This is a genomic window from Cupriavidus numazuensis (genome assembly GCF_905397435.1).
In the GTDB taxonomy this organism is placed as follows: Bacteria; Pseudomonadota; Gammaproteobacteria; order Burkholderiales; family Burkholderiaceae; genus Cupriavidus; species Cupriavidus numazuensis.
This window is the reverse complement of sequence record NZ_CAJPVI010000019.1, coordinates 1-112901: the sequence shown is the minus strand read 5'-3', so window position 1 is coordinate 112901 and position 112901 is coordinate 1. Positions and strand designations below refer to the sequence as shown.

Genomic DNA, 112901 nt, shown 5'->3' with positions numbered 1-112901 from the left:
GGCTCGGAAGCGGAGTTGTGGGACGAAATCCCGGCCACGACCGCGCCGCCGCCTCCGCCTGCGCCTGCGCCTGAGCCGGTGGTCCAGCCGCGGCCCGCGCCGCCGGCGCCCGAGGTGAAGAGCAAGGTCGAGGAAGACGCCGATATCGCGCTCGAACGCCAGAAACGCCGCGCCGCCGAGCAGGCCGCCAAGGAAGAGGCTGCGCGCAAGGAAACCGCACGCAAAGAGGCCGAACGCAAAGAGGCCGAACGCAAAGAGGCCGAACGCAAAGAGGCCGAACGCAAGGAAGCCCAGCGTAAGGAAGCCCAGCGCGAGGAAGCGGAACGCAAGGACGCAGAGCGCAAGGACGCAGAGCGCAAGGAAGCGCAGCGCAAGGAAGACGCGAAGAAGAAGGCCGCGCAACAGGATCAGCAGCGCCGCGAGCAGGCCGAGCGCGAGCGCAAGGAAGCGGATGCCAAGGCCAGAGCCAAGGCAGAGGCCGACGCGAAGGCCAAGGCCGAAGCGCAGGCTCAGGCCAAGGCAAAGGCTGACGCCGAAGCCAAGGCCAAGTCCGAAGCCCAGGCGAAGGCCAAGGCGGATGCCGAAGCCAAGGCCAAGCGCGAGGCTGCGGCCAATGCGCAGCGCAAGGGTGAGCTGGCACGCCTGCAGGCGCTGGCCGGTGGTGCGGGTGCGGGCGGGCAGGGCGGCGGCGGTGTGGGCAGTACCGCGGGCGCCGGTGCCGGCGGCGGTGGCAAGGCCTCGCCGGGTTACCCGGACCGCGTGCGCCGCCGCGTGAAGCCGAACATCGTGTTCACGGAAGACGTGGCGGGTAATCCGAGCGCTGTGGTCTCGGTGCAACTGGCGCCGGACGGCTCGCTGATGTCGGCGCGTCTGTCCAAGTCCAGCGGCAATTCAGCCTGGGATAACGCTGTGCTGCGCGCCGTCGAGCGTTCGGATCCGCTGCCGCGCGACGAGAACGGCAAGGCGCCTGCGAGCTTCACCATCACTTTCCGACCCAAGGATTAAGTGACCCGGGCGCCATGAATTGCAACATAATGCAACCTTCATTAACCGGTTCCAGTCCCACCGCTACCATGACAGGTTGCCTGACGCGGCCGGCAGCGTGCGATCTGCACGCGGAACGGGCATGCGCCGAGCGCATCCCGCCTGTTCCGCTGTCTGCCTGCCGTGCCCGATGAATCTTGAAATCGACTGAGGAGCAGCATGCGAAAGCTTTGGGCCCCCAACTGGCTGTCCGCAAAGCGGCACCACGCAAACCAGGCCGCGACCCGATTGATTGGCCGCCATGCACTGATGGCCTGGCTGGCCGCCGCGCTGGCCTTGTCGGCCAGCGCCGCACAGGCGCAACTGAACGTGGAGATCTCCGGTGTTGGCGCCAGCCAGATCCCGGTCGCCACGGCAAACTTCCAGGGCGAGGCCCAGGCCCCGCAGAACCTGACCGCAATCATCCGCAGCGACCTCGCGCGCAGCGGCCGTCTCCGCAACGTCGATCCGGGCGGTGCCACGGTGGCCGAGTCGGCCAATGTTGATCTCGGAAGCTGGAAAAGCCGCGGTGCCGATGCCTTCGTCGCCGGCAGCGTGACGCCTTCGGGCAACGGCCAGTACGAGGTGCGCTTCCGCCTTTACGACACCGTCAAGGGTCAGAGCCTGGGCGGGCTGGCGTTCAACGTCAACCAGGGCCAGCTTCGCGTTACGGCCCACAAGATCGCGGATTACATCTACGAGAAGCTGCTCGGCGAGCGCGGGGTGTTTGCCACGCGCCTGTCCTATGTGTCGCGCGTCGGTGGCCGCTACCAGCTGCTGATCTCCGATTCGGATGGCCAGAATTCGCAGGTCGCGCTGACCAGCAACGAGCCGATTATCTCGCCGTCGTGGTCGCCGGACGGCCGCCGCGTGGCCTATGTCTCGTTCGAAGCCAAGAAGCCGGTGGTGTACGTGCACGACCTGGCCACCGGCAAGCGTACGCTGGTGTCGAACCAGAAGGGCAACAACAGCGCGCCGTCGTGGTCGCCCGATGGCCAGCACCTGGCCGTGGCGCTCTCGCGCGATGGCAATACCCAGGTGTACCAGGTCAATGCAGACGGTTCGGGCGTGCGCCGCCTGACCCGCAGCAGCGCGATCGACACCGAGCCGCAGTATTCGCCTGACGGCAAGAGCATCTATTTCACCAGCGACCGTGGCGGTGCGCCGCAGGTCTATCGCATGCCGGCAGGCGGCGAGGAAGCGGGCAGCGCGCAGCGCGTGACCTTCAAGGGCAACTACAACGTGAGCCCGCGGATTTCGCCGGACGGCAAGTACCTGGCGTACATCACGCGCTCGGGCGGCTTCAAGCTGCAGCTGCAGGACCTGACCAACGGCGACGTCACCTCGCTGACCGATACGTCCAATGACGAAGCGCCGAGCTTTGCCGCGAACGGCAAGTACATCCTCTACGCCACCCGCGTGGGCGGCCGCGCAGTGCTGGCGGCGGTGTCCACCGACGGGCGTACCCGGCAGGTTCTGTCTCTCCAGTCCGGCGATGTCCGCGAGCCGTCCTGGGGTCCTTTCATGCAATAACGCAATAACAGGAGTCTCTCGCCATGCCCCAACTGATGACCAAAACCCTTGCCGTCGCCGCCCTGCTGGCCCTGGGTGCCTGCAGCTCCGGCGTGAAGCTGGACGACACCGCCAATGCCGGCGCGAACAAGGGTACGGGTGCGGATGCCCGCACCGTCCAGCCCGTTGACGTTTCGCGCGATCCGCTGAACGACCCGAACAGCCCGCTGGCCAAGCGCAGCGTGTACTTCGACTTTGACAGCTACAGCGTCAAGCAGGACTACCAGGGCATGCTGGGCGATCACGCCAAGTACCTGGGTGCCAACAAGGGCCGCAAGATCCTGATCCAGGGCAACACCGACGAACGCGGCACCAGCGAATACAACCTGGCACTCGGCCAGAAGCGTGCCGAGGCTGTGCGCCGTTCGCTGGCGACCATGGGCGTGCCCGACAGCCAGATGGAAGCCGTGAGCCTCGGCAAGGAAAAGCCGAAGGCAACTGGCCACGACGAAGCCGCCTGGGCCGAGAACCGCCGCGCCGACATCAACTACTGATCTGATCCGCGTACAGGCCATCCATGAAAGCACGCGTTTCCACCCTGTTGTGGCTAGCCGCCGTTTCCGGCGCGGCCATGCTGCCCGTTGCCACGGCACACGCCGGCGTCTTCGACGATGACGAGGCGCGCAAAGCGGTCATCACCCTGCGGGACCAGTTCAACGGTTTCCAGGCGACCGCCACGCAGCGCATCGAGCAGAACAGCCGCACCACGATCGACATCCAGAACCAGCTGGAAGGCCTTCGCCAGGAGGTCGCCAGGCTGCGTGGCCAGAACGAGGTGCTGCAGAACACGGTGGAAACGCTGCAAAAGCAGCAGAAGGACTACTACGCCGACCTCGATGCGCGCCTGAAGAAATTCGAGCCGCAGCAGGTCACCGTGGACGGCCGCGAGGGCACGGTCCAGCCCAATGAAAAGCCTGAGTACGACGCCGCGCTCAAGCAGTTCCAGGCCGGCGACTTCAAGAGTTCGGGCAATTCGTTTGCCGCGTTCGTCAAAAAGTATCCGCAGAGCCCGTACCTGCCTCTCGCGCAGTATTGGCTGGGCAACGCGCTCTACGCGCAGCGCGACTACAAGGGCTCGACCACGGTGCTGCAGAACATGCTGCAGGCGAACCCGACGCACCCGAAGGCGCCCGATGCCATGATCGCCATCGCCAACAACCAGCTCGAGTCCGGCCAGAAGGCTGCGGCGCGCAAGACGCTGGAGCAGGTGGTGGCCAAGTATCCGGGTACCGAAGGTGCGCAGGCCGCAAGCAACCGGCTCAAGACGCTGAAGTAAGTAAGCCGGAACGGCACCAGATTGACTGCAAAGCCCGCGTTCAGCGGGCTTTTTTCCGTCTCGCGCTAAAATACGCGATTCGCCTGCAATTTCCGTGTGCCGCCTGCGCGGCACGACTGCCATCATGACCAAACGCGCCATTGTCCTGCTTTCGGGCGGGCTTGATTCCGCCACCGTTCTCGCCATGGCCAAGGCCCAGGGGTTCGAGACCTATGCACTGTCGATGCGCTATGGCCAGCGCCATTCTTCCGAGCTGGAGGCGGCCAAACAAGTGGCCAGCGCGCTCGGCGCCGTCCGCCATGAAATCATCGACCTCGACCTGCGCCGCTTCGGTGGCTCCGCGCTGACCGACGACAAGCTCGACGTGCCGACCGACGGCGCATCGTCGGGTATTCCGATCACCTACGTGCCGGCGCGCAACACCATCATGCTGTCGCTGGCGCTTGGCTGGGCCGAAGCCGTGGGCGGACGCGACCTGTTCTTCGGCGCCAACGCCGTGGATTACTCGGGCTACCCCGATTGCCGGCCTGAATACGTCGCGGCCTACGAGGCGCTGGCCAACCTCGCCACCAAGGCGGGCGTGGAGGGCGACCGCTTCCACGTGCATGCGCCGATCATCGACATGACGAAGGCCGAGATCATCCGCGCGGGCGTACGACTCGGCGTGGACTACGGCATGACCGTGTCGTGCTACAAGGCCGACGACGATGGCCGCGCATGCGGTGTCTGCGATTCCTGCCGCATCCGCCGCGCCGGCTTCGAAGCGGCCGGCGTTGCCGACCCGACCCGTTACCAGAACGCCTGAGCCAGTCGCCAGCTTTTCCTTCATCGCCCCTGACATGCCCGAGATCGATATCGCCGCGCTTTCGCGCACCGTGCTGCTGAGCACCTTCGCCCTGACCTTCCTGTTCGGCGCCATCCTGCAGCGCACGCACTTCTGCACCATGGGCGCCGTTTCGGACATCGTCAACATGGGCGACTGGAGCCGCATGCGCATGTGGGGCCTGGCCATCGGCGTGGCGATGATCGGCACTGGCGTGCTGGCGTGGGCGGGGCTCATCGATCCGACCAAGACCATTTACGCGGCGAGCAAGCTCAGCTGGTTGTCTGCGCTCGCGGGCGGGCTGATGTTCGGCTTCGGCATGGTGCTGGCGTCGGGCTGCGGCAGCAAGACGCTGGTGCGGATCGGCGCGGGCAACCTCAAGTCCCTCGTGGTGTTCGTATTCCTCGGGCTGTCGGCCTATATGACGCTGCGCGGGTTGTTCGGCGTGGTGCGCGTCAATACCGTTGACGCGGTGTCGGTCACGTTGCCGGTCACGCAGGATCTGCCGTCGCTGCTGTCGCAAGGCACCGGTGTCGCGCGCGGCGCGCTGCAGCTCGGGCTGGGCCTGGTTCTTGGTGGGGCGCTGGTGGTCTGGGCGCTCGTGGCACGCGGTTTCCGCACGTTCGACAACGTGCTCGGTGGCGTCGGCGTCGGCCTGATCATCGTTGCGATGTGGTACGTGTCGGGGCATATCGGCTACGTGGCCGAAGATCCGAACACGCTGGAAGAGCTGTTCGTCGCTACCAACAGCGGCCGCATGGAAAGCCTGAGCTTCGTGGCGCCGTACGCCTATACGCTCGACTGGCTGATGATGTTCAGCGACAAGAGCAAGGTGCTGACCATCGGCATCGTCAGCGTCTTCGGCGTGATTGCCGGTGCGGCGGTGTATGCGCTGGCTACTCGCACATTCCGCTGGGAAGGATTCGGCAATGCGGAGGACGTCGCCAACCACATGATCGGCGGCATCCTGATGGGCGCAGGTGGTGTGACGGCGCTCGGCTGCACGGTGGGGCAGGGGCTGTCTGGCGTGTCGACGCTGGCCATCGGCTCGTTCATTGCTTTCGGCGGCATTCTCGCGGGCGCCGTGCTGGCATTCCGCTACCAGATATGGCGCCTTGAGCGCATGGCGTTCGCCTGAGTCAGCGTCAATGCTTGACACATCGGGAAGTGTGTCACTATAATCGCGGTTCTGTTTTTTCGGGTCGTTAGCTCAGTCGGTAGAGCAGCGGACTTTTAATCCGTTGGTCGCGTGTTCGAGTCACGCACGACCCACCAGCATTTCGAAGGGCCTGTGGCGCAAGTCACAGGCCCTTTTGCATTGTTGCGCGCCGATCCCTCCCTCCCGTTGGCCCCGTATTGGCTGCAAACACGAGGCCACTCCCCACCAGAGTGTGGGCAAGTCCGTATTAACCTCTTCGAGTTAGAGACATCCCCCATCCCGCCACGGACAATGAACCGCAATCCTGGCAGCACGGGTTGTGTCCCGCTACGCTGCCGGTGCCCCAACCGTCGGAAGTCCTATGCGGCAAGCAGGCAAGTCTTTGCCGGGCGATGTGCATGCACTGCGCGTTATCTGGCCGTTCGTTCCCGTGGTTATCGCGTTGGCGCTGTTTACCATCGCCAGTGTCGACGTACTGTCTGCCGCGCGCGCCCTCGTTGCGGGTGAGAGCCAGTGGTCCAGGGGCCAGAAGAACGCGGTCATGCATCTGCTGCGTTATGGCGAGGACCGTGACGAAGCCGATTTCCAGGCTTACCTGTCGGATATTGCCGCGCCGATGGGCGACCACCGCGCGCGCATCGAGCTGGATCGCGACAAGCCCGACTATGAACGCGCGCGTGCCGGATTTCTCGCGGGCGCCATCCATGCTGACGATATCGCGGGCATCTTCCGTCTCTACCGCAACTTTCGCCATGTCGAGGAAGTGGATGCGGCGATCCGCATCTGGGCCGAGGGCGACCGCGAGATCGCGGCCCTGCATGAGCAGGCGCTGGTGCTGCGTCAACTGGTTGCCGAGCCCGGCTGTGGCGTAGCTTGTGTCGAGCCGGTGTTGCAGGGCATTGTCGCCATCGATGCACGGGTGACGCCGCTGGAAGCAGCGTTTTCGCAGCAGTTGGGCAAGGCGTCGCGGCGCGTGACGCGATGGCTTACCGTTGGTGCAGTCGTGGTCGCGTTGGCGCTGCTGCTGTCCGCCATCCTGCTCTGCCAGGGACGGCTGCGGCGCGAGCGCCGGCTGCGTGAAGCGCTGGCCGCAAGCGAGGAGCGCCTGCAACTGGCCGTGGGCGGCAGCAACGACGGGCTGTGGGACTGGGACGTGCGCAGCGGCAGGCTGTATTTTTCGCCGCGCTGCGCGCAGATGCTCGGGTTCGAGCCGGACGCCTTGCCGCACGCGCGCGAAACGTTGCTTGGCCTGCTCCATCCCGCTGACCTGAATGGCTTCGACGACAAGCTCGGGCGCCATCTGCGGCGTGGCGAGCCGTACGATGCCAACTTCCGGCTGCGTACGAGTGGCGATGGCTATCTGTGGGTCCGCGCACGCGGCCAGCTCGTGCGCGGCGAGGATGGACGGGTGATGCGCATGGCCGGTTCGCTCACGGATATCTCCGAGCACAAGCGCTACGAGTCCCAGCTGTTCGCCGAGAAGGAGCGGGCCCAGGTCACGCTGCAGGCAATCGGCGATGCCGTGGTCACCACCGACGTCTGGGGCCGCATCGAATCGCTTAACCCGGCCGCCGAGGCCTTGACCGGCTGGCGCGAGGACGAGGCGCGCGGACGCCTGCTCCAGCAGGTTTGCGCGCTTTGCGACGAGGGCAGCGAGGCGCCGCTGCGCAACCTGGTCGCGCTGGCGCTGCAGCAGCGCTGGCCCGGCATGACGGCATTGCTGACCGGCCGCGGCGGGCGCACGGTGGCCGTGAAGCCATCGGTCGCGCTGATCCGTGACCGCTCGGCGCAGGCGATCGGCGTCGTCGTCGTGCTGCACGACATCAGCCACGAGCGCGAACACGCGGCCCGACTGGCGCACGAGGCCAGCCACGACGCGCTGACTGGCCTGGTCAACCGGACCGAGTTCGAGCGCCGCCTGGCGGCAGCGATCGCGCGGGTCCGGGTGACCAGCGGCACGCACGCGCTGATGTACCTGGACCTCGACCAGTTCAAGGTCGTGAACGATACCTGCGGCCACGCCGCCGGCGACGAACTGATTCGCCAGATGGCGGCGGTCATGCGCGCCCGGTTGCGCAAGGGCGATACGCTCGCGCGGCTCGGTGGCGACGAATTCGGCATTCTGCTCGAACATTGTCCGGCACCGGACGCCGAGCGGCTGGCCGAGTCGCTGCGGCGAGCGGTGGCCGGATTCCGCTTCACGCACCGACAGCGCACATTTGCGGTCGGGGTCAGCATCGGCCTGGTTTCGCTGGACGGCGACACCGGCGGCGTGGCCGAAGCAATGAGCGCGGCCGATGCCGCCTGCTATGTGGCCAAGGAAAATGGCCGTAACCGGGTGCAGGTCTACCATCCGCAGGACAGCGTGGTACAGGCGCGCCATGGCGAGATGGAGTGGGTCAGCCGCGTGCATGCAGCGCTCGCGGCCGGACGGTTCTGCCTTTACGAGCAGGAAATCGTTCCGCTGCACGGTCAGCGGCAAGGCGGAAAGCACGTCGAACTGCTCCTGCGCATGGTCGACGAGCGCAACCAGCTGGTGCCGCCGATGGCGTTCGTGCCCGCTTGCGAACGCTATAACCTGATGCCGATGATCGACCGCTGGGTCGTCGAAACGGCGTTCGCCGCGCTGGCGCAGCGGCGCGCGGAGTCGGCGGAAGACATAGCGCTGTGCGCCATCAACCTGTCAGCGTCTTCGCTGGCCGATGTCCGCTTCCCGGCGTTTGTCCGTGAGCAGGCGCAGCGAACTGGCATCGCGTTGAGCGGCATCTGCTTCGAGATCACAGAAACGGCGGCGATCTCCAACCTGGCGCAGGCCGCAGCATTCATCGAGCAGATGCAGGCACTGGGGTGTGTGTTCGCGCTGGACGATTTCGGCGCCGGCATGGCGTCGTTCATCTATCTCAAGCACCTGCCGGCGGCCTACCTGAAGATCGACGGCAGCTTCGTGCGCGAGATGCTCGACGATCCGGTCAACCAGGTGATGGTGGAAGTCATCCAGCGCATCGGCCATGCGATGGGCAAGAAGACGATCGCCGAGTATGTGGAGAACGAGGCCGAACTCGCGCGGCTGCGCGAACTCGGCGTGGATCTGGTGCAGGGCCACCACATTGCGCCGCCCGTGCCATTCGTGCCGACGCCCAGACAGCCAATGGCAACGGCAACGGCAACGCTCAGCGACGGGCGCGGGCTCGAGGTCCTGATGACGGACTAACGGACGAGCGGATCGCGGAAACCCGTGTCGAGCGGCGGCTTGGCGTCGCCATCGACGGCGGGCGGCACAGCCTGGCTGTTGGCCTGGCGCCAGGCGTTGTAGGCCCAGTAGGCGGCGCCGGCGGCGGCCCCGATCTTGGATGCCTTCCACGTCCAGCGCAGCACCGGCGTGCGCCGCAGCAGCGGCAGGGCGAGCGTGACAGCCGTGCTGAGCAGCGGATAGTCCTGCGCCAGGCCGAGCACCTTCATCAACGAAGCCGGCCGCACGGCGCGCGGCAGCAGGTTGGCGAAGCTGCCCAGGCGCCGGGCGCCGCCTTTGACATCATGCAGCGCTTTCAGCAGATCGTGGCGCTCCAGTTCCGCACGCGTCAGCAGCAGTTCCTTGCGGACGTCGAGCGGCAATCGCACTTCGCGCGCGTACCGCACGGGGCGGGGATGCTCGCGACGGGGCGGTGTGCCGGCGCCCGGTCCGGATTCCGGAGTGTTCATCGGCGCAGGGTCTCCCGGTCTTTGTCGATTTCCGCCAGTGTTGCCTCGAACATGGGCGGCGCGTTGCGTACCAGGTGTCGGGCAAATGCCAGGCAGCCGGCGGACAGCACGAGGTAGGCAATCACGAGTCCGACCAGGGCTTGCCAGCGGTAGGTGTCCCAGAACAGGATCGCGATCAGCGCGGTGAACGTCACCAGCGCAATGCCGAAGAAGACCAGCCCGAAGCAGGCCAGCAGGCCCACTTTCATGAGCCGTGTGCGCTCCTCGGCGAATTCGACGCTGGCGAGTTCCAGGCGCGTCTGCGCCATCGCAACCAGCGAACCGGCCAGGTTGCGCACGGATTCCATTAACTTGGGTGAGGAAGAGGATTCGCTCATGCGGCTCCGGCGAGGAAGCGGCGCGCCGGCATTTGCCGGCCACGCCTTTCAGCGGGCGAAGCCCGGGGGCACACGCATCGTGTCCGGGCCCGGGCCAATGGCCGGCCCGTACACGATGACGGACCATGCCTGTGTTGCCGCGGCGCCAGGGCGCCGCGCGCAGGCCAGCCTTACTTGCGGTTCAGCAGCAGACCGACCAGCAGACCCACACCGGCAGCCACGCCGACGGCGCGCCACGGATGGTCGTGCACATAGTCATCGGTTGCGCGCGCGGCGGCCTTGCTCTTGGTGACCACGGCGTCTTGCAGGTCCTGGGCCTTTTCCTTGGCCTGCTTCAACAGGCCCATGCCACGCTCGCGCAGTTCGGCAGCCTTTTCGCCGGTGGTCGACGCTGCTTGTTTCAGCAGTTCTTCAGCGTCGGACAGAACGGTCTTGACATCGCTCATCAGTTTCTCCTGTTTGCGGGCGGTTGGTTCGGTTTGTGTGGTTTCTGACATTTTGCCTTGCCCCGGTGAGTAACGGCACGTCTTGTCTGTTACTTAGCATATGTGGCGAGTACCCGTGGTTTCAAGACCACGAAACCAACAGGGGCAAAGTCGTCCCATCGGCGGCGCACGCCCGGGGCGCCGCTCTATATGACTGGGAGTGATTTTGTAGTGACTTTATATTCGTTTGGGTTCGATCGCAATCCGGATACTCTGGTTCCACGCATTTTTCAGGAGACCGAGCATGGCATTGCGACTGGGCGACCTCGCCCCCGACTTCGAACAGGATTCCAGCGAGGGCCGCATCCGCTTCCACGACTGGCTGGGTGACAGTTGGGGCGTGCTGTTTTCGCATCCGGCGGACTACACGCCAGTGTGCACCACGGAACTGGGCCTGACTGCCAGGCTCAGGGATGAGTTCGTGCGCCGTGGCGTGAAGGCGATAGCGCTGTCGGTGGACGGTGTCGAGTCCCATAAAGGGTGGATTCAGGACATCAACGAGACGCAATCGACCACGGTCAATTTCCCGATCCTGGCCGATGGCGACCGCAAGGTCTCCCGGTTGTACGACATGATTCACCCGAACGCGAACGAGACCCTGACGGTGCGCTCGCTGTTCATCATCGACCCGAAGAAGAAAGTGCGCCTGATCATCACGTATCCGGCCAGTACCGGGCGCAATTTCAACGAGATCCTGCGCGTGATCGATTCGCTGCAGCTGACTGACAACCACAGCGTGGCCACGCCGGGCAACTGGCAGGACGGCGACGACGTGGTGATCGTCCCTTCGCTGAAGGACGAGGCAGTGATCCGCGAGAAATTCCCGAAGGGCTACAAGGCCGTGCGGCCTTACCTGCGGCTCACGCCGCAACCGAACAAGTAGGCACCGGGCCTTCAGGCCCTGTGCCATTTGCCGATGTTGTCTACGGCGGGGCAGCCCGTCGTCTCCTTGGTAGTGTGCTTCGCCCGGCTTTCCAGCCGGGCTTTTTTATTTCTGTGCGGAGACGGGACGGGTGCGAGGTATCCGTTCCCGGATCAGAAGAAGGCCTGCAGGCCGGTCTGGGCGCGGCCCAGGATCAGCGCGTGGATGTCGTGCGTGCCTTCGTAGGTGTTGACCACTTCCAGGTTCACCACATGGCGGATCACGCCGAATTCATCCGAGATGCCGTTGCCGCCGAGCATGTCACGCGCCACGCGGGCGATGTCAAGCGACTTGCCGCACGAATTGCGCTTCATGATCGAGGTGATTTCCACCGCGGCCGTGCCTTCGTCCTTCATGCGGCCCAGGCGCAGGCAGCCTTGCAGGCCCAGCGTGATCTCGGTCTGCATGTCGGCCAGCTTCTTCTGTACCAGCTGGGTTTGCGCCAGCGGGCGGCCGAACTGCTTGCGGTCCAGCGTGTACTGGCGGGCGGTGTGCCAGCAGAACTCGGCGGCACCGAGCGCGCCCCAGGCGATGCCGTAGCGGGCCGAGTTCAGGCAGGTGAACGGACCCTTCAGGCCCTTCACGCCCGGCATGATGTTCTCTTCCGGCACGAAGACTTGATCCAGCACGATTTCGCCGGTGATCGACGTGCGCAGGCCGACCTTGCCGTGGATGGCCGGGGCGCTCAGACCCTTCCAGCCCTTTTCCAGGATGAAGCCGCGGATATCTTCCTTGCCGTCTTCGCCCACCAGCTTGGCCCACACCACGAACACGTCGGCGATCGGCGAGTTGGTGATCCACATCTTGGCGCCGGTCAGCTCAAAGCCGCCATCGACCTTCTTGGCGCGGGTGACCATCGAGCCCGGGTCGGAGCCGTGGTTCGGCTCGGTCAGGCCGAAGCAGCCGATCCACTCGCCGGTGGCCAGCTTGGGCAGGTACTTCTGCTTTTGCGCTTCGCTGCCGAATTCATAGATCGGCACCATCACCAGCGACGACTGCACGCTCATCATCGAACGGTAGCCCGAATCCACGCGCTCGACTTCACGCGCGATCAGGCCGTAGCTCACGTAGTTCAGGCCCGGGCCGCCGTACTGCTCGGGGATGGTCGGGCCGAGCAGGCCCAGTTCGCCCATCTCGCGGAAGATTTCCACGTCGGTCTTTTCATTGCGGAACGACTGGAGCACGCGCGGCATCAACTTGTCCTGGCTGTACGCCGCGGCGGCGTCGCGCACCATGCGTTCTTCGGCGGTCAGTTGCTGGTCCAGCAGCAGGGGATCGGCCCAGTGGAATTCGGCGTTGGCAGCCATGCAGGTCTCCTTCGGTAGAGCGGGGGAACCGCTGCCAGGCGCATTGTGATGCACCCGCCTCAGCGGCAATCCAGGGAATCGGTGGAATTTTTAAGTTCCGCATTGCGGAACTGTGTTCCGTTGGATTAGTATATCGCAATGCGTTCGCCATGCAAGCGGGATGAACACCGGTGTGTTCGATTGTCGCGCGTGGCGCCCGACCTCCCAACCGGAGCCAGCCTTGAGCAGCCTTTCTCCAGACACCACTTCCGCTGCCTCAGTGCGCGAGAGCGATCCCAACTTCGTCACGGCACTGGCCCGCGGCCTGGAGTTGCTGCGCTGCTTCCGCACCGGCGAGGCCATGCTGGGCAACCAGGATTTCGTGCGCCGTACAGGCTTCCCCAAGGCCACCGTGAGCCGGCTGGCCGGCACGCTGGTGCAGCTCGGTTACCTGCGCTATGACGAGAGCCTGGGGAAATACGCCCTCGATGCGGGCGTGCTGGCGCTCGGCTACGCCTATCTGTCTGCTTCCGATGTGGTGGCGCTGGCGAGGCCGCATATGCTCGCGTTCGCGCAGTCCTACGGCGTGTCGGTGTCGCTCGGCAAGCGCGAGCGCATGGAAGTGACCTATCTGGAGTCGATCCGTAACGACGCCGGCGTGATGCTGGGGCTGGGCGTGGGATCGCGGCTGTCGCTGGTGTCGAGTTCGATGGGGCGCGCCTACCTGGCGGCGCTGCCGGCGGCGCGGCGGGAACGCGTGCTGGCCGAGTTCAGCCAGGCCTTTCCGGAGCAATGGAAGCAGCAGGAAGTGCCAACGCGCGCGGCGTTGGAAGAGGCCGAGCGGCGCGGCTACGCGTCGTCGTTCCGGGACTGGCATCCGGCCATCCATGCCTGCGCGGTGGCATTCCGGCCGGTGGGGGAGAAGGAGCCGCACATGCTCAGCTGCAGCGCCTCATATGGGACGGTCGAAGAGTCCGTGTTCCACGAGACCCTTGCGCCGGCCCTGAAGGCGCTGGCCGCACGCTTGTCGGACCCGGCCGGCTGAAGCCGGCCGTCGCACTGTTGGCTTAAAGGTCGGTACGCAGTTTCCACAGTTCCGGGAACAGCACCACGTCGAGCATCTTGCGCAGATAGCTGACGCCTTCGGTGCCGCCGGTACCGCGCTTGAAGCCGATCACGCGTTCGACCGTCGTCACATGGCGGAAGCGCCATTGGCGGAACGAGTCTTCCAGGTCGACAAACTTCTCGCCGAGTTCGTACAGTTCCCAATGCGCGTTGGGATTGCGGTAGACCTCGAGCCACGCCGCCTCGACCGAAGCGTTGTAGACGGTCGGCTGGCTCCAGTCGCGTTCCACACAGTCGGCGTCGATGGCAAAGCCGCGGCGCGCCATCAGGCGGATGGCCTCGTCGTAGAGCGACGGCGTCTTCAGCGCCGTTTCCACCAGTTCCAGGTGTTCCGGCCGGTGCGAATGCGGGCGCAGCATGGCCGCGTTCTTGTTGCCGAGGATGAACTCGATCTCGCGGTACTGGTACGACTGGAAGCCCGACGACATGCCGAGGTACGGCCGCATCGCCGAATACTCGGGCGGCGTCATCGTGGCCAGCACGTTCCACGCCTGCACAAGCTGGTCCATGATGCGCGACACGCGCGTCAGCATCTTGAAGGCGGGCGGCAGGACGTCTTCGCGCACCGATGCGCGCGCCGCGCGCAGCTCGTGCAGCATCAGCTTCATCCACAGCTCGGTGGTCTGGTGCTGCACGATGAAGAGCATCTCGTTGTGGTCGGGCGACAGCGGGTGCTGCGCGCTCAGGATCTGGTCGAGGCCCAGGTAGTCGCCGTAGCTCATGTCCCTGGCGAAGTCCATCTGCGCGCCATGCCAGTTGTCGCCCTGCTTGCCTTGCTCGCCTTGCCGTGCCGCGCCCGACATCGGGCATCCCTTGAATTCGCTCATGGTGGGGCTCCCGCTCAGGTCACGGCGCCGCGCGTATGGAAGCGCTCGGCCCGGTAGGTTTCGGTATCCAGCACGTCGCGCAGCGTTTCCACGGCGTCCCATACTTCGGTGAAGCTGGTGTACAGCGGCGTGAAGCCGAAGCGGATGATGCGCGGCTCGCGGTAATCGCCGATCACGCCGCGCTCGATCAGTGCCTGCATCACGGCATAGCCTTGCGGGTGTTCGAAGCTGACCTGGCTGCCGCGTCGTGCGTGCTCGCGCGGCGTGACCAGCGTGAGCGGGTGGTGGCCGCAACGCGATTCCACGAGCGCGATGAACAGGTCGGTGAGCTGCAGCGACTTGGCGCGCAGTGCCGTCATGTCGGTTTGCGCGTAGATGTCGAGCCCGCATTCGACCATTGCCATCGACGTGATCGGCTGCGTGCCGCACAGGAAACGGCGTACGCCTTCGACGGGGCGGTATTGCGGATCCATCGCGAACGGCGCGGCGTGGCCCCACCAGCCCGACAGCGGCTGCCAGAAGGCATCGCGCAGCGCCGGCGCGACCCAGACGAAGGCCGGCGAACCCGGGCCGCCGTTCAGGTACTTATAGGTGCAGCCGATCGCGTAGTCGGCCTTCGACGCGTTCAGCGCGACCGGCACGGCACCGGCCGAATGGCACAGGTCCCACACCGTCAGCGCGCCGCGCGCATGGGCGAGTTCGGTCAGCGCGGCCATGTCGAGCATCTCGCCGCTCTTGTAGTTCACGTGCGTGAGCATCAGCACGGCGGTGTCGGCGCCGACGGCGGCGTCGATCTCGGCGGGCGAGTTCACCAGGCGCAGCGAATAGCCTTGCTGCAGCAGATCCGCAAGGCCTTGGGCGATGTACAGGTCGGTCGGGAAATTGCTCGCTTCGGACACGATCACCTTGCGCGACGGATCGCGCGTGGCCTGCACGCGCAGCGCGGCGGCCAGCACCTTGAACAGGTTGATCGACGTGGTGTCGGTGACCACCACTTCGTTCTCGCCGGCGCCGACCAGCGGGGCCAGCATGTTGCCGAGGCGCTGGGGCAGCTCGAACCAGCCCGCGGTGTTCCAGCTGCGGATCAGGCCGGTGCCCCATTCCTCGCTGACGACTTCGGCGGCACGTGCCGCGGCAGCGCGCGGGCGGGCGCCGAGCGAATTGCCATCGAGATAGATCACGCCGTCAGGCAGCGCGAACTGGTCGCGCAACGCGCGCAGGGGGTCTTGCTGGTCGAGCAACAGGCATTGCTCGCGGGTCAGTGCGGTCATGTCGGAAAGAGGCAAAGGATTGCGGGGGTGTTCAGTCAAGGCTACGCAGCACGGCGCGTACCGGGCTGGCGTCGAGCCCGGCAAAGCGCAGCGGCAGCGCAATAAGTTCGTAGTCGCCTTCGGCGACGGCATCGAGCACCAGTCCTTCGAGGATGGCCAGCCCGTGGCGGCGCACGGCCTTGTGCGTGTCCATGGTCTTGGACTCCTGCGGGTCCAGCGACGGCGTGTCGATGCCGATCAGCTGCACGCCATGCGCGGCGAGCAGCGCAATGGTTTCGGGGGCGACGGCGCAGAAACCGGTGTCCCATTGATCGAGCGGCGCGCGTTCGTACGTGCGCAGCAGCACGCGCGTCGGCAGGTCGTTCAGCGCATGTTCCACATGATGTGGCGCGACGACCGGCGTGGCACCCACGCAATGGATCACGCGGCAACGGCCAAGGTAAGGTTCGAGGCCCACTTCGCCGATCGGCGCGCCGTCCGCGGCATAGTGCAGCGGCGCGTCGGCATGGGCGCCGGTATGCGGCGACAGCGTGATGCGGCCGACATTGACGGGACAATGCTCGTCCATCTGCCAGGCAGTTTCCTGCTGGAACGGCGTGTCGCCGGGCCACACGGGCGTGGCGGGGGAAAGCGGGGGGCTGATGTCCCACAGCTTGCGGCTGTCGGCGGGCGTGGCGGGGCGGTTTGTCATGTCTGCACGGCTGCCGCGGGGGCGGCGCCGATGTCGTCCTCGATGACGGCATGATAGTCAAAAAAACCGGCAAGAGGCTTGCGAAATCCACTGCTGAATGCTTTCGATTTCGCATAAAATTCGAATATCACTACGATATACGCGTAAATATTCGAATGACTCTTGATCCTATTGATTTGCGCATCCTTGAGTGCCTTCAGGAGCACGGCCGCATCAGCAATCAGGACCTGGCCGACCGCGTGGCACTGTCGCCGTCGGCGTGCTTGCGGCGAGTGCGGTTGCTGGAAGAATCAGGCGTAATCGGCGGCTACCGCGCGTGGTTCGACGCCGAGAAGCTGGGGCTGGAACTGGAGGCGATCGTGCAGGTGTCGATGCGGCACGACGTGGAGGGCTGGCACGACACCTTTATCGCGGCCGTGCAGGCGTGGCCGGAGGTGCTGTCGGCTTACATCATCACTGGCGACAGCAACTACATCCTGCGCGTGCAGGCGCGCAATCTGAAGCACTACTCGGATTTCATCGTGAACCGCCTGTACCGCACGCCGGGCGTGATGGATATCCGCTCCAACATCGTGCTGCAGCGGATCAAGACGGATAGCTCGCCGCTGGCCGTGCTGAAGGCGGCAGATCCGGCGGGAACCTGAAGAAGGGGCGGGGAGGCGGGCGGCGGTCAGCCTTCCAGCGGCGTCGTGGTCGAAAAGATGCCGTTCTGGAAAATCAGCGGCGGCTCGTGGTTTTCGAGCACGCCGCAGCGTTCGACTTCGCCGACAAAGATCACATGGTCGCCTTCGTCGTAGCGGCTGCGGTTGTGGCACTCGAACCAGGCCAGCGCATTGGCCAGGATCGGCAATCCGTTTTCCGACAGCCGGTAGTCCACGCCGGCGAAGCGGTCGCCCTTGAGCGTGGCGAAGCGCTTGCACAGGTCGAGCTGCGATGCCGACAGGACATTGACGATGTAGTGCGAGCCGTCGCGGAACATCGGCAGGCTGTTGGCGCGCGTTGCCATGCTCCACAGCACCAGCGGCGGATCGAGCGATACCGAATTGAACGAACTGGCCGTCATGCCGATGAACGGGGGCGCGCCGGCCGCCACGGATTCGTCACTCGCGCGCGTCGTAATGACGGTCACGCCGGTCGCGAACTGCGACAGCGTGCGGCGGAAATGCAATGCATCGAAATCCGGAGATGCGGCCTGGCCGGTCTCCCGCGGCAGGGCTTCAGGCATGCCCATCGCTGGGGCTCCACTGGCGGTCATGATGATTCATAGTTGGGGGTCGCGGCGACAGGGACAAGATCCGGATCAGGGCGGGGCGCGCCGGTATCGTGACGTGCAACGATGTGCCCTATCGGCGACGGATTCTTGAGAATTGTATCGGGTTTGGAAAGGCCCTGCGCCGGGGAGGCCGCAATCCTGCTCGCGCAATGGGGATAACCCGCCGGCAGAGTGCCTTATCTGCGCTTATGCTTAAGGCCAGTACATCGACACAACGCGTGAACCCCCGGGGAGCGGCGAACATGGAACATGGACTCGAGACGGCGACACTCGGCGGAGGATGCTTCTGGTGCCTGGAGGCGGTGTACCAGCAGGTCAATGGCGTGCGCGCCGTGGAATCGGGCTACACCGGCGGGCATGTGAGCCACCCAAGCTACCAGCAGGTTTCCGAAGGCGATACGGGCCATGCCGAAGTCGTCCGCGTGACGTTTGATCCGGCGGTCATCAACTATCGCGAGATCATCGAGATCTTCTTTGCGACCCATGACCCGACCACACTGAACCGGCAGGGCAACGACGTGGGCCCGCAATATCGGTCGATCATCTTCACGCACTCCGAAGCGCAGCGCGCCGTGGCCGAGTACGTCATGCGCGAACTGGTCGCCAACAAGGTCTTCGACGCACCCATCGTCACGCAGATCGAGCCGGAGCAGCCGTACTGGCGTGCCGAGGCGAGCCACCAGAACTATTTCCAGGAGCATCCGAGCCAGGGCTACTGCGCGTTCGTCATCTCGCCCAAGCTCGCCAAGTTCCGCGAGAGATTTGCCAGCAAGCTGCGCCGGTAGCGGCGCGGCAGCCTGCCTTTACAGGCGCGCGGCGATGGCCTCGGCCAGCCGTATGCACGTGAGCGGCGCGGAGCCTTCGGCCTTGTTGCTGATGATGACAGTCGCGCTCTGCCCGGCGCTCAGCGTGCGCACGACGAGATCGGCGATGGCATCACGGGTTTCGGGGTCTTCGTCGACGAGGCGGTTGAACGGCGCATAGATCGATTCGGCCACCTCGTAGGGCCGCCCGGCGTGCAGCATCCAGCGCAATACGAGCGGGCCTGGCGCTTCAGCGTCCATCAAGGCCTGGGCTGAAGCTTGCCGATGCACCGGCGGCAGCCGGTCGCGCGCCGACAGGCAGAAGCGCACGCCATAACGGCGCAGCAGCTTGATATAGCGCGGTGTCAGCAGGACCGGGTCGCGCATTTCCACGGCATAGCAGGCATGCGGCGTGATGGACGGATCGAGCGGCGGCAGCGCCGACAGGAAGCCGTCAAGCCGCTCGAGAAAAGCCGCGCCATCGTTCGCCAGGCTGCCCAACGGAGAAAGCTGGAACAGCAGCGGCCCGCACTTGGCACCGAGTCCGCTGGTGGCCGGCGTGATGAAATCGCGGATCGCGATCTCCGCATCGAGAAAGGCCGCATTGGCCAGCCGCCCGACGCCGTCCGAGCCGCGCAGCCACGCATCACAGACGCTGGCCGGCGCCTTCACCAGAAAGCGGAACTGTTCCGGTACCTGCGCCGCATAAGACAGGTAGTCCGCGAGCGGAATCGGGCCGTAGAAGCCGCGGTCAATGCCGGCTGCACGTAGTAGCGGATGTCGCGAATACGCAGCAAGGCCCTTGCGCGAAAGCAGGCTGTCGCTGTACTCGCCGTCATAGACCAAGCCATTCCAGCCGTTGTACGACCACGACGACGTGCCGAGATAGAGATTCGATGGCAGCCGCTTGGCCAGTTCATCAATGGCGGGATCCAGCCGGGCCGGCAGGACGGATTTGCCGCGGGGAGCTTGGTCTGGGCTCGATGCGCCGCCATCGGCGGCGCGCGCTGGTGGCGGCGAGGCTGGCGGAAGCAGCTCGCCGAACAGGTCTTCAGTCAATCCAGTCAATCGTTCTGGCCAATCGGGTGGTCGTAGATATAGCGGCGCGACCAGGGTATCGCGGACGATGACCTGCCCGCCTGGTGGCACACGACCTGGTAGATCGACATCTGGTCGGTGTCGAAGGCGTGTGCGCACCCGGCGAGATAGACGCGCCAGATGCGGTACTTCTTCTCGCCAACCATGTCTCGGATTGCGTCGGCGTGGGCCTCGAAGTTCTCCGCCCAGTGCCGCAGCGTCTGCGCATAATGGCGGCGCAACAGCTCCACGTCAAACGCTTCCAGTCCGCCTTCCTGCATGGTCTTCAGTACCAGGCCGATGTGCGGCAGCTCGCCCTGCGGAAAAACGTAGCGATCCATGAACTGGGAACCGTCCATCGGCGCATCGCTCGGGTCCGGCACCGTGATGCCATGGTTCATGGCGACGCCATGATCGGCCAGCAACTCGCGCATGCGGCCAAAATAGCCGGCCAGGTTCTTCTTGCCCACGTGCTCGAACATGCCGACGCTCGTGATGCGGTCGAAGGTGCCCGCGATGTCGCGGTAATCCTGCAGGCGGATTTCGATGCGGTCCGACAGGCCGGCGGCGCGGACGCGCTCGGTGGCGAGATCGAACTGGTTCTGCGACAGCGTGATGCCGACGCAGCGCGCACCGAACTTCTGCGCGGCGCGTATCACCAGCGCGCCCCAGCCGCAGCCGATGTCGAGCAGCGTCTGGTCCGGCAGCAGCCGGATCTTGGTCAGGATGTGGTCGATCTTCTTGCGCTGGGCGGTGGCCAGGTCTTCGTCGCCGTTCTCGAAGTACGCGCAGGAATAGACCATGTTCGGGTCCAGCCACTGGCTGTAGAACGCGTTGGACACATCATAGTGGTACTGGATCGCGTTCTTGTCTTCCTGCTTGGTGTGCGTGAAACGGTGGGCTACCTTGGCCAGCGCACCGCCCGCGCGCCGCTTGGCCGCCGCGGAGAAACGGTAACCCACGTCGATGATGTCCGTGAGCTTGCCGTCGAGGTCGATCTTTTCCTGGACATAGGCTTCGCCCAGATTGTCCAGACTTGGGGTAAGAAGCAGCGGCAGCGCGCCGGCTTCGCGCACCGTCAGGGTCACGTTCGGCTGGTCGAAACTGCCCAGCGGGTACTCGCTACCGTTCCACAGGCGTAGCTTGACGGGCAGGTTGGCATGCTCGCGCAGGTCGGCGATCCAGCTGTCCAGTTGCTTGTCGAGGGCTTGCTTGAAGAACATGCGCTTACCTCCTGTCGTTGCGGCACACGTGACGAACGAAGGCGCCAGGCGAAGACAGCAGAGCGGTAATTGCCCGGCGCAGCCCGGTCGCGATGGGACGCAATCAGCACACCGCGGGCATAGATTCCCGCAGTGTCTCGCTACGTCCTCAAAGCGACGCTTATCCCACTTTAGGACAATTCGCCGGCTTGTGCTGCGCACCGATCACGGCGACAGACGAACGATCTTCCAGCTACCGTCGGCTTCGACGCGGTACGCAATGCGGTCATGCAGTCGCGATGGCCGCCCTTGCCAGAATTCGAGCGCGGTCGGCACGACCCGGTAGCCGCCCCAGTGTGCAGGCCGCGGCGGGTTCTCGCCGAACTTCGCACGGTATTCGGATTCGCGCTGTTCGAGCACATCGCGGCCCGGCACTTCCCTGCTTTGTTCCGAAGCCCAGGCGCCGAGGCGCGAGCCAAGCGGGCGCGATGCGTAGTAAGCATCGCTCTCGTCGTCGGCAACTTTTTCAACGCGGCCTTCCACGCGCACCTGGCGCTCGAGCTGCACCCAGTGGAACAGCAGCGCGGCGCGCGGGTTGGCGGCCATGTCCAGTCCCTTGCGGCTTTCGTAGTTGGTAAAGAAGGTGAAGCCTTTCTCGTCCATGCCTTTAAGGAGCACGATGCGTGCCGACGGCTGGCCGTCGGCGCCGACGGTGGCCAGCGTCATCGCATTGGGCTCGGGCAGCTTGGCGGTCACGGCCTCGTCGAACCAGCGCTTGAACTGGGCGATGGGGTCGCCCGCCACGTCCGATTCGTTGAGGGAGCCCAGGACATAGGTACGGCGGAGGTCAGCGAGTTGGGTCATGTCGCAATCGATTGGAATCTGCCGGAAATCCGGCTGATTTGAGTATAGCGAATGCGTTGCAAGCCGCTTTTGTGTGCCGGCAAATCAATGCGTGGGCGGTGACAATTCCGCTGCGGCGACACGCGACTGCCGTCTGGAGTAGAGACCCGCCATACCCATGGCACCCGCCATCGACAGGAAGATAGGCAACATGCCCAACGCCGTACCGACGACGCCAAACGTGAGCGGCCACACAACCTGGCTGGTATTGAGCACCGCCGAACGCAGTCCCAGCGCCTCGCCCGCCCGGCCGCTTGGCGAGGCGGTGTGCAGGATGTTCATGACATTGGGCTGTGCGCTGCCGAGCGCGAGCCCCAGGACGAAGGCCAGGCCACACATCATCCAGAAATGCGTAACGAACGGGTAGATCAGGTAGGCCGATGCGCCCACCATCAGCGCGACACGGATGATCTTCCACTCTGACAGCCGCCGAGATACCAGCGGCATGGCTACGCGGATCGCGAACGTGGCGATCGCGAATGCGCCCAGTACCCAGCCAATTGACGATGGCGACAGGCCGATGCGCGAACCCTGGATCGGGATCAGGAACGCATGCAGGTCCCACGCGGCCGACAGCACCGCGCTTGCGACGAAGACCGCGCGCAGTTCCGGATACTGCAGCAGGTCCAGCGTGGAGCGCCGGCTGCCGTCTTCCATGGCGATGCGCCCTGCATTGCCGCCTTGTGCCGGCAGGCGTGGACGCACCCATTGCAGCCCGGCCTGGCCGACCAGGGCGACCGCTACCAGCACCAGGAAGGCTGGCCGGAAGCCCGCATGTTCGATCACATAGCCCATCACCACCGGGCCAAGCGTGCCGGATACCGACAGCCCGAGCGCGTGCAGCGTGTAGTTGCGCAGCCGGGTGTCATTGGTGGAGACCTGTCCGATCAGCAACTGCATGGCCACCTGGACCAGCATGAACCCGACGCCGATCAGCGCGCACGAAAAGTACAGTGCGGCAATCTCGTGCCACACCGCCGGCAGCAACGTGCCCCCCACGACCATCAGCGAGCCCGCCGTCATCGGCTTGCGCGGGCCGATCTCGTCAATGCGCTTGCCCGCGCGAATCGCGAGCAGCATCGGCAGCAGCGCGTACAGCGACATCAGCAGGCCGAGCGTGAGCGTCGAGGCCTTCAGGGAAATGGCAAACAGGGACACCACCACGCGGCTGGCATTGAACGCCACGTGATTGCACACCGTCAGCGCGATCAGCCAGCTGATCGGCGGGACGGCGGCATGGGGCAGCGTCATGGGGGCGGGCGGCGAATTCGGTTTTTGTTGCCGGAGTACGACGGACAACAAAAAAACAAGGGCGGCCAGAGGCCGCACCTTTGGAAGGGCGCCGTCGCCGGCACCCGGAGTGTGCCATTTGTTTGATACATCTTGTAAATGGCCATTTAATTATGCGCCGCGCGTGGGCACAGCACAACGGCCAAAGACGTTGACCGGTCAATTTATGCACAAGTGTTGTGAATTTGCAGCGCCGGTCCGGCGGCAAGATCAACCGCCCCGATAGAGCTCGGCATCCGTGGGTGGTCGGTTGGCGGGTGCGGCAGGCGGGCGTGCCGGGCGACCGCCCTGCGCCTGTCGAGACTGTGGCGACTGCGGGGATGGCTGCGCTTGCTGTGCCTGTTGCGCCTGCTTCGCCTGCTGGGCCGCACTCGGATGCTCCGGGTTGCGCAGTTCGGCGGCAACCGCGCTGGCCGCGCCGGGCGCCTTCGGGTCACGATAGGTCTTGCCTGGCGGCGGCGCGGTCGGCTGCTTGTGCAGTTCCGCCAGCAGGCGGCCGCAGTGGTTTTCCTTTGACGACGACAGGTCGACCAGTGGTACCACGGCCGTGGCCACGGGCGCGACCAGCGCGAGCGCGAGCGCGCCGCCGGCGCGCAGGGCCAGCACGCCGACATCGGGGCTCACGCGCGGCTTCTTCAGCGTGCCGCCGACATAGAGCGGCGAGCGCAGCGAAAAGATTCGCACGCCCTTCGAATCCGGGTGGATCGTCATGGCCAGCTTTTCGCTGTTGAGGTCGACCGCACCCTCGGCGGTGATCTCGGCGTCCTGCGTGTCGAGCACGAAGGTGCGCGCCCGCGCGATGCCGTTGGTGAACGCGAAGTCGCTGACACCGCAGTTGATTTGCACAGGCTTGTCGCCGAACAGCTTGGAGATGATCACGCTACCGACGTTGAGGCCCGCGGCCTCCAGCAGGAACTTGCTGACGGTGCCGTTTTCGACGAGCAGCTTGGCCTCGCCGTTGGACGATGCCAGCAACGCGCCCACCGAATTGCCGGCCGCCGACAGCTTGGCGCTGCCGTTGATCTCGCCGATGCTGGCCCGCATCGACTCCACCGTCGGGAACAGCTGCTTGAGCTTGAGGTGGTGCGCGTGCATGTCGATGATGGCGCCCATCGGCTCGCGCTTGCCGTCGAGCCGGATGGTGGAGACCAGGTCGCCGCCAGCGACGCCGAAATTGAGCGGATCCAGCAGCAGGACCGCATCCCGCAGTTTCAGATGTGTCACCAGGTCGGTGATCGGCAACCGTTCGTCGCGGATGATGCGCTTGCCGGTGAAGCGGACATCGGCGTCGATCCTGTCCCAGCGCTCGGTCCGGAACGGCGCCACCGGCAGCGCCTTGTCGGCGGGCTGGCGCACATTGCTATCCGGCGCAGCCTTGCCCGGCTTCGCGTCGGCGCCGATCAGCGGTGCCAGGTCCACGAAGCGCAGCTCCTTGGAAACGAGCTCACCGGCGAGAAGCGGCCGCGGTACGCGCTGCGTAAAGGTCAGTGTGCCGCTCAGGTCGCTGCCGCCGACCCTGCCCGTGAAACCGCGGTACGCATAGACCGATGCGCCCTTTTTAATCGTCGCCACCAGCCGGCCACGCGTTTCGTACGGCGGCGTGGAAGGCAGCACGATCCCCGTGAGCGCGTAGAGCTTGGCCATGCTGTCGCCCTGCAGGTGCAGGTGAACATCCAGGGCCGCGAGGTGTGCGGGGTCGGTCAGCGTGCCTTCGATGACCGCCCGGGTTGCGCCGACGCGTACGTCGGCCAGCAGCGGGAAGGGCACGTTCACATTGCGCAGGCTCAGTACATTGCCGGCCTTGCCGCTGGCGTTGATGCTCGCCTCGTTGTAGCGGCCATTGGCTTTCCAGCGCAGGCCATACCGCTGGTTGCCGGCTACGGCGTTGGCTGGCGGTCCCGACGCGGACGGCGCGCTGGCGGCAACCGGCGCCGACTCGCTGGCTGGCGCGGAGGCGTCTGGCGTGACCAGCGCGCCATCGCGTGCCTTCTCGTACAGCGCGCCGTCTCCGATCGTATCGACCGTCGCTTGCAGCTCGATCTTCTGCGCCTCGTCGGACAAGGCGAGATTGCCGCGCGCGAGCACGACTTCGCCGATGTCGAGATGCCAGTGCGACTTGCCCGTCTTCGGACCGGTGTCGAATGTCCAGTTGTTGCGATTGTCGGCCAGTCGTTCCAGCCATACGGCGGGACTGTCGATCACGATGGTTGGCACCGCGATCTCACGGGTCAGCAGCGGTATCGGGCGCAGCACGAAGATTAGTTCGCGCACGGTGGCGAGGTTCGGCGATTTGGTCCAGTCGGGATTGCCGATGGTGATGTCGCGCGCCGAAAGCCGGGGCCAGGGCACCAGCGTGTGCCAGCCGGTTTCCCCTTCGGCCGTGCGCCAGGTGACGGTGAGGTCACCATTGATCGCGAACGGCCGGCCAATGGCATCCGACACGCGCTCGTTGAGCCAGGGCTTCAGGCGGTTCCAGTCGAAGGTCAGGATCAGGATGACCAGCAGGGCAATCAACAGGATCGGCGTGAGCACTGTCCAGAGAATGACCTTGCGGCGCACCGGCATGGGTTGTCTCCTGTGGGGCTGCACACCGCTGCGGAGCATGCGGCGGACGGGGCACTAGGTCTATTGTATAGTTGCGCGCTTCGCTTACCTGTCGGGGAATGGCTGACAGAGCAGCGCGCGTGGTCCTATTCCGCATGCACGTGGCTGCACGTTTTTTCGCCCGATTTCCCAGTCTGACCGCCAGCATGAACGACGCTGCTTCCTCATTGCCCCCCCTGCCGGATCTGCCCGAACCGCTGACCCACGAAAGCCCGGCCGATGACGACTATCACCGCCGTTTCGGCGGTGTCGCCAGGCTCTACGGCAACGCCGGGCTCGCGCGGCTCGAGGCCGCCAGCATTTGTGTGGTGGGCATCGGCGGCGTCGGAAGCTGGGCGGCAGAGGCGCTGGCGCGCAATGCCGTCGGCCGCATCACGCTGATTGACCTCGATCATATCGCGCTGTCCAACACCAACCGGCAGATCCATGCACTTGGCGATGCCTACGGCCGCGCCAAGGTGGAGGCCATGGCAGATCGCATCATGGCGATCAACCCGCGCTGTCGCGTCACGCAGGTCGATGACTTCGTCACGACGGACAACGTGGCCGAACTGCTCGGCGTCGGCCACGACTACGTGATCGACGCCATTGACGCAGTGCGCGTCAAGACCGCCATGCTGGGCTGGGCGCGCGGCCACGGCATGCCGATCATCACCTGCGGCGGTGCCGGCGGGCAGTTTGACCCGACGCGCGTGCGCATCGATGATCTGGCCCGTACGATCCAGGACCCTCTGCTGTCCAAGGTCCGTGGGAACCTGCGCCGGGACTGGGGCTTCCCACGCGACCCGAAGAAGAAATTCGGCATCGCCGCGGTCTATTCGGACGAGCCGCTGCAATATCCCGAACCCGAACAGCAGGCCTGCGAGATCGACGAAGCGCCGCCGGCCGCGGCGGTGGCGCCTGCATCCGGGCCGCAAGGGCTGGCCTGCGCGGGCTTCGGATCCTCGGTGGCGGTGACAGCGGTGTTCGGGTTCGTCGCGGCTTCCGCCGTGATCGGCGCGATTGCCAGAGGAAAGCCCTAAGCGCTCAATGCGCGCAGCAGCGCGTCGGTCTCGGCCTGCTCGGGTGCAAGATTGTTGAAGTAGATGAGTTCTGGATACTCGGCCGGGTCTGGCATGAAGCGGCGCGTGCGGTAGGCGTCCCAGTGCGCGAGCTTGTAGGCGTCATTGGGGTTGCCGCGGCGGATGATGCGCGCGTGCGCTTCATCTTCAGGCAGGTGCACCCACACGATGCGGACCGTGGTTCCGGCGGGCATGTGGAGCCACGCGGGATCATGGAGTTGATGGGCCTTGATCTCGCGCGACAGCGGCCCGACGACCAGTACGCTGATGCCCAGCGCCAGATTCTCGCGCGCCGTGTCAAGCAGGCCCTGGTATTCGGGGTCACGCAGGTTGTCCAGGTAGGCAGGGCTGTCCCGGTCGTTCGGATCGCCGGTGATGGCAGCCATGGCGGCGGCGCTGTAGCGGCCATACAGCGTGTCCTTGTCGAGCAGGCAGAACGGCTCGCCGGTCGCCTGCATCAGCGGGCCGATCAGGCGATGCGCCAGGGTGGATTTGCCGGTACCGGCGTGGCCGCAGAAGAAGATCAGTCGTGGCATCGGGGAGGCCTTGGCTCAGGGGTGCCGCTGGTGGCGGCGCAGTATCAAGCATAACCGCTCGCGCGTCCCGGGCGGATTTGAGCGAAATCAGATGCCAGGCCATCGATTTCGGTATCCTTTCCGTTTCATTCCATGCCGCCCGCCGCGCCAGCCCCTTCCATGGATTCCCAAGACCAGCTTTCTTCCGACGGCCTGCCTTCCAACCTGCATCTGGGCGAACCGGTCACCGACGCCACGCATGCGGAATTCGTGCAGTTGCTCGCAGCCGTCGCAGGTGCCGATGACGCCGGTTTCCTCGCGGCCATGGACGAATGGATCGATCACACGCGCCATCACTTCGCCCAGGAAGAATCCTGGATGGAGGCGATGGGGTTTGGTCCGCGCCACTGCCATGCCGGCGAGCACCAGCAGGTATTGGCCGTGGCCAAGGCGGTGCGCGACAAGGTCGCCAGCGACGGGGAACTGGAACTGGGTCGCCGCCTGGCGGCCGAGCTGTCGGGCTGGTTCGACCACCACGTCAAGTCCATGGACGCGATGATGGTCGAGCACATGCAGAAGAACGGCTTCACGCTGGTCGAGGGTCCTGCCGACCAGCCGGCAGCCTGATTCAGGCTGGCTGCGCAGCCTCGCGGTCGATCACGACGAAGTACTTGCGCACAGGCTCCAGCACTTCAAACAGGCCGGTGAATCCTGCCGGAATCACGCAAGCATCGCCCGGCCCGAACTCGCTGGCCGCGCCGGCATCGTCGCTGATGCGGATGCGGCCGCTGATCACGTGGAAGAACTCCTCCTTGCCGGCCGGGAAGGCAATGCGCCAGGCGCCCGGCTCGCAGGCCCAGATGCCGCAATCGAAATCGCCGCGCTGGGCACTGTAGTGCGTCCAGGTGGTGCGGTCGGGGCTGCCCGCGACGAGCCGGTCCGGGCGCGGACGGTCGTGGGTGGGGGCAGGCGCGGCGGCTTGGAAATCGATCAGTCGCACGGAAGCGGTCATGGCGGGAATATCTGGCGGATGCTGGAAATCAGGCCGCCAGTTTACCGTGCCATTGCCGTGCCATGGTCCGCGTGCCTCAGCCGTGTGCTTCAGTTGAGCGAGGTGCTGAGCTGACGGCGCCAGCGCGACACCACGTCGGGGTGGTCGCCCAGCATGTCGAATACCGAGAGCATGGTCTTGCGGCCAACATCGTCCTCAAAGCCGCGGTCCGTGCGCACGATCGCCAGTAACTGATCGAGCGCAGGTTCGTACTGCTGGCGCGCGATCAGCAGGCGGGCAAGGTCAAGCCGGGCCGGCAGGTCGCGTGGGTCGGCCGCGATGCGGCTCGTCAGCGTTTGCTCGTCCGGCAGGTCGCTCACGCCCTTCATCGCTTCCACGCGCGTGCGCAGCGCGGCATAGGCGTCTTCCTGCGCGGCTTGCGGGGAGAGCTTGCCGAATTCCGCTTCGGCATCGGCCAGCGCATTGCCGTCGAGCAGGAAGCTGATGTAGGCGAAACGCGCGGCGTCGGAACCCGGATCCAGCGCCAGTGCTGACTGGAAGGCATCGCCGGCAGCCTGACGGTCGCCAGCGGCCGCCAGCGTCTGGGCCTCGTGCAGCGCCAGTTGCGCGGGGTCCGGCGTGAGCCGTGACAGGAATTCGCGCAGGCCCGATTCTGGCAGCACGCCGATGAACTGGTCCACTGCCTGACCGTCCGCGAACGCCACCACGTGGGGAATGCTGCGCACGCCGAAGTGGGCGGCCAGTTCCTGGTTCTCGTCCACGTTCACCTTGACCAGCTTCCACTGGCCGTCGGCCTCCGCCTCCAGTTTTTCCAGCATTGGCCCCAGTGTGCGGCAGGGGCCGCACCACGGCGCCCAGAAATCCACGAGCACCGGTGCCTGGCGCGAGGCCTCGATCACTTCCGGTTCGAAATTCTGCAGGGTGACATCGCTCATGGCGGCAAGCCTGTCTGGCAGGCATCGAGTTCTGGAATAGAACGATTGTGAGGGCAAGGGCGCCAATTGCAATCGCCGCACATATCAATCGCCGCATATATCCATTGCGGGATTCGGGAAAGCTACCGATTGAAAATAGAACGATCGTTCGGTTATAGTGATTGACACCCTTACACAGGTCGCCCAAAGACCGCACAGGAGACTCTTCGATGCAGAACCCCGCTCGCCCGCATTTCCAGTTCTGGCCAAAGCGCGTGCCGACTTCGATCGTGCTGCCCGAGACTTCGCTCTGGTACAACCTGGAAGTTTCCGCGCACCGCTATGCGGACAAGGCGGCCATTCGCTATTTCGGCAAGGCTGTCACGTTCCGCGAGCTGGAGGCGCAGGCGACCGCGCTGGCGGGTTGGCTGCAACAGAAGGCCGGCGTGAAGAAGGGCGATCGCGTGCTGCTGTACATGCAGAACTGCCCGCAGTTCATCATCAGCTACTACGCGATCCTGCGTGCGGACGCCGTGGTGGTGCCGGTTAATCCGATGAACCGCGTCGAAGAGTTCAAGCACTACGTCACCGACGCCGGCGCGCGCGTGGCCATCTGCACCGCGGACCTGGCGGTGGGCGTCGAGCAGGCGCAGTCCGAACTGGCGCCGGCCGATCGCCTGCAGCACCTGCTGGCAACCCAGTATTCGGATGCGTTGCCGGCCACCCACGAACACCCGGAAGATGCACCTGCTGCCTGGCTGACCACGCAGCATCCGCTGCCCGCCGGCGCCACGCCGTGGGCCGAGGCGCTTGGCGCTGGCCTGCAGCCGGGCCCGCACACGGCAGGTCCCGAGGACCTGGCGGTGATGCCTTACACGTCCGGCACCACCGGCTTCCCCAAAGGCTGCATCCATACGCACCGCTCGGTGATGCACAACATCGTGGGCGGCGCGACGTGGTCGGGCAGCGGCGCGGAATCGGTGATCCTGTCGGTGCTGCCGCTGTTCCATGTGACCGGCATGCAGTACGGCATGAACGGCCCGATCTACAGCGGCGCCACGGTCGTGATGCTGCCGCGCTGGGATCGCGAAGTGGCTGGCCGCCTGATCTCGCGCTACCAGGTCACGCACTGGACCAACATCCCGACGATGGTGATCGATTTCCTGGCGAGCCCGAACCTCGCGGAGTTCGACATGTCGAGCCTGCGCTATATCGGCGGTGGCGGCGCGGCCATGCCGCAGGCCATTGCCGAGCGGCTGCGCGACCAGTTCGGGCTGAACTACCTGGAAGGCTACGGGCTGTCCGAGACCATGGCGCCGACGCACAGCAACCCGGCCGACCGCCCGAAGCTGCAGTGCCTGGGCGTGCCGACCTTCAACACCGACGCACGCGTGGTCGACCCGGTCACGCTCAAGGAGCTGCCGCCCAACGAAGTCGGCGAAATCATCGTGTCCGGCCCGCAGGTGTTCAAGGGCTACTGGGGCAAGGAAGACGCGACGCGCGACGCCTTTATCGAGTTCGAGGGCAAGACTTTCTTCCGTACGGGTGACCTTGGGCGCATGGACGAAGAGGGCTACTACTTCATCACCGACCGCCTCAAGCGCATGATCAATGCGTCCGGCTTCAAGGTGTGGCCGGCCGAAGTCGAGAACCTGCTGTACAAGCATCCGGACGTGCAGGAAGCGTGCATCATCGGCACGCGCGACGCGTATCGCGGCGAGACCGTGAAGGCGGTCGTTGTGCTGCGCGCGCACGCCAAGGGCAAGACCACAGCCGAGGAGATTGTCGACTGGGCCAAGGAAAACATGGCCGCCTACAAGTACCCGCGTGTGGTGGAGTTCGTCGATGCGCTGCCCAAGTCCGGTACGGGCAAGGTCATGTGGCGTCAGCTGCAGGAGTCTGAAAACGCGCGCAGTGCGAGCGCACAGAAACCCGCGGCAGCCTGACGCAGTCGTCGGTCAGCGTGTCCGCGAATCAATGCCCGCGGGCACGCATCAGGATTTTCACCATCGACTTGTAGCCGCGCTCGCGCGCATGGCGCGTGGGCGTCACGCCTTCACGGTCGGCAAGGTTGGCGTCGGCGCCGGCGTCGATCAGCAGCTGCACGATCTCGTCATAGCGCGTACCGCCGTCGCCGAGGATCACGGCTTCCAGCAGCGCCGTCCAGCCAAGCTGGTTGACGTGGTCGACGGCAATGCCTTTCTGCAGCAGCAGCTTCACCACTTCCACATTGCCGTGCTGGCTGGCCGCGATCAGGGCCGTGCCGTCGTAGCGGTCGGTACTGGTCAGGTCCGCCCCATGCGACAGCGCCAGCCGCACCACATCGACCTGTCCCGTAGCCGCCGCGAGCAGGAATGGGCTGTTGGACTCGGTGTCCTTGCGGTTGACGTCGGCGCCGGCCATGATCAGCGTCCTCGAAACGTCGCCGCGACGGCTATAGACGGCTGCGAGCAGGGCGCTGCGGCCGCGCTCATCCACCGCCTGAGCCGAGGCGCCGGCCGCGAGCAGCCGGTTGACCAGTTCGAGGTCGCCAGCCGAGGCGGCGGTGAACAGGTTGCGGTCCAGTGCGCTGATGCCTTCCGAACGAGCCGGCACGTGCGCGCTGTCGCCACGCAGTCCCCGTGGCGATCCGGCCGGGTCCGATGTTCCCGCGGGACGTGCCGCCAGGGTCTGGTTGCCCTGGCCGGCCAGCAGCGCCCCGCAGGTCAGCAACCCCATCAATCCCAGCATCTCGGAGAGTGCCTGGCGGCGGGTGCGGAGAACGGGGCGCGTCATGGCGTTCGCTCCTGGTTCAGACGGTCTCGTGCGGGCTGGCCGGCTGGGACAGCGGTGCGTCGCTGGTATCGGTCCCGGCAGGATGCGCGAGCCCGCCATGGCTGCGGGCAGCGTCGGCGGCGTCATGGGCCTGGAGCTGGCGCCACAGGCGGCCGAGATAGGGATCATCAACGCCATTGGTGGCCAGGCCCAGCAGCGTCTGCTGCAGATATTCGCGCGCAGGACCGTAAAGGCCGACAGCATGGCGCAACCGTTCGACCACGCTGGCATCGGGCAGGCGCCCGGCATAGCCTTCGTGCTCGCGGTTCATGACGAAGGCGAGCGCACGTTGCTCCGGGCCGTCCGGCTCGGCAGTGGTGCGGACGCGCAGCCAGCGCGGATGATAGGCGCCGGTCAGCATCTCGCGGCGCCACAGCAGCCGGAATTCCTGTTCGACCATATGGCTCGGAATGCGGAACACCATGCCGTGGCAACAGCCGCCGCGATCCAGTCCCAGGACCAGACCGGGGTTGTCCAAGGTGCCGCGGTTGATGCGCGAGTACAGGTAGAAGCCGCGATGGTAGCCGTGCACAGTGGCACGCTGGCGCTCGGTGTGCACCACCATCGGGTTCCAGATCAGGGAACCGTAGCCGAATACCCAGACATCGCCGTTGAGCGCGCCATCGTCGGGCCGGCTCGCCAGCGCATCGCGAAGCGTTTGCTCGAACGCGTGCTCGGGCAACAGGGCGGACGCGATCGGCGTGCTGCACAGCGAGGTGCGCAGCCGGTCCGTTTCGAGATCCTGTCGGGTGATGGCCATGCTGCCAGCATAATGCAAAGCAGGGCAACGGGCAGGGGCCGCAAGCGGCACGACCGCCATATTTCGTCGCTGGCGGGCAACGGTGTGGGCGCCGGGCAACGGTCAGGCGGTCATTGGCGCTTTGTCCGCGATCAGGCCACCCTAGGTTCGCACTGGCTCTGGCTGCCACCTTGTCCTTACAATGGCAGCATTATCCCGACCTTGGAGAACCGGCAATGGCGCGTACGCTTACGGTGGTGTTCGGCGGTGGCAAGGAGTTCGAATTCACGATCAGTCAGGCCGAACTGGCATCGATCGCAGAGGACGCAGCGTGGCGCTGGTTCGACAAGGAATATACGGACCTCGACTGCCAGGCTTCGAGCCCTGTCGGCAAGGTGCTCGTGATCGACAAGATCCTGAACGTCGCGAAATTCTCGGGGGAGTCGCGCTTTACCGGCGATACCGCCTGGGCGCAGGACTACGCACGCCACGCGGCGCGCCTGCTGGACCGCGACAAGGTCCGCGTCGATGTCGGCAATGCCGCCATCGGCTTCTGAGCCGATTTCCGGGCCAGAGTAAAGCGAAGCGGGCAGTGCCCGCTTCGCCATGAGCGTCAGGTCAGACGCCCAGCAGTTCCACTTCGAACAGCAGCGTGGCGTTCGGCGGAATCACGCCGCCGGCGCCGCGCGCACCGTAGCCCAGGTCGGCCGGGATCACCAGGCGGCGCACGCCGCCAACCTTCATGCCCTGCACGCCTTCATCCCAGCCGCGGATGACATGGCCGGCGCCCAGCGGAAACACGAACGGATCGTTGCGATCCTTGCTCGAGTCGAACTTGCGGCCGGCCTGGCCGTTTTCGTACAGCCAGCCGGTGTAGTGCACGGTCACGTGCTTGCCGGCAACGGCTTCGGCGCCGGAGCCGACGGTGGTGTCTTCGTACTGCAGGCCAGATGGGGTCGTTTGCATGGTGTTATTCCTTCCGGTTGGTGCAAAAAAATGCAGTTGGATCGGGGCGGGGCAGGTCGATGCCGTCCTGCTCAGCCTGCGGCGCGCTGGAGTACGTCCAGCGTCAGTTGCACATTGCGGTCGTCGTCGCTGACCCAGATTTCGCCATCCTGGATCGTCACGGACAGGCGCATGGCGCGTTGCGCGAGCGCCGCCAACGCGTCGACGGCGTCAGTCGGCACATTGTAGACGGTCACGTTGCGCAGCTTGCCTGCCTTGCCAGCCATGCCCTTCCACCATTCGCGCGCGCTGGCGCCGTTGTAGGCATAGACCGTGACACGCTCGGCGCGCGCGGCCGCGCGCTTGAGCCGCGATTCGTCGGGCTGGCCGAGTTCCACCCAGTGGACGATGTCGCCGGTCAGGCTCTTCTCCCACAGGTCCGGTTCGTCCGGTTCATCCAGGCCACGGGTGAAGGCGAGGGTTTCGCTGGCCTCGCAGGCGAAGGCAAGCAGCCGCACCATCATGCGCGCATCGTTCTCGGACGGATGCTGGGCGATGGTCAGGGCATGGCTGCCATAGTAGGGCCGGTCCATGTCGGACACGGACAGTTCGGCTTTGAAGATCGTGGATTTGAGCGCCATGGGGGAAAGCGTGAGGCACGCGTCATGCGACGCGAAAGGCCGCATCATACGTGATTCGGGCCGCCGGACATATGGCCGGCGCCGGCCCAGGCGCGAGCAGGCTGGCGCGAGGCCAGCCACAGGACGTCAGCGTTTGCGGTATTCGCTGAGATAGAAGCGCAGCAGCGCCGACATCAGGACGGTGCTCAGGAAGGCAGCCGCCACGACCATGGCATTCCCGGCCGGGCTGTCGAGCTGGCCCGCCGTCGTCAGGCGGAACAGCCAGGTGCCGACCGTCATGGCCAGGAACGGCAGCAGCAGTGCGCCGCGGCCATAGGTTTGCACGGCCCAGAGCGGGAAGCGACGCAGGAAATCAGCGGGGATGGCGCACAGCAGGCACGCGCCGGACGCGGCCAGTGCGGCGGCCACGATGTCGCCGGAGTGGATATCGATCATTGTCTGTCTCGCATCGCCGGGCGCAGGATGGGGACGCGACGCGGCAGGCAATTGTGGGAAAGCAAACCACTAATTTTACAAAAGAATCGTGCGGCAAAGGTGATCAGATGCCGTCACGGAGCCACCGAATCCGACGGCATCGCCTCGACAGAGATCTGTAGCGTCACGTTGTCGCCGACTTCAGGCAGGAAGCGCGTCATGCCAAATGCACTGCGGGTCACGGTGGCGTGGAAGTCACCGCCACAGACCTTGCGGCGGATGCCGAACAGCGAGATCTCGCCGCAGCTGAAGCGGTCGGCTTCCAGCCTGAGCGGCCGCGTCGTGCCCAGCAGGGTCAGCTCGCCTTCGACCGCCACCAGCTTGCCGTTTTCCACAACGAACCGGTCGGCCCGCAATCTGGCGACCGGCGCATTGGCGGCATCGAAGAATTGTGGTGAACGCAGCACGCCGTCGAGGCTGCGATTGCCGGTGTCGACCGAAGCCGTGTCCACGGTGAAGTCAATGCCGCCCGCGCCGCTTGCGGGGTCGTAGACGATTCGCCCGTCGATCTTGCCGAACCTTCCGCGTACCGTGGTGCGGTCAAAGTGGCTCGCAGCGAAGTAGACGGTCGTGTGCGTCGGGTCGACGGTGTACGAAACGGGGGCGGCGCCTGCCGCGCCACCGAAGGCAGCCAGCAGCCACGCAAGGCATCGCAAACGCATGGCCGGTCGCTCCTAGTTATGCACGAAGACCGGCAGCAGGAAAATGCCGATCGCCGACAGGTAACCGATGGTCCAGCACAGCGAGCGCAGCGTCGCGCGGTCGGTCAGGTAGCACACCGTGTAGAGCACGCGCGCGATGACGAAAACGATTGCCAGCTCGTTGATGCGTGCCTGCGGAGCCTGCAGGAAGCTCGCGGTCAGCACTGCGGCGGCAAAGAACGGAAATGCCTCGAAATGGTTCCGGTGTGCCATGTCGGCACGGCGCGCGCGGCCGCTCTGGCGCTCCAGCCAGCCGCGCGGATCGTGGTTGTCGAAGGCCTTGCCGCCACCCTTGGCAATGGCCACGGTCAAGATCGGCAGGACGCCTGCCACCAGGACACACCAGAATGCGATCGGCATCGTTTCGTCCTTCCGTGAAGCAGTATTCTTCCCGGTGGCCGCGCCGCTGCCGCACATCGGCAATCAGGCGGCGACCACCCGGATGTCGATGCCGGCCAGGCTGACCACCTGGCCGACGCGGATTTTCGCAGTCTTGCGTGATTCGGGTGCGCCGTCCACCGAGACTTCGCCGGCGGCGACCAGCGCCTTGCCGGCGCCGCCGCTGTCGCACACGCCGGCGAGCTTGAGCAGGTCATTGAGCGCGATGAACTCGCCTTCGAGCTCGAACGTGATGACCTGCACGTTGGACTTGCCTGCCTTTGCCATCACTTGCCCCAGCTGTCCTTCAACCCGACGATGCGGTTGAAGACCGGCTTGCCCGGCTGCGAATCGTTGCGATCGGCGACGAAGTAGCCGTGGCGCTCGAACTGGAAGCGGTCTTCCGGCTTGGCGTCGCGCAGGCTCGGTTCCAGATAGGCGGTGATCACCTTCTTCGAATCCGGGTTCAGCGCTTCCAGGAAGTTCTTGCCGCCGGCATCCGGGTTCGGGTCGTTGAACAGGCGGTCGTACAGGCGCACTTCGCACTCGTAGGCCGCTGCCGCGCTGACCCAATGGATCACGCCCTTGACCTTGACGCTGTCCGCGCCCGGCGTACCGCTCTTGGTGTCGGGCAGGTAGTTGGCATGCACGGCGATGACGTTGCCGTCAGCGTCCTTGTCTACGCCGGTGCACTCGATCACGTAGCCGTACTTCAGGCGTACCTTGTTGCCCGGGAACAGGCGGAAATAGCCCTTCGGCGGGGTCTCGTTGAAGTCCTCGCGCTCGATCCACAGCTCGCGCGAGATCGGGAACACGCGCTTGCCCAGTTCCGGCTTCTTCGGGTGGACCGGCGCCGAGCATTCCTCGGTCTGGCCTTCGGGGTAGTTGTCGAGGATCAGCTTGAGCGGGTCGAGCACGGCCACGCCGCGCGCTGCGCGGGCGTCCAGGTCGTCGCGCACGGAGCCTTCGAGCGTGCTCATGTCGATCCAGCTGTCGGCCTTGGCCACGCCCACGCGGTCGCAGAACAGCTGGATCGATTCCGGCGTATAGCCGCGGCGGCGGATACCGACGATGGTCGGCATGCGCGGATCGTCCCAGCCGTCCACGCGTTGTTCGTCCACCAGTTGCTTGAGCTTGCGCTTGCTGGTGATTGCGTAGGTCAGGTTCAGGCGCGCGAATTCATACTGGTGCGGCAGCGGATCGCGGAACACGCCGCAGTCGCGCAGGTGTTCCAGTACCCAGTCGTACAGCGGGCGATTGTTCTCGAACTCGAGCGTGCACAGCGAATGCGAGATGTTTTCGATCGCATCCGAAATGCAGTGCGTGAAGTCGTACATCGGGTAGATGCACCACTTGTCGCCGGTACGGTGATGGTGCGCATGGCGGATGCGGTAGATCACCGGATCGCGCATGACGATGTTCGGCGCGGTCATGTCGATCTTCGCGCGCAGCACGTGCTCGCCGTCCTTGTACTTGCCGTCGCGCATGTCGCGGAACAGCTGCAGGTTTTCCTCGACGCTGCGGTCACGGAACGGCGACGGCTTGCCCGGCTCCGAGAAATTGCCGCGGTTGGCGGCGATCTGCTCGGCGCTCTGGCTGTCGACATAGGCGGCGCCGCGTTCGATCAGCTTCTCCGCAAATGCGTAGAGCTGGTCGAAGTAGTCGCTCGCATAGTGCAGGTGCGGCTGGCCGCCCGGGGTCTTGTTGTCCCAGGAAAAGCCGAGCCAGTGCACCGCGTCGATGATCGAATCGACGTATTCGGTATCTTCCTTGACCGGATTGGTATCGTCGAAGCGCAGGTGGCAGCGGCCGCCGTAGTCGCGCGCGAGGCCGAAGTTCAGGCAGATGCTCTTGGCATGGCCGATGTGCAGGTAGCCGTTGGGCTCCGGCGGAAAACGGGTAATGACGGTCGGCAGCGGCTCGCCCTGGCTGTCCTGGCGGCCGGCGTAGGTGCCGGCGGCGAGATCCTGGTCGATGATGCTCCGCAGGAAGTTGGAGACTGCGGGCGAGGCGGGTGTGCTGTCGGTGGGCTTGTTGTCGTGGCTCATGGTGGCGCCGGCTGGCGGCTGGATGGACCGCTTGGTCTTCAGTGTTGCGTGGCGGATTGCCAATTTCATGATTTTACCGTGCCAGCGGCGCCACTCGGCAGGAGCACGTTGGATTTGTGCCCGCTTTTGTCCATGGCGGCACCCGGCTGGCGTGGCGGGGTCACGGAAAGTGACGTCCGGGGGTAGCATGTAGGGCGAACGTTCACCGGCCGGCTGGCTTCGCGCCACCCGGCATCTTTTCGGGGTTTGCCGCCATGACTGCCAGTCTCGATACCGCTACGGTTCCCGCCGCGCCGGCCAGTGTTGTCTCTGCCTTGTGGCAGGGCGCCGGGTTGCCCGCCGAAGCGCTGGATCACCTTGTCCTCACGGGCGACGAGCCGGTGCTGCCGTCCAGCTTTGCCGTGGGTGCCGCGGCACAGGCGAGCCTGGCGGCCTCGGCCCTGGCCGCCGCCGCGCTTTGGCACCAGCGTACCGGCCGCTGGCAGCAGGTCGGCGTGGAGATGCGCCATGCCATCACCGAATTCCGCAGCGAGCGCTACCTGCGCGTGGACGGCGGCCCGGCGTCGGAACTGTGGGACAAGATCGCCGGCGTCTACCGCTGCGGCGATGGCCGCTGGGTTCGCCTGCATACCAATTTCCCGCATCACCGTGATGGCGTCCTGCGGCTGCTGGGCTGCGCTCACGACAAGGCTGCGGTCCAGGCGGCGCTTGGCAAGTGGGAAGCCGAAGCGTTCGAGGCCACGGCCTCCGACGCCGGCCTGGTCGTCGCCGCTATGCGCAGCTTCGACGAATGGGATCGGCACCCGCAGGCCGAAGCGCTGCGCGGGTTGCCGCCGGTGACGCTCGAGCGGATCGGCGAAGCGCCGCCGCAGCCGTTGCCCGTGCTGCCTTCGGCCGAAGGCCGGCCGCTTTCCGGCGTCCGCGTTCTCGATTTCACGCGAATCATCGCGGGGCCGGTGGCGGGGCGGACCCTGGCCGCGCATGGCGCCGACGTGCTGCTGGTCACGGCAGCGCACCTGCCTGCGATCGCCCCGCTGGTGATCGACACCGGCCGCGGCAAGCGCAACTGCGAACTCGACCTGCGCGACCCCGACGACAAGCGCACGCTGCACAAACTGCTGCACGGCGCCGATGTGATGGTGCAGGGCTATCGGCCCGGCGGGCTGGCTGAACTCGGAGTCGGCCCGGAAGCGGCCGCGCGTGCCCGGCCCGGAATCGTCTATGTGTCGCTAAGTGCCTATGGCCATGTCGGGCCGTGGTCAGGCAAGCGGGGGTTCGACTCGCTGGTGCAGACGGCCACAGGGTTCAACCATGCGGAAGCGCAGGCGGCCGGGGAGGATGTCCCGCATCCCTTGCCGGCGCAGGTACTCGACCATGCGGCCGGTTATCTGCTCGCGTTTGGCGCCATGGCGGCGCTGCATCGTCGCGCCACTGAGGGCGGTAGCTGGCACGTGCGCGTGTCGCTGGCGCAGGTCGGGCAGTGGCTGCGGAGTTTGGGCCGTGTGCCGGATGGACTGCAGGCACCGGAGCAGAAGATCGACGACGTCGCCGACCTGCTGGAGGTACTGCCGTCAGGCTTCGGCATGCTGACCGTGGTGCGCCACGCCGCGCAACTGTCGGAGACGCCGGCGCACTGGGCGCTGCCCTCCGAGCCGCTGGGCACACACGCGCCCGAGTGGCTGCCGCGCGGCTGAAACCGGATCAGGCGCCAGTCAGCCGGGCCATCCAGTCGGCCATGTCGCGCTCGGTCTCGTTGCCTGCGCGCTGCGCGGCAAGGATGCGAGCGCGGTCTGCGGCAGGCCGGTTCTGGCTCAGCTTGAACTTGGCCTCGACGCGCGTGGGCACCAGGCGCAGGCCGACGATCGCCGCCAGCATCTTCTGCTGGAAGTCCTCCGGCAAGCCGCGCCACTGTTCCGCATAGTCCGGCTCGTTGCGGCCGATCAGGCGCTTGAGCAGAGCGTCCTTCTCGCCGGCGTCATGCACCGTGGTGACATCGGCATACACATGCACCGCGACGTAGTTCCAGGTCGGCACGGACAGCTTCTGCTCGTACAGCGACGGCGATACATAGCCGTGCGGACCCTGGAACACCAGCAGCGCCTGCGGCGATTGTTCCAGCCAGCGCCAATGCGGATTTGCGCGCGCGACGTGTCCTTCGATGCGCCAGGTTTGCCCGTCGCGCTCCGCCACAACGGGAAGATGGGTCGCGAATGGCCGGTGGTCCGCATCGTTGCCTGTCAGCGTCGCGAACGCATAGCGGCGCATGACTTCATCGATCAGTGCAGGATCGTCGCTGGAAAAATGGGAAGGTGTGTACATGGAGTCGAATCCTAGTAGAGCGAAGTGCGCAGCCGCTCGGGAAGTTCGCGGTCGTAGGCCGCGCTGTCGATCGCATTGCGGCTCAACGCGGCCAGGATTTCACCATTGCTGGGCAGTTCGTTGCGCTGGCGCTGCGTATCCGCATCCCACAGGCGCGAGCGCAGCAACGCTCGGGCGCACTGGAAGAACACGGCCTCGACGTGGATGACCAGCACTGACACGGGCGCCTTGCTTTCGACGACGCACCTCGCAATGAGGGCGGGATCGACCGAAATCCGCGCGGTGCCGTTGATGCGCAGCGTCTCGTTGATGCCGGGGATCACGAACAGCAGCCCCACGCGCGGATCGGCGACGATATTGCGCAGGCTGTCGATGCGGTTGTTGCCGCGGCGGTCGGGCAACAGCAGCGTGCGTTCGTCCAGCACCTGCACGAACCCAGGTGCGTCGCCACGCGGCGAGCATTCCGCGGCATCCTTGCCGACTGTCGAAAGCAGGCACAGCGGCGCCGCTTCCACGAAGGCCCGGTAGTGCGGGTGCAGGTAGTCAACTTCCTTGGCGAGCGACGGAGCGGCCGGCGTGGCATACAGCGCTTCGAGTTCGGCAAGCGTGGTGATGGTATGCGGGTCCATGGGGGCGATCTTTGCAGGGTGGGGCCGGCGCTACAGCGTGACGGTGCCGCGGCCGATCTCGATCACGCGGCCGCCAACACGGATCGCGCCATTTGCCGTGACCGCAAGGCGCAGTGTACAGGGGCGGTCCACGGCGGCGCCCTGGTCGACCTCGTACTCGGCGGGCAACACGTGGGCGTTGGCCAGCAGCCAGCCGCCGAGATTGGCGCACGCGGAGCCCGTGCCCGGGTCTTCGGCAACGCCACCGCCTTGCTTGCTGAAGAAGTACCGCGCGAGCACGCGGCCCGGCTGAGTCGGGTCGAACGCGAACACGTAGGCGGTCTTGCGTCCCAGGCTGCTTTGCGGCCACTCTGCCAACCGCGCCGTATCCGGTTGCGCGCGTCGCACGGCATCCGTGGTGCGGACAGCCACCAGCAACTGGTCCGCGCCGGTATCGACCCACATCGGCGAGGTCAGCAGATCGCGCGCTTCCAGTCCCAGTAGCGCTGCCATTTCCGTATCGGGCAGATCGACCGCCGCGGTCTTGGGCGCGCCCGCGTGCGGAGCGGTGAAGGTCCATACATCGCCGCTGGCCTCGACAGGCACGACGCCGGCCTTGAATTCGAGCGTCAACCGGTCGCCGCTTGCGACCAGGTCGCGCACCACATGCGCGGTACCGAGCGTGGGATGTCCGGCGAAGCGCATTTCATAGCCGGGCGTGAAGATCCGCACCTGCGCATGCGCGCGGTCCGACGGCAGGATGAAGGTGGTTTCGGACAGGTTGAACTGCAGCGCCAGCGCCTGCATGGTGGCGTCGTCCATGCCGCGGGCGTCCTCGAAGACGCACAGCGGGTTGCCGCCGAACGTGGATTCGGCGAAGACGTTGAGCAGGCGAAACGCGTAGGTGGTCATGACGGCATCCGGAGGCAAGGTAGCTAAACAGTGTAGCCACCTGCCGCTGCGGTGCCATGGACAATTTCATGGCGAAACGGCGGGCCAGTTCAATGGCACTGCGCCTCGATGACGTCGATGCGCGTAGCGCGCTGCGCTGCGGCGGGCAGCGCATAGTCGAGCCGGCAGCTGTCTTGCGCCGCCTTGCCCCAGCGCACGGTCAACTGGCCGCGGTCGGCGCGCAGGCCGCGCGCAACGATGCGGCTGCCTTGCCCCACGGTGCCGATGTTGTTGCCGTGAGCATCCTGTACCTCGGCGCCGAATGGAATCGACTTGCCATCGGCCCTGCTGGTGCGGATGACTGCCGGTCGTCCGCGATCGGCGGTCGCGAACCGGACCGCCACTACGGCGCCGGCGGTCGGGGCAACCTGCTGGAGGGTGGAGTCCAGCTCCACGTTCACCGGCAGGCCCTTCGGATCGATCTCGATCTGGTTGCGCGAGAACGGCACCAGTCCGGGCACCACCGCGTGGCCCCAGCGATCGATACGCAGCCCGCTACCGTTGGCGAGCCGGGCTCCGCCAGCGTCGGCGGCTTCGACGATGGCAAGCGTCTCTCCCATCGTCGGCGTGAAGCTCACGCCGCCGGCATAGGCCACGACGCCGCCCGAGATGCCCGCGGACACTTGCGAATAGTTGCTGCCCTTGCCAGCAGTTGCCGTCAGCGTAGCGACGGGAGACAGATAAGACGCATTGCCCGCCAGGCTTGCAGCGTGGCGGCCGCTACCGCCGGCATAGCCGGCATTCACGCCGTAGCTGAAGGCGTTGTCGACGCCGAGCGAGCCAGTGACCGATTGCTGCAGGTTCACCGCTCCGGAAGAATCACGCTCGATGCCAGTCATGGCATACGGCGCATGCTGGCCCTTGCCCAGCGGTATGCCGATATTGAGCATGACGCGGCTTTCCCAGCGCCCGCTCGACACGCTGAACTGGCGCGACGCCGCAACGCCGTAGTTCAGCGACTTGTAGCTGTTGTTGTAGCCGAGCTGGAACTGCGTGTCGGTGCCTCTGCGGTTCCAGTAGCCGTGTACCGACCCGGACAGATACAGGGACCCGTAGCCGGGCGGCAGGCGTTGATTCAGGGTGAGCTGGAGCTGGCTGCGCGGGATGCCGCGCATCGCCGATTGCATGCCGCGCTGCTCGAGTTCACGCAGGGTCATGGCGTCGGCAAAGCTGAGGTAGCCGTTGCTCGAATAGCGATATGCCGCGACAGATACGTTGGTGCCGGTGGGTTCCACGAGCTTGCTGTAGCTGATCCGCGCGCTGAAGCCATGACGGTCCGGCTGCGTGGTCAGGCGCGTGCCCGCATGGGTCAGGTCGGCACCGAACGCGCCATAGGCCGTATTGAGCGCAGCGCCTGCCGCTGCAGCGAGGTAGCCTTCCGCCACCACGACACCACCGTAGCCGGTCACCATATTGGTGAAGCCGTGCTGTACGGTGGCCTGGAACATGGCAGGACGGCCATGCAGGCCGGCATTGCGGTATTGGCCTGCGGTGACGCCATAGCGTGTGACACCGGGCCGCAAGGCGTTGACGGCGGCAGCATAAGGGACCCGCGACACACGGACGCTGCCGTCGGCTTCCGTCACTACAACTTCCAGGTCGCCGCCATAGCCGGTGGGATAGAGGTCGTCGATCTCGAACGGGCCGGCCGCGACCGTGGTTTCGTAGATCAGGTTGCCGTTTTGCCGGACCTGTACGCGCGCGTTGCTGTTGGCGATGCCATGCACGCTCGGCGCATAGCCGCGCTGTGATTCCGGTTGCATGCGGTCGTCGCTTGCGAGCTGGACGCCACGGAAGCCGACGCTGTCGAAGACGGTGCCGTCGGTGAAGGCATCGCCGAGCACCAGTTGGCCGCGCAGCGCGACGACGGAGCGCTGCAAGCTGGTCTGGATGCTCTGGTACCGGGCGTTGCCCTGGTCGACGCCGAGGCTGCCCTTGTGTCGGAAGCGCCAGGGGCCGGCATTGAAGCCCGCATTGAGGCCCAGATAACCTTGCGTGGCCGTTCGGGCTTCCGCGCGCGACTGATAGGCGCTGCCGTTGTACTGGAGCGTCGCCGCAGTAACGCCGTCGCTCCAGTAGCGCGGATCCACATACCCTCGCGCCTGTCGCGTCAGCGCGGCCTGTGGCACGCTGACATCGAGCCGCTGTTCGCCGCCGTCGAAGCTCGCGGTAGCACCAGCGATGATGGCATGCAGCGGCACGCAGGCGTCGCGATCTTGCAGGGATGCCGTTGCCGCCGGCGTGAGCTTGTTGGAATCGGCGCCGATCCGAATGAGCAATGGCTCATCGAAGCAGGGCAGTACCGGACTATCCTTGCCAGCCGTCTCGCCCATACGGACTTCCATCCGGCCCAGCCATGCCTGGTTGACGTAGAGCTCCGCGCGGTAGTTGCCTGGCAGCACGATGTTGCCCTTGTTGAAGCGGCTGAAGTCGACCGCGCTTCCGCCTGGCTGGTGCAGGAACAGGTCATTGAATTCCACTTCGGCGGACGAAGGCGCTGGACTTGAGTCCGGGTTGGCGCCAAGCGCACCGGCACTGACGAGCATCATGACGACGGCGCTGAGCGGCCGCAGGCGGAGTGGAATAGCGTGCGCGGTTCTCTTTTGCATGGCATGTATTGCGCTGGAAATCGGGGTAACACGCGTCCCTGCCGTCCAGCGGCATGCGTCAGCGCGAATCAGGAGATTTCAGTGGGGCCGGCATGCGCCGGCGAATGGAGCGGGCGCTATCGGGCGGTGGCAGACCGGTTCAGGTGCGCTTCACCATCGATCGGGCCGCCATAGTCGTTGATGGCCTGGTAGCGGACGGTGGTGGCTTTGCCCGGATCGACATTGCCGGCAAGCGGGAATTTCATCGAGTTGCCGGGCGTCACCATGCCGCCGGCCTCGTTGCTGGCGCTGTGCGTGCCATCCAGCAATTCCACGCTGGAGAACGAGACGTGGTAGGCAGTCGGGTTGCTGGCCTCCAGCGCCAGCCCATGGTCTGCTCTTACGAGACGCCATGCAATGTGGGCGGGCGCTTCGGTGGCTTCGCCCTGCAGGCCGGCAGGACGGAAGAAGAGCTTGATGCGCGACCGAAATGCCAGCTGAAGCTTGTTCGCATCCATCTCGTCGGCACCCGGCTTTGGAGGAACTTCAAGCACACTGAGCCAGAAAACCGATTCCTTGTCCGCCGGCAACGGCTCGCCGGTGTAGTGGATGCGCAGCGTCTGCGCCTTGCCTGGGTCGATGCGCGCGATCGGTGGTGTGACGGTGAACGGCACATCGATGCCAGACGGCTGTGCGGAGGCATCGCCTGTGTCGAGCCATGCCTGAGTCAGGGCAGGGGACTTGCCTTCATTGCTGAGCTTGATGGTGGCCTCGCCATCGGCTGCATGGACGATGACACGTGTGCCGGCGATGACGACAGACGCGTGCGAATGGGGAAGCAGTACCAGCGTCATTGCGCACGCGCAAACGACGTTCCTGATCGATCGGTTCATGATTGGGGGCAACACGCGGAAGCAGGGGGCCGGGTGCGGCTGCCCGAAAGGCCGCGCACCCGGGGGCTGCATGCTTACTGATAGACGATGGTGTACATCACGCTGGAGTTCGCCGCGCCGGCAGTGGCAGTGCCGGTGGCGACATATTCGGCGTAGTACGGCAGCACGGCGGAGCCCGCGTTGATCGCGGCGGTCTTGGAGCCTTGCGAAGCTTCGTCAAAGCCGGCCTTGATCGACGTGAAGTCGGAGTTCAGCAGGCCGATCTGCACATTGCCGGCGCCGCCTGCATTCAGGTTAAGGCGGCCGGTGGCTGTGTCGGTGGTCGGGCCGGGCTCGAAGTACGTCTTGACGGCGCCAGCGTTGGGCGTGCAGTCGCTCAACGAGATGTTGAACGGCGTGCGGCCGGCGGTCTGGCCCGCGGTGGCCAGCGTCGATGCGGACACCTTGGGCAGCGTGACCGTGAAGTCCTTGGACCCGGTGCCGTTGCCGTTGATGGTGCAGGTCTGAGCAGTGATGGTGCCGTTGAAGGTGATGGTGCCGTCGGCGGCAAATGCGGATTGAGCGGAGAAAGCGGAAGCAGCAGCGATGGCCGCAATGGCCGCGCCAAGGAATTTCTGGTTCATTGTTGTTTGGAGGTCGATCAATATCTGTGGCGATGTCCGGAGCCTGCCGCGGAAGCTGGCTGACTCCTTTCGGTTGACTCTTGCCGTGTGCGCACCGTGCAGCGAGTGAGCGGAAATATATCGATCGGCCTGAACCGGAAAAATGGCCGTTTTCTTAATCTGAGCGATGGCGGTCAGGCTATGAGAATGCGCCGATGCGCCACAAACAAAAAGGGCGCTGCCCGTTCGGGAAGCGCCCTTTTTTTGTTGCCGGGATGGTGGTCAGAAGCCGACCGCCTGTCCGTCGCGCCGGCTGTCGCTCGCGGCAACATAGCCATGCTCCGGGTCGTCCGACAGACGCCAGATGAACTGGCCCGAGCCGAAGTCCATGTACGGATCGTCCACGGACTTGAGCTGGTGGCCGCGTGCCTTCAGGCCCTCGACCGTTGCCGGATCCATGGTGCCCTCCACGTCCAGCGTGAAGTCGCGGTTGACCTTCCAGCGCGGCGCGCAGCACGCCGCCTGCGGCTGCTGCTTGTAGTCGAGCATGCGCACCACGGTCTGCAGGTGGCCCTGAGGCTGCATGTCGCCGCCCATCACGCCGAAGCTCATGACCGGCTGGCCGTCCTTGGTCAGGAAGGCCGGGATGATGGTGTGGAACGGCCGCTTGCCGCCCGCCACCACGTTGGCCGACTTCGGATCCATCGAGAAGCCCACGCCGCGGTTCTGCAGGCTGATGCCGGTGCCCGGCACCACCACGCCCGAACCGAAGCCCATGTAGTTGGACTGGATGAACGAGATCATCATGCCGTTCTCGTCGGCCGCCGTCAGGTAGATGGTGCCGCCAACCTTCGGCATGCCGAAGTTGAAATGCGTGGCGCGCTGCATGTCGATGAGCTTCGCACGCGACTTCAGGTAGGCGTCGTCGAGCATCTGCTCGGGCGTGACTTCCATGCTGCGCGGGTCGGCCACATAGCGGTAGAGATCGGCAAAGGCCAGCTTCATGGCTTCGATCTGCAGGTGCTGCGAATCCACCGAATCCACCGGCAGCGCGCCAACGTCGAACTGGTTGAGGATGCCCAGCGCGATCAGCGCGGCGATGCCTTGCCCGTTCGGCGGAATTTCGTGCAGTTCGTAGCCACGGTAAGACTTGCTGATCGGCTTGACCCAGTCCGGCCGGTAGTTGCGCAGGTCGTCCAGCGTCATGGCGCCGCCGCTCTGCTTGCTGAAGGCGGCGATTTTCTCGGCGATCTCGCCTTCGTAGTAGGCACGGCCACGGGTTTCGCCGATCTTGCGCAATGTCTCGGCAGCGGCCTTCATGGTGAATTTCTCGCCCACCAGCGGCGCGCGTCCGTTGGGCATGAACGTATCGGCAAAGCCCGGCTGGTTCTTCAGTTCCGGCACGGCCGCGGCCCACTTGTGCGCAACCACGGGCGGCACGGCGTAGCCACGTTCCGCGATCTCGATCGCGGGTTCCATCAAGTCGGCAAACGGCAGCTTGCCGAAGCGCTCATGCAGCGCGGCCCAGCCCGCGACCACGCCGGGCACGGTGACCGAGTCCCACCCGCGGACCGGGCGGTTCGCCAGTCCGTTGGCATCGGTGCCGTACTTGTTCTTGAAGTACTCGGGATTCCACGCGGCCGGCGCCACGCCGGAGGAGTTCAGGCCGTGCAATTCCTTGCCATCCCACAGGATGGCGAAGGCGTCGCTGCCCAGGCCGCAGGACACGGGCTCGACGAGGGTGATCGTCGCCGCGGCCGCGATTGCCGCATCGACGGCATTGCCCCCCTTCAGCAGCATGCGCAGGCCGGCTTGGGCCGCGAGCGGATGCGATGTCGACACCACGTTGCGCGCAAACAGCGGGATGCGCACGGAGGGGTAGGGGTTGGTCCAGTTGAAATTCTGCATGGTCTTGTCCGTTGTCACCCGGCAGCCGGTCCCGATGCGGGCCGGCTGCGGCATCACGTTATTCTGCCGTGATCTTGCGATCCTTGATGAGCTTGCCCCAGCGGGCGCTGTCCTTCTTCACCATCGACGCGAACTGTGCCGGCGTGCCGCCGACCGGTTCCGCGCCCAGCTTGGCCAGCCGATCCTTCACGTCCTGCGACTGGATGGCCTTGTTGAATTCGGCGTTGAGCCGGTTGACGATGTCGGCCGGCATTCCTTTCGGGCCGTAGATACCGAACCACGTGTCGGACTCGAAGCCCGGCAGGCCCGATTCGCTGGCCGTCGGAATTTCCGGTGCGAGCGGCGAGCGCTTGAGGCTCGTCACGGCCAGCGCCTTGAGCTTGCCGTCCTTCACGTGCGGCAGGCCGGACACGATGCTGTCGAACAGCACCTGGACCTTGCCGGAGATCAGGTCAGGCACCGCGAGCGCCGTGCCGCGGTACGGGATGTGCGTGATGAACACGCCGGCCTGGGCCTTGAAGGCCTCGGCGGTCAGGTGCACGACGGTGCCGTTGCCGCTGGACGCGTAGTTCAGTTCGCCCGGGTGCTTCTTGGCATAGTCGATCAGCTCGCGCACGTTCTTGACGGGCAAGCTGTTGGGCACCACCAGCACGTTGGTGGCGATGGCGACCTGGCCAACCGGCGTGAAATCGGTCTCGGTGTTGTAGGGCAGGTGGGCGTTGATATGCGGCCCGATCGAATGCGTGCTGGTCGTGGCAATCAGCAGCGTGTAACCGTCCGGCGCGGCCTTGGCCGCCATGTCCGAGCCGATGGCACCGCCAGCGCCCGGCCGGTTGTCTACGACGATCTGCTGGCCAATGCTGGTGCCTACCTTCTGCGCAATGGCGCGGGCAAGCAGGTCTGTGGCGCCGCTGGCCGGGAACGGCACGATCAGGCGGATCGGCTTGCTGGGGTAGTTGTCGGCCAGGGCCGGCGTGGCGGCCAGGCAAAGGCCAGAGGCAAGGCCGAGGCCGAGCAGGCGCAGCCAGGGTTTCATTCGGATCTCCGGAATCGGGCGAAGCGGGTAAGCGGGATTGCGTCAGGGCCGGCATCCGGATGCGTGCGGCTTCACGGGTGCCTGCGCATTATTATTCCGCGCCGGTTATCACAAAGAAAGCTAATATTTCTTTTCCTTGACACAAGTTTTTCTTGTGGATCGCGCGGCGTTTCGTCAGCGCGTTGCAAGCCATTCACGCGTCGACCGGTGCCCCAATGAGCACAATCCGATTCTTACGAACCCTTGTTGCCGTGGCCGAGCACGGATCGTTTGCGGCGGCCGCCGGCCACGTGGCGCTGACGCAGGCAGCGGTGAGCCTGCAGATGCGCTCGCTCGAAACCGAACTGCGCCGCGAATTGTTCGATCGCAACGGCCGCGTCGCGGTGCTGAACGCCGATGGCCGGGCGTTGCTGCCGCAGGCGCGCCGTCTGCTGGCGTTGTATGACGAAATGCGCCTGCCGGCCGCGCAGCCCGAAGCGATGGCGGGCGCCGTCGCGGTGGGTGCGGTGGTGTCTGTCATGGGCGGCCTGTCGCACGTCGTGGCCCGCATGAAACGCGCGTATCCCGCATTGGAGGTGCGGCTGGTCGGCGCAAAGTCCATCGAACTCGCGGCGATGGTGGAGTCAGGCGAGCTGGATGCCGCCATCCTGGTCGAGGGCACCACGCGCCTGCCGGGCATGCTGCGCTGGACGACCCTCTACCAGGAACCCCTGGTAGCCATTGCGGCCCAGGGCAGCGCCGGGCAGGACGTACGAGAGGCGCTGGCGGCCAATCCGTACCTGCGCTTCGACCGCAGCCAGCGTACCGGCGTGCTGGTGGAGCGTGCGCTGCGGCGTGCGCATCTGCGTGTCAACGAGTTTCTGGAGTTGAATTCGATCGAGGCGCTCGTCGAACTCGTGCGGCAAGAGGTCGGCGTGACCGTGGTGCCATTGCTGCCACGCGCGCGCTGGCGCGATGATGCGGCGTTGCGCATCCTGCCGTTGCACGTCAACGGCGAGCCGGTGATGCGGACCATCGGCATGCTCGAGCGGCGCGATCACGGCAGGGGCCATGTGACCGGCGCCATCCGGACGGCCTGCGCGGAGTTGTTTGGCGGCTGAACGTCCATGCTCGGCAACGACGGGGCAAGAAAGAAAAAAGGGGCGTCTTGCGACGCCCCCAGTCTTGCTTTCGTTGCCGGCCAGCGGCCGGCGGTCTTGCCTTTTATTCTTCCTGGAACGCTTCCTCGCGCTTGGCCTTGATCGACGGCGAGGCCACGATCAGCACCAGCACCGCAGCGGCGATCAGCAGGCCCATCGACAGCGGACGGGTCACGAACACGCTGAAGTCACCACGCGACAGCAGCAGCGAGCGGCGGAAGTTTTCTTCCATCATCGGTCCCAGCACGAAGCCCAGCAGCAGCGGAGCCGGTTCGCACTTGAGCTTGATGAACAGGTAGCCGATCACGCCGAAGGCAGCGGTCTGGAACACGTCGAAGGTCGTGTTCTGGACCGAGTACACGCCGATGCAGCAGAACGTCAGGATGGCCGGGTACAGGTAGCGGTAAGGCACCTTCAGCAGCTTCACCCAGATGCCGATCAGCGGCAGGTTCAGCACGATCAGCATGAAGTTGCCGATCCACATCGAGGCGATCAGGCCCCAGAACAGCGCCGGGTTGCTCGACATCACCTGCGGACCAGGCTGGATGTTGTGGATGGTCATTGCACCGACCATCAGCGCCATCACAGCGTTGGGCGGAATGCCCAGCGTCAGCAGCGGGATGAACGAGGTCTGCGCCGCGGCGTTGTTGGCCGATTCCGGACCTGCCACACCTTCGATCGCACCCTTGCCGAATTCGCTGGAGTACTTCGAGGTCTTCTTTTCCAGCGAGTAGGCCGCGAACGAAGCCAGTGCAGCACCGCCGCCCGGCAGGATACCCAGCGCCGAACCGAGCACCGTGCCGCGCAGCACGGCCGGGATCATGCGCTTGAAGTCGGCCTTGGTCGGGAACAGATTCGTGATGTGGTCCGTAAAGGTTTCGCGGGCATCCTTCTGTTCGAGGTTCGCAATGATTTCAGCGAAGCCGAACACGCCCATGGCCACCGACACGAAGTTCAGGCCGTCGGTCAGCTCAGGCACGTCGAACGAGAAGCGCGCCGCGCCCGAGTTCACGTCGGTACCGACCAGGCCCAGCAGCAGGCCGAGCACGATCATCGAGATCGCCTTGACCAGCGAACCCGAAGCCAGCACCACGGCACCGATCAGGCCCAGCACCATCAGCGAGAAGTACTCGGCGGGGCCGAACTTGAACGCCAGTTCCGACAGCGGCGCGGCAAAGGCAGCCAGGATCAGCGTGGCCACGCAGCCGGCGAAGAACGAGCCCAGGCCAGCTGTGGCTAGTGCCACCCCCGCTCGTCCTCGTCGTGCCATCTGGTAGCCATCGATGGTGGTCACCACCGACGACGATTCACCAGGCAGGTTCACCAGAATTGCAGTGGTCGAACCACCGTACTGGGCGCCGTAGTAAATACCGGCCAGCATGATCAGCGCGGCCACCGGCGGCAGCGTGTAGGTCACCGGCAGCAGCATGGCGATGGTGGCCAGCGGCCCCAGGCCCGGCAGCACGCCGATCAGGGTACCCAGCACGCAGCCCAGGAAGGCGTAGGCCAGGTTCTGGAAGGAGAGGGCGGTCGCAAAGCCCAGTCCCAGGTTAGAGAGCAGTTCCATGTTGGCGGTCTCCTTAGCTTGCCAGGAAAGCCGGCCACACCGGCATCTGCAGGTTGATGCCGTACACGAACGCGCCAAGGCTGATCAGCACCAGGATGATCGCGTTCAGGATGGCACCCTTCCAGTTGAATTCATGGCTCGCCATCGACGACACCAGCACCAGCACCAGCACCGACAGCACCATGCCCAGCGGCTTGAGCATCAGGCCGAACAGCACGACGGCACCCAGGATCCACAACAGCGACTTGATATCCCAACGGGCCAGGTGGTCCTCTTCCGCCTTGGCAGACAGCGAGCCCCACAGCACCAGCACGCCCAGCAGGGCGAGCACGACGCCGAGCCAGAACGGGAAGTACCCCGGCCCCATCTTCGCGGCGGTTCCCATGGAATAGCCGCGTGCGACCCAGGAAAAGCCGAATCCGACCAGGATGAACATCAGGCCGGAGGCAAAGTCCTTTTGGCTACGTATGCGCAAAATGATTCTCCTCGATAAGACTGCTTGAAATCTGCCGGGCGCCGATGGTGCGGTGCGGTAACGCACTTGCACTGACGGGCCTCTTCGCGGGCAGGGTGCAAGGTAAGGGTGCGACCTTTCAGCTACCTTTCAGATGTCTGCAAACTTGGTCATGCTGAGGGTATCTCCTAATGAGGCGGCGCTTAAAAGCCTGCGAAGCAAGGCTGGAGGCGGGCTTGCGGTACATGGCGGGCGCTCCGGCAGGGCGGTTGCCGGGGTGCTGAGCTATCATCGGACAGGCCGGAACCGGCGTTGAAAGGTGGCGACCGCAGCACTGGCTGTAAGGTGCTGAAAGGTTGCGAAAGGTAGCGTTAGACAGAAAGGACTCCGTTTGGAGAGCGTCGACCACGTCATCCTGATCGGCGCCATCGTGATGTCCCTTGGCATCGTGGTGGGCGCCTTCTCTGCACGCGCGGGCGTGCCGTTCCTGCTTGTGTTCCTGGCGGTCGGCATGCTGGCCGGCGTGGACGGCCCGGGCGGCATCCGCTTCTCGAATACCTGGCTCAGTTTCCTTGTGGGCAACCTGGCGCTTGCCGTGATCCTGCTCGATGGCGGCCTTCGCACCAGTTATGCGACGTTCCGCGTGGCATTGCGGCCTTCGCTCGCACTGGCCACCGTGGGTGTGCTGGTGACGGCAGGACTGGTGGGCCTGTTCTCGGCCTGGGTACTCGACATCGACTGGAAGCTCGGCCTGCTACTGGGCGCTATCGTGGGCTCCACGGATGCGGCGGCCGTCTTTTCGCTGCTGCACAGCAGCGGCATCCGCCTGAAGGACCGCGTGGCGAGCGTGCTCGAAATCGAATCGGGCATCAACGACCCGATGGCCATCTTCCTGACGCTGACCCTGATGGAGTGGATTGCCGCGCCGGACGGCCTGACGCCGGTGGCGCTGGCCATGCGGCTGGGTGTTCAGTTCGGTGTGGGGGCGGTTCTGGGGCTCGGGCTCGGCTACTGCCTGGCCAATGTGCTCGAGCGCATCGAGGTCGCGGAAGGCCTGCATGCGATCCTGATCTGTTCGGGCGGCGCGCTGATCTTCGCCATCACGCAGAGCCTTGGTGGCAGCGGCTTCCTCGCGGTGTACCTCGCCGGCATGCTGGTGGGAAACCGGGACAGGGCCGTGACATCGGACACCATGCGCGCCATGGACGGCATGGCGTGGCTGGCCCAGTCGGCGATGTTCCTGCTGCTCGGCCTGCTGGTGGCACCGCACCGGATCTGGGAGGTGGCATTGCCCGCCATCGCGGTGGCGGCCTTCCTGATGTTTGTAGCCCGGCCGGCATCCGTATTTCTCGCGCTGCTGCCGTTCCGGCTGAGCGTCGGCGAAAAGGGGTTCATTGCGTGGATGGGGCTGCGCGGCGCGGTACCCATCGTGCTGTCGCTGTTCCCGCTGCTGCGCGGCTTGCCGGAGTCCGGCCTGATTTTCCGCATCGCGTTCGCCGTGGTGCTGGCCAGCCTGCTGCTGCAGGGAACGACTGTGGCGCCTGCCGCGCGCATAGCCCGCGTGCTGCGCCCCGGTTTTCCCGAACCGCTCGCGCGTTCGCGTTTGCGGGGCACGCACGGCCCGACGCTGGAGGTCATGCAGTTCCGGGTCGGCGCCAACGCGCCTGTGGAAAACGTTCGGGCCGATCAGCTGGAACTGCCGCCCAAGTGCCGGCTGCTGACCGTGGCGCGTGACGACGCGCTCGCGCCGCACGACCAGACCGTGCTGCGTGCCGGCGATACCGTGTCGGTCCTGGCGCCCGCCACGGTACTACCCAGACTGGCGGCGCTCTTCCAGGCTCCGGGCCTGGCCCCGGCCTGGGAGCAGGTGACGCACGATTTCCTGATTTCCGGCGATGCATTCCTGCGCGATCTGGCGGCGCTCTATGGCGAGCGCGCGCTGACGGCTGCCGAGTATCCGCTGACGCTGGCCGACGCCATGCAGGCCGCCTTCGTTTCGCCGCCGGTTGAAGGCGACAGCGTCGTGATCGCCGGCCTGCATCTGACTGCCGCGCGCATGGAAGGGCCGCGCATCGTGCAGGTCGGCCTGCTGCTGCCCCGCACCGAAAGCGCCACGGGTGTGCGGCGCTGGGGCATCTGGCGCAAGCGCCAGGCCTAGTCCGCGGACGTCAGTCGACCTTCGCGCCCGACACGCGCACGATCTGCGCGTATTTCTTCAGCTCGCGCTGTACCAGCGCGCCGAACTGCTCCGGCGTGGTCGGCGCGGGCTGCGCGCCGATGCGCGCCAGCCGTGCCTTCATGTCATCGGTCTTCAGGATGGCGACGATATCGTGATTGAGCCGGTCGACGATCTCGCGCGGCGTGTTGGCCGGTGCGAACACGCCGAACCACGTCGAGATGTCGAAGCCTTCCAGTCCGAGGCCCTTGCCGGCTTCGGCGATGGTCGGCAGTTCCGGGAAGGCCGTCGCGCGCGTGGCGGTGGTCACCGCGAACGCCTTCAGCTTGCCTGCCTTGATGTTGGCGGAGGCCGAGGCCAGGTTGTCGAAGATCAGGTCGGTCTGGCCAGACAGTACCGACAGCTGCGCGGGCGAGGCGCCGTTGTACGGGATATGGACCATGCTGATTTTCGCCATGCTCTTGAACAGCTCGCCCGACAGGTGGCCCGCGCTGCCGTTGCCGCCCGATGCATAGTCCAGCTTGCCCGGATGCTTGCGCGCGTACTCGACCAACTCGCGCACGTTGCTGATATGGAGTTCTGCGGCCTTGCCCGGATGCATGACGAGCACATTGGGCACGTCCGCCACCAGCGTGATTGGCGCGAAGTCCTTCACCGGGTCATACGGCATCTTGCTGAACAGCGTCGGGTTGATGGCATGCGTGGCCACCGCGCCCATGACGATGGTGTAGCCATCCGCCGGCTGCTTGGCGACGTAGTCCGCGCCAAGGTTGCCGCCGGCACCGGGCTTGTTCTCGACCACGACCGGCTGGCCAAGGCTGTCGCGCAGCTTTTCGCCGATGGCGCGCGCGACCGTATCGAGCGGGCCGCCGGCCGGGTAGGGCACCACGAACTTGATCGGCTTGGTCGGGTAGGCGGTGGCCGCCACGGCAGCCGTGGCCGGCAGCATGGCCGCCAGCACGGTGGCGGCGAGCAGTTTCTTCAGCATGAGGACTTCGGAGGATGGGAAACCAGGGAATGCGATGTTTTACCTCGCGCCGATGCCGCGCGCCATCATCACGGCGCACAGCGGCAGCAGGATCACGAGGTGGGCTTCGATCATGACCCAGCGGCGGGCCTTCTTGATTTCGGACGGCGGCGGCACGAAATCGGGCAGCTTGCGGCTCTGCTTGCGCCAGCGCGCAATCGCGAAGGTCGGCGGCAGCGAGCACAGTGCAATGACGACGAACACCGTGATCTTCGCGTGGAACCAGGGATTGTGCAGGTAGAAATCGACCCCCTTGGCGCCGTAGAACAGCCGCAGCAGGCCGGTGGCCAGCACCGCCATCGCGGACAGGAAGTAGACGCCGTCGTAGATCGACAGGCGGCGCACGGTGGCCGGGGTGAGATCGGGTCGCAGCACCACGGCTTCGGCTGCCATCAGCGTGATCAGGACAAAGATCGCCAGGAAGTGGAAGAACGCCAGCAAGGCATCGGTCAGCATGGAATCTCCTTGGGTCCGCCGACGCAAGATGGCGGCTGGCGCCCACTGGGGAGCCAGCGCAAGGCAATCCTCGTCGCGCGGAACAGCTTCGGGGGACGACTGATCAACAACTGCGCATTGCGCCGGATTCGGCGCAAGTGGCTCTTATACCACGCCCTTGGCGCGCAGGGCGGCGATCTTCTCGGGGCTGTAGCCGAGTGCCTCGGCGAGGATGGTGTCGGTGTGCTCGCCGAGCAGCGGCGGATGGCGCAGCGCCTCGGGTGGCGTGGCGCTCATCTTGATCGGGCTGCCCACCAGCTTGACCTCGCCGGCGCTCGGGTGCGGCAGGTCCACGCGCAGGCCGCGCGCCTTGACCTGCTCGTCCTCGAAGACTTCGTCGAGCGAGTTGATCGGGCCGCACGGCACCCCGGCGGCTTCCAGATCGCGGATCCACTGAGCGCGCGTGCGCGTACGCACCATGTCGGCCAGGATCGGCACCAGCACATCGCGGTTGGCCACGCGCTGCGGGTTGGTCGAGAAGCGCGGATCATCCGCCAGTTCCGGCTGGCCGCCGTCATTGACGAACTTGCGGAACTGCCCGTCGTTGCCGACCGCGACGATCAGCCAGCCGTCGGCTGCCTGGAAGGTCTGGTAGGGGACGATGTTCGGGTGCGCATTGCCCCAGCGGCGCGGCGCCTGGCCGCTCGCCAGGTAGTTGGTATTCATATTGGCCAGCATGGCGACCTGCACGTCCAGCAGCGCCATATCGATGTACTGGCCTTCGCCCGTGCGGTCGCGGTGCGCCAGCGCGGCCAGCACGGCGATCGTCGCGTATTGGCCGGTCATCAGGTCGGAAATCGCCACGCCGGCCTTCTGCGGGCCGCCGCCGGGCAGATCGTCGCGTTCGCCGGTCAGGCTCATGAAGCCGCCCATGCCCTGGATGATGAAGTCATAGCCGGGGCGCGCCGCATACGGGCCGCTCTGGCCGAAGCCGGTCACCGAGCAGTAAATGATGTCGGGCTTGACCGCCTTCAGCGATTCATAGTCGAGCCCGTACTTCTTCAACTGGCCGACCTTGTAGTTCTCCAGCACGACATCGCTCTGCGCGGCGAGTTCGCGCACGAGCTGCTGGCCTTCGGGCGAGGAAATATCGCAGGTCACCGAACGCTTGTTGCGGTTCGCGGCGAGGTAGTAGGCGGCTTCGGCGGTATCGCTGCCATCGGCGGCCTTGAGCCACGGCGGTCCCCAGGTGCGGGTGTCGTCCCCGGCGCCAGGGCGCTCGATCTTGATGACGTCGGCGCCGAAATCGGCAAGGTTCTGGGCGCACCATGGCCCGGCAAGGACGCGGGTCAGGTCGAGGACGCGGAGATGGCTTAAGGCTCCCATGGCAGCGAGGAGGTTCCGTATGCAGAGGGTGTAAAGGGGGATGCCGGAGGCCGGCTGATGGGCTGGCGCGGACACGCTGCACTGTACCACCGGGGCTGGTACATGGCGCCTTCTAGTGCCTTATACGCCGCTTCACAACATGGGATTTGGGCGATAACCGACCGCTCGCGCGGCGCCGTGGCCGGTCCGGCCGCCATGCGCTGTTGGGGCTGGCTTGCCCGTATAATCAACGGTTTGCAAATCCAACACTGATTCGTCGCGCCCTGCCTGCCGCGGGAAGCGTCCGCCATCCCATGAAAGTCTCCGACATCCGCAGCAAGTTCCTGCAGTTCTTCGAATCGAAGGGCCATACCGTGGTCCGCTCGTCCAGCCTGGTGCCGGCGAACGACCCGACGCTGCTGTTCACCAACTCCGGCATGGTGCAGTTCAAGGACGTGTTCCTGGGCACCGACAAGCGCCCGTACAGCCGCGCGACTTCGTCGCAGCGTTCGGTGCGTGCCGGCGGCAAGCACAATGACCTCGAGAACGTGGGCTACACCGCCCGCCACCATACGTTCTTCGAGATGCTGGGCAACTTCTCGTTCGGCGACTACTTCAAGCGCGAAGCCATCCAGTACGCGTGGGAACTGCTGACCAAGGTCTACCAGTTGCCGGCCGAGAAGCTGTGGGTGACGGTCTACGCGGAAGACGACGAAGCCTACGACATCTGGGCCAAGGAAGTCGGCGTGCCGACCGAGCGCATCGTGCGCATCGGCGACAACAAGGGCTCGCGCTACGCATCGGACAACTTCTGGCAGATGGCCGACACCGGCCCGTGCGGCCCGTGCTCGGAGATCTTCTTCGACCACGGCCCGGAAGTGTGGGGCGGCCCCCCGGGATCGCCCGAGGAAGACGGCGACCGCTACATCGAGGTGTGGAACCTCGTGTTCATGCAGTTCAACCGCGACGAGCAGGGCAACATGACGCCGCTGCCCAAGCCCTGCGTGGACACCGGCATGGGCCTGGAGCGCATTGCCGCGGTGCTGCAGCACGTGCACAGCAACTACGAGATCGACCTGTTCCAGGCGCTGATCAAGGCCGCCGCGCGTGAAACGCATATCGACAACCTGAACCAGAACTCGCTGAAGGTCATTGCCGACCATATCCGCGCTTGCTCGTTCCTGATCGTCGACGGCGTGATTCCCGGCAACGAAGGCCGCGGCTACGTGCTGCGCCGTATCGTGCGCCGCGCGATCCGCCACGGCTACAAGCTGGGCCAGAAGACCCCGTTTTTCCACAAGCTGGTCGCAGACCTCGTCGCGCAGATGGGCGAAGCCTATCCGGAACTGGCCGACGCCCAGGGCCGCGTGACCGAAGTGCTGAAGGCCGAGGAAGAGCGCTTCTTCGAGACCATCGAGAACGGCATGTCGATCCTCGACGCCGCGCTGGCCGACCTGAAGCTCAAGGGCGGCAAGACGCTCGACGGTGAACTGGCGTTCAAGCTGCACGACACCTTCGGCTTCCCGCTGGACCTGACGCAGGACGTCTGCCGCGAGCAGGAAATTGCCGTGGACGAGGCCGCGTTCGACGCCGCCATGAACCGCCAGCGCGAGCAGGCGCGCGCCGCCGGCAAGTTCAAGATGGCCGCGGGCCTGGAGTACTCGGGCGACAAGACCGTGTTCCACGGCTACGAAAAGCTGGAACTGCCGCAGGCCAAGGTCATCGCGCTGTACGTGGACGGTGCTGCCGTCGACGCCATGCAAGCGGGCCAGACCGGTGTGGTCGTGCTCGACAACACCCCGTTCTACGCGGAATCCGGTGGCCAGGCTGGCGACCAGGGCGTGCTGAAGGCCGGCAATGCCGTGTTTGCCGTGGCTGACACCACCAAGATCCAGGCCGATGTGTTCGGCCACCAGGGCACGCTGGAAGGCGGCGCGCTGAAGGTCGGCGATAGCGTGCAGCCGCAGGTCGATGCACTGCGCCGCGCGCGCACGGTGCGCAACCACTCGGCCACTCACCTGATGCACAAGGCGCTGCGCGAAGTGCTGGGCACCCACGTGCAGCAGAAGGGCTCGCTGGTCGATGCCGACAAGACGCGCTTCGACTTCTCGCACAACGCGCCGATGACCGACGAGCAGATCCGTCGCGTCGAAGAGATCGTCAACGCCGAGATCCTGCGCAACGAAGACACGCACGCCGAGGTCATGCCGTTCGACGACGCGGTCAAGAGTGGCGCGATGGCACTGTTCGGCGAGAAGTACGCCGACGACGTGCGCGTGCTGTCGATCGGCACCTCGAAGGAACTGTGCGGCGGCACCCACGTGCACCGCACCGGCGACATCGGCCTGTTCAAGATCGTGGTGGAAGGCGGCGTGGCCGCCGGCATCCGCCGCGTGGAAGCGATCACCGGCGACAACGCGCTGCACTACCTGCAGAAGCTCGACGCCAAGCTCAACGAAGCCGCTGCTGCGCTGAAGGCGCAGCCTTCCGAACTGGTGCCGCGCATCGGCCAGGTCCAGGAGCAGGTCCGCGCGCTGGAGAAGGAACTGGAGCGCCTGAAGAGCAAGCTGGCTTCGTCGCAGGGCGATGAACTCGCCGAGCAGGCAGTCGACGTGAAGGGCCTCAAGGTGCTGGCCGCCCAGCTCGAAGGCGCCGACGTGAAGACCCTGCGCGAAACCATGGACAAGCTCAAGGACAAGCTGCAGAGCGCGGCGATCGTTCTGGCTGCCGTGGCCGACGGCAAGGTCAGCCTGATCGCCGGCGTGACCGCCGATGCGACTGGCAAGGTCAAGGCTGGCGAGCTGGTCAACTTTGTTGCGCAGCAGGTTGGCGGCAAGGGTGGTGGCCGTCCGGATATGGCTCAGGCTGGTGGCACTGAGCCGGCCAAGCTGCCGCAGGCGCTGTCGGGTGTGGTGGAGTGGGTGTCGGCGAAGGTTTAAAGTTTTTCCGGCTAGGATGAAAGGGCGCCTCGGCGCCCTTTTTCTTTATCATCCAACGTCATGTATTGACCGTGTCCGGAGCCACCATGAGAGCCACAGTGACGATCGATGATGACCTGTACGAGCAGGCGCTTGCAATGGCAGACCCATTGATGGACAAGTCAGAACTCGTTCAGGAGGCGATCAGGACATTTATTCGCGTGCAAGCCGCAAAGCGCTTGGCTGCTGCGGGCGGCGCACTTCCCAATATGCCCGACGTGCCCCGAGGGCGAGACAAGCCAGTAACTTGAATCCTGCGCGACGCGGCCGCGCTAACCTCGCCCCTCCGGCCCGCCCCCCGGCTTGCTCATCAGCGCAGACAGCAGATCCATGGGCAACGGAAACACGATCGTCGAACTCTTATCCCCCGCGATCTGCGTCAGCGTCTGCATATACCGCAGTTGCATCGCCTGAGGCTGCCGCGCGAGCATCTGCGCCGCTTCCAATAGCTTCTCGGACGCCTGCAATTCGCCTTCCGCGTGGATCACCTTGGCGCGCCGTTCCCGTTCCGCCTCGGCCTGCCGCGCGATGGCGCGCACCATCGACTCGTTCAGGTCCACATGCTTGATCTCCACGTTCGACACCTTGATGCCCCACGCATCGGTCTGCGCGTCGAGTACCTTCTGGATGTCGAGGTTTAGCCGTTCGCGCTCGGCCAGCATCTCGTCCAGTTCGTGCTTGCCCAGCACTGCGCGCAGCGTGGTTTGTGCGAGCTGGCTCGTGGCTTCAAGGAAATTGGCGACCTGGATGATGGCGCGCTCCGGATCGACCACGCGGAAGTAGACCACCGCGTTGACCTTGACCGATACGTTGTCGTGCGAGATCACGTCCTGCGGCGGCACATCCATGACCACGGTGCGCAGGTCTACGCGGACCATCTGCTGTACGACCGGGATGATCAGCACCAGGCCCGGCCCCTTCACTTTCCAGAAGCGCCCGAGCATGAACACCACGCCGCGTTCATATTCGCGCAGCACGCGGAACGCGGTGATGACGAGCAGGGCTAGCAGGAAGATCAAACCGCCGAAGCTGAATCCGTATGCCATGGTCAGGCTCCCTCAGGTTGGTTGGCGTGCGGGCGGGGTTTCCGGGGCGCTGACCACATCGAGCAGCAGCCCCTGGCGTGCTGTGACGATGACCGGCGTGCCGCGTGCGAGCGGCCGTGTACTGCGGATGCGCCACTGTTCGCCACGCACCATGGCCCAGCCTTCGTCCTGCAGGTCGTCCAGCACTTCGCCGTGGCTGCCCACCAGTGTGTCGGCGCCGCTGACCACCGGCCGCCTGCGCGCGCGCAGCAATAGCGCCGACATGCCGAACAGGAACAGCGCCGAGACGGCCGACAGCGCCGCGATCAGTCCGATCGGCACGCCGAAGCCGGGGACGTCGGTATCGATCAGCATCACGGCGCCAAACGCGAACGCGACAATGCCGCCCACGCCGAGCGTGCCGAACGACGGCAGGAACAACTCGGCCACCATGCAGCCGATGCCCAGTGCGATCAGCGCAAGTCCCGCATAGTTGACCGGCAACATCTGCAGCGCAAACAGGCCGATCAGCAGGCAGATAGCGCCGGCCACGCCCGGCACGACCATGCCGGGTGTGGAGAACTCGAAGATCAGCCCGTAGATGCCAATCATCATCAGGAGCAAGGCGACGCTCGGCTCGGTGATGACAGCGAGGAAGCGGCTGCGCCAGTCAGGTTCGAGCGTGACCACGGTGGCGTGATCCGTCTGCAGCACGCGCTCGGCGCCGGCGGCCGTGATGCGCTTGCCGTTCACCTTGCGCAGCAGGTCCGGCAGGTCGGTGGCGACCATGTCGACCACGCGCTGCGCTGCCGCCTCGCTCGCGGAAAGGCTGACCGCTTCGCGCACTGCGCGCTCGGCCCAGTCGGCGTTGCGGCCGCGAAGCTGCGCGAGGCCGCGGATATACGCCGAGGCATCGTGCATCTGCTTGCGTGTCATGGTGTCCTGCGCCGCCGGCTCGCTGGCGGGCGATGAAGCCGGTGCGGCTTCGGGCTTCTGCGGCCCGCCGATGCCGATCTGCACGGGACTTGCGGCGCCGAGGTTGGTGCCCGGCGCCATGGCGGCGATATGGCTCGCGTACAGGATGTAGGTTCCCGCGCTGGCTGCACGAGCCCCGCCGGGGAACACGTAGCTGGCTACCGGCACGGGCGAGGCCAGGATGGCCTGGATGATCCCCCGCATCGACAGGTCGAGCCCGCCGGGCGTATCCATTTCCAGCACGACGAGCTGCGCTCCACCCTCGCGCGCGCGCTCCATGCCGCGCAGCACGAAGCTCGCGCTGGCCGGGCCGATGGCGCCCTTGAGCGGAATCACATAGACCGGGGCGGTGCCGGCGGTGGGTCCCGCCGGCACAGGGGTGGTCGGGGCCGCCGCCAGCACCGCGAGCGCGAAGCCAGCCAGCAGCAATCCGGCATAAAGCCATGGGTGCGCGAGGCGCGCAATGGCGAATCTCATCGCAAAGGGCGTGGCACACCAAGTGCCATGGTGGCGCCACTTCCAGTGTAGGCGACCGGGCACATCCTGCATGCCCCGCGGCGAATGGGTCGCTCAGGCGGCGGCTGGCAGCGGCGGGTTGCCGGCCGGAGCGTCCGGCGTTGGCAGCGCCTGAACCAGTGCGTCGAGCGCCGCACTGGCCATGGCCGGATGCCACGCCAGCAGCGTGCGCACGCGCCCGGCCTCGCCAAGGCTGTGCAGGCTGATGGCAGGCAAATCGCGATACAGGCCGAGCACCGAGCGCGGCACGATGGCGGCGCCGATGCCGGCCGCCGCGCAGGCCACGATCGCGTGATAGGAATTCAGTTCCAGCACGCGCGGCGCCGGTCCGCCGCCGGCCGCATGCCACGCTTCGAGCCGGGCCCGGTAGTTGCAGCCCGGCTCGAAGCCGAGCAGCGTGCCGGTTTCGAGATCCGCGGCACCGCGAATCGGGCGATGTCCGGCGCGGGCAATCACCACCAGTTCTTCTTCGAACGCGGGGCGCGATGCCAGCGCCGGATTACCCAGCGGTTCGGCGACGAAGGCGCAGTCGGCCTCGAAGCGCTCGAGCGCGTCCATCGCCTGCCGGGTCGGCAGCGTGACCAGTTCGAGCTGAACCTCCGGCCAGGCCTGGTGATAGGCGGCCAGCATCGCGGGCAGGCGGCTGGCGGCGGTACTTTCCATCGACGCGATGCGCAGACGTCCGTGCGGACGCGACGGCAGCACGGCATGGCGTGCCTCATCGGCCAGCCGCAGCATGCGGCCGGCGTAATCGAGCAGTGTCTGCCCGGCAGGCGTCAGCACCATGCGCTTGCCGTCACGCACGAACAGCTCGACGCCAAGTGATTCCTCGAGCTGGCGGATGCGCGTCGTGACGTTGGATTGCACCCGGTGCAGACGTTCCGCGGCGCGTGTGACGCCGCCTGCCTCCACCACCGTCCGGAAGATTTCAAGCGTGGCCAGGTCCATGGCGTCTCCAGTCAGTCAGAGTCGTATCATCTCGGTTAAAGATGCATGGCATCTTGATAATTCATTTATGAAGATGATCGTCACGGCGTAGGATAGTGGAATCTACGCCGGTTCGCCATCGGCTGCCGACATCGAAGGAACGACAACATGCCATATGTGAACATCCGCATCACCCGGGAAGGCGCGACTGCGGCGCAGAAGGCGCAGTTGATTCGCGGCGCCACGCAACTGCTGGCTGACGTGCTCGGCAAGGATCCCCGCTCTACCGTGGTCGTGATCGACGAGATCGATCCGGATAACTGGGGCTTTGCGGGCGAAACCACCACGGAGCGCCGCAAGGCAGGCCGGTGATGGCTGCGGCAGGTACAGGGACGGCGGCAGCCAGCGTGGCGCGGCGTGAGCCCGGAGCGTGGGCAGTTGCCCTGGCCGGTCTGGCATGCCTGGCCGTGGTGATGGGCATCGGCCGCTTTGCGTTCACGCCGCTGCTGCCGATGATGCTGCACGATGGCACGGTCAACCTGCATGAGGGCGGCTGGCTCGCCACGCTGAACTACATCGGCTATTTTGTCGGCGCCGCCGTCTGCCTGTTCATTCGCCCGGAGCCCGCGCGCACGATCCGGCTCGGGCTGGTGGCCACGGTCCTGCTGACGCTGGGCATGGCGCTGCCCGGCGGCATGCCGGCCTGGGCGGTCTGGCGTGCGTTGGCGGGCGTGGCTAGCGCCGTCGTGCTGGTCTACACCTCGGGCTGGTGCATGCAACGGCTGGCGGAACTTGGCCAGCCGGCACTGGGCGGGTTGATTTTCTGCGGGCCGGGTATTGGCATTGTGGTGACCGGCGTTTCGGCCTTCGGCATGGTCGCCGCCGGCTGGAATGCCATCACCGGCTGGATCGTCTTCACGGTCATGGCAGCCGTGCTGATGCTGGCGGTCTGGCGCGTATTCGTGTCCGGAGAACGGCCGGCGCCCGCCAGCGCGGCAAGCGGCGACATCGACCGCGCACGCGGCGCGCGGCTCGATGGCGAGACGTGGGCACTGACGGTGGCCTATGGACTTGCGGGCTTCGGCTACATCATCACGGCGACCTTCCTGCCCGTGATCGCGCGGCAGGCGATGCCGGGCTCGGTGTGGGCAGACCTGTTCTGGCCGGTGTTCGGCGTCGGCGTGACGATCGGCGCTTATCTGGCCACGCGTGTCGGCATGGCTCACGACAATCGGCGGCTGCTCGCATGGGCCTACGCTATACAGGCGCTGGGCGTGGCAATTGCCGTGATCTACCCGACCGTCACCGGGTTTGCCGTGAGCAGCTTGCTGGCGGGGTTGCCCTTTACCGCGCTGGTGTCGTTCGCAATGCGCGAGGCGCTCCGGCTGTGGGGGCCGCAGGCGCCGCGCCTGATGGGCCTGATGACAGCGTCCTACGGGCTCGGCCAGATCATCGGGCCACCGCTGGCCACGGCACTCGTCGCGCGCTCGGGCGGCTTTGCGAGCTCGCTGGCGTGCGCGTCGGCAGCGCTGCTCGCCGGTACCGTGATGTTCGTGTGGATGCGCCGCACCTGGCCCATGCCGGTGCCGCCGCAGACTGCGCTACAGTAACGCCTTCGCCGCCCTTTTGCGGACTCCGGATTCAGGAAGCCGGGACCAACACCGGCACCAGACACCGGGCGGCGCAGGAGCGACCCCATGTCTTTTACCTTGCAGCCGGCGCGTGCCGCCGGCGCACCCAGCCCAGTCACGCCGGAAGAGCAGCGCGTCCGCGTCGACCTGGCAGCCGCCTATCGGCTGTCGGCACTCCAGGGCTGGGATGACCTGATCTACACCCATATCTCGGCCACGGTTCCCGGCGAGCCGGATCACTTCCTGATCAACCCGTTCGGCTTCGCCTTCGAGGAAATCCGCGCATCGGATCTCGTCAAGATCAATGGCCGCGGCGAGGTGGTCGGCGAGACCGTCCATCCGGTCAACGTGACCGGCTTCGCGCTGCACGGTGCGGTGCACGCGGCACGCGCCGATGCGATGTGCGTCATGCACCTGCACAACACTGCCGGCATCGCGGTGTCGGCACAGGCCGAAGGCCTGCTGCCGCTGTCGCAGCATGCGATGCGTTTCCACGGCCGCATGGCTTACCACGACTACGAAGGCCTCGCGTTCACGCCGGCCGAAGGCGCGCGGCTGACGGCGTCCCTCGGCCAGCAGCAGGCCATGCTCTTGCGCAATCACGGCACGCTCACCGTCGGTCGTACGGTTGCCGAAGCCTATGTGCTGATGGCGACGCTGATCAAGGCATGCGAGGTCCAGATCGGCGCGCAGGCCGGCGGCCGGCTCGTGCGGCCCGCGCCCGGCGTAGCGGAAAGGGCGTCCGAGCAGCTCTACGACAACGGCGCCATCGAAGGCGCGCTGGAGTGGCCGGCGCTGCTGCGCAAACTCGATAGAATCGATCCCTCGTTCCGGGACTGAACGCCCGCGACACACAGACTCAGACAAGCACCCAAGGACAACACAAGGAGCCATGTATGCCGACTTTCCACGTAGAGATGTTTGAAGGCCGCACCATCGAACAGAAGCGCACGTTCGTCGAGGCCGTGACGCGCGTCACGTGCGAGACGCTGGGCTGCGACCCCGCGGCCGTGGACATCATCATCACCGACGTCAAGCGCGAGAACTGGGCCACCGGCGGCGAGCTGTGGGCCGACAAGAAGTAACGACATCAGCCACACACCGCCAGACCCGCCCATGACCAAGCAGCATTTCGCCTCGGACAACTACGCCGGCTTTTGCCCGGAATCGCTGAAGTACTTCCTGGAAGCCAACGGCACGGGCCACGAACAGGCCTATGGCGACGATTCCTGGACGCAGAAGGTCTGCGATCGGATCCGCGACCTGTTCCAGACCGATTGCGAAGTGTTCTTCGTTTTCAACGGCACGGCAGCCAACTCGCTCGCGCTGTCGGCGTTGTGCCAGTCGTACCACTCGGTCATCTGCCACGAACTCGCGCATATCGAGACCGATGAATGCGGCGGGCCGGAGTTCTTCTCCAACGGCTCCAAGCTGCTGACTGCGCCGGGCGAGAACGGCAAGCTCACGCCCGATGCGATCGAGGCACTGGTGACGCGCCGCTCGGACATCCACTATCCGAAGCCCAAGGTGGTGTCGCTGACGCAGTCGACCGAAGTCGGCACCGTCTATACGGTGGAAGAGGTGCGGGCGATTGCCGCGATCGCCAAGCGCCGCCAGCTTCGCGTGCATATGGATGGCGCGCGTTTTGCCAATGCGGTGGCTTCGCTCGGCGTGCATCCGTCGGAAATCACATGGCGCGCTGGCGTGGACGTGCTGTGCTTTGGCGGTACCAAGAACGGGCTGCCGGTGGGCGAGGCGGTGGTCTTCTTCGACCGCCGCCTGGCCGAGGACTTTGCGTACCGCGTCAAGCAGGCCGGCCAGCTCGCGTCGAAGATGCGTTTCATCTCGGCGCCGTGGCTCGGGCTGCTCGAAAACGACGTCTGGCTGTCCAACGCGCGGCACGCCAATGCCATGGCGCAGCTGCTGCAGTCGCGCATTGCCGATATCCCGGGTGTGCGCATCATGTTCCCGACGGAATCCAACGCCGTGTTCGCAGAACTGCCGCTGCCGGCGATCGAGGCGCTGCGCGCAAAGGGCTGGCGCTTCTATACGTTCATCGGTGCGGGCGGCTGCCGTTTCATGTGTGCGTGGGACCTGCAGCCCGAAACGGTCGAGGCGCTTGCGGCCGATATGCGCGCGGCCTGCGCCGCCTGCTGAAACGCGCGCTCAGGGGTAAGATACCGGGCGGTAGCAGAACATAACGAGACACCGAGGAGCTCCCCCATGCAATACCGATTCTGCCCGCAATGCGGCGCGCCGCTCGAGGTGATGCCGCTGTCGGGACGCGAACGCCACGCCTGTATCCAGCCGGAATGCGGCTTCGTGCACTGGAACAATCCGCTGCCGGTGCTGGCGGCGGTCGTCGAGTACGAAGGCAAGCTGCTGCTAGCGCGCAATGCGGCGTGGCCGGAGCAGATGTTCGCGCTGGTCACCGGCTTCCTGGAGCGTGACGAGACCCCCGAACTGGGCGTGGCGCGCGAACTGAAGGAAGAGACGAACCTCGACACCGAAGCCGTGTCGCTGATCGGCGTCTACGAGTTCATGCGCAAGAACGAGCTGATCATTGCCTATCACGTGAAGGCAAGCGGCAACATCGCGCTGTCCGAAGAACTGGCCGAATACAAGCTGGTTGCGCCGGAAAACATGCGCATCTGGTCGGCCGGCACCGGCTTTGCTGTCGCCGACTGGCTGCAGGCGCGCGGTTATCCGGTGCGCTTCTTCGATCGCCGCACGGGCGAGGACATCCCTGATCCGCGCCAGCCGAGTGACTTCAGCGTCCTGAGCGGTTCGCTACAATATCGAGTCTGAAGACTGAAAAAAGAGCAAGGAAGAGAGGAATGGAGTTCCAGAAAGAAGTGGATGCGCGTGGCCTGAACTGCCCGCTGCCGATCCTGCGTACCAAGAAGGCGCTTGCCGACATGGCCAGCGGTGATGTGCTCAAGGTGCTGGCCACCGACCCGGGCGCCACGCGCGATTTCCAGGCCTTTGCCAAGCAGACCGGCAACGAGCTGCTGTCGCACCAGGAAATCGACAAGGTGTTCGTGTTCTACATGCGCCGCCGTTGATTGCCTGACCGCCTCCCGGCCAGATAACAGAAAAGCCGCCCTTGGGCGGCTTTTCTCATGATGGGCTGGGTGGATGCTCAGGCCATCGTGCCGTCGGCGAGGTAGGTGCCGCGGTGTTCGAGGTAATCGCGGAAACCAGCGCTGACTTCCGGGTGCTTCAGCGCGTACTCGACCGTTGCCTTCAGGTAGCCGAGCTTGCTGCCGCAGTCATAGCGCGTGCCCTGGTAGCGGTAGGCCAGCACCTGCTCCTGGCTCAGCAGCGACTGGATCGCGTCGGTCAGCTGGAATTCGCCCCCGGCGCCCGGCTTCAGTTCGCGCAGGTGGTCGAAGATGCGCGGCGTCAGGATATAGCGGCCGACCACGCCCAGGTTTGACGGGGCATCTTCGGGCGCCGGCTTCTCCACGATGCCGGACATCTTGATCACGCCTTCGTCCCATTCGCGGCCATCGACCACGCCATACGAACGGCTTTGTTCCGGGGCGATTTCTTCCACGCCGAGCACCGAGCAGTTGTAGTGGTTGTAGAGATCGACCATCTGCCTCATCACCGGCGGCGTGCCGTCGATCAGGTCATCGGCTAGCATGACCGCGAACGGGGCTTCGCCGACGAGCTTGGCCGCGCACAGCACGGCATGGCCCAGGCCCAGCGCTTCAGGCTGGCGCACGTAGTAGCACTCCACGTTAGCTGGCTTGATCGAACGCACCACGTCGAGCAGGGCCTGCTTGTTCTTGGCCTCCAGCTCCACTTCCAGCTCGAAGGCCTTGTCGAAGTGGTCTTCGATCGCGCGCTTGGAGCGGCCGGTTACGAAGATCATCTCGGTGATGCCGGCAGCCATGGCTTCTTCCACGGCGTACTGGATCAGCGGCTTGTCGACCACTGGCAGCATTTCCTTGGGGCTGGCCTTGGTGGCGGGCAGAAAGCGGGTGCCCAGGCCCGCGACCGGGAAGACGGCCTTGGTAACGCGATTTTCCATGTCAGCTTTTCCTTCGGATTCGACTTGTAACCCTGCCGGATACTGCGGGGGTCGTCTGTCAGGTTCCGTCCGACGTCAGGCGGACGGAAACCGACATACCCACAGTAGTTCCCGTTCAGGCCGGCAGGCGCTGCAGTTGGTCCTGCAGCTTGGCCAGTGTCTGCTCGAAATCGGACAGACGCTGCGTTTCCTGCGCCACCACGGCGGGCGGCGCCTTGGCGACAAAGCTCTCGTTCGACAGCTTGCCACGGCACTTGCCGATCTCGCCGCCGATGCGCTCGATTTCCTTCGACAGACGCACGCGCTCGGCGGCGACATCGATCTCGATCTTCAGCAGCAGGTGGTTGCCACCAACGATGGCGACCGGTGCGCCGGCGCCTTCGGCTTGCAAGGTGGCGTCATCTTCGAATACGCGCACCTCGGAAAGTTTCGCCAGCGCCTGAATATGCGCGCTGGCCGCGCGCAGGAATTCGGTGTCGCCCTGCGCATAAAGCGGAATGCGCTGCGCCGGCGAAATATTCATCTCACCGCGCAAGTTGCGGCAGGCATCGACCACGGCCTTGAGCTGCGTGACCCATTGCTCGGCCGCTTCGTCGATCTTGGCCATGGCCGGCAGCGGGTAAGCCTGCTGCGCGATGCTCTCGGCGCCGTCGCCCTTGGCGCGGCCGGCCAGCGGGGCGACCTTCTGCCAGAGTTCTTCCGTGATGAATGGAATGATCGGATGCGCCAGGCGCAGTACCGTCTCGAGCACGCGCAGCAGCGTCCGGCGCGTGGCGCGCTGCTGGGCTTCGGTACCGTTCTGGATCTGCACCTTGGCCAGTTCGAGGTACCAGTCGCAGTACTCGTCCCAGACGAACTTGTAGATCGCGCTGGCGATGTTGTCGAAGCGGTACTCGGCAAAGCCCTTCTCGACCTCGGCTTCCACGCGCTGCAGCAGCGACACGATCCAGCGGTCGGCCTGCGAGAAGTGCAGGTAGCCGTCCGGGCCGCAGTCGTTGTTGCACGGGCCCATGCCGCAGTCATGGCCTTCGGTGTTCATCAGCACGAAGCGCGTGGCGTTCCACAGCTTGTTGCAGAAGTTGCGGTAGCCCTCGCAGCGGCCGGTGTCGAAGTTGATGTTGCGGCCAAGCGTGGCCAGCGACGCGAACGTGAAGCGCAGCGCGTCGGCGCCGAAGGCCGGAATGCCTTCCGGGAATTCCTTCTTGGTCTTTTTCTCGATCTTCGGCGCGTCCTTCGGACGGCGCAGGCCCGTGGTGCGCTTCTTGAGCAGCGTGTCGAGGTCGATACCGTCGATCAGGTCCACCGGGTCCAGCGTATTGCCCTCGGACTTGCTCATCTTCTTGCCTTCCGAGTCGCGCACCAGGCCGTGCACGTACACGGTATGGAACGGCACCTGGCCGGTGAAGTGCTTGGTCATCATGACCATGCGCGCCACCCAGAAGAAGATGATGTCGTAGCCGGTGACCAGCACCGACGACGGCAGGAAGTGCTTGAGTTCCGGCGTCTCTTCAGGCCAGCCAAGCGAGGAGAACGGCACCAGTGCCGAGGAGAACCACGTGTCGAGCACGTCTTCCTCGCGGCGCAGCGCGCCGGTGCTGCCGGCGGCCTTTGCCTTGGCCTGCGCTTCTTCCTCGGTGCGGGCGACGAAGCAGTTGCCGGCATCGTCGTACCACGCCGGGATCTGATGGCCCCACCACAGCTGGCGCGAGATGCACCAGTCCTGGATATTGGCCAGCCACTGGTTGTAGGTGCTGTTCCAGTTCTCGGGGACCAGCTTGATCTCGCCGCTCTGCACGGCGTCGAGCGCCACTTCGGCGATCGAGCGGCCCGGGTAGAACGTGCCTTCCGGCGCCGGCTTGCTCATCGCGACGAACCACTGGTCGGTCAGCATCGGCTCGATCGCGCTGCCCGTGCGCTCGCTGCGAGGCGTCATCAGCTTGTGCTTCTTGGTCTCGACCAGCAGGCCCTGCGCTTCGAGGTCGGCGACGATGGCCTTGCGGGCGTCGTAGCGGTCCTGGCCGGCGTAGTTGCCGGGGGCATCGGCAGTGATCTTCGCGTCCAGCGTGAGGATCGAAATCTGCGGCAGGTTGTGGCGTTGGCCGACGGCGTAGTCGTTGAAGTCATGCGCTGGCGTCACCTTGACCACGCCGGTACCGAATTCACGGTCGACGTACTCGTCGGCGATCACGGGGATGCGGCGGCCGGTCAGCGGCAGCTCGACTTCCTTGCCGATCAGGTGCGCATAGCGCTCGTCTTCGGGGTGAACCATGACGGCCACGTCACCGAGCATGGTCTCGGGGCGGGTGGTCGCAACGGTCAGGTGGGTCAGGCCGCCCTTGGCATCGGCCTCGACCAGCGGATAGCGGATATGCCACAGGAAGCCGTCTTCCTCGACGCTGTCGACTTCCAGGTCCGATACGGCGGTGCCCAGCACCGGATCCCAGTTGACCAGGCGCTTGCCGCGGTAGATCAGGCCCTGTTCAAACAGGCGCACAAACACCTCGGTGACCGCCTTCGACATGTCGGGCGACATCGTGAAGTACTCGCGGGTCCAGTCGATCGACGCGCCCATGCGGCGCACCTGGCGCGTGATGGTCGAACCCGACTCTTCCTTCCACGCCCAGACCTTCTCGGTGAACTTCTCGCGTCCGAGGTCATGGCGCGATACGCCTTGTGCCTCGAGCTGGCGCTCGACCACGATCTGCGTGGCAATGCCCGCGTGGTCCGTGCCCGGTACCCACAGCGTGTTCGCGCCCAGCATGCGGGCATGGCGGGTCAGGCCGTCCATGATCGTCTGGTTGAACGCGTGGCCCATATGCAGCGTGCCGGTCACATTGGGCGGCGGCAGCTGGATGGCGAAATCGGGCTTGGCCGGGTCGAGCGTCGGCTGGGCGATGCCGCGCTTCTCCCACTCGGGGCCCCACTTCGCCTCGATGGCGGCGGGTTCGAAGCTCTTGGCAAGGGACTGGTCTTGGGCGGTCATGCTGGGGATGTCGATGTTTGGCGTCTGGGCTTGTCGCAGGCGGAGTGCTTTGGCCTGCGCCTGGCGCGGCCTTGGGTGCAATGCGCCAGTAAAACGTTAAATTATACGGAACGTCGTGGGGTGGGGAGGAAAACGTTCGCTTCGCGGGGTGGGGAGGTCGGTATAATTTGGGGTTTGGTTTTTTGTGTTTGTGGGGTGTCGTTCTTGGCGGGCGCTGCTGTTTCGCCGGCGTAGCCGGCGAGTCACTTTTTGCCCGAGCGACAAAAAGTAACCAAAAAGCGCGTCGTTGCCGCTGGCCATCAATTCCACGGTGGCAGTCGTTCAAACGGCTTTGGACGCCTGCCACGGTGGTCAGCAGTTCGACCCTGCTACGCCATGTGAGTCAGAGCCTGTGCCTTGCGCGGTACGACTTTTGTACGATCCCCAAGACGGACTCGGGTACAGCGTTTCAATAGCGCCAGCGGTGGGACGCCTTCGGCTGCTGCGCGCGCGTCCTGGTCGGTTTGGGGGTGGACATCAGCCGGAGCGACGTTGCTACCGTCCCTCAAACCTTCCTATCGGTACCACTCCCAGTTCAGCGATTTCGAAGGAGGTGGGTTCTACGAGCTTGGGCTTGCGCCCGCAGGAGACGCGCTTTTTGGTTACTTTTTGTCGCTCGGACAAAAAGTGACTCGACGGCTACGCCGGCGAAACAGCAGCGTCTGCCAAGAACCACCACCTCCAAAACACCAAAACCGACAAACCGCCATTCCCCCATATCCCTGAATGTCCGATCTGCTCGCCAACCTGAACGCCGAACAACTCGCTGCCGTCACGCTGCCTGACGAGCCGGCCCTGATCCTGGCCGGCGCGGGCAGCGGCAAGACGCGCGTGCTGACCACACGCATCGCGTGGCTGATCCAGAACGGACGGGTGTCGCCGGCGGGCGTACTCGCGGTGACCTTTACCAACAAGGCCTCGAAGGAGATGCAGACGCGGTTGTCGTCGATGCTGCCGATCAACACGCGCGGCATGTGGATCGGCACTTTCCACGGCCTGTGCAACCGCATGCTGCGTGCACATTTCCGCGACGCGGGCCTGCCGCAGACGTTCGCCATCCTCGATACCCAGGACCAGCTCTCGGCGCTCAAGCGGCTGATGAAGGCCCTCAATGTCGACGACGAGAAGTACCCGGCCAAGAACCTGCAGTACTTCATCAACAACGCCAAGGAGCAGGGCCTGCGCCCCGCGGACGTTGAGGCGAACGATGACTTCAACCGCCGCTTCGTTGACCTGTACGCCGCCTACGACCAGCAATGCCAGCGCGAGGGGGTGGTGGACTTCGCCGAGCTGCTGCTGCGCTGCTACGAGCTGCTGCGCTACAACGACGCCATTCGCCAGCATTACCAGCACCGCTTCCGCCATGTGCTGGTGGACGAGTTCCAGGACACCAACGTGTTGCAGTACCAGTGGCTCAAGCTGCTGGCTGGCTATGGCACGCAGAACCCGGCGGCGGTGTTCGCCGTGGGCGACGACGATCAGAGCATCTACGCATTCCGCGGCGCGAACGTCGGCAATATGCGCGACTTCGAGGAAGAGTTCCGCGTGCGCAGGCTGATCAAGCTCGAGCAGAACTACCGCTCGCATGGCCATATCCTCGATTCGGCCAACCACCTGATCTCGCACAACGCGCGCCGCCTGGGCAAGAACCTGCGCACCGACGCCGGCCACGGCGAACCGGTGCGCGTGTTTCAGGCCGGCACCGACGGGCAGGAGGCGGGCTGGATGGTCGAGGAGATCCGCGACCAGATCGCGCAGGGCATGAGCCGCGCGGAGATCGCCATCCTGTATCGCAGCAACGCGCAGTCGCGCGTGATCGAACATGCGCTGTTCTCGGCGGGCATTGCGTACCGCGTGTATGGCGGCCTGCGATTCTTCGAGCGCGCTGAAATCAAGCACGCGCTGGCCTACCTGCAACTGCTTGAGAATCCGCGCAACGATGCGGCCTTTGGCCGCGTGGTGAATTTCCCCGCGCGTGGCATTGGCGCGCGTTCGCTGGAGCAACTGCAGGACGCCGCGCGCCAGTACAACTGCTCGCTGGCTGAGGCCGTGGCCTATGTGCCGGGTGCGGCCGGCAGCAAGCTGGCCGCCTTCGTCCGCCTGATCGAGCAGATGCGCGCCGAGACGCGCCGCATGACGCTGGCCGAGACGGTCGAGCACGTGACCAATGCCAGCGGGCTGATCACGCATTACCGCGGCGAGAAGGAAGGCCAGGACCGCATCGAGAACTTGCAGGAACTGGTGACCGCGGCGCAGGCGTTCGTCGTGGAAGAGGGTTATGGGCTGGAGGCGCTTGCTTCGGTGATTCCGGTCGGCTTCGAGTCGCGCGCGGCACAGGCGACGCCGCTGCCGGCCGAAGGCGATCAGGTCCAGCAGGTGCTGGACCCCGAGGCGCTGCCGGTGGTCATGACGCCGCTGGTCGCCTTCCTCACGCACGCTTCGCTTGAAGCCGGCGACAACCAGGCTCAGGCTGGCCAGGATGCGGTGCAGATGATGACCGTGCACGCGGCCAAGGGCCTCGAGTTCAACGTGGTGTTCATCACCGGGCTGGAGGAGGGGCTGTTCCCGCACGAGAACAGCAAGACCGACACCGACGGGCTCGAGGAAGAGCGCCGGCTGATGTACGTGGCCATCACGCGCGCGCGCGAGCGGCTGTACCTGTCGTTCGCGCAGAGCCGCGTGCTGCACGGCCAGATGCGCTACCACGTGCGCTCCCGCTTCTTCGAGGAGTTGCCCGAAGAGGCGCTGAAGTGGCTCACGCCGCAGCAGTCGAGCTATGGCGGCGTACGGCGAGAGGAGCGGGACAACGCATGGGGCCGTGACTGGTTCCGCAAGCCGGAAGACGTGCCGTATTCGGGTAACAAGCCGACCGGCGGCATGGACACTGGCAACGGCTATGCGGATGCCAAGCGCGAATCCGGCACCGGCTTCCGGGTCGGCCAGCAGGTGTTCCACAACAAGTTCGGGGAAGGCGTGATCAAGGCGCTCGAAGGCGACGGTGCGGATGCCCGTGCCCAGATCAACTTCAAGCGCCACGGCGCCAAGTGGCTCGCGCTCGCGGTGGCGAAGCTGGACCCGATCAACTGATCGGGCCCGACTTCTCATGCCGGATCAGGGGAAGGCAGGCCGGACTTCGGCCGCCTTTTCCTCGGGCGTGTCCACCGTCTTCAGCGGGTTGATGAACAGTGCCGCGATCGCGCCGACGCCGAGCAGCGCCGCCGAGATCATGAACGGCAGGTTGTAGCTGCCCGTGGTCTCGATCAGGTAGCCGAACGCCACCGGCGAGATCATGCCGGCCAGCCCGAAACCCGTATTCATCATGCCGCCCGCGGTGCCAGCGTACTTGCCGGCGATGTCGAGCGGCAGGCTCCACAGCACGGCGTTGGTCAGCTCCAGGAAGAAGAACGACAGCGACAGCAGGATCACCGCGTTGACCGCGTCGGCCGTGTAGGTCATCGGCACGATGAACATCAGCGAGCCGGCGAGCCCGAGGAACAGAATCGATCCGCGCGCCAGGCGCAGGTTGCCGGTGCGCTTGTAGATGCGGTCCGACAGCACGCCGCCGAGCGTGTCGCCGACCACGCCCGCCATCAGCGGCAGCGCCGTGAACAGCGCAAGTTGCTTGAGGTCGAAGCCGCGCGCTTCCTTCAGGTAAGAGGGCAGCCAGGTCAGGTACACCCACAGCGACCAGCCGTAGCAGAAGTCCACGAACGTCACCAGCCACATGCGCCGGAACAGGCGCCGCCACGGCGTCGCCGCCTTGGCCGAGCGTTGGCATTCGCCGCGACGGTAGCCGATCTCCTGCAGTTCCTGCGGCGTCACGCGCTTGTGCTCGTCGGGCGAGTCCTTGAACACGGTGGCGTAGAGCAGGGTCCAGCCGAGGCTGACCGCGCCGAGCACGATGAACGCTTCACGCCAGCCGGAGGTCGCCACGATGGCGAGCACGATCGGCGGCGTGATGGCTCCGCCAAGTCGAGCGAAGCTGTGCGTGATGCCCTGCGCGAAGCCGCGCTCGGCCACGGGCATCCAGTACGTGAATGCGCGCGTCGCGGTCGGGAACGCGCCGCCTTCGCCGATACCAAGCACGAAGCGCAGCACCACCAGCATCATTACGCTGCCGGCGAAGCCGGTCATCACGGTAGCCACGCCCCAGATCAGCGACAGCACGATCAGCACTTTTTTGGGTCCGAACTTGTCGGACAGCCAGCCGCCCAGGATCTGCATGGCGGCATACGGGTACGCAAAAGCGGAGAACACCAGGCCGAGCTGCGATGACGTCAGTCCCATCTCTTCGCGGATCAGCGGGGCGGCGACCGAGATGTTGACGCGGTCGATATAGGCGATGAAATACATCAGGCACATGACGCCGAGGATCATATGCCGGGTCTTGATGCGTTGCTTCATACCACCTCCTTTGCGCGGCTGCCGCGCGTGGCGTTGACGGGGCGGCCGCCCGGCGCATTGGTCCATTGCCATGCGCATTCGGGTGGCCGGGGGCGCGGCGTCTGCCGTGCTGCCCCGTCCTTGAGCAATCTGCTGTCTGTCGGGTTACCGGATAAGTCTTGTCTCCTGTTCCGGTGCGGTGCGAGTCGATGTTCTCCTTGGCAATGGTTGTGGACCGGGATGCCGCAGCGCGGATGTTCCGGGGATTCGAGGAATCAGGCGGTCACGCGGGATCGAGCAGCTTGAGCCGCTGCACCTTGCCGGACGGGCCGCGCGGCAGTTCGGTGATGAAGCGGAACTCCTTCGGCGTCTTGTAGCGGCCCAGTTCGCGCAGGCAATGCGCGCGCAGTGCGGCGTCATCGCACGGCGTGGCATCGCGCATGACGACGAAGGCGACGATCTCCTGCCCGTACGCCGGATCCGGCACGCCGACCGCGGCGGCTTCGAGTACCGCGGGGTGACGTAGCAGCGCTTCGTCGATCTCGCGCGGAGCGATGTTCTCGCCGCCCTTGATGATCAGTTCCTTCGCGCGGCCCGTGATGTAGAAGTAGCCATCGGCATCGCGGTAGCCGAGATCGCCCGTGCGCAGCCAGCCGTCGTGCGTGAAGGCGTCGCGCGTGATGTCGGGCGCCTTGTAGTAACCGGCCATCACGTTCTCGCCTTGCAGCACGATCTCGCCGATCTGCCCGTCATCGACCGGCTTGCCGTCACGCCCCAGCACGCGCGCACGCGTTCCTGACGGCCGGCCGATGCTGCCGATGCGCCTTTGCCCGGGATCGAGCGGATTGCTGAACGCGGGCGCGGCGGTCTCGGTCATACCCATGGTCTCGATCACGCCGATGCCGAAGCGATCCTCGAACTCGCGATGGTGTTCGGGCGGCAATGCGGCCGACGCCGAGCGGCAGAAGCGCACCCCTGCCGGCGCCTTGCCGTCGGGATCATTGAGCAGGTAGGCGATGATGGTTGGCACTACGTTGAGCCAAGTGCAGCTGTGGCGCGTGATGTCGTTCCAGAATGAACTGGCCGAGAAGCGTGTCGGCATCACCACCGAGCCGCCGTGGACCAGTGGCGCGATCGCCGTCACGACGAGGCCGTTGATGTGGTACAGCGGCAGCGTTGCCAGCACCCGATCGGCCGGGCCGAGCGCATGCTCGCGGCTGACGTTGGCGCCGTTCGTAGCGAGGTTGTGGTGCGTGAGCAGGACGCCCTTTGGCGTGCCTGTCGTGCCCGATGTGTACATCAGCAACGCGGGCGCGTCCGGCTCGGGCCGCGGCAGCGGGTGTGCATCGCTTCGTATTGCTGGCAGCTCTGGCAGGTCCGTGTCATCGGGTGCGGTGACCACCACGGGCACATCGAGTCCGGCTTCGCGCAGCGCCTCGCGGATTGCAGCTTCGCCGCCGGCCCACGTGAAGATGAGCCGCGTGTCCGAATGCGACAGGATGTAGCGCAGCTGCGCTGGCTGGCACAGCAGGTTGATCGGGTTGACGACCAGCCCGCACGCCATCGTGCCTAGCAACAGCCGGGCGGTCTGTTCGCCGTTGGGCAGGTAGACCGACACGGTCTGCCCGCTCGCCAGTCCGGCTGCCGCATAGTGTTTGCCGAGTACGTCCGCATCAGCGGCCAGCGCGCCAAACGTCAGCGCATGACCGTTGTCGGGAGAGAGCAGATACGGCTGGTCCGGCCACTGCGCGGCGCGCGAAGTCATCAACGTGGCCAGGCTTTCGAAGGCTTGGGGTTCGACGCGCGCGTTCATTGGCCGACCCTCGCAAAGTAGTCGCCGAGCAATTCGGCTTCATCGGGCACGCGCTCGGCGATGGGTTCGGCAATGCGCGTGATATTGAGGTACTGGCGCCAGCCGAGGTTGTCCGAGAAATTGTTGCCGCCCCAGGTGCCGCAGCCCATTGACAGCGAGAACGGCAGCCCGTTGTCGAAGTTGCCGCCCGTGGCGAAGCAGTGCGCCTGGTTGACGATCACGCGCGCTACAGGCAGTTCAAGCCCAAGCTGTTGCGCCTGACGCGCGTTGCTGGTGTGCAGGCTGACCGAATGCCCAGCGCCCATGTAGTCGTAAAGGCGCGACACGGTGTCGACTGCCGCCGCAAAGTCGGCAGCGCGGTAAAGCGTCAGCACGGGCGAGAGCTTTTCTCCGGAGAACGGGAAGTCGCTGCCTACGCCGCTTTCCTCGACGAGCAGCATGGTCGGCTGCTGGTCGCGCACGCGTTCGAGCCCGGCAAGTTCTGCAATGCGCCGCGCGCTTTGCCCCGTGGCTTCGCCGGCGAGCTTGCCGTTCTGCCACATCAGTGCCTGCAGCCGCGCTTTCTCGGTCGACGTGAGCAGCACGCCACCGACCGCGGCCAGTGCCCTGAGCATGGGCTTGTAGACCGCGTCGAGCACGACGAGGCTGTTCTCCGACGAGCAGCTTGTGGCGTTATCAAATGTCTTCGAGCGCACGATCTTCGCCGCGGCATCATCGAGTGCGGCGCTGGTATCGATGATCGAAGCCACGTTGCCCGCACCCACGCCGAACGCGGGCGTGCCGCTGGTGTACGCCATGCGCACATTGGCCTGCGAGCCCGTGGCGACGATCAGGTCGGCTTGCCGCATCAGCTCCGCCGTGGCCGCCTTCGAGACCGGCGACGGCAGCATCTGTACGAGATCGGCAGGCAGTCCCGCTCTTGCGAACTCGGCATGGATGAACGACAGCAGCAGCTCGCATGTGCCCTGGCCCTTCGGCGATGGCGCGACGATCACACTGTTGCCGCACTTGAGCGCGTTGAGGATCTTGTTAGCCGGTGTGGCGGCGGGATTTGTCGACGGCGTGATGGCCGCTACCACGCCCACGGGCCGCGCGATCTCGGTGATGCCCTTATCGACATCCTGCGAGATCACACCGACCGTCTTGCGGCCGTGCAGATCGCGCAGCAGCCCCAGCGTCTTGCGGTAGTTCTTGCGGATCTTGTCCTCGACATTGCCGAGTCCCGTGTCGGCCACGGCGCATTCGGCGAGCCGGCGGTTGCGCGCGGGCTCCATGATGGCCCACGCGGCCGCCGCCACGGCGGTGTCGATGGTGGCCTGGTCGGCACGCGCGAATTCGCGCTGCGCCTGCCTGGCCCGCGCGACGACTTCGGCGACGGTCTGCGCCGTCTGGTCGCGATCAGTCGTTGCGGCTAGGGACAAATCGGGATTGTTGGACTGCCGGTGACGCAGTATTTGCACACTCATGGATCGACTCCGCGGTTTGGACGGTGGGGTCCCGCGGCTTCCGCGTGGCTCGCTGTGTGGCGGATTGCGCTGGCCCCGGATCGAATCTAGTGAAGCCCGCGCGGTGGTTCGTCCCAATTTGTGCGCTTTCGCGAGCGCCGGAACGATGTGCAACACGGAACGCAGTTTTCGGGACGTCAGGGCGTCCCGGAATCCTATAAATTGAATCCATGAGCAATCATTCGAACGCCGCCGCGGTGCGCGCCTTCCGCATTCTCGAGATCCTGTCCATGGCAGAAGAGCCGCTTTCGCTCGCGGACATCGTGCAGGAGATCGGGCTGCCGAAGCAGACTGTGCATCGCCTCCTCAAGCAGCTCGAAAGCACGTGGCTGGTGTCGCGCACGGCGGGCAGCCGGTATTACGAATGCTCGTCACGCGTGCGGCAGTTCGCGGTCAATGTGCTGATGCAGGCGGGGCCTGCGGCGGCGCGGCATGCCATCCTGCAGCAACTGGTCGACAAGGTTGGCGAGACCTGCAACCTGACGATGCTGTCCGGTGATGACGTGGTCTATCTCGATCGCGTGGAAACGCAGTGGCCGTTGCGGATGCACTTGCAGCCGGGCTCGCGGGTGCCGTTGCATTGCTCGGCGAGCGGGAAGTTGTTGTTGGCGTTCTTGCCGTGTGCGCAGCGTGAGAGGGTGATTGCTGGATTGCCGTTGCGGGCGCAGTCGGCGAACACGATTACCGATGTGGAGGTTCTTCGTTCCGAACTTGCCGAGACGCGGCGGCGGCGGCTTGGGGTCAATAATCAGGAGAACCTGCAGGGGATGATTGCTGTGGCGGTGCCCGTGATGCTGAACCGTAATCGCGCTTGCGCTGCTATCGCTGTGCAGGCGCCGCTGGCGCGGATGTCGATGGATCGGTTGTATGAGTTCGTGCCGGATTTGAGGTCTGCTGCTGAAGAGATGGGGCGGACGTTTAGTGAGTGATGGGGTGGCGTGCTTGGCAGGCGCTGCTGTTTCGCCGGCGGAGCCGGCGAGTCACTTCTTGTCCAAGCGACAAGAAGTAACCAAGAAGCGCGTTTCCTGCGGGCACACGCCCAAGCACGTAGGGATCGCTTCCTTCGAAATCGCTGATCTGGGAGTGGTGCCTAAATCAGGCTGCTGAGGCGAGGCGATCGTCATTGGTTTGCCAGCACCCGATCACGCGACGCACAGCACCTCTCCCATGTTTTTGGCTGCGCTTTCCAGTACGGGCGCTGCCCGCATCAATGCTTCCAGCGGCTTGCGCGCTGTAGGTGCGTGGCAGGCGATTGCCGCAATCACGCGGCCTTGACCGTTGCTTGTAGTTGGCTCCCTTACGGGCACTGCTACGGCGCACATGCCTCGCACGAATTCTTCGTTGTCTACGCCGATGCCGCGTGTGCGGACGCGGTCGAGTTCGGCTTCGAGCAGCGTGGGGTCGGAGATCGTTCGCGGCGTGTTCGCGGTCAGCGGCAGGTACTTCAACGTCTGCTGCCGTTCGAGCCGGTTCATGGCCGACAGGAACAGCTTGCCGCTTGCCGTGCAATGCAGCGGCACGTGCACGCCCGGTGACAGCTGCAATCTCAGTGGCTCGTGGGTTTCTACTCGCTCGATATAGAGCACCTGGTCGCCGTGGAGTGCGGTGAGGTTGCAGGTCTCGCCCAGCGCTGCGACGACTGAGCCGAGGATGGCGCGGCACTCGCGCAATACCTGCGGGCTTTTCAGCGTCTGGAGTGCCAGGCCCGCGGCGCGTGGTCCGGGCACGAATCCTCGCTCGGGCGGTAGCTGCGTGACAAAGCCGGCGCGCTCCATGGCGCCGAGCAGGCGCATCAGCGTGGCCTTGGGCACGTGCAGGCGCTGGGTGAGCTGGGACAGCGTCTGCGGGTGCTGCGCACGCGCCAGGCTTTCCAGCACTACCAGCACGCGCAACGCGCGGGCTTCGTCGTCTGCGGGTTCTCCCTCTGCTGCACTGCACTTCTGAAACGGAATTCCCACGTTCTGTTTCATTTCGGGCGCCTTTTGTCGATTTCACTTCCCCAGTCACGGTTGATTACCAAAAATCCGGAAATCGGAACAAGCCGTTTCATTATAAGAGAGCCGCTGGCGACGTCCAGCCGGTGAAACCAGGAGACAAGCGACCATGTCGCAAACCGTTGACTACATCGTCGTGGGCGCCGGCTCGGCCGGCTGCGTGCTGGCCAACCGGCTCAGCGAGGATGGCAAGCACTCCGTCTGCCTGCTGGAGGCGGGACCGCCGGACAGCTATCCGTGGATCCATATCCCGATCGGCTACGGCAAGACGATGTTCCACAAGCAGGTGAACTGGGGCTTCTACACCGACCCGGACCCCAACATGCTGAACCGGCGCATCTACTGGCCAAGGGGCCGCACGCTCGGTGGCAGCAGCGCGATCAATGGACTCATCTATGTGCGCGGCCAGCGCGAAGACTATGACCGCTGGGAAGCGCAGGGCAACTCTGGCTGGGGCTGGGACGAGTGCCTGCCGTATTTCCGCAAGCTCGAGAACAACGACCGCGGGGCAGGGCCGACGCGCGGCACGGAAGGGCCGCTCAATGCGACCTCGATCGACCGGCAGCATCCTCTTGTCGATGCCTTCATCGGCGCCGGGCAGGCGCTTGGGCTGCCGCGCAAGGGTGACTTCAACAATGGCGACCAGGAGGGCGTCGGCTACTACCAGCTCACCACGCGCAATGGCTGGCGCTGCTCCACGGCGGTCGCCTACCTGCGTCCGGCGCGCTCGCGGCCGAACCTGCGCGTGGAGACGGGGGCGCATACGACGGCCATCCTGTTCGAAGGCAAACGCGCCGTGGGCGTGCGCTATGTGAAGGACGGGCAGCCGTATATCTTGCGCGCAGCACGCGAGGTGGTGCTGTGCGCGGGTGCACTGCAGTCGCCGCAACTGCTGCAGCTATCGGGCGTTGGTCCGGCGCCGCTGCTGCAGGAAATGGGGATTCCCGTGGTGCACGCGTTGCCCGGTGTTGGCGAGAACCTGCAAGACCATCTGCAGATCCGGCTGATCTACGAAGTGGCTCGCCCCATCACGACCAACGACCAGTTGCGCACGCTGTGGGGCAAGGCGCGCATGGGGCTGGAATGGCTGCTGCAACGCAAGGGCCCGCTCGCGGTTGGCATCAACCAGGGCGCGATGTTCTGCCGCGTGCTGCCCGATGAAAGCGCGACACCCGATACGCAGTTCCACTTCGCCACGCTGTCGGCGGATATGGCCGGCGGCAGCGTGCATCCGTTCTCGGGCTGCACGTATTCGGTTTGCCAACTGCGGCCCGAGTCGCGCGGCGCGGTGCGCATTCGTTCCACCGATCCGTTTGCCTCGCCGTCGATCCAACCCAACTACCTGTCGACCGATCTGGACCGCCGCAGTGTCATCGCCGCCGTCCGATTCGCTCGGCAGGTCGCGCAGACCGAGCCGATGCGCACGCTGATGAAGCGCGAGTTCCGTCCCGGCGACGACGTGCGCACCGACGACGAGATCCTGCATTTCTGCCGCGAGTACGGTGCCACGATCTTCCATCCGTCCGGCACGGCGAAGATGGGCCCGGGCAGCGATCCGCTCGCGGTGGTCGACGCACGGTTGCGCGTGCATGGCGTGGCCGGCCTGCGCGTGGTCGATTGCTCCGTCATGCCGACGCTGGTGTCCGGCAATACCAATGTGCCGGTCGTGATGATGGCCGAGCGCGCGGCGGATTTCATTCGCGAAGATGCGCGGCACGAGAGGACCGGGGCCACGGTCGCCGATGCTGCGCCGGTGGCGCTGGCCGCATGAGACAGGCCGTGCTCCGCCTCGCGTTTGGATAGGTTTTCCCGGTGCCTGTCAGGCACCGGTCCGCAGTACCACCCGGCGCACATAACAAACACACATGCCGCCGTCCACACGACAAAAGGAGACAAGCATGACAGGTACCAACGAACGCGCCGTCCGCAGGGTCGTAGCGGCGTCGCTGATCGGCGCCACCATCGAGTGGTATGACTTTTTTCTCTACGGCGTCGTCGCCGGCATCGTTTTCAACAAGCTGTACTTCCCCGTCAGCGACCCTCTGGTGGCCACCATGCTGGCCTACACCACCTTCGCCGTCGGCTTTGTCACGCGCCCGCTCGGCGGCGTGATCTTCGGCCACTTCGGCGACCGCATCGGGCGCAAGAGCATGCTGGTGATCACGCTGATGATCATGGGTGTCTCCACGTTCCTGATCGGGCTGGTGCCGACGTACGACAGCATCGGTATCTGGGCGCCGATCCTGTTGTTGCTGCTGCGCGTGCTCCAAGGCATCGGCCTTGGCGGCGAGTGGGGCGGGGCGGTGCTGATGGCGTACGAATACGCACCAGCGGGCAAGAAGGGCCTCTATGCGTCGCTGCCGCAGATCGGTCTGTCGATCGGCTTGTGCCTGGCATCGGGCGTGGTCGCGCTGCTGTCGCTCACGCTGACCGATGCGCAGTTCCTGGCGTGGGGCTGGCGCGTGGCCTTCCTGGTTTCGGCGGGGATGGTATTCGTCGGCATGTATATCCGCCTGAACGTCAAGGAAACGCCGGAGTTCGCCGCGGTCAAGCAGCGCAATGCCGAGACCCGCATTCCGTTCGTCGACATGATCCAGCGCTATCCCGGCAATATCCTCAAGGGCATGGGTGCGCGCTATATCGACGGCGTGTTCTTCAACATCTTCGGCGTGTTCTCGATCGGCTACCTGACTCAGACCATCAAGATGTCACGTACCGATGCGCTGATCGGCGTGATGGCGGCGGCGATCGTGATGTGCGCGTTCATTCCGTTCTTCGGCGCGCTATCCGATCGCATTGGCCGCACGCGTGTGTACTTCTGGGGTTCGCTGCTGACCGCATGTTCGGCGTTCCCCGCGTTCTGGCTGATGCTCAATGGCGGCCACAGCACACTGGTCGTGTGGCTGTCGATCGTGGTGCCGTTCGGCATTCTCTATGCCGCTGTGTATGGCCCCGAGGCCGCGCTGTTTTGCGAGCTGTTCGATGCGAAGGTCCGCTATACGGGGATCTCGTTCGTCTATCAGTTCTCGGGGATCTTTGCTTCGGGCATCACGCCGATCATAGCCACGGCGCTGCTCAAGACCGGCGGAGGCCAGCCGTGGCAGATCTGTGCGTATGTGGTGTTCGCCGGGGTGGTGTCGGCGTTGTCGGCGGCGTGGATTGGCCGCGATGCGCGTGCGGGACAACCGCGCGGGCAGGAAGGGGTGCTGACGACTTCTCAGTGAGATAAGGGTCGAAGCAGTGCAAGAAGGCCGGCATTGCGCCGGCCTGAGGTTGCTGGCAAAAGGCAAAAGCAGCGAATGTTGTCTCCCCTCTCCCAATTATGGGAGAGGGGCGGGGGAGAGGGCAGGAGTTGCCACGAAGTGAGGCGTCATGGTGCTTGCCATGCGCCTGCCCTCTCCCCCAACCCCTCTCCCGCAAGCGGGAGAGGGGAGCAAGCAATCTGGTGCGCCAGCTTGTCAGCAATCTGAGGCCGGCATTGCGCCGGCCTTTTTTACATGCAGCTCAGGTAGGCGCACCCTGTTCCACCGGCACCACATTGAAGCACCCCCGGTACGTCGCATAGAACGAGCAGTACAGGATCGCCAGCATCAGCAGCGAATACGGCGTGACCAGGAACGACAGCACGGTCTCGGCGCCGAACGCGCTGAAGATGGTTTCGAGGAAGAACGGAATCGCCACCAGCAGCACCGCGAACAGCAGCACGTAGGTGAAGAACGCCCCGCGGTTGCGCCAGCAGGCGGTCCAGCTGAAGAACATCGCCTTGACCGGCGGCACGCCGTGCCATGCCGCGAGCAGCGGTGCGAACCAGAACATCATCGCGATCGGCGTATAGAGCAGCGCGCCGATCAGCAGCGCATAGTAGAGCTGGCGCACGGCCTCGGCCGTCAGCGTTTCTTCCTTGAGCAGGATCGGCAGCAGCGCGCTCATGTCGACGAGCGCCCCGGCGATCAGGCTCAACAGGAATACCAGTGCCGCATAGATGCCGCCGAGCACCAGCAGGTTGCGCGTGGCTTCCTTGCCGTTGGTGCGGAATCCCGCTAACAGTATGGTGGGCAACACGCGCTTGTTCTGGATGACTTCGCGGCACGCCGTCATGACGCCGACCGACAGGCCGGGCGTGACGACCAGCAGCGCGATGATGCCGATCAGCGGCACCACGATGGCCAGTTGCGCGGCGATCAGGTAGATGAACAGCAGCATCAGGAATGCCAGCGGGTTCTTGCGGAACAGCCAGATGCCCTGGCGGAACCAGACGTAGCCTTCCTTGGCGGGGACTTCCAGTAGTTGCATACCAATTAGATCCAGGCAAGCGCGGCGGCGTCGGCCGTCATGGCAAGGCGCCGGCGCAGGATGCGTTCGAAATGGGTCGGGTCGTGCGGCTGGAGCATGTCGGCTTCGCGCGGCAGGTAGAAGTCCCACAGGCGCGAGACCCAGAAGCGCAGCGCGCCCGCGCGCAGCATGTCGGGCCAGTGCGCGGCTTCCGTCGCGCTGAGCGGCCTGGCCGCGTGATAAGCCTGCACCATCGCATGCGCCCGCGCGTTGTCCAGCTCGCCGCTGGCCAGGTCGATGCACCAGTCGTTGACGGTCACGGCCAGGTCGAACAGCCACTTGTCGTTGCCGGCGAAGTAGAAATCGAAGAAGCCGCCCAGGCGATGGTGGCCTCCGACTTCTTCGAACAGCGCGTTGTCGCGGAACAGGTCGCAGTGGCACGGGCCACCCGGCAGTGCCGCATAGTCGGCGCTGCCGAAGAAGGCGGCCTGGTGCGCGATCTCCTGCTGCAGCAGCGTGCGCTGCTGCGCATCGAGGAAAGGCACGATCTCGCCTTCGGTCTGCTGCCACCAGGGCAGGCTGCGCAGGTTCGGCTGCTGGCGCGGGTAGTCCTGCCCGGCCAGGTGCATGCGCGCGAGCATGTCGCCCACTTCCGCGCAGTGCTCGACGTCCGGCGCAAGCTGCGAGGCGCCGGGCAGGCGCGTCACGATGGTCGCGGGCTTGCCCTTGAGCGCGCGCAGGATCTCGCCGTCGCGCGCCGGGATCGGCGCGGGCACGGTGATGCCGCGCGCGGCAAGGTGCGCCATCAGGTGCAGGTAGTAGGGCAGCTGATCGAACGTGAGGCGCTCGAAGATGGTCAGCACGTACTCGTGCGTGCGGCCATCCTGCTCGGTCGTCAGGAAGAAGTTGCTGTTCTCGATGCCGGAGGCGATGCCGCGCAGTTCGCGGACTTCGCCAAGGTCGTAGTCAAGCAGCCAGCTGGCGATCTCGTCGTGCGAGACCGTGGTGAATACGGCCATACTCGTTGTGTGATGCGGAACGGAAAGCGGCGGCACAAGGGTGGCCGCCGCCGCGGCAAGACTGCCGGAGGACCGGCGCGGCCCGGTGTCATGCCGGGCCGTGGGTAGTCGGAATCAGAACGTCAGGTTCACGGAAGGCACACGATTGACGTCATGCTCGCGGATCTTGGGCGAGCTGTCTTCCGGTTTGCTCATCTGGTACTTGGTGCCGAACCCCGACTTGACTTGGATATCGGTGGCCCGGCCCTTGTCGCGGTATTCGCGCACCTGCGTGCCGTCGCGTTCGTTGAGCTGGAAGCTCGGCTGGCGCGGCTGGTTGATCTGGGTCTGGGCCGCCGGGGCGATCGGCTGGTTGTTGATGCGGTTCAGTTCCTGCTGGGTCAGGGCGTTGCTTTCCTCGGCGGGCTGCGCCAGTGCCAGGCCGGGCAGGGCCAGGGCGAGCACAGCGGCTGCCAGCGCCAGGCGCGGTGTCCTGGCGGTTGCTGGCGCCGGGCCGGAAGGCTCGGCGGGCCGGAATGAGGGGGAGGTCATCAGGGGCTCCTGTGCGGCGCAGCCGGGGGAGATGGCATGCTGCGCGGCGGAATGCGGCGTTGGCTGCTACCCGGTGGCGCCGGGCTTGGCAAGCGGATACTTCCCATTCTAGCAATTCCTGCCGCGAACGGGCCGCTGCCGTGGCCCGTGGGGCACCCCGGCAACACCGGGCAGGGCGGCTGCCAAACCGCCCCGACCGCACCCTGCTTCCCGCTGTTGTCTTACAGGTAAAACATTTCTTCCTTGGGCGGGATCGGCTTGTCGCCACCGCGGCGCTCGTAGTACTCGTAGACCGCTTCGAGCACTTCATGCGGTTCGTCGACGATCTTCATCAGGTCGAGGTCGTGCTCGGCGATCAGGCCCATCGGCAGCAGCGTGAAGCGGAACCAGTCGAGCAGGCCTTTCCAGAAACGGCTGCCGAACATCACCACGGGCACCGAACGCGACTTGCCGGTCTGCACGAGCGTCAGCACCTCGGCCAGTTCGTCGAGCGTGCCGAAACCGCCGGGCATGACGATGAAAGCGTCGGAATTCTTGACGAAGGTGACCTTGCGCGTGAAGAAATGGCGGAAGCGCATGGCAATGTCCTGGTACGGATTGCCCTGCTGTTCGTGCGGCAGTTCGATATTGAGGCCGACGCTGGCCGACTTGCCGGCGTGCGCGCCCTTGTTGGCCGCTTCCATGATGCCGGGGCCGCCGCCCGAAATCACGGCAAAGCCGGCATCCGAGAACAGCCGAGCGATTTCGATGGTGCGCTGGTAGTACGGCGAATCCTCGCGCAGGCGAGCGCTGCCGTAGATCGAGACTGCCGGCCGGATCTCCGACAGGTACTCGGTGGCCTCGATGAACTCTGCCATAATCGTGAACATTTGCCACGAGGCGCGCGCCTTCTTAGCAGTCGCGCGGTCTTCGTCGGCCAGCGCACGCAGGCTGGGAATCATCTTGCGCGGATTCGCGCGCGACCCGGTCGGGCCATCAGCGGGCGGCTGCGCGGGATTGCCGGCAGCGGCGGCATCGGCCGCACGCGCAACGGCAGCCGCGTGTTCGGAAGCAGCTTCCGGCGGGGGTTGTACGGTATCGCCGGAGATATCGGAAACATCCGGGTCGGCAAGGGGGGCGGTCGGAGCACCGCCTGCTGCAGCACCAGTCAATTTAGAGTCCATGGGAATGTCGGATAGTCCAAAAACACTCTTGCTCGTCGATGGATCGAGCTATTTGTATCGCGCTTATCACGCGCTGCCGGACCTGAGGAATGGTGAGGGTCTGCCCACAGGGGCAATCTACGGCATGATCAATATGCTGCGCAAGCTGCGCAACGATTACCCGGCAGAGTATAGCGCCTGCGTGTTCGACGCCAAGGGCAAGACGTTCCGGGATGAGATGTATCCCGCGTACAAGGAACACCGCCCGTCGATGCCCGAGGATCTGGCCCGCCAGATCGAGCCGATCCACGAAGCGGTGCGCGCGCTGGGCTGGCCGATTGTCGTGGTCGAAGGCGTGGAGGCCGACGACGTAATCGGCACGCTCGCCAGGCAGGCCGGCGAGCAGGGTGTGCGCACGGTGGTGTCCACCGGCGACAAGGATCTGGCGCAGCTCGTCAATGACCAGGTCACCCTGGTCAACACCATGAGCGGCGAAGTGCTCGATCCGGCCGGCGTGAATGCGAAGTTCGGCGTGCCGCCCGAGCGCATCGTCGACTATCTGTCGCTGATCGGCGATACGGTCGACAACGTGCCTGGCGTGCCCAAGGTCGGGCCGAAGACCGCTGTGAAATGGCTGGCCGAACACGGCACGCTCGACAACATCATGGCTGGCGCCGCGGGCATCAAGGGCGTGGTCGGCGAGAACCTGCGCAATACGCTGGACTGGCTGCCCAAGGCGCGCGAACTGGTTACCGTCAAGACCGACTGCGACCTCAGCGCGGCCGTGGCGGATTTCCACGCGCTCAGGGAAATCGGCGAGGACAAGGAAAAGCTGGTGGCCTTCTTCGCGCGCTACGGCTTCAAGACGTGGCTGCGCGAGGCAACCGGCGAGAGCCTTCCCGATGCGCGTGCACAGGCGCGGGCGCGTGCTGCCGCTGCACCCGCGCAAGGCGGACTGTTCGATGCGCCGGCCGCCACATCGTCTGCGCCGGATGCCGATGCCGCCGCGCCAGCTGAAGACACGGCGCCGAGCGAAATCCGCTACGAGATGGTGACGACCGAAGCCGCGTTCGAAGCATGGATGCAGCGTATCGAAAGCGCGCCGCTGACGGCGATCGACACCGAGACCACGTCGCTCGATCCGATGCTCGCGCAACTGGTAGGCATCTCGCTGTCCGTGGAGCCGGGCGAGGCGTGTTACATCCCTGTCGGTCACCGCGGCCCCGACGTCGCCGGCATGGACAACAACGGCCAGCTTTCGCGCGATGCCGTGCTCGCACGCATGCGTGCCTGGCTCGAGGATGACAGCAAGCCCAAGCTCGGCCAGAACATCAAGTACGACATGCATGTGTTCGCCAACCATGGCGTGACCATGCGCGGCATCGCGCAGGACACCATGCTGGAAAGCTACGTGCTGGCCTCGCACCGCAACCACGGCATGGACAGCCTGGCCGAGCGCCTGCTGAGCCTGAAGACCATCACCTACGAAGAAGTCTGCGGCAAGGGCGCGAGCCAGATCGGCTTCGACCAGATCGACCTCGCGCGCGCCACGGAATACGCGGCCGAGGATGCCGACGTCACGCTGCGCCTGCACCGCAAGATGTTCCCGCAGGTGAGCGCCGCGGCGGGCCTGCGCCGCGTGTACGAGGAGATCGAGATCCCGGTGTCCGTGGTGCTGCAGAAGATCGAGCGCAACGGCGTGTTGATCGATGCGGAACGTCTCGCTGCCCAGAGCGCCGAACTGGGCCAGCGCATGCTGTCGCTGGAACAGGCCGCGTACGATGCCGCGGGCCAGCCGTTCAATCTCGGTTCGCCCAAGCAGATCGGCGAGATCCTGTTCAACCAGATGAAGCTGCCGGTGGTCAAGAAGACCGCGAGCGGTGCGCCGTCGACCGACGAAGAGGTGCTGCAGAAACTGGCCGAGGATTACCCGCTGCCGAAGCTGCTGCTCGACTATCGCGGCCTCGCCAAGCTCAAGTCGACCTACACCGACAAGCTGCCGAAGATGGTCAACCCGAACACGGGCCGTGTCCATACCAGCTACGGCCAGGCCACTGCAGTGACGGGCCGTCTCGCGTCGACCGAGCCGAACCTGCAGAACATCCCTGTGCGTACGGAAGAAGGCCGGCGCATCCGCGAAGCCTTCATCGCGTCGCCGGGCAGCGTGATCGTGTCGGCCGACTATTCGCAGATCGAGCTGCGCATCATGGCCCACATCTCGGGCGACGAGAACCTGCTGCGCGCGTTCGCGAATGGCGAGGATATCCACCGCGCCACCGCGTCCGAGATCTTCGGTGTCGAACGCGAGGCCGTCAGCAGCGAGCAGCGCCGCTACGCCAAGGTCATCAACTTCGGCCTGATCTATGGCATGAGCGCGTTCGGCCTGGCGAGCAACCTCGGCATCGAGCGCGAGGCGGCCAAGCACTATATCGACCGCTACTTCATGCGTTACCCGGGCGTCGCGCACTACATGGAAGAGACGCGGCAGACCGCGCGCGAGCAGGGCTATGTCGAAACCGTGTTCGGCCGGCGCCTGTGGCTGCCGGACATCAACGGCGGCAGCGGCCCGCGCCGCCAGGCGGCCGAGCGTGCGGCCATCAACGCGCCGATGCAGGGCACGGCGGCGGACCTGATCAAGCTGTCGATGATCGCCGTGCAGGGCTGGCTCGAACGCGACAAGCTGCAGACGCGCCAGATCATGCAGGTGCACGATGAACTGGTGCTCGAAGTGCCGCAGGACGAACTGGACGTGGTCAAGACCAGGTTGCCCGAGTTGATGTGTTCGGTAGCGCAATTGCGTGTTCCGCTGGTTGCAGAAGTCGGCAGTGGCGCGAACTGGGAAGAAGCCCACTGACCATCGCCAGGTGCAATATGAACATACGGCCGGGAGTACCCGGCCGTATTCATCTGCATGCCCCGGAACCCTTTGTTTTCACATACTTGGCGTATGGAATGAAGCGACTGCTGAATCGGTGATTGCTGTCTTGCTTCAGCTGCTGCGATGCAGCAAACTGGGGGCAAATGCCTAACGGCCAGCGTTTCTCAGCAATAAAAGCATCGGGTAGACCATGACCACAGGAGCAAACGGCAGGGCGCATCGCATCGTCGTTGTAGGGGGCGGGGCAGGAGGACTGGAACTGGTGACACGGCTGGGCGACAAGCTCGGCAAGAAGGGCACCGCGCAAGTGGTGCTCGTGGACCGCTTGCCCACGCATATCTGGAAACCGCTGCTGCATGAAGTTGCCGCGGGCAGCATGGATCCCAACACGCACCAGCTCGAATACGTGGCGCAGGCGCGCTGGCATCACTTCGAGTTCCAGCAGGGCGAACTGACCGGCATCGACCGCGAACGCAAGACGATCTCGGTCGCGCCGTGCATGGATCCCGACGGTGCGGAACTGTTGCCGGCGCGCGAGCTTCCGTATGACACGCTGGTGCTGGCGATCGGCTGCGTGACGCATTTCTTCGGCGTGCCGGGCGCGGCAGAAAATGCGATCGCACTCGATACGGTCGCACAGGCAGAGCGCTTCCGGCGCCGTCTGATCGCAGCGTGCGTGCGCGCGCAGAACGGGCGCGGGCGTGTCGGCGAAGACGGGCGGCCGCGCGTGGACGTGGCCATCATTGGTGCAGGCGCGACCGGTGTGGAATTGTCGGCCGAGCTGCGCAACACCGCGCATGTGCTCAATGCCTACGGACTGCACAACCTCGATCCGCGCCGCGACGTGCGCATCCATGTGATCGAGGCCGGCCCGCGCATCCTGCCTGCGCTGTCGGAACGGGTCTCGGCCGAAACCGCCAAGCTGCTGCGCAAGCTTGACGTCGATGTTTTCACCAGCGAGCGCGTAACCGAGGTGACCACTGAAGCCGTGCTGACCGCCAGCGGCAAGCGCATCGATGCCGACCTGACGGTGTGGGCGGCTGGCATCACGGCGCCGTCTGTACTGGCGAAGCTGGGCCTGCCGGTCAGCCGGCAGGGCCAGATCCTGGTGCGGCCCACGCTGCAGAGCGAGGGCGACCCGGACATCTTCGCATTCGGCGATTGCGCGAGCTGCGCGTGGCCCGAAAAGCAGACGGCCGTGCCGCCGCGCGCGCAAGCCGCGCATCAGCAGGCGACGTTCCTGTTCGATGCGCTGCGCGCGCGCCTGGCCGGCAAGCCGTTGCCGGAATTCGCGTTCAAGGACTTCGGCTCGCTGGTGTCGCTCGGCCATTTCAGCGCGGTGGGCAGCCTGATGGGCGGGCTGATCGGCGGCTCGATGTTCATCGAAGGGCTGATGGCGCGCTTCATGTACACCTCGCTCTACCGCATGCATGTGCTGGCGCTGCATGGCGCGGTCGGCATGGGGCTCGACACGGTGACGCACTGGCTGCGCAGCAAGACCAGCCCGCGCGTGAAGCTTCACTGAGCGGCCTGGGTGTCGGCCGCTGCACGTGGCAGCATGTTTGCTTAGAATCGAGGGTTGGCGTCGCCAGGATTTCCCGGCGGACGCCCGATCCCAACGATCCTGGAGACATGCATGCTGAAACCCGAAGTGGAAAGCCTGGTACCCGGGCAGACGTTCAATCGCCGCGGCTTCGTCAAGACGGCGCTCGGCTCCGCGTTCGCGGCGGCGGCACTGCCGGTGATGGCGCAGGCGATCAAGACTGACTTTGCGGGCCTGAGCGCCGGCGAGGTGACGATTCCTTCGGGCGGTTTCAGCATGCCGGCCTACCGCGCGCAGCCCGAGGGCAAGACGAAGCTGCCAGTGGTGCTGGTGGTCAGCGAGATCTTCGGCGTGCACGAGCACATCGCCGATGTTTGCCGCCGCTTTGCCAAGCTCGGCTACCTCGCCATTGCGCCGGAGCTGTTTGCTCGCCAGGGCGACCCGCAGAGCTTCGGCACCATCCAGGAACTGCAGACCAACGTCATCGCCAAGGTGCCGGACGCGCAGGTCATGGGCGATCTCGACGCGGCCGTGGCCTGGGCCGGCGCCAATGGCGGCGACCTGTCGAAGCTGGCGATCACGGGGTTCTGCTGGGGCGGGCGCATCACGTGGCTGTATGCCGCGCACAATGAGCGGCTGAAGGCCGGCGTGGCCTGGTATGGGCAGCTCGCCGGCACGCCGACGCCGCTGAAGCCGAAGAATCCGCTGGACCTGGTTGATCAGCTGGACGCGCCGGTGCTCGGCCTCTATGGCGGCAAGGACACGGGCATCACGCAAGAACAGGTCGAGAAGATGAAGGCGGCGCTGTCGGCCTCTCCCGATCCGGACGCGAAGGCGTCAAAGTTCGTCGTCTATCCCGAATCCGGCCACGCTTTCCATGCCGACTACCGCCCGAGCTATCGCGAGGCGGACGCCAAGGACGGCTGGAAGAAGTGCCTGGACTGGCTCCGCCAGCACGGCGTCGCCTGACGGTTCCCACACGCGCTGCGCGGACGAGGATTGCAAAGTCCGCGCCGGAATACGTACAATGCGGCCTTCCAGTTGTTGCAACATTGTTGCGTTTGCCGTCCGCACAGCGCCGGGCGGAACCGGCAAGCCGCGAATGCGGCACCGCCGCCCCGGGAGCCCATCATCCACTCGACCCTTCTGTACATCCTGCTCGCCGCCACGATTTCCGGCGTGGGCAGCATTTTCGGCGCGGCGCTGCTGTCGCTGACAATGGCCTCGCGCGTGGTCGAGCGCATGGTCAGCTTCTCGGTCGGCGTGTTGCTGGCGACAGCCTTGCTCCACTCATTGCCGGAAGCGTTCGAATCCGGCGCTGATCCGCGTGCCTTGTTCGGCACGCTGCTGGCGGGGCTGCTGGGCTTCTTCCTGCTCGAAAAGATTTCGCTGCTGCGCCACTCGCACCACCACGAGGGCGACGGGCACCATCATCACCACGGCCACGACCGCGAGGAAGCAGGCCGCAGCGGCCTGACCATCCTGGTCGGCGACACCTTCCACAACTTTGCCGATGGCATCGTGATCGCGGCGGCCTTTCTGGCCGACCCGAACATCGGCATCGTCACGGCGCTGGCCATCGCAGCGCACGAGATTCCGCAGGAAGTCGGCGATTTCATCGTGCTGCTCAACGCTGGCTTCTCGAAGGCGCGCGCCTTCGCGTTCAACCTGCTATCTAGCGTGGCGGCCGTCGCGGGCGGTCTGGTCGGGTATTTCCTGCTGGACCAGATGAGCGGCTGGATTCCTTACGTGCTGGTGATTGCATCCAGCAGCTTCCTCTACATCGCCGTAAGCGACTTGATGCCGCAAATGCAGCGCAAGCCGCGCTGGCGCGAATCGGCGATTCAGGTGGTGCTGGTGGCTGCAGGTATCACGGCGATCGTCTTCATCACCAATGGCGTCCATGAGCGCCAGGCACAGGGACACCGTCACGCCGCACCGGCTGTAGCGGCTGACTGAGCAGCCGAGCCGTCTTCAGGCCGCCGGTCCGGTGGCGACAGGGCGCGCCGGATCGGCGCACCATTCGCTCCACGAGCCCGGGTAAAGCGCAGCACCTTCCAGGCCCGCGACTTCCAGCGCGAGCAGGTTGTGGCAGGCGGTGACACCCGAGCCGCACTGCATCACGGCATGAGCCGGTGCCGTCTGACCCATCACGGCGCCAAGCTCAGCACGCAATTCTGCCGCGGGCTTGAATTGGCCTTCCGGCGTCAGGTTGTCCTTGAAGAAGCGGTTGACCGCGCCGGGGATGTGCCCGCCGACCGGATCGAGCGTCTCGTTCTCGCCGCGGAAGCGGTCCGCTGCGCGGGCGTCCACCACGAGCCGCGTCGGATGATTCAAATTTTCGAGCAGGGCAGCCGCGTCGACGGTCGCGACCAGCGATTCGCCGCGCTCGAGGTTGCCCGGCGTTTCGGGTTCCGGCGCGGCGCCATGTTCCAGCGGCAGACCGGCTTTCACCCAGGCGGGCTTGCCGCCATCCAGTACCGTCACCGCGGCGTGGCCGATCCAGCGCAGCATCCACCACAGGCGCGCAGCGTACATGCTGCCCTGTGCGTCGTAGGCGACGACTTCGGTGTTGCGGTTCACGCCAAGTGCGCGCAGGCGCGCCGCGAAGGCATCGGGATCCGGCAGCGGGTGGCGGCCATTGCGGCCGGTTTTCGGTCCTGACAGTTCGTTGTCGAGGTGCAGATAGAACGCACCCGGCAGGTGGCCCTGGTGGTAGGCCTCGCGGCCCGCAGCCGGATTGGCCAGGTCAAAGCTGCAATCGATAACGACAATATTGCGTGCCGGCGCGGCTTGCAGGGCTTGCAGCGCGGCGACGGAAATCAGCGGGTTTGGCATGAGAGTCCTGTGGCAATCGGTATCCGGTCTCCCGGCGTTCCGGAAAATGCTACACCTCCGGATGCACTTCCGCCTCCGGCGACTTGACCGGCGTGTCGGGCGTCGGCTCTTCGCCCGAGTCCTGGCGGGCGCGTGCAAGCGTGGTCGCGATGCCGCTGGCGATGATCAGCCCCATGCCGAGCCAGGAAATCCAGTTGAGCCGGTCTGACCAGATCAGCATGCCCCAGATGCTGGAGAACACGATGCCCGCGTATTGCAGGTTGGCCGTGAGCAGCGTGTTGCCACGCTTGTAGGCGCGCGTCATGGCGGTCTGGCCCAACGTGGCGAGGATGCCGATCGCGGCCAGCAGTCCCGCGCCGTGCCAGGTGTGCGCCGTGGGGCCCGAGTACAGCATCCAGACCAGGCCCACCACCATGCCGACTGCCGAGAAATAGAAGACGATGCGATGCTCGGGCTCGCCGAGCTGGCCGAGTTGCCGGACCTCGACATAGGCCAGCGCCGTGAACATGCCCGAAATCAGGCCGACCAGGCCGCCCGTGAACTGGTCCTTGCCGACCGACGGCTGCAGCAGGAACAGCACGCCGGCAAACGACATCAGGATGGCGATGATCAGCTTCTTGTCCGCATTGGCAGCCGTGCCGGCCAGCGCGGCGCTGGCGCCAAGGATCAGCGCGATCCACACCGGCGACATGTAATTGAGCGTCATGGCCGTGGCGAGCGGCAGCAGCGTGATCGACGTGAACCACAGCAGCAGCGCCGTGACACCGAATACGCTGCGCTTGATGTGCGTCAGCATGTGCGGCGTGCGTACCGAGACGCCGGTTGACGCCATCAGCGCCCACATGATCGCCACGCCGATCACGCTGCGGTAGAAGACGATTTCGCCCGTCGTATAGAACTCGGATGCCAGCTTGACGCCCACCCCCATCAACGAAAACGAGAAGGCGGCAAACAACATCCAGAGCGATTGCATGGCGAGGGAGGAGGGCGGATCGAGATGGCGGTGCGAGCGGGGCTTCATCGTGCCGTGGCCCTGCGTCGCGATTCGGAGCGGCCAGGCCTTGCAGCCGGACCGAAGAGCCATTGTAGCGTGCGTAGTGGCGCCGCCAACGCAAAACGGACCGCCAGAGCGGTCCGTTCGTGACTGGGTTGTGCGGTAATCGCCCGCTGTTCTGCGTGGTTCAGCCCTGATAGGCCATGGCGCGCCGGTACCACTCATGGAAGTGCTGCATGCCGTCTTCCATCGGCGACTGGTACGGACCGACTTCGCTCGTGCCACGCTTGTGCAGCGCCAGGCGGCCGGCATCCATGCGTTCGGCGATCTCGTCGTCCTCGATGCAGGTTTCCATGTACGCGGCGCGCTCGGCTTCGACGAACTCGCGCTCGAACAGCGTGATTTCCTCGGGGTAGTAGAACTCGACCACGTTGCGCGTCTTGCGCGGGCCCAGCGGGTGCAGCGTGGAGACCACCAGCACGTTCGGGTACCACTCCACCATGATGTTGGGGTAGTACGTGAGCCAGATGGCGCCGTGCTTGGGCAGCACGCCGTTATTGAAGCGCAGGACTTCGTCGTGCCATTTCTGGTACGTCATGCTGCCCGGCCGCTTCAGGCCAGCATGCAGGCCCACGGTCTGCACGCTGTGCCACTCGCCGAACTCCCACTTGAGGTCGTCGCACGAGACGAAACTGCCGAGTCCCGGGTGGAACGGCACGACGTGGTAGTCCTCCAGATAGACCTCGATGAAGGTCTTCCAGTTGTAGTTGCACTCGTGGACCTCGACGTGGTCGAGCATGTAGCCTTCGAAGTTCAGGTCGTCGGCCACGCCCAGCTTCGCCAGGTCGGCGCGCACGTCGCGCTTGCCGTCGAACAGCAGGCCGTTCCAGTTCTGCAGCGGCGAACGCTTCAGGTGCAGGCACGGCTGCTGGTCGAAATGCGGCGCGCCGAGCAGTTCACCCTTGAGGTCGTAGGTCCAGCGGTGCAGCGGGCAGACGATGTTCTTCGAATTGCCCTTGCCGTTGAGCATGATGGCCTGGCGGTGGCGGCAGACGTTCGACATCAGCTCGATGCCGGCGGCGTTGCGGACCAGCATGCGGCCCTCGTCCTCCGCCTTGAGCGTGTGGTAGTCGCCTGCCTCCGGGACCATCAGTTCGTGGCCAACGTAGCCCGGACCATTCCTGAACAGCAGTTCTAGTTCTTGTTGATGCAGCGCCTCATCGAAATAGACGTCAACGGGCAACTGCGAATCAGCCGGCGCCAGCTTGAGCGCGGTGCTGAGATTGGACATTATCCCCACTCCCAGATAAACAGGTGAAAGCAGTGAACAACCCAACCATCGAAAATTGAATCGATTTGGGAAACACTTGTCGACCGGCTTTGCGGGCCTGGCAGGGCCTGCGTGGACGGTGCCGACGAGCCCGGGATTGTACCCCACCCCAAAAAGTTAAGGGTCTGATTTCTCTGCCTTTTTAGCGAAAAAGTCGACCCGGGTCGTCATTGGGGTGCCGTACCGGGCGCATTCGGAAAGACGACCCGAGCGCACAAGTCACATTCGGCGAAAAAGGAACTTGCAAGTGATGCATGCGCCCGGCACCGGAGTGGGGCGGGCGCCAGGTTTGGCGTAAAATCCGGGCTTCCCACAGTTGCCAACCCTGACATGCCAAAAACCACGACCGATCCGGTCCAGACCGAAGACACTGCGGCAGGCTCCGCGCCGCCCGCTTCATATGAAGCGGCGATGGCCGAGCTGGAAACGCTGGTGGCCAGCATGGGAAGCGGCGAACTGCCGCTGGAAGCGTCGCTGGCGGCCTACCGTCGCGGCGCCGAGCTGGTCCGCTACTGCCAGCAGAAGCTTGAGCGGGTGGAGCAGCAGGTCAGGGTGCTGGAAGGCGAGGTGCTGAAGCCCATGGCTGCTGACGCCGGAAATTCCGGAAACGCCAACGGCATGGAGCAGGAATGACCGATTTCGCAAGCTGGATGCGGGCGCAGGGCGCCCGGACCGAGACCGCGCTGGACCAGGCGTTGCCAAATGCCGACACCGTGCCGGCGACACTGCACGAAGCCATGCGCTATGCTGTGCTCGGCGGTGGCAAGCGCGTGCGGCCGCTGCTGGTGCATGCGGCTGGCGAAGTGACGGGTGCGAGCGCCGAGGCCTGCGACGCCGCGGCCTGCGCGGTGGAGATGATCCACGCGTACTCGCTCGTGCACGACGACATGCCCTGCATGGACGACGACGACCTGCGCCGCGGCCGCCCGACCGTGCACAAGGCCTATGACGAAGCCACGGCGCTGCTGGTCGGCGACGCGTTGCAGACCCAGGCCTTCATCGTGCTGGCGCAGGCGCAGTCGGTGCAGGCCGAGGCACGGCTGAAGCTGGTGGCCGAACTGGCGCTGGCGTCGGGTTCGGTCGGCATGGCCGGTGGCCAGGCCATCGACCTGCAGAACGTGGGCAAGGCCATGTCGCGCGACGCGCTGGAGGCCATGCACCGCATGAAGACCGGTGCGCTGCTGCGCGCAAGCGTGCGCATGGGCGCGCTGTGTGGCGAAATCGACGCACCAGGCCTGGCGGCGCTGGACCGGTATGCCGCAGCCGTGGGATTGGCGTTCCAGGTGGTAGACGATATTCTGGACGTCACCGCCGATACCGCCACGCTTGGCAAGACCGCCGGCAAGGATGCCGCGCACGACAAGCCGACCTATGTCTCGCTGATGGGGCTGGAGGCGGCGCGCGCGCTGGCTGCCGAACTGCGCGAATCCGCGCACGCGGCGCTGGCCGGCTTCGGCGCACGCGCGGGCCGCCTGGCCGATCTGGCTGACCTGATCGTGCTGCGCACACATTGAACTGACAAGCCGGACAGCAGAAACCGGCGGCCGAACGGACATCATGACCTACGCACTGCTCAAAAAGATTGACGCCCCCGCAGACCTGCGCAAGCTCGACCGGCGCGAGCTGCAGACACTGGCCGATGAACTTCGCGCCTATGTGCTGGAGTCGGTCTCGCAGACCGGCGGCCACCTCTCGTCGAATCTCGGCACGGTGGAACTGACCATCGCGCTGCACTACGTATTCCATACGCCCGACGACCGTGTCGTGTGGGATGTGGGCCACCAGAGCTATCCGCACAAGATCCTGACGGGCCGGCGCGAGCGCATGAACACGCTGCGCCAGTTCGGCGGCATCTCGGGCTTCCCGCGCCGCAGCGAAAGCCAGTACGACACCTTCGGCACCGCGCATTCGTCGACCTCGATCTCGGCTGCGCTCGGCATGGCGCTGGGCGCGCGCACGCTCGGCGAGCAGCGCGTGTCGATCGCCGTGATCGGCGACGGCGCGATGACCGCGGGCATGGCCTTCGAGGCGCTGAACAACGCCGGCGTCTACAAGGACCTGCCGCTCGTGGTCGTGCTCAACGACAACGACATGTCGATCTCGCCGCCGGTCGGCGCGCTCAACAAGCACCTCGCGCGGCTGCTCAGCGGCCAGTTCTATGCGGCCACCAAGAAGGGCATCGAGAAGGTGCTGTCGGTGGCGCCGCCGGTGCTCGAATTCGCCAAGCGCTTCGAGGAACACGCCAAGGGCATGATGGTGCCGGCGACGCTGTTCGAAGAGTTCGGCTTCAACTACATCGGGCCGATCGACGGCCATGATCTCGATTCGCTCGTGCCGACGCTGCAGAACATCCGCAAGCGCGCGCTTGAAGGCGCGGGCCCGATGTTCCTGCACGTGGTGACCAAGAAGGGCCAGGGCTACAAGCTGGCCGAGGCCGATCCGATCCTCTATCACGGCCCGGGCAAGTTCAACCCCGCCGAAGGCATTCGCCCGGCCGCCAAGCCTGCGCGCAAGACCTATACGCAAGTCTTCGGCGAATGGCTGTGCGACATGGCCGCCGCCGACAAGCGCCTGATCGGCATTACGCCGGCCATGCGCGAAGGCTCGGGCATGGTCGAGTTCGAGCGGCGCTTCGCCGATCGCTACTACGACGTCGGCATTGCCGAGCAGCATGCCGTGACCTTCGCGGGCGGCATGGCCTGCGAAGGCCTGAAGCCGGTCGTGGCGATCTATTCGACGTTCCTGCAGCGTGGCTATGACCAACTGATCCACGACGTGGCGCTGCAGAACCTGCCGGTGGTGTTCGCGCTGGACCGCGCGGGCCTGGTCGGCGCCGACGGCGCCACGCACGCTGGTGCCTACGATATTGCCTACCTGCGCTGCATCCCGAACATGATGGTGATGACGCCGTCCGACGAGAACGAGTGCCGTCAGTTGCTGACGACTGCGTTCCACCAGGACTGCCCGACCGCCGTGCGCTACCCGCGCGGCGCTGGCCAGGGCGCGGCGACGGAAGCCGCGTTGACCGATGTGCCGGTCGGCAAGGGCGTGATGCGCCGCACTGGCGGCGCGCGCGCGGGCCAGCGTGTGGCGTTCCTGGGCTTCGGCTCGATGGTGCATCCCGCGCTCGGCGCGGCGCAGGCGCTGGACGCCTCGGTGGCCGACATGCGCTTCGTCAAGCCGCTTGATGTCGAACTCGTCAAGCGCCTGGCCGAGGAGCACGACTACCTCGTGAGCGTGGAAGAGGGCAGTGTCATGGGCGGTGCCGGCAGTGCCGTGCTGGAAGCGCTGGCCGAAGCCGGCATCGACATCCCGGTACTCGTGCTGGGCCTGCCCGACCGCTTCATCGACCATGGTGACCCGGCCCTGCTGCTGTCGCAGTGCGGGCTCGACGCCGCCGGTATCGAACGCTCGGTGCGCGAGCGCTTCGGCATCGGCCAGGCGCCTGTTGCGGTCGCGTCGCGCGTGGCCTGACACGGCACGGGCGCCCTGCATCACCCGTACGATCTGTAAGGGTACGGAGCCGCTTTCGGCGGCTCCGTGTGAATTCCCTTAAACTTCCCGTTTTTGTGTTCGCAGCTGCGGGTCGGCATAAGTGTTGCCGGCGCCGTGGTTTCACACTCGTTGCGCGGCATGGATGGACTGCGAAAATGCCGCGACCGTAAGGACCTGTGCCATCCCCTGGCGCACTCCTGGAGGAAACCGTAGATGAATGACATCAATCCCGCCTTCGTGATGCCCGACGTCCAGTCGAGCCGTGACACCCGCCAGATTCCCATCCAGCGTGTCGGTGTCAAGGGCGTGCGCTACCCCGTCTCGCTGAAGACGCCCTCCGGCGTGGTCCCGAGCGTGGGCACCTTCAACCTCGACGTGCACCTGCCCCCAGAGGTCAAAGGCACGCACATGTCGCGTTTCGTCGCGCTGCTCGAAGAAGAGCGTGCGCCGCTGGAGCTTGCGAGCTTCCGCGTGCTGCTCGACAAGATGCTCGAAAAGCTTGAAGCCGAGGCTGGCCGAATCGAGGTCACGTTCCCGTACTTCATCAGCAAGATCGCGCCTGTGTCGGGCGTGGAGTCGCTGATGGACTACGAAGTCACGCTGACCGGCGAGATCCGCAATGGTGTGACGCGCGTATTCCTGAAGGCACTCGTGCCGGTGACGAGCCTGTGCCCGTGCTCGAAGAAGATCTCGCAGTACGGCGCGCACAACCAGCGTTCGCACATCACGATGAATGTCGAACTGGCTGGCGAGCTTCCGGTGGAAGCGCTGGTGCGCATGGCGGAAGAAGAAGCATCGTGCGAACTGTGGGGCCTGCTCAAGCGTCCGGACGAGAAGTTTGTGACCGAGCGTGCGTACGAGAACCCGAAGTTCGTGGAAGACCTGGTGCGCGATATCGCCATGCGGCTCAATGCCGACGAGCGCATCGTGGCCTATGTGCTCGAAGCCGAGAACTTCGAGTCGATCCACAATCACAGCGCGTATGCAGTGATTGAACGCGACAAGCGACTGGAGCCGACGGCGTAAGTCGGCAGCAGTGCAAACAAAAAGGCCACCATCGCGGTGGCCTTTTTGCTTTCTGCGCCGGCAAGCCGTTCAGGCATCCGAAGGCAGGCGGATATCTGCCAGGTCCCAGCGCGGCGTCACGCCATAGCCATAGCTGTGTTGGGCGAGCTGCGGTGCGGCCTGCAGGCGCATGGCGCCCGCGAACGCGATCATTGCGCCGTTGTCGGTGCAGAACGCGAGGTCCGGGTAATAAACGTCAATCTTGCGCTGCTTGCCGAGCTGGTTCAGGCGTTCGCGCAGTTGCCGGTTGGCGCCGACGCCGCCCGCGACGACCAGCCGCTTGTGGCCGGTCTGCTTGAGTGCGGCAAAGGATTTCGCAGCGAGTACATCGACGATCGCATCGACGAACGCGCGCGCGAGGTTGGCGCGGTCCTGCTCGCAGGTGTTGGCGAGCTTGCGCGTCTGCGTCAGCACGGCGGTCTTGAGGCCGGCAAACGAGAAATCGAGATTGCCCGAATGCAGCATCGGCCGGGGCAACTCGAACGCGCCGGGTGTGCCGAACTCAGCGAGGCGCGACACCTCTGGCCCGCCTGGATAGCCGAGGCCGAGCAGCTTGGCGGTCTTGTCGAAAGCCTCGCCGGCGGCGTCGTCGAGCGTTTCGCCAAGCAGCGTGTAGTCGCCGATGCCTTTCACTTCCATGAGCTGCGTGTGCCCCCCGGAAACGAGCAGGGCGATGAACGGGAACGGCGGCGGCTCGCGCGTGAGCAGCGGCGACAGCAGGTGGCCTTCCAGATGGTGAACGCCGACCATTGGCACGTTCAGGGCGAACCCCAGCGCATTGGCGACCGAAGCGCCGACCAGCAGCGCGCCCGCAAGCCCGGGGCCCTGGGTGAAGGCGATGGCGTCGATGTCCGCACGGCTGCGGCCGGCTTCATCGAGTACCTGCTGCAGCAGCGGCAGCACGCGGCGGATGTGGTCGCGCGAGGCCAGTTCGGGGACCACGCCGCCGTAGTCACGGTGCATGGCGATCTGCGAATGCAGGGCGTGCGAGAGCAGGCCGGCCTCGGTGTCGTAGAGGGCCAGGCCGGTTTCGTCGCAGGAGGATTCGATGCCGAGGACAAGCATGGGAAGCGGGACGACGATCCGATCTGATCGAAATAGTCGTCAAAACAACGGGTTGCGTGGAACCCAGCAGGTTAGCACACCGGCGCCCGGCGTGCTTTTCGCTACAATCTGCGCTTTCCCTGCACGGCAGGGTTCCGGATTGAAGAGGGTTGGAATGAGTGGTGTGGCGGGTCGGCAGGCGGGCCGGTATGACGTGGCCGTGCTGGGCGCGGGCGCGGCCGGCATGATGTGTGCCGCCGTGGCGGGCCAGGGCGGCGCGCGCGTGGTGTTGATCGACCATGCCACGAAGCTGGCGGAGAAGATCCGCATCTCCGGCGGCGGCCGCTGCAATTTCACCAATCTGCAGGCAGGGCCGGCCAACTACCTGTCGTCCAATCCGCACTTTTGCCGCTCGGCGCTCGCCCGCTACACGCCTCAGCATTTCCTGGAGTTGATGCGGCGTCACGGTATCGACTGGCACGAGAAGCATCGCGGTCAGCTGTTCTGCAATGACAGCGCCGAAGACGTCATCGCCATGCTGCGCGCCGAGTGCGACGCGGGCCATGTGCACTGGCAGACCGGTTGCAGCATTGAAGAAGTCCGCCGCGAGGGCGACGACTACCTGCTGCTGACCTCACAGGGCACCGTGCGCGCCGGGGCGCTGGTGGTGGCCACCGGCGGGCTGTCGATCCCGAAGATCGGCGCCACGGATTTCGGCTACCGCATTGCCCGCCAGTTCGGTCTGAAGATCATCGAGACCCGGCCGGCACTGGTGCCGCTGACCTTCGACGGGCAGGCCTGGCAGCCGTTCGTGCCGCTGGCCGGGGTATCGCTCGAAGTCGATATCTCGACCGGCACCGGCAAGACGGCCGGCACGTTCCGTGAAGACCTGCTGTGGACCCACCGCGGCCTGTCCGGTCCGGCCGTGCTGCAGATATCGAGTTTCTGGCGCCCGGGCACGCCCATCAAGATCGACCTGTTCGATGGCGAGGACGCCACCGACTGGCTGCTTGAGCAGAAGGCCGGCAGCCGCAAGCACCTGGCCAACTTGCTGGCGCAGCGCTTGCCGGCACGGCTCGCGGACGCATGGTGCACTGCGGCTGGTGTGGACGGCACCCTGCCGCTGCATGACATTGCCGACAAGGCGCTGCGGCGGCTCGGGGCTTCGTTGAATGATTGGCAGCTCGTTCCTTCCGGCACGGAAGGCTACCGAAAGGCCGAAGTGACGATCGGCGGAGTGGATACGCGTGGGCTGTCTTCGACCACCATGATGGCCCGCGAGGTGGACGGGTTGTATTTCATCGGCGAGGTCGTCGACGTGACGGGTTGGCTCGGTGGCTACAACTTCCAGTGGGCATGGGCGTCCGCAGTGGCAGCGGGGCAGGCGGTGGCCGAGGCCGTCCGCAACGGTCGTGCCGTGGCATGAATGCGGCGCATGCGGCGCCTGGGCGCCGCCATCGACCGTGAAGGCTTGGTGCTACAATCCCTAGCTCTGTACCTACGAAAAGCCGACCGCGGCACGCAAGCGCAAGAACGGCGCGGCGGAAAAGCGCTATGACAAGCGCATCCGCAGTCAGATGCTGCCGAAAAGGCTGTATTGACCGCGCCCGCGTTTGTGCAAGACCCGCTGTGGCCAGCGCCGCTGCGGGTTTTTGTGTTTCTGGCTTGCGGGCTGCCGCCCGCTAACCCGTTTCCGGAAGATCACGATGTCCCTTAAAGCCCAAATCAGCGACGACATGAAGGCCGCCATGCGCGCCCGCGAAACCGAGCGTCTCGGCACCATCCGCCTGCTGCTGGCCGCCATCAAGCAGCGCGAAGTCGATGAGCGCATCGAACTCGACGACGCCGCCGTGCTGGCCGTTGTGGAAAAGCTGCTCAAGCAGCGCAAGGACTCGATCACCCAGTTCCAGCAAGCCGGTCGTGACGACCTCGTGCAGAAGGAGCAGGCCGAAGTCGAAGTGCTCAAGGTCTATATGCCCGCCGCGTTGTCCGATGCCGAGGTTGCCGCCGCCGTGCAGCAAGCCGTCACCGAAACCGGTGCCGCCGGCCCGCAGGACATGGGCAAGGTAATGGGCGTGCTGAAGGCGAAACTCGCTGGCCGCGCTGACATGACCGCCGTGTCTGCGCAGGTCAAGGCGGCGCTGACCAAGTAAATGCACGTTTAATTCCATTGCGCGGAAATCGCCGGTTGATCGATGAGATTGGCTGGCGATGCAGATAGTTCGGGTGCATTGTCATGCCTACACTACAATGGTTCGATAGCAACCGGGAGCCTTTCCGGTCACGCATTCTTAAAAAGCGGCTGCCCGGCCACGGGACGGCCATGCCATCAGGACGGTCAGTCGGGTGATTCCGCAATCCTTCATTCAGGACCTGCTTAACCGTGTCGACATTGTCGATGTGGTGGGCAAGTATGTGCAGCTGAAGAAGGGCGGCGCCAATTTCATGGGGCTGTGCCCCTTCCATAACGAGAAATCGCCGTCGTTCACGGTATCGCCGACCAAGCAGTTCTATCACTGCTTCGGCTGCGGGGCGCACGGGTCGGCCATCGGTTTCCTGATGGAGTATTCGGGGCAGTCTTATCCGGAGGCTGTCCGCGAGCTCGCCCAGTCGGTCGGCATGTCGGTTCCCGAGGAACGCGACCGACTGCCGCCGGGCCAACGCGCGGAACAGCAGGCGCGCTCGGTGGCGTTGTCCGACGCCATGACCCGCGCCACCGAGTTCTACCGCCGGCAACTGCGCGGTGCGCCGCAGGCGATCCAGTACCTGAAGGGGCGCGGTCTCACTGGCGAGATCGCAGCCCAGTTCGGCCTTGGTTACGCGCCGGACGACTGGCAGGGGCTGGAATCCGTCTTCGGCAGTTACCGCGATGATGTGATCGCGGCTCCGCTCGTGGAGGCGGGCCTGCTGATCGAAAGCAGCGAGAAGCGCGATGCGGACGGCAAGCCACGTCGCTACGACCGTTTCCGCGACCGCATCATGTTCCCTATCCGCAACACCAAGGGCGCGGTAATCGGCTTTGGCGGGCGCGTCATGGGGCAGGGCGAGCCCAAGTACCTCAATTCGCCCGAGACGCCGCTGTTCAGCAAGGGCACCGAACTGTACGGGCTGTTTGAGGCACGTCACGCGATTCGGGAAACCGGCTACGTCCTCGTGGTCGAAGGGTATATGGATGTCGTGGCGCTGGCGCAGCTTGGGTTTGCCAATGCCGTGGCCACCTTGGGCACGGCGTGCACGCCCGTGCACGTGCAGAAGCTGCTGCGCCAGGCCGATTCGGTCGTGTTCTCGTTCGATGGGGATGCTGCGGGCCGGCGTGCCGCGCGGCGCGCACTTGAGGCGTGCCTGCCGCACTTGGCTGACAACAAGGCCATCCGCTTTCTGTTCCTGCCGGCCGAGCACGACCCGGACAGCTATGTGCGCGAAGAGGGCACGGAAGCATTCGCTGCGCAGGTGCGCGACGCCATGCCGTTGTCGCGGTTCCTGCTGCAGGCGGTGACGGAGGAGCTGGATATGCGCCAGCCTGAGGGCCGTGCCCGCGCACAGTATGAAGCCAAGCCGCTGCTGCAGGCGATGCCGGCTTGCGGCCTGCGGCTACAGATTATCCGCGAACTTGCCGATGCCACAGGGACGACGCCGGCCGAGATCGAGGCGATTTGCGGTCTGCGCAGCGACCCGGCGCGTGCCGGCCGCTTTGCCCAGCCCAGGCCACGCGCAAAGCGCCAGGCGCCGACGGGTCTCGAGCAGCGCGTGCTGCAATTGCTGATGTGCTACCCGTCCCTGGCAGCCCGGCTTGATGAGGATAGCCGGGCACTGTTGCTAGACCCGGAGGGCGCAGACGCCGAAGTGCTGGCTCACCTCGTCGCCGCCTGCGACGAGGTGGAAGGTCAGGTGAACTTTGCGGCATTCAGCGAGCACCTGGCGCAATCGCCCTATGCGGAAATGTATGCCGCAGCGCGCACGGCGGTGCTGCGCGAAGAGATTGAAGAGGAACCCGCAACGCAGGAGTTCGATGCCGCAGTCACCAAGCTGCTCGCTGAACCGCTGAGCCGCGAACTGGAAAGGCTGCAGGCGGCCGTGATTGCCGGTACGGCCGATGAGGATGGCAAGCAGCGCATGCGCTGGCTGGTGGGTGAAATCCATCGTCGCCGTCGCCTCGGCTGACGCATGTGGATACAGTCGACGGGGCATTTGGGCGTGGCAGCAAGGAGGATGTAGTAGGCTGAGCCAAGGCTGGATCGAGCTTAGCCCTTGATTTTTCAGGTGAAAACCATACCTGACAGGAAGCTGGCTATCTGTGGCGTGCTACAATAGCCGGTTTGGATTGCGAAATCTTTCTCTCCGAATCTGGTGAAAGTGAGCGTGCCAATGGCAAAGGCCAAAGCAACCGAAAAGGTTTCCGTGAAAGCTCCCCAATCAGGGAGCGGCAAGGCGTCTGCAAAAACGACGGCGGCGAAGACATCGCCCGCGTCAGTCACGACTCCGGCCCCCCGGTCTGCGCCATCCAAGTCAGCGCGAGGCGTCGAATCGCCCGCCGTGACCACTGCCACCAGGAATCGCACATCCGAAACGACAAAGGCCTCGACTTCGGCACGCGAGAGCGGCAAGAGCGCCAGTACGAGCGGCAAGGTCGCCGCATCTGCACCAGTGAAAGGCAAGAGTATCACCGTGGCGAAACAGCAGAATACCGAAGTCGAAAGCAAGCAGGCAGCAGCCGGTGCCAAGAGCGGAGGTGCCAAGGCTGGCGCTGCTGCGCCGGCGCCCAAGGCACGCGCCGCTTCTCCTGCATCCGAGCGTCCCGCAGCGCCGGCAATTAAGCCGGAGCCGAAAAAGCGCGGCCGCAAGCCGAAGGCGGAGATGCAGCACGACGATAGCACTACAGGCGACGTGACGGACGAGTCCTACGAGAACGACATGCCCGCAGCGACCTCCGCTGCGGCGCCGAAGACCGAAAAGCAGAAGGCCAAGGACCGCAAGGCCAAGGAAAAGGCGCTGTTGAAGGAGTTCGCCTCGACCCAGCAGGGCACGGAGGAAGAGCTCGAGCTGCGTCGCCAGAAGCTCAAGGCGCTGATCAAGCTGGGCAAGTCGCGCGGCTACCTGACCTACGCCGAAATCAACGATCACCTGCCGGACGACATGGTCGATTCGGAGACGATCGACACGCTCGTCGCCACCCTGAACGACATCGGCATCGCCGTGTACGAGCAGGCGCCGGACGCTGAAACGCTGCTGCTCAACGACAACGCGCCGTCCGCCACCAGCGAGGAAGAGGCCGAGGAAGAAGCCGAAGCCGCGCTGTCGACCGTCGACTCGGAATTCGGCCGCACCACCGACCCCGTGCGCATGTACATGCGCGAAATGGGCACGGTAGAGCTGCTCACGCGCGAAGGCGAAATCGTGATCGCCAAGCGCATCGAGGCGGGCCTGAAGGACATGGTGATGGCCATTTCCGCGTGCCCGGTCACGATCTCGGAAATCCTGGCCAACGCCGAGCGCGTCGCCAGCGACGAAATCAAGATCGACGAATTCGTCGACGGCCTGATCGATCCGAACGCCGATGAGGTGGCCCAGGAAGCCGCGGGTGCTTCGGCAGCGGACGAAGAAGACCTGGAGTCGGACGAGGACGAGGAATCCGACGAGGACGAGGAAGACGACGATGCTGCCGGCGCCGGTGCCTCGGCACGCCAGCTCGAAGAGCTGAAGCTGGCCGCGCTCGATAAATTCCGCGTGATCGCCGAGCAGTTCGACAAGATGCGCCGCGCCTTCGAGAAGGAAGGCTACAACTCCAAGCCTTACATGAAGGCGCAGGAAGCCATCCAGGCCGAGCTGATGGGCATCCGCTTCACCGCGCGCAGCGTCGAGCGCCTGTGCGACACGCTCCGCGGCCAGGTCGACGAAGTGCGCAAGCTCGAACGCTCGATCCTGAATATCGTGGTGGACAAGTGTGGCATGCCGCGCTCGGATTTTGTTGCGCGCTTCCCGGGCAACGAAACCAACCTCGACTGGGTCGCCACCATCGTGGCCGATGGCAAGCCCTACAGCACCATCGTCGAACGCAATGTGCCGGCCGTGCATGAACTGCAGCAGAAGCTGATCGACCTGCAGTCGCGCGTGGTGCTGCCGCTCAAGGAACTCAAGGGCGTCAACCGCAAGATGGCCGAGGGCGAGAAGCGCGCCCGCGAAGCCAAGCGCGAGATGACCGAGGCCAACCTGCGTCTGGTGATCTCGATTGCCAAGAAGTACACCAACCGCGGCCTGCAGTTCCTCGACCTGATCCAGGAAGGCAACATCGGCCTGATGAAGGCCGTGGACAAGTTCGAATACCGCCGCGGCTACAAGTTCTCGACGTATGCCACGTGGTGGATCCGCCAGGCCATCACGCGCTCGATCGCCGACCAGGCGCGCACCATCCGTATCCCGGTGCACATGATCGAGACGATCAACAAGATGAACCGCATCTCGCGCCAGATCCTGCAGGAAACCGGCAACGAGCCGGATCCGGCAACGCTGGCCGAGAAGATGGAGATGCCGGAAGACAAGATCCGCAAGATCATGAAGATCGCGAAGGAACCGATCTCCATGGAAACGCCGATCGGTGACGACGACGACTCCCATCTGGGCGACTTCATCGAGGACAGCAACACGTTGGCTCCGGCCGAGGCGGCACTGCACGGCTCCATGCGCGGCGTCGTCAAGGACGTGCTGGACTCGCTGACGCCGCGCGAAGCCAAGGTGCTGCGCATGCGCTTCGGCATCGAAATGAGTACCGACCACACGCTGGAAGAGGTCGGCAAGCAGTTCGACGTCACGCGTGAGCGTATCCGCCAGATCGAGGCCAAGGCACTGAGAAAGCTGCGCCACCCGAGCCGCTCTGATAAGCTCAAGAGTTTCCTGGAAGGCAACTAACGCTTCCAAGGGCCTCTAGCTCATGCCTGGTTAGAGCAGCGGACTCATAATCCGTTGGTGCCGTGTTCGACTCACGGGAGGCCCACCAGTAAAATCAAGGGGTTACAGCGATTTTTCGTTGTAACCCCTTGTTCGCTTTTGGCTCTGAGTAAGCAGGGTGTAAGCACTTCGTTTGGGGCTGGGCTATAGAGCGTGGCGCTCTAGGACGCGCATAAGAACTTCGTTTGCGTTCTGGAAGTTCGCGAGCTGCTCTCGGATTCCGTAGGCCCACTTCATTCCGTGGAATAGGTTGTTCCGCAATCGATAAACGATCAGCAGAAGCGCAGAGACAATATCGTCGGAACTGTTTGTCTGTCCGCTAAGAACGGACTCTACGAGCGGCCTTCTATCTCCGCGGCGAAAGTTTAGGCCGTCAAACAAGTACGTTGGGCGACCGTCCAGCCAGTAGCGAATCCTGAAGTGTTCAAGTGGGCCGGCGAACAGGGCGAGGTTAACGCTTCCTTGCTCTGTCATCGACTTGGCAAGCTGGACAAGCTTTTCTGGGCTTCCGCCTGCATTCAGAACGCGGCCTTCAAAGAGGCTCCAAAGGAACGCGAAGTGAGCAATCCCTTCGCGCTCTTCTCGCGATAGATTGGCGAAGCCTGGCGCATGCTTGGTTAACCAGTCGTTGGTATCCATATATCACCTCTGGAATATAATCACCGGACTAACAAAAGAAGGGTGCGTTGGTCTATGGGTGTGTTCGATCTGTTTTCCAAGCGTCAGAAGCGGGCTCGCGGTGAAATGCCCGATGTGTATGTGTATGACAATCTACCGCAGCCTTTGCGCGTGCAGATCATACACATCGTTAACGATGCCTTCGGCGAAGCTGGGTACAGCTCAACCCATGCGCACGATGCATACGAGTTTGTGAAGCAAGCCCTTTGTCGAGAGTTTGGAGTCTTTGAGCTCGTCAAATATTCAAAGTCCGATCAAGAATCTGTATTCAATTTCTTCCTGCAGGAGGAGTCTGTCGAGCGTGCGTTGGATGTTGTCGAACTGTGCTTCAAGGTCATCCAAACGTATATTCCAGAAAACTGGTCTTATCTGAACAACACTCGTCGAAAGATCGAACCTGTCGACGCAGTTGTTGAACTCAATGAGCGCTTCAAAGAGCATGGGGTTGGCTACCAGTTCGAGTCTGGCGAGATAATTCGTGTTGACTCCCAGTTTTTGCACGCGGAGGCTGTAAAGCCAACGCTGGCAATCCTACGTGACAAGAACTTCAAGGGCGCAAACGAAGAATTCCTGAAAGCCCATGAGCACTATCGGCACGGGCGCTACAAAGAATGCCTTGTTGACGCGCTGAAGGCATTTGAGAGCACCATGAAGACCATTTGCAGTCTGCGTGGTTGGCCGACACAACCAACGGACACGGCGAAGAACCTGATCTCCACCTGCATGAGCAATGGTTTGTTTCCTGCGTACTTCGAATCGCAGTTCTCGTCCATTCGCTCCCTGCTTGAAAGCGGCGTCCCGACCGTACGAAACAAGAACGGTGGCCACGGGCAAGGTACCGCCCCTGTTGCCGTGCCCGAATACTTGGCTCGATACACGTTGAACCTGACTGCGACCACAGTTCTTTTCATGGTAGAAGCGCATCAGGCGACCAAGTAGGTCGGTGGCGATGACTCCCGCTCCAGCTGCAACCTTTACGTCACCTTAGTCAGCAGCAGTTCCTTTTCAAGTCAGCGACACACAGGAGTCAGTTATGGGTGAATGGTCAGAATACTTCGAGGACTTCCCCGAGGAGAACCCGGCGAACTATGACAAGAATGGACGCTTTGATCCCAACGGTCGCTTCCGCAAGGAGCAAAGCCAACAGGAACTCGCGAACCGTCGTCTTGACGAAGTGCTGCGCAAGAAAGGCGTGCCGCAAGGGCGCCCCAACTAGGGCCTGTTCACACTAATTTGATTTAGTTGTATGCTTCGGTGATGGAAATCACCGAAGCCCAATATCGACAGATTGAACACTGCTTGCCTCGCCAGCGTGGCAACGTGA

At 65.2% G+C, this 112901-nt stretch carries 102 protein-coding genes, 2 tRNA genes and 1 pseudogene (1 of these 105 running past the window's edge); 48 read left to right on the top strand and 57 right to left on the bottom strand.

Translation table 11 applies throughout. The annotated features are described in order from the left end of the window. The 8 genes from tolA to KHO41_RS16885 form a co-directional block, all read left to right on the top strand. Window positions 1-1005, top strand: the 3' portion of a protein-coding gene (gene tolA, locus KHO41_RS16920) for a cell envelope integrity protein TolA (RefSeq protein ID WP_376989068.1). It extends 141 nt beyond the left edge of the window; the window shows 1005 of its 1146 coding nt (coding positions 142-1146); its start codon lies beyond the left edge, outside the window; its stop codon occupies window positions 1003-1005. 198 nt (window positions 1006-1203) lie between these two features. Then, window positions 1204-2556, top strand: coding sequence for a Tol-Pal system beta propeller repeat protein TolB (gene tolB / locus KHO41_RS16915; RefSeq protein WP_211954424.1), 1353 nt, complete (start codon window positions 1204-1206; stop codon window positions 2554-2556). A gap of 23 nt (window positions 2557-2579) precedes the next feature. Beyond that, entirely contained in the window at window positions 2580-3089 is a 510-nt protein-coding gene (pal, locus tag KHO41_RS16910) for a peptidoglycan-associated lipoprotein Pal (protein WP_211954423.1), read from the top strand. A gap of 23 nt (window positions 3090-3112) precedes the next feature. Then, complete coding sequence (gene ybgF / locus KHO41_RS16905; RefSeq protein ID WP_211954422.1) at window positions 3113-3871, top strand: tol-pal system protein YbgF; 759 nt, start codon at window positions 3113-3115, stop codon at window positions 3869-3871. A 124-nt stretch (window positions 3872-3995) separates the two neighbouring features. Then, window positions 3996-4676: a 7-cyano-7-deazaguanine synthase QueC gene (gene queC / locus KHO41_RS16900; protein ID WP_211954421.1), complete on the top strand. Its 681-nt coding sequence runs from the start codon at window positions 3996-3998 to the stop codon at window positions 4674-4676. A 34-nt stretch (window positions 4677-4710) separates the two neighbouring features. After that, window positions 4711-5832: a YeeE/YedE family protein gene (locus tag KHO41_RS16895; protein ID WP_211954420.1), complete on the top strand. Its 1122-nt coding sequence runs from the start codon at window positions 4711-4713 to the stop codon at window positions 5830-5832. Between the two features lie 61 nt (window positions 5833-5893). Continuing rightward, window positions 5894-5969 (top strand) — tRNA-Lys (locus KHO41_RS16890). A 245-nt stretch (window positions 5970-6214) separates the two neighbouring features. Further along, window positions 6215-9064, top strand: a complete 2850-nt coding sequence (locus KHO41_RS16885; RefSeq protein WP_244873869.1) for an EAL domain-containing protein — start codon at window positions 6215-6217, stop codon at window positions 9062-9064. Here KHO41_RS16885 and KHO41_RS16880 read toward each other — a convergent pair. From KHO41_RS16880 to KHO41_RS16870, 3 genes are all read right to left on the bottom strand, one after another. Beyond that, entirely contained in the window at window positions 9061-9552 is a 492-nt protein-coding gene (locus KHO41_RS16880) for a DUF3318 domain-containing protein (RefSeq protein WP_211954419.1), read from the bottom strand. The genes KHO41_RS16885 and KHO41_RS16880 overlap by 4 nt on opposite strands. Then, entirely contained in the window at window positions 9549-9929 is a 381-nt protein-coding gene (locus tag KHO41_RS16875; RefSeq protein WP_211954418.1) for a phage holin family protein, read from the bottom strand. The genes KHO41_RS16880 and KHO41_RS16875 overlap by 4 nt, the downstream gene beginning before the upstream one ends. A gap of 170 nt (window positions 9930-10099) precedes the next feature. Further along, window positions 10100-10426: a DUF883 family protein gene (locus KHO41_RS16870; protein ID WP_342344464.1), complete on the bottom strand. Its 327-nt coding sequence runs from the start codon at window positions 10424-10426 to the stop codon at window positions 10100-10102. 232 nt (window positions 10427-10658) lie between these two features. On the opposite strand from KHO41_RS16870, the gene KHO41_RS16865 reads away from it, so the two are divergent. After that, complete coding sequence (locus KHO41_RS16865; RefSeq protein WP_211954417.1) at window positions 10659-11297, top strand: peroxiredoxin; 639 nt, start codon at window positions 10659-10661, stop codon at window positions 11295-11297. A gap of 152 nt (window positions 11298-11449) precedes the next feature. Here the strand turns inward: KHO41_RS16865 and KHO41_RS16860 are convergent, their stop codons facing one another. Beyond that, window positions 11450-12643 carry an acyl-CoA dehydrogenase gene (locus KHO41_RS16860; protein WP_211954416.1) on the bottom strand — a complete coding sequence of 398 codons (1194 nt, stop codon included), beginning with the start codon at window positions 12641-12643 and terminating at the stop codon, window positions 11450-11452. A gap of 220 nt (window positions 12644-12863) precedes the next feature. On the opposite strand from KHO41_RS16860, the gene KHO41_RS16855 reads away from it, so the two are divergent. Further along, window positions 12864-13667, top strand: coding sequence for an IclR family transcriptional regulator (locus tag KHO41_RS16855; RefSeq protein ID WP_211954415.1), 804 nt, complete (start codon window positions 12864-12866; stop codon window positions 13665-13667). Window positions 13668-13689: 22 nt separating this feature from the next. Here the strand turns inward: KHO41_RS16855 and kynA are convergent, their stop codons facing one another. Genes kynA through kynB form a run of 3 tightly spaced genes read right to left on the bottom strand, consistent with a single transcriptional unit; the run spans window position 13690 to window position 16536 of the window. Next, entirely contained in the window at window positions 13690-14574 is an 885-nt protein-coding gene (kynA, locus tag KHO41_RS16850; RefSeq protein WP_211954414.1) for a tryptophan 2,3-dioxygenase, read from the bottom strand. 14 nt (window positions 14575-14588) lie between these two features. After that, window positions 14589-15845 (bottom strand): kynureninase, encoded by a 1257-nt coding sequence (gene kynU / locus KHO41_RS16845; RefSeq protein WP_211954413.1) that lies wholly within the window; start codon window positions 15843-15845, stop codon window positions 14589-14591. Window positions 15846-15876: 31 nt separating this feature from the next. Beyond that, a complete protein-coding gene (gene kynB, locus KHO41_RS16840) occupies window positions 15877-16536 on the bottom strand; it encodes an arylformamidase (protein WP_211954412.1) in 660 nt (219 codons plus the stop codon). A gap of 155 nt (window positions 16537-16691) precedes the next feature. On the opposite strand from kynB, the gene KHO41_RS16835 reads away from it, so the two are divergent. Continuing rightward, window positions 16692-17180: an Lrp/AsnC family transcriptional regulator gene (locus KHO41_RS16835; RefSeq protein ID WP_211954411.1), complete on the top strand. Its 489-nt coding sequence runs from the start codon at window positions 16692-16694 to the stop codon at window positions 17178-17180. A 26-nt stretch (window positions 17181-17206) separates the two neighbouring features. Here KHO41_RS16835 and KHO41_RS16830 read toward each other — a convergent pair whose 3' ends face one another. Further along, the gene (locus tag KHO41_RS16830; RefSeq protein ID WP_211954459.1) at window positions 17207-17767 is read right to left on the bottom strand and encodes a flavin reductase family protein; all 561 of its coding nucleotides are present in this window, start codon (window positions 17765-17767) and stop codon (window positions 17207-17209) included. A gap of 284 nt (window positions 17768-18051) precedes the next feature. On the opposite strand from KHO41_RS16830, the gene msrA reads away from it, so the two are divergent. Then, window positions 18052-18594: a peptide-methionine (S)-S-oxide reductase MsrA gene (gene msrA, locus KHO41_RS16825; RefSeq protein WP_211954410.1), complete on the top strand. Its 543-nt coding sequence runs from the start codon at window positions 18052-18054 to the stop codon at window positions 18592-18594. A gap of 18 nt (window positions 18595-18612) precedes the next feature. On the opposite strand, the gene KHO41_RS16820 is transcribed toward msrA, so the two are convergent. From KHO41_RS16820 to KHO41_RS16800, 5 genes are all read right to left on the bottom strand, one after another. After that, window positions 18613-19671 carry a DUF72 domain-containing protein gene (locus KHO41_RS16820; RefSeq protein WP_211954409.1) on the bottom strand — a complete coding sequence of 353 codons (1059 nt, stop codon included), beginning with the start codon at window positions 19669-19671 and terminating at the stop codon, window positions 18613-18615. Between the two features lie 5 nt (window positions 19672-19676). Beyond that, window positions 19677-20912 carry an SAM-dependent methyltransferase gene (locus KHO41_RS16815; RefSeq protein WP_211954408.1) on the bottom strand — a complete coding sequence of 412 codons (1236 nt, stop codon included), beginning with the start codon at window positions 20910-20912 and terminating at the stop codon, window positions 19677-19679. Between the two features lie 204 nt (window positions 20913-21116). Beyond that, window positions 21117-21755, bottom strand: coding sequence for a pyridoxamine 5'-phosphate oxidase (gene pdxH, locus KHO41_RS16810; RefSeq protein ID WP_211954407.1), 639 nt, complete (start codon window positions 21753-21755; stop codon window positions 21117-21119). Between the two features lie 84 nt (window positions 21756-21839). Then, window positions 21840-23045, bottom strand: a complete 1206-nt coding sequence (locus KHO41_RS16805) for an MFS transporter (RefSeq protein WP_211954406.1) — start codon at window positions 23043-23045, stop codon at window positions 21840-21842. A gap of 249 nt (window positions 23046-23294) precedes the next feature. Further along, window positions 23295-25649 (bottom strand): AsmA family protein, encoded by a 2355-nt coding sequence (locus tag KHO41_RS16800; RefSeq protein WP_211954405.1) that lies wholly within the window; start codon window positions 25647-25649, stop codon window positions 23295-23297. Window positions 25650-25834: 185 nt separating this feature from the next. On the opposite strand from KHO41_RS16800, the gene tcdA reads away from it, so the two are divergent. Continuing rightward, window positions 25835-26710 (top strand): tRNA cyclic N6-threonylcarbamoyladenosine(37) synthase TcdA, encoded by an 876-nt coding sequence (tcdA, locus tag KHO41_RS16795; protein WP_244873868.1) that lies wholly within the window; start codon window positions 25835-25837, stop codon window positions 26708-26710. On the opposite strand, the gene KHO41_RS16790 is transcribed toward tcdA, so the two are convergent. After that, entirely contained in the window at window positions 26707-27285 is a 579-nt protein-coding gene (locus KHO41_RS16790; RefSeq protein WP_211954404.1) for an AAA family ATPase, read from the bottom strand. The genes tcdA and KHO41_RS16790 overlap by 4 nt on opposite strands. A gap of 159 nt (window positions 27286-27444) precedes the next feature. Here KHO41_RS16790 and KHO41_RS16785 point away from each other — a divergent pair, with 159 nt between their 5' ends. Further along, a complete protein-coding gene (locus KHO41_RS16785; RefSeq protein ID WP_211954403.1) occupies window positions 27445-27891 on the top strand; it encodes a bacteriohemerythrin in 447 nt (148 codons plus the stop codon). A gap of 1 nt (window position 27892) precedes the next feature. Here KHO41_RS16785 and KHO41_RS16780 read toward each other — a convergent pair whose 3' ends face one another. Together KHO41_RS16780 and trxA are read right to left on the bottom strand one after the other, a co-directional pair. After that, complete coding sequence (locus KHO41_RS16780; protein ID WP_211954402.1) at window positions 27893-28276, bottom strand: cupin domain-containing protein; 384 nt, start codon at window positions 28274-28276, stop codon at window positions 27893-27895. An 89-nt stretch (window positions 28277-28365) separates the two neighbouring features. After that, window positions 28366-29211 (bottom strand): thioredoxin, encoded by an 846-nt coding sequence (trxA, locus tag KHO41_RS16775; RefSeq protein ID WP_211954401.1) that lies wholly within the window; start codon window positions 29209-29211, stop codon window positions 28366-28368. Between the two features lie 209 nt (window positions 29212-29420). On the opposite strand from trxA, the gene KHO41_RS16770 reads away from it, so the two are divergent. Further along, window positions 29421-31136, top strand: a complete 1716-nt coding sequence (locus KHO41_RS16770; protein WP_211954400.1) for a long-chain fatty acid--CoA ligase — start codon at window positions 29421-29423, stop codon at window positions 31134-31136. Between the two features lie 28 nt (window positions 31137-31164). Here KHO41_RS16770 and KHO41_RS16765 read toward each other — a convergent pair whose 3' ends face one another. Together KHO41_RS16765 and KHO41_RS16760 are read right to left on the bottom strand one after the other, a co-directional pair. Beyond that, window positions 31165-31965, bottom strand: a complete 801-nt coding sequence (locus KHO41_RS16765; RefSeq protein ID WP_211954399.1) for an ankyrin repeat domain-containing protein — start codon at window positions 31963-31965, stop codon at window positions 31165-31167. Window positions 31966-31981: 16 nt separating this feature from the next. After that, a complete protein-coding gene (locus KHO41_RS16760) occupies window positions 31982-32764 on the bottom strand; it encodes a gamma-glutamylcyclotransferase (protein WP_211954398.1) in 783 nt (260 codons plus the stop codon). Window positions 32765-32979: 215 nt separating this feature from the next. Between KHO41_RS16760 and KHO41_RS16755 the strand changes: the two genes are divergently transcribed. Further along, a complete protein-coding gene (locus tag KHO41_RS16755; RefSeq protein ID WP_211954397.1) occupies window positions 32980-33300 on the top strand; it encodes a hypothetical protein in 321 nt (106 codons plus the stop codon). A gap of 61 nt (window positions 33301-33361) precedes the next feature. On the opposite strand, the gene KHO41_RS16750 is transcribed toward KHO41_RS16755, so the two are convergent. The 7 genes from KHO41_RS16750 to KHO41_RS16720 all read right to left on the bottom strand — a co-directional run bounded on the left by KHO41_RS16750 (window position 33362) and on the right by KHO41_RS16720 (window position 37930). Further along, window positions 33362-33709, bottom strand: a complete 348-nt coding sequence (locus KHO41_RS16750) for an FKBP-type peptidyl-prolyl cis-trans isomerase (protein ID WP_011297011.1) — start codon at window positions 33707-33709, stop codon at window positions 33362-33364. Between the two features lie 71 nt (window positions 33710-33780). Next, on the bottom strand, window positions 33781-34329 hold the full coding sequence (locus tag KHO41_RS16745) for a YaeQ family protein (RefSeq protein ID WP_211954396.1): 549 nt from the start codon (window positions 34327-34329) through the stop codon (window positions 33781-33783). A 126-nt stretch (window positions 34330-34455) separates the two neighbouring features. Then, the gene (locus KHO41_RS16740) at window positions 34456-34764 is read right to left on the bottom strand and encodes a hypothetical protein (protein ID WP_211954395.1); all 309 of its coding nucleotides are present in this window, start codon (window positions 34762-34764) and stop codon (window positions 34456-34458) included. A gap of 113 nt (window positions 34765-34877) precedes the next feature. After that, the gene (locus tag KHO41_RS16735) at window positions 34878-35465 is read right to left on the bottom strand and encodes a YceI family protein (protein WP_211954394.1); all 588 of its coding nucleotides are present in this window, start codon (window positions 35463-35465) and stop codon (window positions 34878-34880) included. A gap of 12 nt (window positions 35466-35477) precedes the next feature. After that, entirely contained in the window at window positions 35478-35864 is a 387-nt protein-coding gene (locus KHO41_RS16730) for an MAPEG family protein (protein ID WP_211954393.1), read from the bottom strand. Window positions 35865-35927: 63 nt separating this feature from the next. After that, entirely contained in the window at window positions 35928-36170 is a 243-nt protein-coding gene (locus KHO41_RS16725; RefSeq protein WP_211954392.1) for an RNA-binding S4 domain-containing protein, read from the bottom strand. After that, window positions 36170-37930: a glutamine--tRNA ligase/YqeY domain fusion protein gene (locus tag KHO41_RS16720; protein WP_211954457.1), complete on the bottom strand. Its 1761-nt coding sequence runs from the start codon at window positions 37928-37930 to the stop codon at window positions 36170-36172. The genes KHO41_RS16725 and KHO41_RS16720 overlap by 1 nt, the downstream gene beginning before the upstream one ends. 254 nt (window positions 37931-38184) lie before the next feature. On the opposite strand from KHO41_RS16720, the gene KHO41_RS16715 reads away from it, so the two are divergent. Then, on the top strand, window positions 38185-39624 hold the full coding sequence (locus KHO41_RS16715; RefSeq protein WP_211954391.1) for a CoA transferase: 1440 nt from the start codon (window positions 38185-38187) through the stop codon (window positions 39622-39624). Between the two features lie 7 nt (window positions 39625-39631). On the opposite strand, the gene KHO41_RS16710 is transcribed toward KHO41_RS16715, so the two are convergent. The 8 genes from KHO41_RS16710 to KHO41_RS16675 form a co-directional block, all read right to left on the bottom strand. Beyond that, window positions 39632-40249 (bottom strand): FMN-binding negative transcriptional regulator, encoded by a 618-nt coding sequence (locus tag KHO41_RS16710; protein WP_211954390.1) that lies wholly within the window; start codon window positions 40247-40249, stop codon window positions 39632-39634. Window positions 40250-40260: 11 nt separating this feature from the next. Continuing rightward, on the bottom strand, window positions 40261-40878 hold the full coding sequence (locus KHO41_RS16705; RefSeq protein ID WP_211954389.1) for a pyridoxamine 5'-phosphate oxidase family protein: 618 nt from the start codon (window positions 40876-40878) through the stop codon (window positions 40261-40263). A 30-nt stretch (window positions 40879-40908) separates the two neighbouring features. After that, window positions 40909-41769 carry a PhzF family phenazine biosynthesis protein gene (locus KHO41_RS16700; RefSeq protein WP_211954388.1) on the bottom strand — a complete coding sequence of 287 codons (861 nt, stop codon included), beginning with the start codon at window positions 41767-41769 and terminating at the stop codon, window positions 40909-40911. Between the two features lie 89 nt (window positions 41770-41858). Beyond that, complete coding sequence (locus tag KHO41_RS16695; RefSeq protein WP_211954387.1) at window positions 41859-44417, bottom strand: fimbria/pilus outer membrane usher protein; 2559 nt, start codon at window positions 44415-44417, stop codon at window positions 41859-41861. A gap of 116 nt (window positions 44418-44533) precedes the next feature. Continuing rightward, the gene (locus KHO41_RS16690) at window positions 44534-45289 is read right to left on the bottom strand and encodes a fimbria/pilus periplasmic chaperone (RefSeq protein WP_211954386.1); all 756 of its coding nucleotides are present in this window, start codon (window positions 45287-45289) and stop codon (window positions 44534-44536) included. Window positions 45290-45363: 74 nt separating this feature from the next. After that, a complete protein-coding gene (locus KHO41_RS16685) occupies window positions 45364-45912 on the bottom strand; it encodes a fimbrial protein (RefSeq protein ID WP_211954385.1) in 549 nt (182 codons plus the stop codon). Window positions 45913-46173: 261 nt separating this feature from the next. After that, window positions 46174-47799 carry a gamma-glutamyltransferase gene (gene ggt / locus KHO41_RS16680; protein WP_211954384.1) on the bottom strand — a complete coding sequence of 542 codons (1626 nt, stop codon included), beginning with the start codon at window positions 47797-47799 and terminating at the stop codon, window positions 46174-46176. 58 nt (window positions 47800-47857) lie between these two features. Further along, window positions 47858-48835: a Bug family tripartite tricarboxylate transporter substrate binding protein gene (locus tag KHO41_RS16675; RefSeq protein WP_211954383.1), complete on the bottom strand. Its 978-nt coding sequence runs from the start codon at window positions 48833-48835 to the stop codon at window positions 47858-47860. 215 nt (window positions 48836-49050) lie between these two features. On the opposite strand from KHO41_RS16675, the gene KHO41_RS16670 reads away from it, so the two are divergent. Further along, window positions 49051-49935: a LysR substrate-binding domain-containing protein gene (locus KHO41_RS16670; RefSeq protein ID WP_211954382.1), complete on the top strand. Its 885-nt coding sequence runs from the start codon at window positions 49051-49053 to the stop codon at window positions 49933-49935. Window positions 49936-50038: 103 nt separating this feature from the next. On the opposite strand, the gene KHO41_RS16665 is transcribed toward KHO41_RS16670, so the two are convergent. Then, entirely contained in the window at window positions 50039-51541 is a 1503-nt protein-coding gene (locus KHO41_RS16665; protein WP_211954381.1) for a tripartite tricarboxylate transporter permease, read from the bottom strand. Window positions 51542-51554: 13 nt separating this feature from the next. Beyond that, window positions 51555-52016 carry a tripartite tricarboxylate transporter TctB family protein gene (locus KHO41_RS16660; protein ID WP_211954380.1) on the bottom strand — a complete coding sequence of 154 codons (462 nt, stop codon included), beginning with the start codon at window positions 52014-52016 and terminating at the stop codon, window positions 51555-51557. Between the two features lie 370 nt (window positions 52017-52386). Between KHO41_RS16660 and KHO41_RS16655 the strand changes: the two genes are divergently transcribed. Continuing rightward, window positions 52387-54153, top strand: coding sequence for a potassium/proton antiporter (locus KHO41_RS16655; RefSeq protein ID WP_211954379.1), 1767 nt, complete (start codon window positions 52387-52389; stop codon window positions 54151-54153). Window positions 54154-54163: 10 nt separating this feature from the next. Here KHO41_RS16655 and KHO41_RS16650 read toward each other — a convergent pair whose 3' ends face one another. From KHO41_RS16650 to KHO41_RS16640, 3 genes are all read right to left on the bottom strand, one after another. Continuing rightward, a complete protein-coding gene (locus KHO41_RS16650) occupies window positions 54164-55159 on the bottom strand; it encodes a Bug family tripartite tricarboxylate transporter substrate binding protein (RefSeq protein WP_211954378.1) in 996 nt (331 codons plus the stop codon). Between the two features lie 39 nt (window positions 55160-55198). Further along, on the bottom strand, window positions 55199-55654 hold the full coding sequence (locus KHO41_RS16645; protein WP_211954377.1) for a DUF2214 family protein: 456 nt from the start codon (window positions 55652-55654) through the stop codon (window positions 55199-55201). A 144-nt stretch (window positions 55655-55798) separates the two neighbouring features. Further along, window positions 55799-57019: a CaiB/BaiF CoA transferase family protein gene (locus KHO41_RS16640; protein ID WP_211954376.1), complete on the bottom strand. Its 1221-nt coding sequence runs from the start codon at window positions 57017-57019 to the stop codon at window positions 55799-55801. 293 nt (window positions 57020-57312) lie between these two features. Here KHO41_RS16640 and alaS point away from each other — a divergent pair, with 293 nt between their 5' ends. Next, window positions 57313-59937, top strand: coding sequence for an alanine--tRNA ligase (gene alaS, locus KHO41_RS16635; protein ID WP_211954375.1), 2625 nt, complete (start codon window positions 57313-57315; stop codon window positions 59935-59937). An 86-nt stretch (window positions 59938-60023) separates the two neighbouring features. Continuing rightward, the gene (locus tag KHO41_RS16630; protein ID WP_211954374.1) at window positions 60024-60227 is read left to right on the top strand and encodes a type II toxin-antitoxin system VapB family antitoxin; all 204 of its coding nucleotides are present in this window, start codon (window positions 60024-60026) and stop codon (window positions 60225-60227) included. 21 nt (window positions 60228-60248) lie between these two features. On the opposite strand, the gene KHO41_RS16625 is transcribed toward KHO41_RS16630, so the two are convergent. The 3 genes from KHO41_RS16625 to KHO41_RS16615 all read right to left on the bottom strand — a co-directional run bounded on the left by KHO41_RS16625 (window position 60249) and on the right by KHO41_RS16615 (window position 63440). Next, a complete protein-coding gene (locus KHO41_RS16625) occupies window positions 60249-61022 on the bottom strand; it encodes a slipin family protein (RefSeq protein WP_011297036.1) in 774 nt (257 codons plus the stop codon). 12 nt (window positions 61023-61034) lie between these two features. Then, window positions 61035-62453, bottom strand: coding sequence for an NfeD family protein (locus KHO41_RS16620; RefSeq protein ID WP_211954373.1), 1419 nt, complete (start codon window positions 62451-62453; stop codon window positions 61035-61037). Between the two features lie 93 nt (window positions 62454-62546). After that, on the bottom strand, window positions 62547-63440 hold the full coding sequence (locus tag KHO41_RS16615; protein ID WP_211954372.1) for a LysR family transcriptional regulator: 894 nt from the start codon (window positions 63438-63440) through the stop codon (window positions 62547-62549). A gap of 117 nt (window positions 63441-63557) precedes the next feature. On the opposite strand from KHO41_RS16615, the gene KHO41_RS16610 reads away from it, so the two are divergent. The 7 genes from KHO41_RS16610 (at window position 63558) to KHO41_RS16580 (ending at window position 68115) form a co-directional block, all read left to right on the top strand. Next, window positions 63558-63791, top strand: coding sequence for a tautomerase family protein (locus tag KHO41_RS16610; protein WP_280519702.1), 234 nt, complete (start codon window positions 63558-63560; stop codon window positions 63789-63791). Next, a complete protein-coding gene (locus tag KHO41_RS16605) occupies window positions 63791-65029 on the top strand; it encodes a YbfB/YjiJ family MFS transporter (protein ID WP_211954370.1) in 1239 nt (412 codons plus the stop codon). Before KHO41_RS16610 ends, KHO41_RS16605 begins: the two co-directional genes overlap by 1 nt. An 87-nt stretch (window positions 65030-65116) precedes the next feature. Next, window positions 65117-65890, top strand: a complete 774-nt coding sequence (locus tag KHO41_RS16600; protein WP_211954369.1) for a class II aldolase/adducin family protein — start codon at window positions 65117-65119, stop codon at window positions 65888-65890. A gap of 56 nt (window positions 65891-65946) precedes the next feature. Beyond that, entirely contained in the window at window positions 65947-66135 is a 189-nt protein-coding gene (locus KHO41_RS16595; protein ID WP_244873867.1) for a 4-oxalocrotonate tautomerase, read from the top strand. Between the two features lie 31 nt (window positions 66136-66166). Beyond that, window positions 66167-67207, top strand: coding sequence for a threonine aldolase family protein (locus tag KHO41_RS16590; RefSeq protein WP_211954368.1), 1041 nt, complete (start codon window positions 66167-66169; stop codon window positions 67205-67207). A 66-nt stretch (window positions 67208-67273) separates the two neighbouring features. Then, entirely contained in the window at window positions 67274-67858 is a 585-nt protein-coding gene (locus tag KHO41_RS16585) for an NUDIX domain-containing protein (protein WP_211954367.1), read from the top strand. Window positions 67859-67887: 29 nt separating this feature from the next. After that, window positions 67888-68115 (top strand): sulfurtransferase TusA family protein, encoded by a 228-nt coding sequence (locus KHO41_RS16580; RefSeq protein WP_211954366.1) that lies wholly within the window; start codon window positions 67888-67890, stop codon window positions 68113-68115. Window positions 68116-68192: 77 nt separating this feature from the next. Here KHO41_RS16580 and galU read toward each other — a convergent pair whose 3' ends face one another. Beyond that, the gene (gene galU / locus KHO41_RS16575) at window positions 68193-69089 is read right to left on the bottom strand and encodes a UTP--glucose-1-phosphate uridylyltransferase GalU (RefSeq protein ID WP_211954365.1); all 897 of its coding nucleotides are present in this window, start codon (window positions 69087-69089) and stop codon (window positions 68193-68195) included. 115 nt (window positions 69090-69204) lie between these two features. Next, window positions 69205-72072 (bottom strand): valine--tRNA ligase, encoded by a 2868-nt coding sequence (locus KHO41_RS16570; protein ID WP_211954364.1) that lies wholly within the window; start codon window positions 72070-72072, stop codon window positions 69205-69207. A gap of 765 nt (window positions 72073-72837) precedes the next feature. Between KHO41_RS16570 and KHO41_RS16565 the strand changes: the two genes are divergently transcribed. Next, the gene (locus KHO41_RS16565; protein WP_211954363.1) at window positions 72838-75198 is read left to right on the top strand and encodes a UvrD-helicase domain-containing protein; all 2361 of its coding nucleotides are present in this window, start codon (window positions 72838-72840) and stop codon (window positions 75196-75198) included. Between the two features lie 24 nt (window positions 75199-75222). On the opposite strand, the gene KHO41_RS16560 is transcribed toward KHO41_RS16565, so the two are convergent. From KHO41_RS16560 to sauS, 3 genes are all read right to left on the bottom strand, one after another. After that, the gene (locus tag KHO41_RS16560; RefSeq protein WP_211954362.1) at window positions 75223-76515 is read right to left on the bottom strand and encodes an MFS transporter; all 1293 of its coding nucleotides are present in this window, start codon (window positions 76513-76515) and stop codon (window positions 75223-75225) included. Between the two features lie 262 nt (window positions 76516-76777). Next, a complete protein-coding gene (locus tag KHO41_RS16555; protein ID WP_211954361.1) occupies window positions 76778-78307 on the bottom strand; it encodes an acyl--CoA ligase in 1530 nt (509 codons plus the stop codon). Then, window positions 78304-79773 carry an acylating sulfoacetaldehyde dehydrogenase gene (gene sauS / locus KHO41_RS16550; RefSeq protein ID WP_211954360.1) on the bottom strand — a complete coding sequence of 490 codons (1470 nt, stop codon included), beginning with the start codon at window positions 79771-79773 and terminating at the stop codon, window positions 78304-78306. Before sauS ends, KHO41_RS16555 begins: the two co-directional genes overlap by 4 nt. A 209-nt stretch (window positions 79774-79982) precedes the next feature. Between sauS and KHO41_RS16545 the strand changes: the two genes are divergently transcribed. Next, a complete protein-coding gene (locus KHO41_RS16545) occupies window positions 79983-80741 on the top strand; it encodes an IclR family transcriptional regulator (protein ID WP_011297052.1) in 759 nt (252 codons plus the stop codon). A 213-nt stretch (window positions 80742-80954) separates the two neighbouring features. On the opposite strand, the gene KHO41_RS16540 is transcribed toward KHO41_RS16545, so the two are convergent. Beyond that, window positions 80955-81782, bottom strand: a complete 828-nt coding sequence (locus tag KHO41_RS16540) for an IclR family transcriptional regulator (protein WP_211954359.1) — start codon at window positions 81780-81782, stop codon at window positions 80955-80957. A gap of 133 nt (window positions 81783-81915) precedes the next feature. Between KHO41_RS16540 and KHO41_RS16535 the strand changes: the two genes are divergently transcribed. Together KHO41_RS16535 and KHO41_RS16530 are read left to right on the top strand one after the other, a co-directional pair. Continuing rightward, window positions 81916-83577 carry a GMC family oxidoreductase gene (locus tag KHO41_RS16535; protein ID WP_211954358.1) on the top strand — a complete coding sequence of 554 codons (1662 nt, stop codon included), beginning with the start codon at window positions 81916-81918 and terminating at the stop codon, window positions 83575-83577. Between the two features lie 127 nt (window positions 83578-83704). Continuing rightward, complete coding sequence (locus KHO41_RS16530) at window positions 83705-85030, top strand: MFS transporter (RefSeq protein WP_211954357.1); 1326 nt, start codon at window positions 83705-83707, stop codon at window positions 85028-85030. A 280-nt stretch (window positions 85031-85310) separates the two neighbouring features. On the opposite strand, the gene KHO41_RS16525 is transcribed toward KHO41_RS16530, so the two are convergent. The 4 genes from KHO41_RS16525 to KHO41_RS16510 all read right to left on the bottom strand — a co-directional run bounded on the left by KHO41_RS16525 (window position 85311) and on the right by KHO41_RS16510 (window position 88791). After that, a complete protein-coding gene (locus KHO41_RS16525) occupies window positions 85311-86099 on the bottom strand; it encodes a BPSS1780 family membrane protein (RefSeq protein WP_211954356.1) in 789 nt (262 codons plus the stop codon). A 5-nt stretch (window positions 86100-86104) separates the two neighbouring features. Next, window positions 86105-87097: a homoserine kinase gene (locus tag KHO41_RS16520; protein WP_211954355.1), complete on the bottom strand. Its 993-nt coding sequence runs from the start codon at window positions 87095-87097 to the stop codon at window positions 86105-86107. A gap of 114 nt (window positions 87098-87211) precedes the next feature. Beyond that, the gene (locus KHO41_RS16515; protein WP_211954354.1) at window positions 87212-87628 is read right to left on the bottom strand and encodes a hypothetical protein; all 417 of its coding nucleotides are present in this window, start codon (window positions 87626-87628) and stop codon (window positions 87212-87214) included. 221 nt (window positions 87629-87849) lie between these two features. Further along, a complete protein-coding gene (locus KHO41_RS16510) occupies window positions 87850-88791 on the bottom strand; it encodes an LOG family protein (protein ID WP_244873866.1) in 942 nt (313 codons plus the stop codon). A 4-nt stretch (window positions 88792-88795) separates the two neighbouring features. Between KHO41_RS16510 and polA the strand changes: the two genes are divergently transcribed. The 4 genes from polA (at window position 88796) to KHO41_RS16490 (ending at window position 95150) form a co-directional block, all read left to right on the top strand. Then, window positions 88796-91624 (top strand): DNA polymerase I, encoded by a 2829-nt coding sequence (polA, locus tag KHO41_RS16505; protein ID WP_211954353.1) that lies wholly within the window; start codon window positions 88796-88798, stop codon window positions 91622-91624. A 214-nt stretch (window positions 91625-91838) separates the two neighbouring features. Then, window positions 91839-93173, top strand: coding sequence for an NAD(P)/FAD-dependent oxidoreductase (locus KHO41_RS16500; RefSeq protein WP_211954352.1), 1335 nt, complete (start codon window positions 91839-91841; stop codon window positions 93171-93173). A gap of 111 nt (window positions 93174-93284) precedes the next feature. Beyond that, window positions 93285-94160: a dienelactone hydrolase family protein gene (locus KHO41_RS16495; RefSeq protein ID WP_211954351.1), complete on the top strand. Its 876-nt coding sequence runs from the start codon at window positions 93285-93287 to the stop codon at window positions 94158-94160. A 177-nt stretch (window positions 94161-94337) separates the two neighbouring features. Further along, complete coding sequence (locus tag KHO41_RS16490; RefSeq protein ID WP_244873871.1) at window positions 94338-95150, top strand: ZIP family metal transporter; 813 nt, start codon at window positions 94338-94340, stop codon at window positions 95148-95150. A gap of 15 nt (window positions 95151-95165) precedes the next feature. Here KHO41_RS16490 and KHO41_RS16485 read toward each other — a convergent pair whose 3' ends face one another. The 3 genes from KHO41_RS16485 to KHO41_RS16475 all read right to left on the bottom strand — a co-directional run bounded on the left by KHO41_RS16485 (window position 95166) and on the right by KHO41_RS16475 (window position 98314). Next, complete coding sequence (locus tag KHO41_RS16485) at window positions 95166-96029, bottom strand: sulfurtransferase (protein ID WP_211954350.1); 864 nt, start codon at window positions 96027-96029, stop codon at window positions 95166-95168. A 49-nt stretch (window positions 96030-96078) separates the two neighbouring features. Continuing rightward, window positions 96079-97002: a DMT family transporter gene (locus KHO41_RS16480; protein WP_211954454.1), complete on the bottom strand. Its 924-nt coding sequence runs from the start codon at window positions 97000-97002 to the stop codon at window positions 96079-96081. 208 nt (window positions 97003-97210) lie between these two features. Further along, window positions 97211-98314, bottom strand: a complete 1104-nt coding sequence (locus KHO41_RS16475) for an aromatic ring-hydroxylating oxygenase subunit alpha (protein ID WP_211954349.1) — start codon at window positions 98312-98314, stop codon at window positions 97211-97213. Window positions 98315-98683: 369 nt separating this feature from the next. Between KHO41_RS16475 and KHO41_RS16470 the strand changes: the two genes are divergently transcribed. The 4 genes from KHO41_RS16470 (at window position 98684) to folE2 (ending at window position 102874) form a co-directional block, all read left to right on the top strand. Then, window positions 98684-98986 (top strand): exodeoxyribonuclease VII small subunit, encoded by a 303-nt coding sequence (locus KHO41_RS16470; protein ID WP_211954348.1) that lies wholly within the window; start codon window positions 98684-98686, stop codon window positions 98984-98986. Further along, a complete protein-coding gene (locus KHO41_RS16465) occupies window positions 98983-99867 on the top strand; it encodes a polyprenyl synthetase family protein (RefSeq protein ID WP_211954347.1) in 885 nt (294 codons plus the stop codon). Before KHO41_RS16470 ends, KHO41_RS16465 begins: the two co-directional genes overlap by 4 nt. A 43-nt stretch (window positions 99868-99910) precedes the next feature. Further along, on the top strand, window positions 99911-101827 hold the full coding sequence (gene dxs, locus KHO41_RS16460; RefSeq protein ID WP_211954346.1) for a 1-deoxy-D-xylulose-5-phosphate synthase: 1917 nt from the start codon (window positions 99911-99913) through the stop codon (window positions 101825-101827). A 234-nt stretch (window positions 101828-102061) separates the two neighbouring features. Further along, window positions 102062-102874: a GTP cyclohydrolase FolE2 gene (folE2, locus tag KHO41_RS16455; protein ID WP_211954345.1), complete on the top strand. Its 813-nt coding sequence runs from the start codon at window positions 102062-102064 to the stop codon at window positions 102872-102874. A gap of 69 nt (window positions 102875-102943) precedes the next feature. Here folE2 and tsaD read toward each other — a convergent pair whose 3' ends face one another. Then, on the bottom strand, window positions 102944-103978 hold the full coding sequence (gene tsaD, locus KHO41_RS16450) for a tRNA (adenosine(37)-N6)-threonylcarbamoyltransferase complex transferase subunit TsaD (protein ID WP_211954344.1): 1035 nt from the start codon (window positions 103976-103978) through the stop codon (window positions 102944-102946). A 154-nt stretch (window positions 103979-104132) separates the two neighbouring features. On the opposite strand from tsaD, the gene KHO41_RS16445 reads away from it, so the two are divergent. The 4 genes and pseudogenes from KHO41_RS16445 (at window position 104133) to dnaG (ending at window position 108118) form a co-directional block, all read left to right on the top strand. Then, entirely contained in the window at window positions 104133-105383 is a 1251-nt protein-coding gene (locus tag KHO41_RS16445; RefSeq protein WP_211954343.1) for a BaiN/RdsA family NAD(P)/FAD-dependent oxidoreductase, read from the top strand. Continuing rightward, window positions 105384-105558: pseudogene (locus KHO41_RS16440) on the top strand (30S ribosomal protein S21). Between the two features lie 105 nt (window positions 105559-105663). After that, window positions 105664-106110, top strand: a complete 447-nt coding sequence (locus tag KHO41_RS16435; protein ID WP_211954342.1) for a GatB/YqeY domain-containing protein — start codon at window positions 105664-105666, stop codon at window positions 106108-106110. Between the two features lie 193 nt (window positions 106111-106303). Continuing rightward, the gene (dnaG, locus tag KHO41_RS16430; RefSeq protein WP_211954341.1) at window positions 106304-108118 is read left to right on the top strand and encodes a DNA primase; all 1815 of its coding nucleotides are present in this window, start codon (window positions 106304-106306) and stop codon (window positions 108116-108118) included. A gap of 95 nt (window positions 108119-108213) precedes the next feature. Here dnaG and KHO41_RS16425 read toward each other — a convergent pair whose 3' ends face one another. Then, window positions 108214-108612 carry a hypothetical protein gene (locus KHO41_RS16425; RefSeq protein ID WP_244873865.1) on the bottom strand — a complete coding sequence of 133 codons (399 nt, stop codon included), beginning with the start codon at window positions 108610-108612 and terminating at the stop codon, window positions 108214-108216. On the opposite strand from KHO41_RS16425, the gene rpoD reads away from it, so the two are divergent. Both rpoD and KHO41_RS16415 read left to right on the top strand, forming a co-directional pair. Beyond that, entirely contained in the window at window positions 108602-110860 is a 2259-nt protein-coding gene (gene rpoD / locus KHO41_RS16420; RefSeq protein ID WP_211954340.1) for an RNA polymerase sigma factor RpoD, read from the top strand. The genes KHO41_RS16425 and rpoD overlap by 11 nt on opposite strands. A gap of 9 nt (window positions 110861-110869) precedes the next feature. Further along, window positions 110870-110948 (top strand) — tRNA-Ile (locus KHO41_RS16415). Between the two features lie 95 nt (window positions 110949-111043). Here the strand turns inward: KHO41_RS16415 and KHO41_RS16410 are convergent. Beyond that, complete coding sequence (locus tag KHO41_RS16410; RefSeq protein WP_211954339.1) at window positions 111044-111538, bottom strand: hypothetical protein; 495 nt, start codon at window positions 111536-111538, stop codon at window positions 111044-111046. Window positions 111539-111592: 54 nt separating this feature from the next. Here KHO41_RS16410 and KHO41_RS16405 point away from each other — a divergent pair, with 54 nt between their 5' ends. After that, window positions 111593-112516: an STM4504/CBY_0614 family protein gene (locus tag KHO41_RS16405; RefSeq protein WP_211954338.1), complete on the top strand. Its 924-nt coding sequence runs from the start codon at window positions 111593-111595 to the stop codon at window positions 112514-112516. Between the two features lie 94 nt (window positions 112517-112610). Continuing rightward, complete coding sequence (locus tag KHO41_RS16400) at window positions 112611-112793, top strand: hypothetical protein (RefSeq protein WP_211954462.1); 183 nt, start codon at window positions 112611-112613, stop codon at window positions 112791-112793. Window positions 112794-112901: the final 108 nt, after the last annotated feature.

Bases quoted from the DNA above. Each gene is read 5' to 3' on its own strand.
- KHO41_RS16540 (WP_211954359.1), bottom strand. From the start codon at position 81,782: ATGAAACAGAACGTGGGAATTCCGTTTCAGAAGTGCAGTGCAGCAGAG.
- tcdA (WP_244873868.1), top strand. From the start codon at position 25,835: ATGAACGACGCTGCTTCCTCATTGCCCCCCCTGCCGGATCTGCCCGAA.
- KHO41_RS16725 (WP_211954392.1), bottom strand. From the start codon at position 36,170: ATGGCAAAGGCAGGCAAGTCCAACGTGCAGGTCATCACGTTCGAGCTC.
- KHO41_RS16765 (WP_211954399.1), bottom strand. From the start codon at position 31,965: ATGACGCGCCCCGTTCTCCGCACCCGCCGCCAGGCACTCTCCGAGATG.
- KHO41_RS16830 (WP_211954459.1), bottom strand. From the start codon at position 17,767: ATGGGCATGCCTGAAGCCCTGCCGCGGGAGACCGGCCAGGCCGCATCT.
- KHO41_RS16870 (WP_342344464.1), bottom strand. From the start codon at position 10,426: ATGTCAGAAACCACACAAACCGAACCAACCGCCCGCAAACAGGAGAAA.
- KHO41_RS16470 (WP_211954348.1), top strand. From the start codon at position 98,684: ATGCCAAAAACCACGACCGATCCGGTCCAGACCGAAGACACTGCGGCA.
- KHO41_RS16695 (WP_211954387.1), bottom strand. From the start codon at position 44,417: ATGCAAAAGAGAACCGCGCACGCTATTCCACTCCGCCTGCGGCCGCTC.
- galU (WP_211954365.1), bottom strand. From the start codon at position 69,089: ATGGAAAATCGCGTTACCAAGGCCGTCTTCCCGGTCGCGGGCCTGGGC.
- KHO41_RS16750 (WP_011297011.1), bottom strand. From the start codon at position 33,709: ATGCAAACGACCCCATCTGGCCTGCAGTACGAAGACACCACCGTCGGC.
- KHO41_RS16805 (WP_211954406.1), bottom strand. From the start codon at position 23,045: ATGACGCTGCCCCATGCCGCCGTCCCGCCGATCAGCTGGCTGATCGCG.
- msrA (WP_211954410.1), top strand. From the start codon at position 18,052: ATGGAACATGGACTCGAGACGGCGACACTCGGCGGAGGATGCTTCTGG.
- KHO41_RS16500 (WP_211954352.1), top strand. From the start codon at position 91,839: ATGACCACAGGAGCAAACGGCAGGGCGCATCGCATCGTCGTTGTAGGG.
- KHO41_RS16770 (WP_211954400.1), top strand. From the start codon at position 29,421: ATGCAGAACCCCGCTCGCCCGCATTTCCAGTTCTGGCCAAAGCGCGTG.
- KHO41_RS16480 (WP_211954454.1), bottom strand. From the start codon at position 97,002: ATGCAATCGCTCTGGATGTTGTTTGCCGCCTTCTCGTTTTCGTTGATG.
- pdxH (WP_211954407.1), bottom strand. From the start codon at position 21,755: ATGACCCAACTCGCTGACCTCCGCCGTACCTATGTCCTGGGCTCCCTC.
- KHO41_RS16650 (WP_211954378.1), bottom strand. From the start codon at position 55,159: ATGCTGAAGAAACTGCTCGCCGCCACCGTGCTGGCGGCCATGCTGCCG.
- KHO41_RS16720 (WP_211954457.1), bottom strand. From the start codon at position 37,930: ATGAGCCACGACAACAAGCCCACCGACAGCACACCCGCCTCGCCCGCA.
- KHO41_RS16685 (WP_211954385.1), bottom strand. From the start codon at position 45,912: ATGAACCAGAAATTCCTTGGCGCGGCCATTGCGGCCATCGCTGCTGCT.
- KHO41_RS16745 (WP_211954396.1), bottom strand. From the start codon at position 34,329: ATGGCGCTCAAATCCACGATCTTCAAAGCCGAACTGTCCGTGTCCGAC.
- KHO41_RS16535 (WP_211954358.1), top strand. From the start codon at position 81,916: ATGTCGCAAACCGTTGACTACATCGTCGTGGGCGCCGGCTCGGCCGGC.
- KHO41_RS16875 (WP_211954418.1), bottom strand. From the start codon at position 9,929: ATGAGCGAATCCTCTTCCTCACCCAAGTTAATGGAATCCGTGCGCAAC.
- KHO41_RS16800 (WP_211954405.1), bottom strand. From the start codon at position 25,649: ATGCCGGTGCGCCGCAAGGTCATTCTCTGGACAGTGCTCACGCCGATC.
- KHO41_RS16735 (WP_211954394.1), bottom strand. From the start codon at position 35,465: ATGCGTTTGCGATGCCTTGCGTGGCTGCTGGCTGCCTTCGGTGGCGCG.
- KHO41_RS16885 (WP_244873869.1), top strand. From the start codon at position 6,215: ATGCGGCAAGCAGGCAAGTCTTTGCCGGGCGATGTGCATGCACTGCGC.
- KHO41_RS16590 (WP_211954368.1), top strand. From the start codon at position 66,167: ATGACCAAGCAGCATTTCGCCTCGGACAACTACGCCGGCTTTTGCCCG.
- kynU (WP_211954413.1), bottom strand. From the start codon at position 15,845: ATGACCGCACTGACCCGCGAGCAATGCCTGTTGCTCGACCAGCAAGAC.
- polA (WP_211954353.1), top strand. From the start codon at position 88,796: ATGTCGGATAGTCCAAAAACACTCTTGCTCGTCGATGGATCGAGCTAT.
- KHO41_RS16700 (WP_211954388.1), bottom strand. From the start codon at position 41,769: ATGACCACCTACGCGTTTCGCCTGCTCAACGTCTTCGCCGAATCCACG.
- KHO41_RS16560 (WP_211954362.1), bottom strand. From the start codon at position 76,515: ATGAAGCAACGCATCAAGACCCGGCATATGATCCTCGGCGTCATGTGC.
- KHO41_RS16835 (WP_211954411.1), top strand. From the start codon at position 16,692: ATGACTCTTGATCCTATTGATTTGCGCATCCTTGAGTGCCTTCAGGAG.
- KHO41_RS16555 (WP_211954361.1), bottom strand. From the start codon at position 78,307: ATGAACGCGCGCGTCGAACCCCAAGCCTTCGAAAGCCTGGCCACGTTG.
- kynA (WP_211954414.1), bottom strand. From the start codon at position 14,574: ATGAGCGAATTCAAGGGATGCCCGATGTCGGGCGCGGCACGGCAAGGC.
- KHO41_RS16465 (WP_211954347.1), top strand. From the start codon at position 98,983: ATGACCGATTTCGCAAGCTGGATGCGGGCGCAGGGCGCCCGGACCGAG.
- KHO41_RS16605 (WP_211954370.1), top strand. From the start codon at position 63,791: ATGGCTGCGGCAGGTACAGGGACGGCGGCAGCCAGCGTGGCGCGGCGT.
- folE2 (WP_211954345.1), top strand. From the start codon at position 102,062: ATGAATGACATCAATCCCGCCTTCGTGATGCCCGACGTCCAGTCGAGC.
- KHO41_RS16515 (WP_211954354.1), bottom strand. From the start codon at position 87,628: ATGACCTCCCCCTCATTCCGGCCCGCCGAGCCTTCCGGCCCGGCGCCA.
- trxA (WP_211954401.1), bottom strand. From the start codon at position 29,211: ATGAGCGATGTCACCCTGCAGAATTTCGAACCGGAAGTGATCGAGGCC.
- KHO41_RS16445 (WP_211954343.1), top strand. From the start codon at position 104,133: ATGAGTGGTGTGGCGGGTCGGCAGGCGGGCCGGTATGACGTGGCCGTG.
- KHO41_RS16815 (WP_211954408.1), bottom strand. From the start codon at position 20,912: ATGTTCTTCAAGCAAGCCCTCGACAAGCAACTGGACAGCTGGATCGCC.
- KHO41_RS16715 (WP_211954391.1), top strand. From the start codon at position 38,185: ATGACTGCCAGTCTCGATACCGCTACGGTTCCCGCCGCGCCGGCCAGT.
- KHO41_RS16780 (WP_211954402.1), bottom strand. From the start codon at position 28,276: ATGACCGCTTCCGTGCGACTGATCGATTTCCAAGCCGCCGCGCCTGCC.
- KHO41_RS16730 (WP_211954393.1), bottom strand. From the start codon at position 35,864: ATGCCGATCGCATTCTGGTGTGTCCTGGTGGCAGGCGTCCTGCCGATC.
- KHO41_RS16570 (WP_211954364.1), bottom strand. From the start codon at position 72,072: ATGACCGCCCAAGACCAGTCCCTTGCCAAGAGCTTCGAACCCGCCGCC.
- KHO41_RS16645 (WP_211954377.1), bottom strand. From the start codon at position 55,654: ATGCTGACCGATGCCTTGCTGGCGTTCTTCCACTTCCTGGCGATCTTT.
- KHO41_RS16880 (WP_211954419.1), bottom strand. From the start codon at position 9,552: ATGAACACTCCGGAATCCGGACCGGGCGCCGGCACACCGCCCCGTCGC.
- KHO41_RS16595 (WP_244873867.1), top strand. From the start codon at position 65,947: ATGCCGACTTTCCACGTAGAGATGTTTGAAGGCCGCACCATCGAACAG.
- KHO41_RS16630 (WP_211954374.1), top strand. From the start codon at position 60,024: ATGAGAGCCACAGTGACGATCGATGATGACCTGTACGAGCAGGCGCTT.
- KHO41_RS16400 (WP_211954462.1), top strand. From the start codon at position 112,611: ATGGGTGAATGGTCAGAATACTTCGAGGACTTCCCCGAGGAGAACCCG.
- KHO41_RS16640 (WP_211954376.1), bottom strand. From the start codon at position 57,019: ATGGGAGCCTTAAGCCATCTCCGCGTCCTCGACCTGACCCGCGTCCTT.
- KHO41_RS16485 (WP_211954350.1), bottom strand. From the start codon at position 96,029: ATGCCAAACCCGCTGATTTCCGTCGCCGCGCTGCAAGCCCTGCAAGCC.
- KHO41_RS16435 (WP_211954342.1), top strand. From the start codon at position 105,664: ATGTCCCTTAAAGCCCAAATCAGCGACGACATGAAGGCCGCCATGCGC.
- KHO41_RS16865 (WP_211954417.1), top strand. From the start codon at position 10,659: ATGGCATTGCGACTGGGCGACCTCGCCCCCGACTTCGAACAGGATTCC.
- KHO41_RS16620 (WP_211954373.1), bottom strand. From the start codon at position 62,453: ATGAGATTCGCCATTGCGCGCCTCGCGCACCCATGGCTTTATGCCGGA.
- KHO41_RS16600 (WP_211954369.1), top strand. From the start codon at position 65,117: ATGTCTTTTACCTTGCAGCCGGCGCGTGCCGCCGGCGCACCCAGCCCA.
- queC (WP_211954421.1), top strand. From the start codon at position 3,996: ATGACCAAACGCGCCATTGTCCTGCTTTCGGGCGGGCTTGATTCCGCC.
- KHO41_RS16510 (WP_244873866.1), bottom strand. From the start codon at position 88,791: ATGGACTCTAAATTGACTGGTGCTGCAGCAGGCGGTGCTCCGACCGCC.
- KHO41_RS16530 (WP_211954357.1), top strand. From the start codon at position 83,705: ATGACAGGTACCAACGAACGCGCCGTCCGCAGGGTCGTAGCGGCGTCG.
- KHO41_RS16760 (WP_211954398.1), bottom strand. From the start codon at position 32,764: ATGGCCATCACCCGACAGGATCTCGAAACGGACCGGCTGCGCACCTCG.
- KHO41_RS16690 (WP_211954386.1), bottom strand. From the start codon at position 45,289: ATGAACCGATCGATCAGGAACGTCGTTTGCGCGTGCGCAATGACGCTG.
- KHO41_RS16790 (WP_211954404.1), bottom strand. From the start codon at position 27,285: ATGCCACGACTGATCTTCTTCTGCGGCCACGCCGGTACCGGCAAATCC.
- KHO41_RS16785 (WP_211954403.1), top strand. From the start codon at position 27,445: ATGGATTCCCAAGACCAGCTTTCTTCCGACGGCCTGCCTTCCAACCTG.
- tsaD (WP_211954344.1), bottom strand. From the start codon at position 103,978: ATGCTTGTCCTCGGCATCGAATCCTCCTGCGACGAAACCGGCCTGGCC.
- ybgF (WP_211954422.1), top strand. From the start codon at position 3,113: ATGAAAGCACGCGTTTCCACCCTGTTGTGGCTAGCCGCCGTTTCCGGC.
- tolB (WP_211954424.1), top strand. From the start codon at position 1,204: ATGCGAAAGCTTTGGGCCCCCAACTGGCTGTCCGCAAAGCGGCACCAC.
- KHO41_RS16565 (WP_211954363.1), top strand. From the start codon at position 72,838: ATGTCCGATCTGCTCGCCAACCTGAACGCCGAACAACTCGCTGCCGTC.
- KHO41_RS16710 (WP_211954390.1), bottom strand. From the start codon at position 40,249: ATGTACACACCTTCCCATTTTTCCAGCGACGATCCTGCACTGATCGAT.
- KHO41_RS16405 (WP_211954338.1), top strand. From the start codon at position 111,593: ATGGGTGTGTTCGATCTGTTTTCCAAGCGTCAGAAGCGGGCTCGCGGT.
- alaS (WP_211954375.1), top strand. From the start codon at position 57,313: ATGAAAGTCTCCGACATCCGCAGCAAGTTCCTGCAGTTCTTCGAATCG.
- dxs (WP_211954346.1), top strand. From the start codon at position 99,911: ATGACCTACGCACTGCTCAAAAAGATTGACGCCCCCGCAGACCTGCGC.
- KHO41_RS16625 (WP_011297036.1), bottom strand. From the start codon at position 61,022: ATGGCATACGGATTCAGCTTCGGCGGTTTGATCTTCCTGCTAGCCCTG.
- pal (WP_211954423.1), top strand. From the start codon at position 2,580: ATGCCCCAACTGATGACCAAAACCCTTGCCGTCGCCGCCCTGCTGGCC.
- sauS (WP_211954360.1), bottom strand. From the start codon at position 79,773: ATGAGTGTGCAAATACTGCGTCACCGGCAGTCCAACAATCCCGATTTG.
- KHO41_RS16740 (WP_211954395.1), bottom strand. From the start codon at position 34,764: ATGATCGATATCCACTCCGGCGACATCGTGGCCGCCGCACTGGCCGCG.
- KHO41_RS16895 (WP_211954420.1), top strand. From the start codon at position 4,711: ATGCCCGAGATCGATATCGCCGCGCTTTCGCGCACCGTGCTGCTGAGC.
- KHO41_RS16665 (WP_211954381.1), bottom strand. From the start codon at position 51,541: ATGGAACTGCTCTCTAACCTGGGACTGGGCTTTGCGACCGCCCTCTCC.
- KHO41_RS16520 (WP_211954355.1), bottom strand. From the start codon at position 87,097: ATGGCCGTATTCACCACGGTCTCGCACGACGAGATCGCCAGCTGGCTG.
- KHO41_RS16585 (WP_211954367.1), top strand. From the start codon at position 67,274: ATGCAATACCGATTCTGCCCGCAATGCGGCGCGCCGCTCGAGGTGATG.
- KHO41_RS16525 (WP_211954356.1), bottom strand. From the start codon at position 86,099: ATGCAACTACTGGAAGTCCCCGCCAAGGAAGGCTACGTCTGGTTCCGC.
- kynB (WP_211954412.1), bottom strand. From the start codon at position 16,536: ATGACAAACCGCCCCGCCACGCCCGCCGACAGCCGCAAGCTGTGGGAC.
- KHO41_RS16580 (WP_211954366.1), top strand. From the start codon at position 67,888: ATGGAGTTCCAGAAAGAAGTGGATGCGCGTGGCCTGAACTGCCCGCTG.
- ggt (WP_211954384.1), bottom strand. From the start codon at position 47,799: ATGCAGAATTTCAACTGGACCAACCCCTACCCCTCCGTGCGCATCCCG.
- KHO41_RS16615 (WP_211954372.1), bottom strand. From the start codon at position 63,440: ATGGACCTGGCCACGCTTGAAATCTTCCGGACGGTGGTGGAGGCAGGC.
- KHO41_RS16755 (WP_211954397.1), top strand. From the start codon at position 32,980: ATGGCGCGTACGCTTACGGTGGTGTTCGGCGGTGGCAAGGAGTTCGAA.
- KHO41_RS16705 (WP_211954389.1), bottom strand. From the start codon at position 40,878: ATGGACCCGCATACCATCACCACGCTTGCCGAACTCGAAGCGCTGTAT.
- KHO41_RS16410 (WP_211954339.1), bottom strand. From the start codon at position 111,538: ATGGATACCAACGACTGGTTAACCAAGCATGCGCCAGGCTTCGCCAAT.
- KHO41_RS16545 (WP_011297052.1), top strand. From the start codon at position 79,983: ATGAGCAATCATTCGAACGCCGCCGCGGTGCGCGCCTTCCGCATTCTC.
- KHO41_RS16675 (WP_211954383.1), bottom strand. From the start codon at position 48,835: ATGAAACCCTGGCTGCGCCTGCTCGGCCTCGGCCTTGCCTCTGGCCTT.
- KHO41_RS16475 (WP_211954349.1), bottom strand. From the start codon at position 98,314: ATGTCCAATCTCAGCACCGCGCTCAAGCTGGCGCCGGCTGATTCGCAG.
- KHO41_RS16860 (WP_211954416.1), bottom strand. From the start codon at position 12,643: ATGGCTGCCAACGCCGAATTCCACTGGGCCGATCCCCTGCTGCTGGAC.
- KHO41_RS16495 (WP_211954351.1), top strand. From the start codon at position 93,285: ATGCTGAAACCCGAAGTGGAAAGCCTGGTACCCGGGCAGACGTTCAAT.
- KHO41_RS16670 (WP_211954382.1), top strand. From the start codon at position 49,051: ATGAGCACAATCCGATTCTTACGAACCCTTGTTGCCGTGGCCGAGCAC.